105 protein-coding genes and 4 tRNA genes (2 of these 109 running past the window's edge) are annotated in these 115,343 nt (G+C 51.6%); 21 read left to right on the top strand and 88 right to left on the bottom strand.

Going from position 1 to position 115,343, the window contains the following annotated elements:
• Window positions 1–745, bottom strand: the 5' portion of a protein-coding gene (locus Q0L26_RS00565) for a heme o synthase (protein ID WP_296646011.1). The gene continues 131 nt to the left of window position 1, outside the view; 745 of the gene's 876 nt are visible here — the first part of the coding sequence; it begins with the start codon at window positions 743–745; the stop codon falls past the left edge of the window.
• A 195-nt stretch (window positions 746–940) separates the two neighbouring features.
• On the opposite strand from Q0L26_RS00565, the gene tkt reads away from it, so the two are divergent.
• Genes tkt through pgl form a run of 6 tightly spaced genes read left to right on the top strand, consistent with a single transcriptional unit; the run spans window position 941 to window position 9,000 of the window.
• Window positions 941–3,031 carry a transketolase gene (gene tkt / locus Q0L26_RS00570; RefSeq protein ID WP_296646013.1) on the top strand — a complete coding sequence of 697 codons (2,091 nt, stop codon included), beginning with the start codon at window positions 941–943 and terminating at the stop codon, window positions 3,029–3,031.
• Between the two features lie 32 nt (window positions 3,032–3,063).
• A complete protein-coding gene (tal, locus tag Q0L26_RS00575) occupies window positions 3,064–4,164 on the top strand; it encodes a transaldolase (RefSeq protein ID WP_296646014.1) in 1,101 nt (366 codons plus the stop codon).
• Window positions 4,164–5,759, top strand: a complete 1,596-nt coding sequence (locus Q0L26_RS00580) for a glucose-6-phosphate isomerase (protein ID WP_296646016.1) — start codon at window positions 4,164–4,166, stop codon at window positions 5,757–5,759. Before tal ends, Q0L26_RS00580 begins: the two co-directional genes overlap by 1 nt.
• A 15-nt stretch (window positions 5,760–5,774) precedes the next feature.
• Window positions 5,775–7,310, top strand: coding sequence for a glucose-6-phosphate dehydrogenase (gene zwf / locus Q0L26_RS00585; RefSeq protein ID WP_296646017.1), 1,536 nt, complete (start codon window positions 5,775–5,777; stop codon window positions 7,308–7,310).
• Window positions 7,307–8,275, top strand: a complete 969-nt coding sequence (locus Q0L26_RS00590; RefSeq protein WP_296646019.1) for a glucose-6-phosphate dehydrogenase assembly protein OpcA — start codon at window positions 7,307–7,309, stop codon at window positions 8,273–8,275. Before zwf ends, Q0L26_RS00590 begins: the two co-directional genes overlap by 4 nt.
• Window positions 8,275–9,000 carry a 6-phosphogluconolactonase gene (gene pgl, locus Q0L26_RS00595; RefSeq protein ID WP_296646022.1) on the top strand — a complete coding sequence of 242 codons (726 nt, stop codon included), beginning with the start codon at window positions 8,275–8,277 and terminating at the stop codon, window positions 8,998–9,000. The genes Q0L26_RS00590 and pgl overlap by 1 nt, the downstream gene beginning before the upstream one ends.
• Window positions 9,001–9,028: 28 nt before the next feature.
• Here the strand turns inward: pgl and Q0L26_RS00600 are convergent, their stop codons facing one another.
• The 14 genes from Q0L26_RS00600 to polA form a co-directional block, all read right to left on the bottom strand.
• On the bottom strand, window positions 9,029–9,406 hold the full coding sequence (locus tag Q0L26_RS00600; RefSeq protein WP_296646024.1) for an RNA polymerase-binding protein RbpA: 378 nt from the start codon (window positions 9,404–9,406) through the stop codon (window positions 9,029–9,031).
• Between the two features lie 21 nt (window positions 9,407–9,427).
• On the bottom strand, window positions 9,428–9,679 hold the full coding sequence (gene secG, locus Q0L26_RS00605) for a preprotein translocase subunit SecG (protein ID WP_296646027.1): 252 nt from the start codon (window positions 9,677–9,679) through the stop codon (window positions 9,428–9,430).
• Window positions 9,680–9,712: 33 nt separating this feature from the next.
• Window positions 9,713–10,498 carry a triose-phosphate isomerase gene (gene tpiA, locus Q0L26_RS00610; RefSeq protein ID WP_296646029.1) on the bottom strand — a complete coding sequence of 262 codons (786 nt, stop codon included), beginning with the start codon at window positions 10,496–10,498 and terminating at the stop codon, window positions 9,713–9,715.
• 24 nt (window positions 10,499–10,522) lie between these two features.
• Window positions 10,523–11,731 (bottom strand): phosphoglycerate kinase, encoded by a 1,209-nt coding sequence (locus tag Q0L26_RS00615; RefSeq protein ID WP_296646709.1) that lies wholly within the window; start codon window positions 11,729–11,731, stop codon window positions 10,523–10,525.
• 38 nt (window positions 11,732–11,769) lie between these two features.
• Complete coding sequence (gene gap, locus Q0L26_RS00620; RefSeq protein ID WP_296646031.1) at window positions 11,770–12,777, bottom strand: type I glyceraldehyde-3-phosphate dehydrogenase; 1,008 nt, start codon at window positions 12,775–12,777, stop codon at window positions 11,770–11,772.
• Between the two features lie 94 nt (window positions 12,778–12,871).
• Window positions 12,872–13,495 carry a superoxide dismutase gene (locus Q0L26_RS00625; RefSeq protein ID WP_296646033.1) on the bottom strand — a complete coding sequence of 208 codons (624 nt, stop codon included), beginning with the start codon at window positions 13,493–13,495 and terminating at the stop codon, window positions 12,872–12,874.
• Window positions 13,496–13,514: 19 nt separating this feature from the next.
• Window positions 13,515–14,492 (bottom strand): DNA-binding protein WhiA, encoded by a 978-nt coding sequence (whiA, locus tag Q0L26_RS00630; protein WP_296646037.1) that lies wholly within the window; start codon window positions 14,490–14,492, stop codon window positions 13,515–13,517.
• 9 nt (window positions 14,493–14,501) lie between these two features.
• Window positions 14,502–15,377: an RNase adapter RapZ gene (gene rapZ, locus Q0L26_RS00635; protein ID WP_296646039.1), complete on the bottom strand. Its 876-nt coding sequence runs from the start codon at window positions 15,375–15,377 to the stop codon at window positions 14,502–14,504.
• A gap of 85 nt (window positions 15,378–15,462) precedes the next feature.
• Window positions 15,463–17,328, bottom strand: a complete 1,866-nt coding sequence (gene uvrC, locus Q0L26_RS00640) for an excinuclease ABC subunit UvrC (protein WP_296646041.1) — start codon at window positions 17,326–17,328, stop codon at window positions 15,463–15,465.
• A complete protein-coding gene (gene uvrA / locus Q0L26_RS00645; RefSeq protein WP_296646043.1) occupies window positions 17,328–20,192 on the bottom strand; it encodes an excinuclease ABC subunit UvrA in 2,865 nt (954 codons plus the stop codon). The genes uvrC and uvrA overlap by 1 nt, the downstream gene beginning before the upstream one ends.
• Before the next feature lie 36 nt (window positions 20,193–20,228).
• The gene (uvrB, locus tag Q0L26_RS00650; RefSeq protein WP_296646045.1) at window positions 20,229–22,307 is read right to left on the bottom strand and encodes an excinuclease ABC subunit UvrB; all 2,079 of its coding nucleotides are present in this window, start codon (window positions 22,305–22,307) and stop codon (window positions 20,229–20,231) included.
• A 10-nt stretch (window positions 22,308–22,317) separates the two neighbouring features.
• The gene (gene coaE / locus Q0L26_RS00655; RefSeq protein ID WP_296646047.1) at window positions 22,318–22,929 is read right to left on the bottom strand and encodes a dephospho-CoA kinase; all 612 of its coding nucleotides are present in this window, start codon (window positions 22,927–22,929) and stop codon (window positions 22,318–22,320) included.
• Window positions 22,930–23,015: 86 nt separating this feature from the next.
• Window positions 23,016–24,470, bottom strand: coding sequence for a 30S ribosomal protein S1 (rpsA, locus tag Q0L26_RS00660; protein ID WP_296646049.1), 1,455 nt, complete (start codon window positions 24,468–24,470; stop codon window positions 23,016–23,018).
• 128 nt (window positions 24,471–24,598) lie between these two features.
• Window positions 24,599–27,301, bottom strand: coding sequence for a DNA polymerase I (polA, locus tag Q0L26_RS00665; protein WP_296646050.1), 2,703 nt, complete (start codon window positions 27,299–27,301; stop codon window positions 24,599–24,601).
• Between the two features lie 125 nt (window positions 27,302–27,426).
• Here polA and Q0L26_RS00670 point away from each other — a divergent pair, with 125 nt between their 5' ends.
• Complete coding sequence (locus Q0L26_RS00670) at window positions 27,427–27,774, top strand: hotdog fold thioesterase (protein WP_296646711.1); 348 nt, start codon at window positions 27,427–27,429, stop codon at window positions 27,772–27,774.
• A 6-nt stretch (window positions 27,775–27,780) separates the two neighbouring features.
• On the opposite strand, the gene Q0L26_RS00675 is transcribed toward Q0L26_RS00670, so the two are convergent.
• Window positions 27,781–28,380, bottom strand: a complete 600-nt coding sequence (locus Q0L26_RS00675; RefSeq protein WP_296646052.1) for a response regulator — start codon at window positions 28,378–28,380, stop codon at window positions 27,781–27,783.
• A 74-nt stretch (window positions 28,381–28,454) separates the two neighbouring features.
• On the opposite strand from Q0L26_RS00675, the gene Q0L26_RS00680 reads away from it, so the two are divergent.
• Window positions 28,455–28,535, top strand: a tRNA-Leu gene (locus Q0L26_RS00680).
• Window positions 28,536–28,581: 46 nt separating this feature from the next.
• On the opposite strand, the gene pyk is transcribed toward Q0L26_RS00680, so the two are convergent.
• The 43 genes from pyk to Q0L26_RS00895 all read right to left on the bottom strand — a co-directional run bounded on the left by pyk (window position 28,582) and on the right by Q0L26_RS00895 (window position 73,514).
• Window positions 28,582–30,027 carry a pyruvate kinase gene (gene pyk, locus Q0L26_RS00685; RefSeq protein ID WP_296646054.1) on the bottom strand — a complete coding sequence of 482 codons (1,446 nt, stop codon included), beginning with the start codon at window positions 30,025–30,027 and terminating at the stop codon, window positions 28,582–28,584.
• 42 nt (window positions 30,028–30,069) lie between these two features.
• The gene (locus tag Q0L26_RS00690; protein WP_296646056.1) at window positions 30,070–31,530 is read right to left on the bottom strand and encodes a glutamate synthase subunit beta; all 1,461 of its coding nucleotides are present in this window, start codon (window positions 31,528–31,530) and stop codon (window positions 30,070–30,072) included.
• Window positions 31,523–36,076, bottom strand: a complete 4,554-nt coding sequence (gene gltB / locus Q0L26_RS00695; protein WP_296646058.1) for a glutamate synthase large subunit — start codon at window positions 36,074–36,076, stop codon at window positions 31,523–31,525. The genes Q0L26_RS00690 and gltB overlap by 8 nt, the downstream gene beginning before the upstream one ends.
• A gap of 122 nt (window positions 36,077–36,198) precedes the next feature.
• Window positions 36,199–37,089, bottom strand: coding sequence for a prolipoprotein diacylglyceryl transferase (lgt, locus tag Q0L26_RS00700; RefSeq protein ID WP_296646061.1), 891 nt, complete (start codon window positions 37,087–37,089; stop codon window positions 36,199–36,201).
• 13 nt (window positions 37,090–37,102) lie between these two features.
• Entirely contained in the window at window positions 37,103–37,888 is a 786-nt protein-coding gene (trpA, locus tag Q0L26_RS00705) for a tryptophan synthase subunit alpha (RefSeq protein ID WP_296646063.1), read from the bottom strand.
• The gene (gene trpB / locus Q0L26_RS00710; RefSeq protein WP_296646065.1) at window positions 37,888–39,093 is read right to left on the bottom strand and encodes a tryptophan synthase subunit beta; all 1,206 of its coding nucleotides are present in this window, start codon (window positions 39,091–39,093) and stop codon (window positions 37,888–37,890) included. Before trpB ends, trpA begins: the two co-directional genes overlap by 1 nt.
• Before the next feature lie 5 nt (window positions 39,094–39,098).
• Window positions 39,099–39,875, bottom strand: a complete 777-nt coding sequence (gene trpC / locus Q0L26_RS00715; protein ID WP_296646067.1) for an indole-3-glycerol phosphate synthase TrpC — start codon at window positions 39,873–39,875, stop codon at window positions 39,099–39,101.
• A complete protein-coding gene (locus Q0L26_RS00720; protein WP_296646069.1) occupies window positions 39,875–40,102 on the bottom strand; it encodes a DUF6704 family protein in 228 nt (75 codons plus the stop codon). The genes trpC and Q0L26_RS00720 overlap by 1 nt, the downstream gene beginning before the upstream one ends.
• Window positions 40,103–40,152: 50 nt before the next feature.
• Window positions 40,153–40,707, bottom strand: coding sequence for a Trp biosynthesis-associated membrane protein (locus Q0L26_RS00725; RefSeq protein ID WP_296646071.1), 555 nt, complete (start codon window positions 40,705–40,707; stop codon window positions 40,153–40,155).
• Between the two features lie 2 nt (window positions 40,708–40,709).
• Window positions 40,710–42,224, bottom strand: coding sequence for a chorismate-binding protein (locus tag Q0L26_RS00730; protein ID WP_296646073.1), 1,515 nt, complete (start codon window positions 42,222–42,224; stop codon window positions 40,710–40,712).
• Window positions 42,221–42,571, bottom strand: a complete 351-nt coding sequence (hisI, locus tag Q0L26_RS00735; protein WP_296646078.1) for a phosphoribosyl-AMP cyclohydrolase — start codon at window positions 42,569–42,571, stop codon at window positions 42,221–42,223. The genes Q0L26_RS00730 and hisI overlap by 4 nt, the downstream gene beginning before the upstream one ends.
• Before the next feature lie 2 nt (window positions 42,572–42,573).
• Window positions 42,574–43,335, bottom strand: a complete 762-nt coding sequence (hisF, locus tag Q0L26_RS00740; protein WP_296646080.1) for an imidazole glycerol phosphate synthase subunit HisF — start codon at window positions 43,333–43,335, stop codon at window positions 42,574–42,576.
• Entirely contained in the window at window positions 43,335–44,174 is an 840-nt protein-coding gene (gene hisG / locus Q0L26_RS00745; protein WP_296646082.1) for an ATP phosphoribosyltransferase, read from the bottom strand. Before hisG ends, hisF begins: the two co-directional genes overlap by 1 nt.
• A 23-nt stretch (window positions 44,175–44,197) precedes the next feature.
• Window positions 44,198–44,461 (bottom strand): phosphoribosyl-ATP diphosphatase, encoded by a 264-nt coding sequence (locus Q0L26_RS00750; RefSeq protein WP_296646084.1) that lies wholly within the window; start codon window positions 44,459–44,461, stop codon window positions 44,198–44,200.
• 39 nt (window positions 44,462–44,500) lie between these two features.
• Window positions 44,501–45,172 (bottom strand): ribulose-phosphate 3-epimerase, encoded by a 672-nt coding sequence (gene rpe, locus Q0L26_RS00755; RefSeq protein WP_296646088.1) that lies wholly within the window; start codon window positions 45,170–45,172, stop codon window positions 44,501–44,503.
• Window positions 45,173–45,176: 4 nt separating this feature from the next.
• The gene (locus Q0L26_RS00760; protein WP_296646091.1) at window positions 45,177–46,550 is read right to left on the bottom strand and encodes a transcription antitermination factor NusB; all 1,374 of its coding nucleotides are present in this window, start codon (window positions 46,548–46,550) and stop codon (window positions 45,177–45,179) included.
• Complete coding sequence (fmt, locus tag Q0L26_RS00765) at window positions 46,550–47,488, bottom strand: methionyl-tRNA formyltransferase (protein WP_296646092.1); 939 nt, start codon at window positions 47,486–47,488, stop codon at window positions 46,550–46,552. Before fmt ends, Q0L26_RS00760 begins: the two co-directional genes overlap by 1 nt.
• Before the next feature lie 24 nt (window positions 47,489–47,512).
• The gene (locus tag Q0L26_RS00770; protein WP_296646094.1) at window positions 47,513–49,408 is read right to left on the bottom strand and encodes a hypothetical protein; all 1,896 of its coding nucleotides are present in this window, start codon (window positions 49,406–49,408) and stop codon (window positions 47,513–47,515) included.
• A gap of 8 nt (window positions 49,409–49,416) precedes the next feature.
• Window positions 49,417–50,610, bottom strand: a complete 1,194-nt coding sequence (metK, locus tag Q0L26_RS00775) for a methionine adenosyltransferase (protein WP_296646097.1) — start codon at window positions 50,608–50,610, stop codon at window positions 49,417–49,419.
• 51 nt (window positions 50,611–50,661) lie between these two features.
• The gene (coaBC, locus tag Q0L26_RS00780) at window positions 50,662–51,849 is read right to left on the bottom strand and encodes a bifunctional phosphopantothenoylcysteine decarboxylase/phosphopantothenate--cysteine ligase CoaBC (protein WP_296646102.1); all 1,188 of its coding nucleotides are present in this window, start codon (window positions 51,847–51,849) and stop codon (window positions 50,662–50,664) included.
• A 17-nt stretch (window positions 51,850–51,866) separates the two neighbouring features.
• Complete coding sequence (gene rpoZ, locus Q0L26_RS00785) at window positions 51,867–52,121, bottom strand: DNA-directed RNA polymerase subunit omega (protein WP_296646104.1); 255 nt, start codon at window positions 52,119–52,121, stop codon at window positions 51,867–51,869.
• A 47-nt stretch (window positions 52,122–52,168) separates the two neighbouring features.
• Window positions 52,169–52,720 carry a guanylate kinase gene (gene gmk, locus Q0L26_RS00790; protein ID WP_296646107.1) on the bottom strand — a complete coding sequence of 184 codons (552 nt, stop codon included), beginning with the start codon at window positions 52,718–52,720 and terminating at the stop codon, window positions 52,169–52,171.
• The gene (gene pyrF, locus Q0L26_RS00795) at window positions 52,713–53,570 is read right to left on the bottom strand and encodes an orotidine-5'-phosphate decarboxylase (protein WP_296646109.1); all 858 of its coding nucleotides are present in this window, start codon (window positions 53,568–53,570) and stop codon (window positions 52,713–52,715) included. The genes gmk and pyrF overlap by 8 nt, the downstream gene beginning before the upstream one ends.
• The gene (carB, locus tag Q0L26_RS00800) at window positions 53,560–56,859 is read right to left on the bottom strand and encodes a carbamoyl-phosphate synthase large subunit (RefSeq protein WP_296646112.1); all 3,300 of its coding nucleotides are present in this window, start codon (window positions 56,857–56,859) and stop codon (window positions 53,560–53,562) included. Before carB ends, pyrF begins: the two co-directional genes overlap by 11 nt.
• Window positions 56,859–57,989, bottom strand: coding sequence for a glutamine-hydrolyzing carbamoyl-phosphate synthase small subunit (gene carA / locus Q0L26_RS00805; protein WP_296646115.1), 1,131 nt, complete (start codon window positions 57,987–57,989; stop codon window positions 56,859–56,861). The genes carB and carA overlap by 1 nt, the downstream gene beginning before the upstream one ends.
• Window positions 57,986–58,489, bottom strand: coding sequence for a hypothetical protein (locus tag Q0L26_RS00810; protein ID WP_296646118.1), 504 nt, complete (start codon window positions 58,487–58,489; stop codon window positions 57,986–57,988). The genes carA and Q0L26_RS00810 overlap by 4 nt, the downstream gene beginning before the upstream one ends.
• Entirely contained in the window at window positions 58,482–59,795 is a 1,314-nt protein-coding gene (locus Q0L26_RS00815; RefSeq protein ID WP_296646121.1) for a dihydroorotase, read from the bottom strand. Before Q0L26_RS00815 ends, Q0L26_RS00810 begins: the two co-directional genes overlap by 8 nt.
• Complete coding sequence (locus Q0L26_RS00820; RefSeq protein ID WP_296646122.1) at window positions 59,788–60,747, bottom strand: aspartate carbamoyltransferase catalytic subunit; 960 nt, start codon at window positions 60,745–60,747, stop codon at window positions 59,788–59,790. The genes Q0L26_RS00815 and Q0L26_RS00820 overlap by 8 nt, the downstream gene beginning before the upstream one ends.
• Window positions 60,747–61,304, bottom strand: a complete 558-nt coding sequence (gene pyrR, locus Q0L26_RS00825) for a bifunctional pyr operon transcriptional regulator/uracil phosphoribosyltransferase PyrR (RefSeq protein WP_296646123.1) — start codon at window positions 61,302–61,304, stop codon at window positions 60,747–60,749. The genes Q0L26_RS00820 and pyrR overlap by 1 nt, the downstream gene beginning before the upstream one ends.
• Window positions 61,305–61,365: 61 nt before the next feature.
• Window positions 61,366–61,785 carry a transcription antitermination factor NusB gene (gene nusB, locus Q0L26_RS00830; RefSeq protein ID WP_296646126.1) on the bottom strand — a complete coding sequence of 140 codons (420 nt, stop codon included), beginning with the start codon at window positions 61,783–61,785 and terminating at the stop codon, window positions 61,366–61,368.
• Window positions 61,786–61,789: 4 nt separating this feature from the next.
• Complete coding sequence (gene efp, locus Q0L26_RS00835; protein ID WP_296646127.1) at window positions 61,790–62,353, bottom strand: elongation factor P; 564 nt, start codon at window positions 62,351–62,353, stop codon at window positions 61,790–61,792.
• A gap of 90 nt (window positions 62,354–62,443) precedes the next feature.
• Window positions 62,444–62,878 (bottom strand): type II 3-dehydroquinate dehydratase, encoded by a 435-nt coding sequence (locus Q0L26_RS00840; RefSeq protein WP_296646130.1) that lies wholly within the window; start codon window positions 62,876–62,878, stop codon window positions 62,444–62,446.
• A gap of 15 nt (window positions 62,879–62,893) precedes the next feature.
• Window positions 62,894–63,976, bottom strand: coding sequence for a 3-dehydroquinate synthase (gene aroB / locus Q0L26_RS00845; protein WP_296646133.1), 1,083 nt, complete (start codon window positions 63,974–63,976; stop codon window positions 62,894–62,896).
• Complete coding sequence (locus Q0L26_RS00850) at window positions 63,976–64,476, bottom strand: shikimate kinase (protein WP_296646135.1); 501 nt, start codon at window positions 64,474–64,476, stop codon at window positions 63,976–63,978. The genes aroB and Q0L26_RS00850 overlap by 1 nt, the downstream gene beginning before the upstream one ends.
• Window positions 64,469–65,680 (bottom strand): chorismate synthase, encoded by a 1,212-nt coding sequence (gene aroC, locus Q0L26_RS00855; protein WP_296646138.1) that lies wholly within the window; start codon window positions 65,678–65,680, stop codon window positions 64,469–64,471. Before aroC ends, Q0L26_RS00850 begins: the two co-directional genes overlap by 8 nt.
• Window positions 65,681–65,723: 43 nt before the next feature.
• A complete protein-coding gene (locus Q0L26_RS00860) occupies window positions 65,724–66,566 on the bottom strand; it encodes a shikimate dehydrogenase (RefSeq protein WP_296646140.1) in 843 nt (280 codons plus the stop codon).
• Entirely contained in the window at window positions 66,559–67,605 is a 1,047-nt protein-coding gene (gene mltG, locus Q0L26_RS00865) for an endolytic transglycosylase MltG (protein WP_296646141.1), read from the bottom strand. Before mltG ends, Q0L26_RS00860 begins: the two co-directional genes overlap by 8 nt.
• Window positions 67,595–68,065, bottom strand: a complete 471-nt coding sequence (gene ruvX / locus Q0L26_RS00870) for a Holliday junction resolvase RuvX (RefSeq protein WP_296646144.1) — start codon at window positions 68,063–68,065, stop codon at window positions 67,595–67,597. The genes mltG and ruvX overlap by 11 nt, the downstream gene beginning before the upstream one ends.
• 5 nt (window positions 68,066–68,070) lie before the next feature.
• Complete coding sequence (gene alaS, locus Q0L26_RS00875) at window positions 68,071–70,722, bottom strand: alanine--tRNA ligase (RefSeq protein ID WP_296646146.1); 2,652 nt, start codon at window positions 70,720–70,722, stop codon at window positions 68,071–68,073.
• Window position 70,723: 1 nt separating this feature from the next.
• Window positions 70,724–70,960, bottom strand: a complete 237-nt coding sequence (locus Q0L26_RS00880) for a hypothetical protein (protein WP_296646150.1) — start codon at window positions 70,958–70,960, stop codon at window positions 70,724–70,726.
• An 8-nt stretch (window positions 70,961–70,968) separates the two neighbouring features.
• On the bottom strand, window positions 70,969–71,319 hold the full coding sequence (locus Q0L26_RS00885) for a DUF948 domain-containing protein (protein ID WP_296646152.1): 351 nt from the start codon (window positions 71,317–71,319) through the stop codon (window positions 70,969–70,971).
• A 22-nt stretch (window positions 71,320–71,341) separates the two neighbouring features.
• Complete coding sequence (rpsD, locus tag Q0L26_RS00890; protein WP_296646154.1) at window positions 71,342–71,971, bottom strand: 30S ribosomal protein S4; 630 nt, start codon at window positions 71,969–71,971, stop codon at window positions 71,342–71,344.
• A gap of 202 nt (window positions 71,972–72,173) precedes the next feature.
• Window positions 72,174–73,514: a replication-associated recombination protein A gene (locus Q0L26_RS00895; protein WP_296646156.1), complete on the bottom strand. Its 1,341-nt coding sequence runs from the start codon at window positions 73,512–73,514 to the stop codon at window positions 72,174–72,176.
• 61 nt (window positions 73,515–73,575) lie between these two features.
• Here Q0L26_RS00895 and Q0L26_RS00900 point away from each other — a divergent pair, with 61 nt between their 5' ends.
• Window positions 73,576–74,331, top strand: coding sequence for a peptidylprolyl isomerase (locus Q0L26_RS00900; protein ID WP_296646159.1), 756 nt, complete (start codon window positions 73,576–73,578; stop codon window positions 74,329–74,331).
• Between the two features lie 32 nt (window positions 74,332–74,363).
• On the top strand, window positions 74,364–75,599 hold the full coding sequence (locus tag Q0L26_RS00905) for a DUF349 domain-containing protein (RefSeq protein ID WP_296646160.1): 1,236 nt from the start codon (window positions 74,364–74,366) through the stop codon (window positions 75,597–75,599).
• A 47-nt stretch (window positions 75,600–75,646) separates the two neighbouring features.
• Here the strand turns inward: Q0L26_RS00905 and Q0L26_RS00910 are convergent, their stop codons facing one another.
• The 12 genes from Q0L26_RS00910 to thrS form a co-directional block, all read right to left on the bottom strand.
• A complete protein-coding gene (locus tag Q0L26_RS00910) occupies window positions 75,647–77,890 on the bottom strand; it encodes a bifunctional (p)ppGpp synthetase/guanosine-3',5'-bis(diphosphate) 3'-pyrophosphohydrolase (protein WP_296646163.1) in 2,244 nt (747 codons plus the stop codon).
• Between the two features lie 41 nt (window positions 77,891–77,931).
• Window positions 77,932–78,885, bottom strand: coding sequence for a protein translocase subunit SecF (gene secF / locus Q0L26_RS00915; protein WP_296646166.1), 954 nt, complete (start codon window positions 78,883–78,885; stop codon window positions 77,932–77,934).
• Complete coding sequence (gene secD, locus Q0L26_RS00920; RefSeq protein ID WP_296646170.1) at window positions 78,885–80,603, bottom strand: protein translocase subunit SecD; 1,719 nt, start codon at window positions 80,601–80,603, stop codon at window positions 78,885–78,887. The genes secF and secD overlap by 1 nt, the downstream gene beginning before the upstream one ends.
• Before the next feature lie 18 nt (window positions 80,604–80,621).
• Window positions 80,622–80,969 carry a preprotein translocase subunit YajC gene (gene yajC / locus Q0L26_RS00925; protein WP_296646173.1) on the bottom strand — a complete coding sequence of 116 codons (348 nt, stop codon included), beginning with the start codon at window positions 80,967–80,969 and terminating at the stop codon, window positions 80,622–80,624.
• Window positions 80,970–81,044: 75 nt separating this feature from the next.
• Entirely contained in the window at window positions 81,045–82,037 is a 993-nt protein-coding gene (gene ruvB / locus Q0L26_RS00930; protein WP_296646175.1) for a Holliday junction branch migration DNA helicase RuvB, read from the bottom strand.
• Window positions 82,038–82,640: a Holliday junction branch migration protein RuvA gene (gene ruvA, locus Q0L26_RS00935; protein ID WP_296646178.1), complete on the bottom strand. Its 603-nt coding sequence runs from the start codon at window positions 82,638–82,640 to the stop codon at window positions 82,038–82,040. It abuts the gene before it with no gap.
• Between the two features lie 17 nt (window positions 82,641–82,657).
• A complete protein-coding gene (gene ruvC / locus Q0L26_RS00940; RefSeq protein ID WP_296646182.1) occupies window positions 82,658–83,224 on the bottom strand; it encodes a crossover junction endodeoxyribonuclease RuvC in 567 nt (188 codons plus the stop codon).
• A 3-nt stretch (window positions 83,225–83,227) separates the two neighbouring features.
• Window positions 83,228–83,986 carry a YebC/PmpR family DNA-binding transcriptional regulator gene (locus tag Q0L26_RS00945; RefSeq protein ID WP_296646184.1) on the bottom strand — a complete coding sequence of 253 codons (759 nt, stop codon included), beginning with the start codon at window positions 83,984–83,986 and terminating at the stop codon, window positions 83,228–83,230.
• A 45-nt stretch (window positions 83,987–84,031) separates the two neighbouring features.
• Window positions 84,032–84,619 (bottom strand): pyridoxal 5'-phosphate synthase glutaminase subunit PdxT, encoded by a 588-nt coding sequence (gene pdxT / locus Q0L26_RS00950; protein ID WP_296646714.1) that lies wholly within the window; start codon window positions 84,617–84,619, stop codon window positions 84,032–84,034.
• A gap of 3 nt (window positions 84,620–84,622) precedes the next feature.
• On the bottom strand, window positions 84,623–85,528 hold the full coding sequence (gene pdxS / locus Q0L26_RS00955) for a pyridoxal 5'-phosphate synthase lyase subunit PdxS (RefSeq protein WP_296646187.1): 906 nt from the start codon (window positions 85,526–85,528) through the stop codon (window positions 84,623–84,625).
• Window positions 85,529–85,568: 40 nt separating this feature from the next.
• Complete coding sequence (locus Q0L26_RS00960) at window positions 85,569–86,099, bottom strand: HIT domain-containing protein (RefSeq protein WP_296646716.1); 531 nt, start codon at window positions 86,097–86,099, stop codon at window positions 85,569–85,571.
• Between the two features lie 17 nt (window positions 86,100–86,116).
• Window positions 86,117–88,018 (bottom strand): threonine--tRNA ligase, encoded by a 1,902-nt coding sequence (gene thrS, locus Q0L26_RS00965; protein WP_296646719.1) that lies wholly within the window; start codon window positions 88,016–88,018, stop codon window positions 86,117–86,119.
• Between the two features lie 187 nt (window positions 88,019–88,205).
• Between thrS and Q0L26_RS00970 the strand changes: the two genes are divergently transcribed.
• Together Q0L26_RS00970 and mqo are read left to right on the top strand one after the other, a co-directional pair.
• Window positions 88,206–88,958 (top strand): VIT family protein, encoded by a 753-nt coding sequence (locus Q0L26_RS00970; protein ID WP_296646190.1) that lies wholly within the window; start codon window positions 88,206–88,208, stop codon window positions 88,956–88,958.
• Window positions 88,959–88,986: 28 nt separating this feature from the next.
• Window positions 88,987–90,459 carry a malate dehydrogenase (quinone) gene (gene mqo / locus Q0L26_RS00975; RefSeq protein ID WP_296646193.1) on the top strand — a complete coding sequence of 491 codons (1,473 nt, stop codon included), beginning with the start codon at window positions 88,987–88,989 and terminating at the stop codon, window positions 90,457–90,459.
• Window positions 90,460–90,509: 50 nt separating this feature from the next.
• On the opposite strand, the gene Q0L26_RS00980 is transcribed toward mqo, so the two are convergent.
• From Q0L26_RS00980 to zapE, 6 genes are all read right to left on the bottom strand, one after another.
• Window positions 90,510–90,584 (bottom strand) — tRNA-Val (locus Q0L26_RS00980).
• 20 nt (window positions 90,585–90,604) lie between these two features.
• A tRNA-Cys gene (locus tag Q0L26_RS00985) sits at window positions 90,605–90,682 on the bottom strand.
• Between the two features lie 28 nt (window positions 90,683–90,710).
• Window positions 90,711–90,783, bottom strand: a tRNA-Gly gene (locus Q0L26_RS00990).
• 74 nt (window positions 90,784–90,857) lie between these two features.
• A complete protein-coding gene (locus Q0L26_RS00995; RefSeq protein ID WP_296646197.1) occupies window positions 90,858–92,135 on the bottom strand; it encodes an ammonium transporter in 1,278 nt (425 codons plus the stop codon).
• 68 nt (window positions 92,136–92,203) lie between these two features.
• Complete coding sequence (locus Q0L26_RS01000) at window positions 92,204–93,472, bottom strand: ammonium transporter (RefSeq protein WP_296646199.1); 1,269 nt, start codon at window positions 93,470–93,472, stop codon at window positions 92,204–92,206.
• A 121-nt stretch (window positions 93,473–93,593) separates the two neighbouring features.
• Window positions 93,594–94,595 (bottom strand): cell division protein ZapE, encoded by a 1,002-nt coding sequence (zapE, locus tag Q0L26_RS01005; RefSeq protein ID WP_296646201.1) that lies wholly within the window; start codon window positions 94,593–94,595, stop codon window positions 93,594–93,596.
• 90 nt (window positions 94,596–94,685) lie between these two features.
• On the opposite strand from zapE, the gene Q0L26_RS01010 reads away from it, so the two are divergent.
• The 5 genes from Q0L26_RS01010 (at window position 94,686) to Q0L26_RS01030 (ending at window position 98,582) form a co-directional block, all read left to right on the top strand.
• Entirely contained in the window at window positions 94,686–95,585 is a 900-nt protein-coding gene (locus Q0L26_RS01010; RefSeq protein WP_296646202.1) for a sulfurtransferase, read from the top strand.
• Between the two features lie 2 nt (window positions 95,586–95,587).
• Window positions 95,588–96,007 (top strand): SufE family protein, encoded by a 420-nt coding sequence (locus Q0L26_RS01015; RefSeq protein WP_296646204.1) that lies wholly within the window; start codon window positions 95,588–95,590, stop codon window positions 96,005–96,007.
• Between the two features lie 187 nt (window positions 96,008–96,194).
• On the top strand, window positions 96,195–96,707 hold the full coding sequence (locus Q0L26_RS01020; protein WP_296646207.1) for a hypothetical protein: 513 nt from the start codon (window positions 96,195–96,197) through the stop codon (window positions 96,705–96,707).
• Between the two features lie 10 nt (window positions 96,708–96,717).
• Complete coding sequence (locus Q0L26_RS01025) at window positions 96,718–97,305, top strand: DUF3000 family protein (RefSeq protein WP_296646210.1); 588 nt, start codon at window positions 96,718–96,720, stop codon at window positions 97,303–97,305.
• On the top strand, window positions 97,302–98,582 hold the full coding sequence (locus Q0L26_RS01030; RefSeq protein WP_296646212.1) for an HRDC domain-containing protein: 1,281 nt from the start codon (window positions 97,302–97,304) through the stop codon (window positions 98,580–98,582). Before Q0L26_RS01025 ends, Q0L26_RS01030 begins: the two co-directional genes overlap by 4 nt.
• Here the strand turns inward: Q0L26_RS01030 and dxs are convergent.
• The 5 genes from dxs to dut are packed head-to-tail and all read right to left on the bottom strand — an operon-like array spanning window position 98,522 to window position 104,944.
• Window positions 98,522–100,462, bottom strand: coding sequence for a 1-deoxy-D-xylulose-5-phosphate synthase (gene dxs / locus Q0L26_RS01035; RefSeq protein ID WP_296646214.1), 1,941 nt, complete (start codon window positions 100,460–100,462; stop codon window positions 98,522–98,524). The genes Q0L26_RS01030 and dxs overlap by 61 nt on opposite strands.
• Window positions 100,463–100,495: 33 nt before the next feature.
• A complete protein-coding gene (gene acnA / locus Q0L26_RS01040) occupies window positions 100,496–103,174 on the bottom strand; it encodes an aconitate hydratase AcnA (protein ID WP_296646216.1) in 2,679 nt (892 codons plus the stop codon).
• Window positions 103,175–103,219: 45 nt separating this feature from the next.
• The gene (locus Q0L26_RS01045) at window positions 103,220–103,891 is read right to left on the bottom strand and encodes a DUF3159 domain-containing protein (RefSeq protein ID WP_296646219.1); all 672 of its coding nucleotides are present in this window, start codon (window positions 103,889–103,891) and stop codon (window positions 103,220–103,222) included.
• Complete coding sequence (locus tag Q0L26_RS01050; RefSeq protein ID WP_296646222.1) at window positions 103,891–104,499, bottom strand: DUF3710 domain-containing protein; 609 nt, start codon at window positions 104,497–104,499, stop codon at window positions 103,891–103,893. Before Q0L26_RS01050 ends, Q0L26_RS01045 begins: the two co-directional genes overlap by 1 nt.
• A 7-nt stretch (window positions 104,500–104,506) precedes the next feature.
• A complete protein-coding gene (gene dut, locus Q0L26_RS01055) occupies window positions 104,507–104,944 on the bottom strand; it encodes a dUTP diphosphatase (RefSeq protein ID WP_296646224.1) in 438 nt (145 codons plus the stop codon).
• A gap of 26 nt (window positions 104,945–104,970) precedes the next feature.
• On the opposite strand from dut, the gene Q0L26_RS01060 reads away from it, so the two are divergent.
• Complete coding sequence (locus tag Q0L26_RS01060) at window positions 104,971–105,429, top strand: DUF3093 domain-containing protein (protein WP_296646227.1); 459 nt, start codon at window positions 104,971–104,973, stop codon at window positions 105,427–105,429.
• 17 nt (window positions 105,430–105,446) lie between these two features.
• Here the strand turns inward: Q0L26_RS01060 and Q0L26_RS01065 are convergent, their stop codons facing one another.
• Window positions 105,447–105,731 carry a DUF4193 family protein gene (locus Q0L26_RS01065; RefSeq protein WP_296646229.1) on the bottom strand — a complete coding sequence of 95 codons (285 nt, stop codon included), beginning with the start codon at window positions 105,729–105,731 and terminating at the stop codon, window positions 105,447–105,449.
• A 172-nt stretch (window positions 105,732–105,903) separates the two neighbouring features.
• Here Q0L26_RS01065 and sepH point away from each other — a divergent pair, with 172 nt between their 5' ends.
• On the top strand, window positions 105,904–106,860 hold the full coding sequence (gene sepH / locus Q0L26_RS01070) for a septation protein SepH (protein WP_296646232.1): 957 nt from the start codon (window positions 105,904–105,906) through the stop codon (window positions 106,858–106,860).
• Here the strand turns inward: sepH and Q0L26_RS01075 are convergent.
• Window positions 106,857–107,978, bottom strand: a complete 1,122-nt coding sequence (locus Q0L26_RS01075; protein WP_296646235.1) for an alkaline phosphatase family protein — start codon at window positions 107,976–107,978, stop codon at window positions 106,857–106,859. The two genes, sepH and Q0L26_RS01075, sit on opposite strands and share 4 nt — an antisense overlap.
• Window positions 107,979–108,018: 40 nt before the next feature.
• Between Q0L26_RS01075 and Q0L26_RS01080 the strand changes: the two genes are divergently transcribed.
• Window positions 108,019–110,439: a DNA topoisomerase IV subunit A gene (locus Q0L26_RS01080; RefSeq protein WP_296646237.1), complete on the top strand. Its 2,421-nt coding sequence runs from the start codon at window positions 108,019–108,021 to the stop codon at window positions 110,437–110,439.
• A 60-nt stretch (window positions 110,440–110,499) separates the two neighbouring features.
• Here Q0L26_RS01080 and Q0L26_RS01085 read toward each other — a convergent pair whose 3' ends face one another.
• Entirely contained in the window at window positions 110,500–112,581 is a 2,082-nt protein-coding gene (locus Q0L26_RS01085; protein ID WP_296646240.1) for a DNA topoisomerase IV subunit B, read from the bottom strand.
• Window positions 112,582–112,732: 151 nt separating this feature from the next.
• Here Q0L26_RS01085 and Q0L26_RS01090 point away from each other — a divergent pair, with 151 nt between their 5' ends.
• Complete coding sequence (locus tag Q0L26_RS01090; protein WP_296646244.1) at window positions 112,733–112,960, top strand: hypothetical protein; 228 nt, start codon at window positions 112,733–112,735, stop codon at window positions 112,958–112,960.
• Between the two features lie 3 nt (window positions 112,961–112,963).
• Here the strand turns inward: Q0L26_RS01090 and Q0L26_RS01095 are convergent, their stop codons facing one another.
• The 3 genes from Q0L26_RS01095 to Q0L26_RS01105 all read right to left on the bottom strand — a co-directional run.
• A complete protein-coding gene (locus Q0L26_RS01095) occupies window positions 112,964–113,593 on the bottom strand; it encodes a hypothetical protein (RefSeq protein WP_296646247.1) in 630 nt (209 codons plus the stop codon).
• Window positions 113,590–114,762 carry a MurT ligase domain-containing protein gene (locus Q0L26_RS01100; protein WP_296646249.1) on the bottom strand — a complete coding sequence of 391 codons (1,173 nt, stop codon included), beginning with the start codon at window positions 114,760–114,762 and terminating at the stop codon, window positions 113,590–113,592. The genes Q0L26_RS01095 and Q0L26_RS01100 overlap by 4 nt, the downstream gene beginning before the upstream one ends.
• 97 nt (window positions 114,763–114,859) lie before the next feature.
• On the bottom strand, window positions 114,860–115,343 hold the end of the coding sequence (locus tag Q0L26_RS01105; protein ID WP_296646252.1) for an RNA polymerase sigma factor. 1,085 nt of this gene lie beyond the right edge of the window; 484 of the gene's 1,569 nt are visible here — the last part of the coding sequence; the start codon falls outside the window, past its right edge; the stop codon is at window positions 114,860–114,862.

The following is a 115,343-nucleotide window of genomic DNA, read 5'->3' on the forward strand; positions in this document are numbered from 1 at the left end:
CTCTAATGAACCAGGCGCCACCGACGATTGCTGCAACCGAATAGATGATCCCCATTCCGGCAACCGGAATCAGCAATAGTGTGCAGGCTGCGACCGCCCAGCTATAAAGAACAATTTGAGTCGAGACCACACGGTCACCGCGAACAACTGGAAGCATCGGAACGCCAGCTTTTGCATAGTCTTCGCGATATTTAACAGCTAGTGGCCAGTAGTGCGGGGGTGTCCACAAGAAAATAACCATGAAAAGCACCCATGCGGCAGGTGCGACCTCGTTGGTTACCGCTGCCCAGCCGATTAGCACCGGAGCTGCCCCAGCTGCCCCACCCCAGACGATGTTTTGCGGAGTGCGCCTTTTGAGCAACATTGTGTAGATCAAAACATAGAACAACAATGCTGCGAGTGAAATTAGTGAAGCCAACCAGTTGACAAACAGACCCAGCCAAAACACTGAAACTAAAGTTAGGAGGTATGAAAAAATCGAGGCTTCTCGGCGTGAAAGTTCGCCTGTAACCAGTGGTCGAGACTTAGTGCGACCCATGATCTTGTCGATGTCGGTGTCATAAATGCAGTTAAACGCATTAGCTGCTCCGGCGCTAAAAGCACCGCCAATCAATGTCGCCAACACCACGCCAAGTTCAGGCATCTCTCCCCTGGCCAAAATCATGGTTGGCAGGGTGGTAATTAGCAGTAGCTCGATAACACGCGGTTTGGTTAGCGCGACAAAAGCCTTGGTTTTTTTCAACATCTCAACTAAGTCTAAATCCAAGACATACTTCGTAATTCCTCCACGCTCAAAAAGCCTCGGAGTGTAGACTTTCAGAAGAACTCTGCGCTTAGTTCATCCGTGAAAAAAGCAATTAGAGAGTCCCTTTGAGGCAACGACGCCGGATCAACAAAGTAATTATTCCGAGCATCAAATGAAAAAGATAAGGAGCTGCTCTTGTCAGCATTCCAGTGGACCGATCTTGATTCCAAGGCAGTAGACACAGCCCGAGTGCTTGCGGCAGATGCCGTTGAAAAGGTTGGCAATGGTCACCCTGGTACCGCAATCAGCTTGGCACCGGTTGCCTACCTACTCTTCAACAAGGTAATGCGACACGATCCACGTGACGACCGCTGGCTTGGCCGCGACCGTTTCATACTTTCAGTTGGCCACAGCTCGCTAACTATATACAACCAGCTATTTCTTCACGGATACGGCCTAGAGCTCGACGACCTAAAAGCACTACGCACCTGGGGTTCAGCCACTCCTGGCCACCCAGAATATGGACACACCAAGGGTGTTGAAATCACCACTGGTCCGCTAGGTCAGGGTCTTGCATCGGCTACCGGCTTTGCTTATGCCTCACGCTTCGAGCGCGGTCTCTACGACCCGAACGCAGCTGCTGGTCAATCACCTTTCGACCACTTTGTCTATGTAATCGCCGGCGACGGCGACATGCAAGAGGGTGTTACCGCTGAGGCTGCCTCACTTGCTGGTCACCAGCAGCTTGGCAACCTAGTGGTTATCTACGACTCAAACCAGATCTCGATCGAAGATGACACCAACATTGCCTTCACCGAGAACGTAAACGCTCGTTACGAGTCATACGGCTGGCACACTCAGACTGTTGACTGGAAGAAGACCGGCAACTACGTCGAAGACATGCAAGAGCTTTATGACGCAATTCAGAAGGCAAAGTCAGTCACCGACAAGCCCTCGCTGATCACTCTTCGCACCATCATTGGCTGGCCTTCACCTAAGAAGCAGAACTCAGGAAAGATTCACGGTTCTGCCCTTGGCGCCGAAGAACTTGCAGCTCTAAAGAATGTTCTTGGCTTTGACCCTGAAAAGTCATTCGATGTAGCGCCTGAGGTTCTAGCGCACACCCGCAGCACGGAGCGCTTTGACCGCGAGCGTTCAGCCTGGGAAGCCTCATTTGATGCCTGGGCTTCGGAAAATGCCGACAAGAAGAACCTGCTTGATCGAATCGTTTCTGGCGAAACACCAGACGGTCTTGAAGCCGCTCTACCGGTTTTCGAAAATGGTGGCTCAGTCTCAACCCGTGTTGCTTCAGGAAAAGTCATCAACGCCATTGCAGCTGTAATGCCTGAACTATGGGGTGGTTCGGCAGACCTCGCTGACTCAAACATGACGACCATCGCTGAGGCAAAGTCATTTGTGCCTAGTGAATGGTCAACTCACGAGTGGAGCGGCGACCAGTACGGCCGCGTACTTCACTTTGGTATTCGCGAACACGCAATGGGTTCGATTCTGAACGGCATCGTCCTTCACGGAAGCACCCGTGCTTTTGGTGGAACCTTCTTGATCTTCAGCGACTACATGCGACCTGCGGTTCGCCTGGCAGCGCTTATGGGAATTCCTTCAATCTTTGTCTGGACTCACGACTCAGTTGCACTGGGTGAAGACGGACCTACCCACCAGCCAATCGAGCAAATCGCTACACTTCGCGCGATTCCTAACCTCGACATCGTTCGTCCTGCTGATGGCAACGAGACAGCATACGCCTGGAAGACCGTTCTAGAGCGTCGCCAAGGGCCAGCTGGTCTAGCCCTGAGCCGTCAGAACCTTCCGGTTTATGCTCGTGGTGAAGCCGACGAAACTGGCGCAGTTTATGCCGGGGCTGAGAACACCGCTAAGGGTGCCTACACCTTGCTAGAGGCAGCAAACTCAAAGCCAGAAGTTATCTTGATTGCCACTGGCTCAGAGGTTGAAATCGCTGTTGCTGCTCGTTTGCAGCTCGAGGCTCAGGGTGTTTCAACCCGCGTTGTCTCGGCTCCTTGCCTTGAGTGGTTTGATGAGCAGTCTGAGGCTTACCGCAACTCAGTTCTTCCTGCAGATGTTGTCGCTCGCGTTTCAGTTGAAGCCGGAGTTAGCCTCGGTTGGAACAAGTACGTTGGCCCATTTGGCAAGAGTGTTTCGATTGAGCACTTTGGTGCATCAGCTGACCCTAAGACCCTTTACCGCGAGTTTGGAATGACCGCAGAGGCAGTTGTTTCTGCCGCCAAGTCAGCCATCGCAGCTAAATAATTCAAGATTTCAAAGAAAACGGAGAAAAATCCATGTCTAACAGCCCACTCGCACAACTTGACGCAAACGGCGTAAGCATCTGGCTAGATGACCTATCCCGTTCACGCATCGTCTCAGGTGGCCTTCGCGACCTAATCACCAACCGCTCGGTTTCTGGTGTTACCACCAACCCGACCATCTTCGCTGGTGCTCTAGCCAAGGGTGAGGGTTACCAGGCTCAGGTTGCTGAGCTGGCAGCTGCAGGCACCTCTGCTGTTGACGCGATTTTTGAAATCACCACCAAGGATGTCGCTGACGCTTGTGACATCTTCGCTGGCGTTTATGCAGAGTCAAAGGGCTTCGACGGTCGTGTTTCGATCGAGGTCGAGCCTGGTCTTGCAAACGACACCGAGGGAACCATCAAGCAGGCAAAGGAACTTTTTGCCAAGGTTGACCGCGAGAACGTAATGATCAAGATTCCGGCAACCAAGCCAGGTCTAGCAGCCATCACCGCCGTGATCGCCGAAGGCATCAGCGTAAACGTCACCCTGATCTTCTCGCTTGCTCGCTACCGCGAGGTTATCGCTGCCTACATCGCAGGTGTCAAGCTAGCCAAGGTTAACGGTCACGACATTTCTAAAATTCACTCGGTTGCTTCATTCTTCGTATCTCGCGTAGACACCGAAGTTGACAACCGTTTGGTTGCTGCTGGTCACCCAGAGCTAAAGAGTAAGGCAGCCCTTGCCAATGCGCGCCTTGCCTACGAGGTATTCGAGCAGTCATTCGCTACCGCTGAATGGTCAGAACTTGATGCTCAGGGCGCCAATGTTCAGCGTCCACTGATGGCATCTACCGGCGTAAAAGACCCAGCACTACCAGACACCTTGTACGTAACCGAGTTGGTTGCACCACAGCTGGTCAACACCATGCCTGAAAAGACCATGGAGGCTGTTTACGACCACGGTGTGGTTCCTGCTGCCTCAATTACCAACAACTATGAAGATGCTCGCGAAGTTCTTGCCGCAGTTGCAGCAGCTGGTGTGTCATTAGACGACGCCACTCAGGTTCTCGAAGACGAAGGTGTTGCTAAGTTCATCGTTTCTTGGAACGAGCTCGTTGAGACTGTTGACACTGCACTGAAGGCGGCAAAGTAATGTCGCTAAAGGTAGTTGTAGCCGGCACTGCCGCTGCTGCTGTAGCGAACAACATCGATGCGCTGGTGGCTGACAAAGTAGCCAGTCGAATCGCTGCCAAAGACTTCACTTTGTGGGGCAAAGAGGCTGAATCTGAATCTTCTATCCGACTCGGATGGGTAAATTCAGCTGTCGACTCTGCTCCCCTGGTTGAACCGATCCTTGCTCTTCGCGCTGAATTTGCTGCAAAGGGCATCACTCGTTTCGTTCTTTGCGGAATGGGTGGTTCTTCACTTGCTCCAGAAGTTATTACCCAAACTGCCGGTGTTGAACTAGTAGTTCTTGACTCAACCAACGCAGACCAGGTTGGCACCGCACTTGCCGGTGACCTGACTAAGACCGCTGTTGTTGTTTCTTCAAAATCGGGTTCAACCGTTGAAACTGACTCACAGAAGCGAATCTTTGAAAAGGCCTTTACCGATGCCGGAATTGACAAGGCAGATCGTATTGTCGTGGTTACTGACCCAGGTTCGCCCATGGAGGCAGCGGCAAAGGCAGACGGTTACCGAGTATTCAACGCTGATCCAACCGTCGGTGGTCGTTACTCAGCTCTAACCGCATTCGGTCTCGTACCATCAGGTTTGGCAGGTGCTGACATCAAGGCCCTCCTTGCCGAGGCAGTAGCAGTTTCAGAGCTCCTGGCTTCAGATTCAGCAGAGAACCCAGCACTCGTCCTTGGCGCAGCCCTTGCCTGCACCCCTGGTGAGATGGGCAACCGCGACAAGATCGGAATTGTTGCCGACGGCACCTCAATTGTTGGCTTTGGTGACTGGGCTGAACAGCTAATTGCTGAGTCAACCGGCAAGATTGGCAAGGGTATTCTGCCAGTTGTCCTTGATCCTCAGAGTCAAGAACTTCACTCTGGGCTAGCTGACCTTGTAGCAGTGCATGTTCAGGCTGATGCAAAACCAGTATCAGGTGACACCGTCTCAGTTTCTGGGCCACTCGGTGCTCAGTTCTTGCTTTGGGAATTTGCAACCGTCATTGCAAGCCGCTTGATCGGCATCAACCCATTTGACCAACCAGACGTTGAGTCGGCCAAGATTGCAGCTCGTGGCATGCTTGAGCAGCGCGACGCGGTTATCCCGGCTTTGTTCACTGACTCAGGTGTCGAGGTTCGTGCAACTGAGTTGAGCCTCTCTTCAAACACCGTTGCCCAGGCCATCTCGCAGTTGCTTGCTCAGCTTGACGATGACGAGGGCTACGTGTCTATTCACGCCTATCTCGACCGTACTTCAGTTGCCGAGGCAGCAGAACTTCGCGACCTGTTCGCGAAGAAGACTCGCCGCCCAGTAACTTTTGGTTGGGCACCGCGCTTCTTGCATTCAACCGGCCAGTACCACAAGGGCGGCCCTCGCCAAGGCATCTACCTTCAGCTAGTTTCTGAGGCAGAAAAAGACATCCAGGTTCCTGGTCGCGACTTCACCTTTGGTGAACTCATTGCATCGCAGGCCGCTGGTGATGCCAAGGTTCTTGGTTCGCTCGGTCGCCCAGTTTTGACCCTGACCCTGGCTGATGCCAAGGCTGGTATCGAACTGATCAAGTCAGCCCTCTAAGGAGTTAAATCTTTCATGAGCAAACTTTCAGCGGGCTCTAATCCGCTTCGCGATCCAAGCGATCGTCGACTCAACCGAATTGCCGGGCCTAGCAGCCTGGTGATCTTTGGTGTGACCGGCGACCTTTCACGCAAAAAGCTAATGCCTGCGGTGTATGACTTGGCAAACCGTGGTTTGTTACCACCAGGCTTCGCGCTGGTAGGTTTTGCTCGTCGCGACTGGGCACACCAAGACTTCAGCAAAGTTGTAAAAGAAGCTGTTAAGCAATATGCGCGCACTCCTTGGTCTGAAGAAGTTTGGGACCAGCTGGTTAGCGGTATTCGCTTTGTTTCTGGTGAATTCGACGACGATGCAGCTTTTGATCGTCTTAAGGCAACCATCGCTGAACTTGACGCTGAGCGTGGCACCAACGGAAACCACGCGTTCTACCTGTCGATTCCACCTAAGGCCTTTGCCCAGGTGTGTCAGCAGCTAAAGCGCAGTGGTTTGGCTGACCCAGCCCCGGATGAGTTCCGTCGTGTGGTAATTGAGAAGCCTTTTGGTCACGACTTGGCATCATCTCGCGTATTGAACGATGTCGTCGAATCTGTTTTCCCACCAGATTCTGTATTCCGCATCGACCACTACCTCGGTAAAGAAACTGTTCAGAACATCCTTGCTCTTCGTTTCGCGAACCAAATGTTTGAACCGCTTTGGAACGCTAACTACATCGACCACGTTCAGATCACTATGGCTGAAGACATCGGTGTAGGCGGTCGTGCCGGTTATTACGACGGCATTGGTGCGGCTCGAGATGTAATTCAAAACCACTTGTTGCAGTTGCTCGCATTGACTGCCATGGAGGAACCGGTTTCTTTCGATGCCGACGATTTGCGCAACGAGAAAGAGAAAGTTCTTTCTGCAGTCCGTCTTCCAAAAGATCTAGGTTTGCACACTGCACGCGGTCAGTATTCTGGCGGTTGGCAAGGTGGCGAGAAGGTCACCGGCTTCTTGGATGAAGACGGCATGAACCCGAAATCAGTCTCTGAAACCTACGCTGCCATGCGCCTCGACATCAACACTCGACGCTGGGCCGGTGTGCCGTTCTACCTTCGTGCGGGTAAGCGACTTGGTCGCCGAGTTACTGAGATTGCGGTCGTTTTCAAGCGTGCACCTCAGCAACTATTTGCTGCAAGCCAGACCAGCGCACTTGGTCAGAATGCACTGGTTATTCGTGTGCAACCCGACGAAGGCGTGACCATGCGCTTTGGTTCAAAGGTGCCTGGCGTTGGCATGCAGGTTCGCGACGTAACCATGGACTTTGGTTATGGTCACGCGTTCACCGAGGCTAGCCCTGAAGCATACGAGCGTTTGATTCTCGATGTGTTGCTTGGTGATCCACCACTATTCCCTCGCCACGAAGAGGTTGAACTGTCTTGGAAGATTCTTGACCCGATTGAAGAGTATTGGGCCAAGCAGGGTCAACCAGAGCAGTACCGACCTGGAACCTGGGGCCCTAGCTCCGCCGACGAAATGCTTGCCCGCGACGGGCGTGAGTGGAGAATTCCGTGATCATCGATCTACCAAACACCACAATCAGCAAGGTTTCAAAGCAGATTGTTCAGATTCGCGAGCAGGGCGGCGTAGTCGCACTGGGCCGCGTGTTGACCCTAGTTATCGAAACCGATTTCAAGGGCATCGAAGAGGCAATCAAGGCCGCAAACGACGCATCTCGCGAGCACCCTTGTCGCATCATTGTGCTTGCTGATGACAATTCAAAGAGCAAGAAGAATGCCAAGCTCGACGCGCAAATTCGAGTTGGTGGCGATGCTGGTGCCTCTGAGGTGATCGTGCTTCGCGCCTACGGCGAAGCTGCCAGTGACCCGGAAAGCCTTGTCACCGGCCTACTTCTTCCTGACGCTCCCGTTGTCGCCTGGTGGCCTGAAGAGGCTCCAGAAGTTGCAGCAGATTCGCCAATCGGCCGAATTGCCACCCGCCGTATCACTGATGCAGCGAGCCAAAAAGACCCACACGCGTTTCTTTGCAAACTAGCCAAGGGATATGTTCCTGGAGACAGTGATTTTGCCTGGACCCGACTCACAGCTTGGCGTGAGCAGCTTGCAGCGATTCTTGATCAGCCACCTTATGACAAGGTTCTTGGCGCTGAGGTTACCGGCCCGGTCGACTCCCCTAGCGTTGATCTGCTAGCGGCTTGGTTAGGTTTGCAACTTGGCGTGAAGGTTTCATTGATTCGCACTCCGGCAGATAAGCAGAAGCACGGCCTTGTTGGCGTCAAGTTGATGCGCAAGTCAGGTGACATCGAAATCGTTCGAAACGCACCTGGTGTTGCTACCTTGATTCAGCCTTCGCAGCCGACTCGAACCATTTCGTTGCCGCGCCCGAGTCTTCGCGACTGTCTAATGGAAGATCTTCGCCGACTTGATCCAGACGACTTGTTTGGCAAGGTGGTTACTAAGAGTTTCAAGGGTAAGACCGTGAAACCAACTGTCACACGCGGTGCCAAGGGTCTCAAGTAATGCTTCGACCTTTCGTCACTCGTTCGCCGAATGCACAGGCTGTTGTTGAGGCTATCTCTTCTGACTTCATCAATCGCGCAAACGAGCTTCTGGCCGAAAAGACCGAGATTCACGTAATGCTCACCGGTGGCACCATCGGCATCGCCACTCTTGCTGCACTCGGTTCAGATGAGTTGAAAAACAAAGTCGACTACAGTCGCGTGCACTTTTGGTGGGGCGACGAACGTTTTGTTCCAAAATCTCACGAAGATCGAAATGCCATTCAAGCTCGCAAGGCTTTTTTAAGCAAAATTGCCTTGGATGAAACCAAGGTGCACGAGTTTCCGGCATCTGACGAAGGACTTTCGCTAGACGAAGCTGCTGCACAATTCGCCAAGAAACTTGCAGAGCAGTCTCCACATTTCGATCTTGCATTTGTCGGAATGGGCCCAGACGGACACATTTGCAGTCTGTTTCCAGGTAAGGCGGCTCCCATTTCAGGTGAGGCTATTATCGCTGAGCACGACTCACCTAAACCTCCCCCAGCACGACTCAGCTTCAGTTATGAAGCTATGAATTCGGTTGATGAGCTGTGGTTTGTTGTTGCCGGTGCTGATAAACAAGATGCTGTTTCAGTTGCCTTTGGCGACAGCCCTGAAGATTTGCCGGTTGGCCGGGTTAAGGGTGCAAAAGCGACCCGTTGGTATTTGGACAGCACAGCGGCCACAAAAGTTTTCGGCTGCTAATAAAAATGGACCCTAGCGGGTCCATTTTTTATTGCTCTGACGCTTGCTCTGCCAATCTTGCTCTTCGCTCGCGCACCTGCGCGATGGCATCATCCAAGAGCTCTTGGGCTTCTTCTTCGGTTCGACGTTCTTTCACATAAGCCAAGTGGGTTTTATATGGCTCATGTTTTGCAATAACCGGTGGGTTCGCTTTGTCTTGCCCCGCAGGTAGGCCGCACTTTGGGCAATCAATTTCGCTAGGCATCTCAGCCGGGTCAACCAGAGCCGAGTAATGCTGAACATGCTCGTGAAGATTTGAGCAATAAAAACTAAGTGTGATTCTGTCGGCCTTGAAGCCGCGATCTTGTTCACCCATCGGCCCAGCGCCGACTCGTGAACCTCTAATTGCCGAACCCCCGTTTGACATTAGATTTCTCCTTTTAGTTGATTAGGCAACCAAGTTGAAGCGCGTGAATAGGCCCAGAGTGATGATCACTACAACCCAGACAATCCCCAGGATGATTGTGATGCGGTTTAGGTTTCGCTCGGCAACACCAGAAGAGCTCATCGCACTGGTAACGCCGCCACCAAACATGTCGGAAAGACCGCCACCGCGACCCTTGTGCAACAAAATTAGCAGGGTGAGCAAGAGGCTGGTGATAGCCAAAAGCACCTGAAGTGCAACCTGTAGCGCTGCCATGTGGGAATCCTTTGATTTAGTGGTCTTTAGAAATTATAGAGCGATGTGCTTCTGGAAGCGCGAGATACCGCTGAATTCTTCAGCGTCTAGGCTTGCTCCACCAACTAGTACGCCATCAACCTCGGTGCTGCGCAAGAAACCAGCAACGTTGGCAGCCTTAACTGAACCACCATAAAGAATTCTGGTTGCCTGAGCTAGTTCTTCGCCAAACTCAGCCACCAAAGCTTCGCGGATCTTTCCGCAAACTGATGCAGCTTCTTCAGCGGTGGCAACCTTTCCAGTTCCGATTGCCCAAACTGGCTCATAAGCGATTACGAACTCACCCAGTTTGTCGTGACCGGCAAGAGCAGCCAGGGCCTGACGCACTGGAACGGCACTCTGGCCTTCAGTTTCGAGCTCCTCTAGGGTTTCACCAACGCAAATAACTGGAACTAGACCGTGGCGGAATGCCGCTGCGGTCTTAGCCTGAACGGTGTCATCGCCTTCGTTGTGGTACTGACGACGTTCGCTGTGGCCGATTAGGACGTACTTGACGTCGAGTTTGCTAAGGAACGCACCTGAGATTTCGCCGGTGTAAGCACCTGAGTCAAACTTCGAAAGGTCTTGTGCGCCAAGGCCAAGCTCAAACTTCTCTGCATCGATCAGCGTCTGAACGGTGCGCAGGTCTGTGAATGGAGGAAAAACCACTACCTCGGTTGACTTGAAGTCGTGAGCTGCATCCTTGAGGGTATATGCCAGCTTCTGCACCAAAGCAATAGCTTGCTGGTGGTCTAGGTTCATTTTCCAGTTGCCAGCAATTAGCGGAACGCGGTTAGCCATGGTGATCTCCGATTTAGTTAGAAATTAGTTAAGAACGTCTAGGCCGGGAAGGTTTTTGCCTTCAAGGAACTCTAGGCTGGCGCCACCACCAGTTGAAATGTGGCCAAATTGGCTGTCTTCAAAGCCAAGGATGCGCACTGCAGCGGCAGAGTCTCCGCCACCAACGACGCTCAGTCCATCAACTTCGGTCAGGGCCTTAGCCACTGCGCGAGTACCACCGGCGAATGCATCAATCTCGAATACACCCATTGGGCCATTCCAGAAAACAGTCTTTGCTGATGCTACTTCTGAGGCGAAGCGTGCAGCTGAAACCGGCCCGATGTCTAGGCCTAGACCTTTCTCACCAAATGGAGAAGACTCAATTGCATCTGCTGGAGTAATTGCTACATCTGCATCAGCACCGAATTTTGATGCAACCACGATGTCGGTAGGAAGAATGACTTCTACGCCAAGCTCGGCAGCACGCTTTAGATACTCTTTGCAAGTTTCGATTTGGTCAGCTTCAAGAAGGCTTGAACCCACCTTGAAGCCTTGAGCAGCTAAGAATGTGAAGACCATACCGCCACCGACAAGCAACTTGTTGACGGTAGGTAGAAGGTGGTCGATAACGCCAAGCTTGTCTGAAACCTTTGAACCACCCAATACAACTGCGTATGGTCGCTCAGGGGTGCTGGTCAAGCGGGTAAGTACATCGAGTTCTTTCTCGATAAGTAGACCGCAAGAACTAGGCAATGCCTTGGCAAGTTCGTAAACCGAAGCTTGCTTGCGGTGTACCACACCAAAACCGTCGCTGACGAAGAAGTCACCGAACTCGGCCAATTTAGCTGCAAACGCCTCGCGCTCAGCTGCATCCTTGCTGGTTTCTGCCGCATTGAAGCGCAGGTTCTCAAGAACCACCACACCACCGCGAGCTAATGCTTTAACAGCACCTTTGGCTTCGCTACCGACGGTGTCAGTCGCGAAGAAAACTGGTTGGCCAAGTAGCTCACCCAAGCGCTTTGCAGCTGGCTCGAGTGAGTACTTGGCATCAGGCGCACCCTCTGGGCGGCCAAGGTGTGAAATAACAACAACCTTGGCGCCCTGGTCGACCAAATACTTGATGGTAGGTAGTGATGCAACGATTCGGCCGTCATCGGTGATGCGGGTTCCATCTAGAGGAACGTTGAAGTCGCAGCGGATTACTACCCGCTTTCCGTCAAGGTTAGGCAGGTCGGAGAGTTTACGCATTTTGATCTTTCTCGACAGCCGAAGCCGTCAAATTTTGGTAAGGCTTAGAGCTTGCTTGCTACAAGCTCGGTTAGCTCAACAAGACGGTTTGAGTAACCCCACTCGTTGTCGTACCAAGATGAGATCTTCACGGTGCGACCGATGACCTTGATTAGGCCTGCGTCAACGATTGATGAGTGTGCATCGGTAACGATGTCGCTTGAAACGATCTCGTCTTCGGTGTACTTCAAAATGCCAACCATTGGGCCAGACTCAGAAGCCTCTTTGTAGGCTGCCTTGATCTGCTCGATGGTGACGTCGGTCTTTGACACCAAGGTTAGGTCGGTGATCGAACCGGTTGGAACTGGTACGCGCAGTGCGTAACCGTCTAGCTTGCCCTTAAGTTCAGGCAGAACAAGACCGATAGCCTTTGCAGCACCGGTTGAAGATGGAACGATGTTGATCGCGGCTGCACGTGCGCGGCGAAGGTCACCGTGAGGGCCATCCTGTAGGTTCTGGTCAGCGGTGTAAGCGTGAACAGTGGTCATCAGACCGTTCTCAATACCGAACTTGTCGTTGAAGACTTTGGCAAATGGAGCCAAGCAGTTGGTGGTACATGAAGCGTTCGAGATGATGTGGTGGTTCTCTGGGTCGTACAGGTGGTCGTTTACGCCTAGAACGAAGGTTGCGTCTTCACCGGTTGCAGGTGCAGAGATAAGTACCTTCTTGGCACCAGCTGCGATGTGAGCCTTAGCAGCCTCAGCATCGGTGAAACGACCGGTTGACTCGATAACGATGTCAACACCGAGGTCTCCCCAGCCAAGGTCGGCAGGGTTGCGCTCAGCAAGAACCTTAATAACCTGGTCGCCAACGTAGATGTTCTGACCCTCAACGCGTACTTCCTGAGGAAGACGGCCGGTTACTGAGTCGTACTTTAGAAGGTGAGCAAGTGACTTAGGGTCACTAAGGTCGTTTACTGCAACGATTTCAAGCTCGGTGCCCTTTGCCAACGCTGCGCGTAGGTAGTTGCGACCGATGCGGCCGAAGCCGTTAATTCCAACACGAATAGCCACTTAGATCTCCAAGAGGTTAGGCGCCAAAGAGTGACGCGATTGATTGATTGTTAGGGTGCAATTTGCCACGCGTCATCGGGTGGAAAAACTGTTTTTAGAATACCAGTAGACCGCCGGTTTTGCTGCTTGCGGCAGCGAAACGAGCCTGAACGTCAGCCCAGTTGATGATGTTCCAGAAGGCCTTGACGTAGTCGCCCTTTACGTTCTGGTAGTCAAGGTAGAACGCGTGCTCCCACATGTCCAACATAAGAAGTGGCACAGTGGTCGGAACGACGTTACCCTGCTGGTCGTAAAGCTGCTCGATGATCAGGCGCTGACCTAGGTGGTCCCAAGCCAAGAATGACCAACCAGAACCCTGGATTCCCATCGCGCTTGCGTTGAAGTGTGCTTGGAAAGCCTCGAATGATCCGAAGAACTCGTCAATAGCGGCAGCAAGCTCACCCTCTGGGCGGTCGCTGTTAGCTGCAGTTAGGTTGTTCCAGAAGATTGAGTGGTTGATGTGGCCGCCCAAGTGGAAAGCAAGATCCTTTTGGAGCTTGTTCACCCAGGTGAAGTCGTTCTTCGAGCGGGCTTCTTCTAGTAGGTCGAGGGTTGCGTTTGCGCCGGCAACATAGGCCGCGTGGTGCTTCGAGTGGTGAAGCTCCATGATGCGAGCAGAGATGCTTGGCTCAAGAGCCGCGTAGTCATAGTTCAACTCAGGTAGAACATACTTAGTCATTTTTCTCTCCTATTTTGTTTTATTCGTCGATGTCTTCAGGTAAGAAGGCATCGGTAGCTGGAATTCCTAGTTCTTCGGCACGTTTGTCGGCCATGGCGAGCAAGCGGCGAATTCGCCCGGCAATCGCATCCTTGGTCATTACTGGGTCAGCAAGGTGCCCGAGCTCATCCAAGCTCGCCTGTTTGTGTTCGAGTCTCAATTTGCCCGCATAGCTCAGGTGTTCCGGGATGTCGTCACCGAGAATTTCAAGGGCACGCTCTACTCGGGCGCCAGCGGCAACCGCTGCCTGTGCTGAGCGACGAAGATTGGCATCGTCAAAGTTGGCCAGGCGATTTGCGGTGGCACGCACTTCACGGCGCAAACGCATTTCTTCCCAGCGCAAAACCTGGGTGTGTGCTCCCATTTGGGTGAGCATGGTTGCAATCGCCTCACCCTCGCGAACGGTAACTCGATAAACGCCACGAACTTCGCGCGCTTTGGCGCTTACTCCGAGGCGGCGAGCCACACCAACGAGAGCCATGGCTGCTTCATTTCCTGGGGCGGTGATTTCGAGAGCCGCAGAACGACCCGGGTCAGTCAACGAACCGTGTGCCAAAAATGCGCCTCGCCAGACGGCCTGCGCCTCAGGAATTGACCCCGAGACTAGATTGGCAGGCAATCCACGAACAGGACGACCCCTTTGGTCTAGAAGACCGGTTTGACGGGCAAGTACGTCGCCCTGATTGAGAACACGAATCTGGTAGCGGCTGCTGCGTCGAATTCCACTTGCAGAAATGACGGCCATCTCGCTTTCGATTCCGAAAAGTTCGGCTAGGTCTTTGCGCACGCGGCGAGCAATTTGCGCCGTGTCTAGCTCAACCTCAACGGCCACTCGGCCCGAAATTAGGTGCAGACCACCCGAAAAACGCAAAATTGTAGAAAGTTCAGCAACTCGCACGGCATTTTTGTTGATTTCGAGTCTTGCCAACTCATCTTTCAGATCAGATGTTAAAGCCATGGTTCTCCCCTATTCCTTGCCCAAATCGCGATGTTTCACATGCACAGACACGTTCTCAAGTTTGGCCAGTTCGCCGGCAATTCGACGTGTCATGGCAACTGAACGGTGCTTTCCTCCGGTGCATCCGATGGCGATGGTTGCATATCTCTTGTTCTCGTTCACATAACCACGCAAAACCGGCTTCAGTGCCGCCAGGTAGTTAGTAATGAACTCCTCAGCTCCGTCTTGTGTAAGCACGAATTCTGAAACCTGATTGTCTTCACCGGTGAATGGGCGAAGTGACTCTTGCCAAAAGGGATTCGGCAAGAATCTCATATCGGCAACTAGGTCTGCATCAGTCGGCAGGCCGTATTTGAATCCGAACGACATGACAGTTACCTGAAGTTGGTTGGTCTGCGCTACTGAGAAAGACTCAGCGATTCGATTCGAAAGTTGATGAATGTTGAGATCTGAAGTGTCGATTACTGCATCGGCTGATTCGCGGATGCTGAGTAGGCGAACCCGCTCTTCGGTGATTCCATCCAGGATGGTTCCGTTGCCCTGAAGCGGGTGTGGGCGACGAACCGATTCGAAGCGTTTCACCAGGGCAGCATCTGAGGCCTCTAGATAAATAACTTGGATGTTGATGTCGCGACTGCGGAGTTGACTCAGGTGAGTCTGAACATCTGTGAAAAATTCGCCGCCACGAACGTCGAGCATTACGGCTAGACGTGGCAGGGGTGTCTCCGCCATCGTGAATAGGTTTGCAATCGGGTCAAGCATTTGCGGCGGAAGGTTGTCGACCACATACCAGCCGAGGTCTTCAAGCGCGTTTCCGACTGTGGAACGCCCGGCACCTGACATGCCAGTAACAACCAGGAGTTCGCGCTGGTTTTGACCTGTCATCAGCACTCCTTTCCCTAGTTTTGCTTGCACTTGCAAAACGATACATTTGTCAGTCTAGCCGAGCGCGACACGCCGATGAAACCGGTTACGAAGAAAGGCTTTGAACTATTTGTTCGGCCAGGATTGGGCCGATTCCTGCCACCGATGAAATCTCGTCGGCACTTGCCGCTCTCAGCCGTTTGGCCGAGCCAAAATGCCTTAATAGGGCCGCAACGCGCTTGTCGCCCAAGCCAGAAATGTCACCCAAGGTGCTGGCAATAGATGATGAGCGCTTCTGTCGCTGATATGTGATGGCAAATCGGTGGGCTTCGTCGCGAATGCGTTGCAGTAGGAACAATTCGTCAGTGGCGCGAGGCAGAATTACGGGGTAATCCTCCCCCGGTCGCCACACTTCTTCGAGCCGCTTAGCTAGCCCAACCACGGTTAGGCCCTTTACGTCCGAATCATTGATTGCGCGTTGAGCAGCGTTGACCTGTGGCAGGCCACCATCAACCACCAAAAGTGATGGCCGATATGAGAACTTTTGGTTCGAATCAACAGCTTGCTGATCCTCGGGGTCCTTGAGATATTTCAGTCTTCGAGTGAGTACCTGATAAATCGACTCGGTGTCATCCGTGGTGTCTTCAATAGAAAAACGACGATATTGATCTTTTTTGGCAAGCCCGTCTTCGAAAACCACCATCGATGCAACCACCCCGGTGCCACCAAGGTGAGATACGTCAAAGCACTCAATTCGCAATGGAGCCTCTGACAGGTTGAGTGCCTTCTGAATGCCAGCCAATGCATCTGCTCTTGCAGTGAAATCAGCGCTTCGGCGGGTCTTGTAGAGCATGAGTGCATGCTTGGCGTTGGTGAGCGCTGTGCTTGCCAGAGCAGCTTTGTCACCACGCTGGGCAACGCGCAACTCAGTTTTGGTTCCCCGCAAGTCCGACAGCCACCGATTCAGCTCTTCGTTGTCTTCAGGCAAGACCGGAACCAAGATTTCTCTAGGAACATCAACTGGTTCAGACCCAGGCTTTGTGGTGTAGACGTTTTGCAGCACATACTCGACCAACTCGGGTAAATCGCGTTCAAGCTCTTTGTCGACCACCCAGCCGCGAACACCGCGGATGCGACCGCCTCTGACTATGAATTGCGAAACCGCAGCCGCTAGATCATCGTCGGCTATGCCGAATAGGTCGGCGTCAGTTTGGTCGCTAAAAACAACGGTGCTCTTCTCGAGTACCGTCTCTAATGCTTCGATGTCGTCTCTGGTTCTAGCGGCAAGTTCGTATTGCTGTGCTTCAGATGCCTCATACATCTTGGCGCGAAGTACTTCTAAGTGCTGTGTGTCACCACCGGCCATGAAATCAATGAATTCCTTGGCGATTTTTTTGTGCTCACCCTCAGAGACTCTGCCGACGCAAGGCGCAGCGCACTTGCCGATATCGCCCAGCAGACAAGCGCGATTAGATGCCTTGGCGCGCTGGTAAACCCCACTTGAGCAAGATCTAACTGGGTAGACCTTGAGGAGGGTGTCCATGGTTTCTCGCACAGCCCAGGCTTGGGTGTAAGGTCCGAAATACTTGACGCCTTTGAGCTCGCGATTTCTGGTGATAAACACTCTCGGAACTGTTTCACCAATTGACAAGGCAAGGTATGGATACGACTTGTCGTCCTTGAAACGCACATTGAACGGAGGGTCAAACTCCTTGATCCAGGTGAATTCAAGTTGGAGCGCCTCGTACTCAGTCTTTACGATCGTCCATTGAACGTCGGCAGCACTCGTGACCATGCGGCGGGTTCGTTCATGAAGGCTATCGAGCGGTCCAAAATAATTGCTCAGTCGGGCTCGTAGATTCTTAGCCTTGCCCACATAAAGCACCCGGCCAGAGGCATCAAGCCAGCGATAAACACCGGGATTTGTGGGTATCTCGCCGGTTTTTGGTCGGAACGAGAGTTCGTCAGCCATTAGCCGAGCATTTCCTTTAGGAAGGATCCAGTAAAGCTCTTGGCATTTGCAGCAACTTGCTCAGGGGTGCCAATGGCAATTACCTCGCCGCCGCGTGATCCGCCTTCGGGGCCCATGTCGACAATCCAGTCAGCGCACTTGATTACATCCAAGTTGTGTTCAATCACCAAGACAGTATTGCCTTTGTCGACCAAGCTATTTAGAACTAGCAAAAGTTTTCTCACATCTTCGAAGTGCAAACCAGTTGTTGGCTCATCAAGCACATAAATGCTTCGACCGTTTGAACGTCTCTGCAATTCGGTGGCCAGCTTGACACGTTGAGCCTCGCCGCCAGAAAGAGTGGTTGCGCTCTGACCAAGACGAACGTATCCGAGACCTACCTCAACGAGAGTGTCGAGGTAACGCGCGATTGATGTGATGGCTGCGAAAAATTCGGCGGCCTCAGCGATTGGCATTTCGAGAACCTCGGCAATGTTTTTGCCTTTATAAAGCACTTGCAACGTCTCTCGGTTGTAGCGGGCACCGTGGCAAACTTCACAGGCAACGTAAACGTCTGGCAAGAAGTTCATCTCGATCTTCAGTGTTCCATCGCCAGAGCAAGACTCGCATCGCCCACCCTTGACGTTGAATGAGAAACGGCCCTGCTGATAACCGCGGGCTTTAGATTCCTGAGTGTCAGCGAAAAGCTTGCGGATGTGGTCAAACACACCAGTGTATGTAGCCGGGTTTGATCTTGGTGTGCGCCCAATTGGGTTTTGGTCAACGTGAACAACTTTGTCGAGAAGCTCGAGGCCCTCGACTCTCGTGTGTCTACCGGCCACGCCTTTGGCCCCGTTTAGTGAATTTGCCAGCACCTCATACAAAACGTCGTTTACCAGGGATGATTTGCCTGAACCGCTCACGCCAGTGACCGCTGTAAGCGTGCCAAGTGGAAACTCAACATCAACGTTCTTTAGATTGTTCTCGCGTGCGCCGACAACTTTTAGCTGACGTTTGGCATCGACCGCTCTGCGCTTTTTAGGAATCTGAATACTCTCTCGACCCGACATAAATGCGCCGGTGAGCGATCGTTCATTCTTGATTAGTTGCTCGTATGTTCCGCTGTGAACAACCTCACCACCATTGACACCTGCTCCTGGGCCGATGTCTACTACCCAGTCTGATGACTTGATTGTGTCTTCATCGTGCTCGACCACAATCAGTGTGTTGCCAAGGTCGCGGAGTTTGATCAATGTGTCAATCAGCCTTCGATTGTCGCGCTGGTGCAAACCGATTGATGGTTCATCCAAAACGTAGAGAACGCCGGTTAGCCCTGAACCAATTTGGGTCGCTAGACGAATGCGCTGTGCTTCGCCACCAGACAGTGAACCGGCCGCGCGCTCGAGGCTGAGGTAATCAAGACCCACGGCCATCAAGAAGTCCAGGCGTGCTCTGATTTCACGGAGCACCTGCGCAGCAATTTTCACATCGCGTTCGGCGAGCTCGATGGTGTCGAAGAATTCAACGGCCTCACCAAGGCTCATTGCGGCAACATCTGCGATTGATTTATCGAAGACTTTGACTGCCAGTACCTCTGGGCGTAGGCGTTGGCCCGAACAAGCAGGGCACGGAATCTCTCTTAGAAAGCCCGACCATTTTGCGCGAGCGTAGTCATTCTCTGATTCGAGATACTTGCGCTCGATGTAGCTCAGAACGCCTTCGAATCCGGTGGTGTAACGAAGTTCACGCCCGTATCTGTTCTTCCACTTCACCTGAACATCGAAGTTGTTGCCGTGAAGCACGGCCTCTTGAATTTCTTCGCCGAGCTGGTTCCAAGGCGTGTCTAGCGAGAATTCAAGATCTGCCGCCAGGCCCTCAAGCATGCGAGAAAAATAGTGGAACAAACCCTTACCCTGAGTCGACCAAGGCAGAATAACTCCCCCATTGATGCTTGCGGCCGGGTCACCGATAACTAGGTCGCCATCGACAGCCTGCTTTGTTCCCAAGCCTGTGCAGGTAGGGCAAGCACCAAAAGGCGCGTTGAAAGAAAATGTTCGCGGCTCAATTTCAGTGAGGCTTAGCGGATGCTCGTTCGGGCAAGACATCTTCTCGCTGAACACTCGGGTTTTTCCTGATCCTGCAGCCTCATCGACCAGGTCAATCAAGATTCTTCCGTTGGCAAGTTTTAGGCCGGTTTCAACTGAATCAGCTAGACGACCGATGATGTCTGGCTTATTCACCAAGCGGTCGATTACGACCGAGATGTCGTGCTTGAAAGTTTTCTTGAGTGGCTTTGCGTCGCTAAGTTGAACTAACTCACCATCCACCATCGCGCGTGCATAACCCTGTGCATTGAGTTCTTTGAAAAGATCAACAAACTCACCCTTTTTCTGGTCAACGACCTGGGCCAAAATTTGAAATCTGGTGCCTTCGGGCAACTCAAGAATCTGATCAACAATCTGTTGCGGAGTTTGCTTGACAATCTTTTCGCCACACTCGGAGCAAAAAGGCGTTCCCACTCTCGCCCAGAGCAGGCGCAGGTAGTCATGAATTTCGGTGATTGTTCCAACCGTTGAACGCGGGTTACGGTTGGTCGACTTCTGGTCAATGCTCACCGCTGGGCTCAGGCCCTCAATGAAATCCACGTCTGGTCGATCTACCTGACCCAAAAATTGGCGAGCATATGCAGACAGCGACTCAACATAGCGGCGTTGGCCTTCGGCAAAAATGGTGTCAAAAGCCAAGGATGACTTGCCTGAGCCGCTCAAGCCAGTGAACACAACCAACGAGTCACGTGGTACCTCTAGGTAGACATCCTTGAGGTTATGAACGCGTGCGCCCTTAATAATCAGCTTGTTATCGTGTGGCACTGGAGTTACAGACATCTTTGAATTTTAACCTTGCTGTTTGAGTCGGAACGCCTAGGCGTGACCGGCTTTTTCCATTTGTCGAAGCTCGTGCTTTAGTTCTGATATTTCGTCTCGAAGTCGGCCGGCCAATTCAAACTTGAGCTCTGCCGCGGCCGCCTTCATCTGCTCATCAAGGTCGACGACGACTGCCAGGATCTCGGCGTAGGCCATGCTGGCAATACCCTTTCGTGAACGAATAGGAAGGACTGACTTGCCGTCGCGAGTCTTTTTAGATTTTCCGGCCTGTTCGAGAAGTTCGGCTGTGTCTTGCTCTTCGCGCATTATCTGGTCGGTAATGTCAGCAATCTTCTTTCGAAGTGGCTGAGGGTCGACTCCCTTTTCTAGGTTGTAGGCAACCTGTTTGGCTCGGCGACGATTGGTCTCGTCAATGGCCCGAGCCATTGAGTCGGTGATGTTATCGGCATACATATGCACCTGCCCGTTAATGTTTCTGGCGGCGCGACCGATTGTTTGAATAAGCGAGGTTGTTGAACGCAAGAAACCCTCTTTGTCGGCGTCAAGAATGCTGACCAAAGAAACTTCCGGAAGGTCGAGTCCTTCTCTCAGCAAGTTGATTCCAACAAGTACGTCGTAAACACCGCTTCTCAGTTCGCGCAGTAACTCGACTCGTCTCAAGGTGTCGACATCTGAGTGCAGGTATCGCACTCGCACTCCGGCTTCGGTCAAGAAGTCGGTCAGCTCTTCAGACATTTTCTTGGTGAGTGTTGTCACCAGTACTCGTTCATCCTTGGCTGCGCGAATACGAATTTCTTCGAGCAAGTCGTCGATTTGACCGGCACTTGGCTTTATTACGATTTCGGGATCAACCAGACCGGTTGGTCGAATGATCTGTTCGACAACGCCGGCCCCGAGGTTCATCTCGTATTTGCCTGGTGTCGCCGAGAGGTAAACCGTTTGGCCAATTCGTTCTTGAAATTCGCTGAATTTCAACGGGCGATTATCGAGTGCCGACGGCAATCTAAAACCGTAGTCAACGAGATTTCGTTTGCGGCTGGAGTCACCTTCGTACATGGCTCCAATTTGAGGAACTGTGACGTGGGACTCATCGATAACGGTTAAGAAATCTTCAGGGAAATAATCCAGGAGGCAAGACGGCGCTGACCCTGGTTCACGTCCGTCGATGTGGCGAGAGTAGTTTTCGATTCCCGAGCAGAAACCAAGCTCATTAATCATTTCGAGGTCGAAGGTTGTGCGCATTTTGAGTCGCTGAGCCTCGAGCAATTTTCCTTGTTGCTCTAGTTCTTTGACTCGCCAAACAAGCTCTTCTTCAATAGCCTCGATTGCTCGCCCCATTCGTTCTGGCCCAGCCATGTACAGCGAAGCCGGAAAAATCGAGACCGCGCTTTCGGTGCGCGCAATCTCACCGGTGAGCGGAAAGAGCGAATACAGGCCTTCGATTTCATCGCCGAAGAACTCAATTCGAATAGCCAACTCTTCGTTGACCGGGATGATCTCGATGGTGTCGCCCTTGACCCTGAAGTTGCCTCGTGAAAAATCAATGTCATTGCGGTTGTACTGCATGCCAACAAAGGCACGGATGAGTTCATCTCGATCGATTCGTTGGCCGACCTGCAAAGCTACGCGTGAATTCAGGTACTCTTCTGGGGCACCGAGACCGTAGATGCATGAAACAGTACTGACCACCACAACATCTCGTCGGCTCAGCAAACTGGTTGTCGCTGAATAGCGCAGGCGCTCGACCTCTTCATTAATTGAAGAGTCTTTTTCAATAAAGGTGTCTGTTTGTGCTACATACGCCTCTGGTTGGTAGTAGTCGTAGTAACTTACAAAGTATTCGACCGCGTTGTTTGGCAGTAATTCACGAAATTCGTTGACCAGCTGAGCGGCGAGGGTCTTGTTGTGGGCCAAAACTAGTGTGGGGCGCTGAACGGCTTCAATCAACCAAGCCGTTGTGGCTGATTTACCTGTTCCGGTGGCACCCAGGAGCACAACATCTTTTTCGCCGGCGTTGATTCGAGCGGCTAGATCGGCAATTGCGGTTGGTTGATCGCCTGAGGGCTTGTACTCACTGACAACCTCAAAGGGTGCAAAAGATCTGGTGGCTTCCATGTATTGATTACTAAGCCGAAAACTTAGCGTTCGCTTCCCGTTTTATTTGATTCCAAAGTAACTCGGCGTCTTTGATTAGCAGTGAAAGCTCTTGGTTCGAGTTCAAAATCACATCAGCGGCGTTTGCTCGCAATGCGGGGCTCGCCTGGCTATCAATTCTTGCGATGGCCTGTTCCGGGGTTAGCGAGCGGTGTTTCACCAGTCGCTCGACCTGCTTTTCGCGAGGTGCTTCAACGGTAACCACCTTGTCAAAAGGGTAGTCGACTTTCGCTTCAACTAGTAGCGGCACGTTATAGACAACTACGGCATCGCTAGGCATCGCATCTAAAAGAGCCAAAGTTTTTGCTTTGACTCTCGGATGAACCACAGCCTCAAGTTTGGCTCGATCAGTGGCGTTCGAAAAGATAATGGCACCGAGTTTTTCTCGATTTAAATTGCCTTCACCATCAAGTATTTGAGAACCAAATACCTTGGTTAGCTCCTCAAGTCCATCGGTTCCCTTGGCAACCACTTCACGCGCGATTTGATCTGCGTCGATGTGTAATGCACCGAGCTTTTGCCAATATTCGGCAACCGTCGACTTGCCAGCTGCGATTCCGCCAGTGAGACCAATCAAGTACATGCCATAAGCCTAAATCGCCGGCGCCTATCGAGAGTACAAAAAAGCGGCCCCCTCAGTGAGGAGGCCGCTTCTTTAGAGTTTTGAAGTTACTCTGCGCTCTTTAGCTTGTCGCGAAGTGCTGCAAGTGACTCGTCTGAAGCCAAAGTGCCGCCTTCAGATGATTCGCTTGAGTAGCTGCTTGACGCTGCTGCTGGAGCTTCAGAAGCCTCAGGAAGCTTTGCTGCTGCCTCGTTGGCTGCCGCAACCTGCTTCTTGTGCTCTTCCCAACGTGCGTGAGCCTCTGCGTACTCTTTCTCCCACTTGGTGCGAGCTTCTTCGAAGCCAGGCTTCCACTCGTTGGTGGTTGAATCAAAGCCTTCTGGGTACTTGTACTGACCGTTTTCGTCGTAGTCAGCAGCCATACCGTAAAGCGCTGGGTTGAATTCGGTGCCCTCTGGGTCAACCTCTTCGTTAGCCTGCTTCAATGAAAGCGAGATGCGGCGGCGGTCTAGGTCAATGTCGATTACCTTGACGAAGACGTCCTGGTTAACCGAAACAACCTGCTCAGCAAGCTCAATGTGCTTTGAAGAAAGCTCTGAGATGTGAACTAGACCCTCGATACCGTCGGCAACGCGAACGAACGCACCGAAAGGAACCAACTTGGTTACCTTACCTGGAGCGTACTGACCGATTGCGTGGGTGCGAGCGAATACCTGCCATGGGTCCTCCTGGGTGGCCTTTAGAGATAGTGAAACGCGCTCGCGCTCCTGGTCTACCTCAAGAACCTCAACAGTGACTTCCTGGCCGATTTCAACAACCTCAGAAGCGTGCTCAATGTGCTTCCATGAAAGCTCTGAAACGTGAACTAGACCGTCTACGCCGCCAAGGTCAATGAATGCACCGAAGTTTACGATAGATGAAACAACACCGGTGCGGATCTGGCCCTTGGCAAGGTCTGCAAGGAACGTGCTGCGGCTAGCTGACTGTGACTCTTCAAGAAGTGCACGACGTGAAAGAACAACGTTGTTGCGGTTCTTGTCAAGCTCAAGAATCTTAGCTTCAACCTTCTGGCCTAGGTATGGGCCAAGGTCGCGAACGCGACGAAGCTCGATTAGCGATGCTGGAAGGAAGCCACGAAGACCGATGTCAACGATAAGACCACCCTTAACAACTTCGATAACAACACCATTAACGGTGCCATCAGCTTCTTTGATCTTCTCAACGTCGCCCCAAGCACGCTCGTACTGTGCGCGCTTCTTAGAAAGAATTAGACGGCCTTCTTTGTCTTCCTTCTGGAGGACAAGTGCCTCTACAGAATCTCCGACTGCAACGATCTCTGATGGGTCAGCGTCGTGGCGGATAGAAAGTTCGCGTGAAGGGATTACACCTTCAGTTTTGTAACCGACGTCTAGTAGAACTTCGTCGCGGTCGATTTTTACGACAATACCTTCAATGAGGTCTCCGTCGTTGAAGAACTTTAGGGTAGCTTCTACAGCTGCAAGAAAGTCTTCTGCAGAACCGATGTCATTTACAGCGATCTGCTTTGCTGGCTTGGTGGTCATATTTATTTTTACTCTTAACGGGCACTACTCGGGCCGCAACAGGAGACCGAGGATTTTCCGCGGGGCTGATGAGGCAATGGATTGATTTATGCGCAAAACGCACTTTTCAAGCCTACCCGTTAATGGCCCTAGTGACCAGCTAATTCCCAGCTTTTTCCTATGCCAATTTGCACTTCGAGCGGCACCGAGAGTTCAACCACGCCCTCCATTTCTTCGACGACAAGTTTCTTTAGTGTTTCGAGTTCGCCAGGGGCTACTTCAAACACCAATTCATCGTGAACCTGAAGCAACATTCGACTTTTGAGTGACTCAGATTGAATGCGCTCTGAAATGTGATTCATTGCCAATTTCATGATGTCTGCGGCTGTGCCCTGAATTGGTGCGTTTAGCGCCGCACGTCTTGCATTTTCACGAACCTGAAACAGTTTGCTATTCAAATCGTCAAAAGGCCTGCGTCGACCATAGGTGGTTACGGTGTAGCCGAGGGTCTTCGCTTCATCAACCACGGTTGATAGATATCGACGCACTCCCCCAAAGCGCGCGAAGTAATCGCTCATTAGTTGTTTTGCTTCAGCATTAGGAATGCGCAACTGCTTAGCGAGCCCATATTCACTTAGGCCATAAACCAGACCGTAGGACATAGCCTTGACTTTCGAACGCATGGCTGGTGTGACTTCTTCAGGCTTTACGCCAAAGATTCTCGCACCAACAAATCGGTGAAGGTCTTCACCAGTTTTGAACGCCTCGATTATGCCCTCGTCACCCGATAGGTGGGCCATGATGCGCATCTCAATCTGTGAATAGTCAGCGGTGAGCAAGGTTTCATAGCCGTCGCCGACAATAAATGCTTCACGGATTAGTCGCCCGCGCTCGCTCTTGATCGGAATGTTCTGAAGGTTTGGATTCTCTGAAGAAAGTCGACCGGTGGAGGTTCCAGTTTGAACATAGTTCGTGTGAATACGGCCGTCAGAGGCAACTGCCTTAAGCATGGTCTCGACAATTTGACGAATTTTGGTGGCCTCGCGGTGTTCGAGAAGGTGCGCGAGGAACGGGTGTTCGGTTTGTTCAAATAGCTCGGTCAATGCTGCTGCGTTGGTAGAGAACCCAGTCTTTACCTGCTTGGTTCCGGTCATGCCAAGTTCGTCGAAGAGAACCGTTTGCAGCTGTTTTGGTGACGCCAGGTTGATTTCATGCCCGATTACGGCGAAAGCCTGCTTGGCAATTTCGCTGACCTCTGAGGTTAACTTTTCAAAAAGATCCTGAAGTTGATCGACGGCGATAGCAACACCGTAGTGCTCCATGCGTGCCAAAGATTCGTTGGTAGGTAACTCAACTTCAGCGAACACTTTGAGTTGGCCCTGCGCTTCAACTTTGCTGAACAAAGTCGGTGTCAAATTCGCGATTACCCAGGCATCCAAGGATATATCTGTGGCGTCTTCTGCAATGAGTTGATTTGGATCAGATCGCTCAACCTGGATTCCAAGGTGAATAGCTGCGACTTCATCGAGACTGAAATCTTTGCTGACTGGATCGAGTAGGTAGGCAAGCAGCAGCGTGTCGTAGTTCGCGCCTTGCAGAGCTAAGCCAAAATCTAGTAGCTTGCGAGCTTGGTCTTTGGCCCCGTGCAAGGTCTTCACGCAAGTTGGGTCGGCAAGCCAGGCTCCAACCGTCTCAGAAACATCCTGAATGGTCGCTGGAGTCCAAAGCACTCTGTGGTTCTCGGTCGCAAAACCAATTGAGCCAATCGATTCTCCGACAAACTCAAAGGCCACACCGATGGTTGAATGCTGATCTGAGAGCCATGATTTAATTTCGCTACCGGTCAGTTTGACACTTTCAGGTAATTCACCAAGTTCGGGCAGGCTTTCAGCAGGGGCATCGAATGCTTCGTTGAAATCTGCAACCGCCGAGGTTGTGTCTGTAACTGTTCCGGTTCCAGGCTGAACCCCGCGGGCCTTCAGCACTCTCTCGGTGAGCGACTTGAAGTGCAACTTGCTGAACACTTCGCGAACCTTTGACTCATCTAGTGGTCCTAGAACTAAGTCATCATGGTTGAAATCAAAATCTAAATCTCGAACCAGGTGATTGAGGCGTCGGTTGCGAATCGCCAGTTCACGATGTTCGCGCAGGCTCTCTCCGACCTTGCCAGTAATTTCATCGGCGGCGGCGAGCACTCCATCCAGGTTTTCATATGAAGTTAGCCACTTAGCTGCAGTTTTCGGGCCAACTCCTGGGATTCCCGGGAGGTTGTCTGAAGTCTCGCCCACAAGAGCTGCGAGGTCGGGATACTGCTTTGCGTGAATGCCGTACTTATCGAAAACAGCCTGGTCATCCATGCGGGCAAGGTTTAGAACGCCTTTGACCGGGTAAAGAATTGTGGTGTTTTCGCGAATTAGTTGAAAAGTATCGCGATCGCCAGAAACCACGTAGACCTGAAAACCTAAGTCAGCGCTTTGATCTGCAAGACTGGCCAAGATGTCGTCTGCTTCGTAATTCACACGTGTGATGGTCTTGATGTTCATTGCTTCAAGCGCTTCTTGAAGCAGTTCCGTTTGACCGACGAACTCCGGTGGGGTTTCACCGCGGGTGCCCTTGTACTCGGGATACTCCTCAGTTCTGAACGAACTTCTTGAAAGGTCGAAGGCCACAGCCAGGTGAGTCGGTTTTTCAGCCTGAAGAATGTTCAACATCATCGAGATGAATCCATGCACAGCATTGGTGTGCTGGCCATCTGGGGTCTTGAACGAGTCTGGGCTCAGCGCATAAAAAGCTCTAAAGGCCAGTGAATGACCATCAATGAGCAGAAGAGTAGGCTGAGAGTTAGCGTTCATGAGGCAAGCCTACTTTGCCTCGAAGACACCAAAGGGAGCCAGACGTGAGTTCGTCACCAGAAAAATTTAGTGCAGATGCCAAAGAGCTTCTTGAACTGCGTGGGCTTGGTCCTCTAGCCGAGAAAATGGGCATTGAATTGGTTGAGCTAAGTGCTGAACGTGCGGTTGCAACCATGCCGGTTGAAGGCAATACCCAGCCCCTCGGAGTTTTGCACGGCGGGGCGCATGTCGTGCTGGGCGAAAGCCTCGGAAGTTTCGCCGCCAATGTGTGGGCACACCCCGACAAAGTTGCCATGGGTATCGAAGTGTCAGCAAGTCACTCTCGCCCGGCAAGTTCTGGTTTGGTCACAGCTGTTTGCACAGCTATCAGTCTTGGAAAGTCACTGACTACCCACGAAATTGTGGTTTCAGACGAAAAAGGCCGAAGACTTTCAACCGTTCGAATCACTAATTATCTAAAAGATAAGAACTAGCTACCCTTAGGCCGAAGGCTTCTGCGCGCCAAGCTGCTCAATAACAGTGGTGGCTACTTCTTGCATGGTTAGGCGTCTGTCCATGGATGCTTTTTGAATCCAACGGAAAGCATCTGGCTCTGAAAGCCCCATTTTTTCGTTTAGGAGACCCTTGGCGCGGTCAACCAACTTGCGGGTTTCGAATCGCTCGTTTAGATCAGCAATTTCACTCTCAAGCGCGATTAGTTGTGAGTGGCGACTCAGCGCAATTTCGATTGCCGGCAATAGATCGTTTGGGGTGAACGGCTTCACCACGTATGCCATGGCACCAGCCTCGCTGGCCCGGTCAACCAATTCCTTCTGACTGAATGCGGTCAACAATACGATTGGCACTTTAGAGCCGACGAGCTGTTCGGCAGCCGTAATTCCGTCCATCTTGGGCATCTTGATATCCATGACCAGAAGGTCTGGCTTGTGCTGATTGACTAAGGCAACCGCCTCTTCACCGTTTGCTGCCTCGGCAAGAACTTCGAAACCATTTTCAATGAGAGTCTCGACGATGTCCATGCGAATAAGTGATTCGTCTTCAGCAACGATTACGGTGCGCTTCTTTGCAACTTCAGCCATGACGACAACCCTATTCCAAAGTGGGTCAATTTAAGAAGTCGAAAAATTTGGGGTATCATTGAAAACTGTTGCCGGCCGAAGTGGCGAAATGGCAGACGCGGAGCACTCAAAATGCTTTTCCGAAAGGAGTGCGGGTTCAAGTCCCGCCTTCGGCACAAATAGAAAAAGACCCCAGTTCAACTGGGGTCTTTTTCTTTGCTTTTATAGGTTCTGGTAACCCGGTGCGGCGCCGTTTACGGCATCGCCAACGCGGTGAACGCGAAGTGAGTTTGTTGATCCTGGGATGCCAGGAGGGGTTCCGGCAACAACAACTACTTCTTCGCCAACCTTGGTGAGGCCCTCGGCAAGTACGATTTCATCAACTTGGTGCATCATTTCATCTGTGTGCTTCACCGGTGAGACTAGGTAGGTGTGTGCACCCCAAACCAATGACATACGGTTTCGTACAGTCTCGCTCGGAGTGAACGCGATGGTAGGAACTGATGAACGTAGGCGCGAAACGCGGCGCAACGAGTCGCCTGATTCAGTGAATACACAGACGAACTTTGAACCCAGCAGCTCCGCGATCTCGACAGCAGCAAGTGAAACAGCGCCAGCGTGGGTGTGTGGACGGGTTCCTAGAGCAGGAATTCGGTCAAGACCGTTTGCCTCGGTTGACTCGATGATTCGAGCCATAGCCTGAACGGTCTCAACAGGCCACTTTCCGACTGAGGTCTCGCCTGACAGCATTACTGCGTCGGCACCGTCGAGGATGGCGTTTGCAACGTCTGATGCCTCTGCGCGGGTTGGGCGGGAGTTGTCAATCATGGTCTCAAGCATCTGAGTCGCGACGATGACCGGCTTTGCCCAGCGACGCGCCAATTCAACGGCACGCTTCTGAACTAGTGGAACATCTTCGAAAGGAAGCTCTACACCCAGGTCACCGCGGGCAACCATGATGCCATCGAATGCATCGATAATTTCTTCTAGTGCTTCTACAGCTTGAGGCTTTTCAATCTTTGCAATTACCGGAAGGAACTTACCCTCTTCGGTCATGATCTCGTGTACTCGAACGATGTCTGAAGCGTTGCGAACGAAAGACAAAGCAATCATGTCTACGCCGAGACGAATACCCCAGCGAAGGTCGTCTTCATCTTTCTCAGAAAGTGCCGGAACGTTCACAGCTACACCTGGAAGGTTGATTCCCTTATTGTTCGAAACGAAACCTGGGATTTCAACGACAGTGGTTACGGTGTCGGTGGTTACTTCGGTGGCCTTTAGGGTTACCTTACCGTCGTCGATCAAGAGTAGGTCGCCTGGCTTTACGTCGCCACAGAGACCCTTGTGAGTAGTGCCACAAATCTCTTTGGTGCCCTCAACCTCGTTGATGGTAATCTTGAAGGTGTCGCCCTTTTCAAGCATGTGTGGGCCATCTGAGAACTTTGCAAGACGAATCTTTGGGCCCTGAAGGTCAACAAAGATACCGACCGGCTTGTTGGCGTCTGCCGCAGCCTTACGCACGGTGCGGTAAATGCCTTCGTGCACGTCGTAGCTGCCGTGGCTGAGGTTCATGCGAGCAACGTCGACACCGGCGTCAATGATGGCGCGGATCTGCTCGTAGTTTGAAGTTGCCGGACCGAGGGTTGCAACAATTTTTGCGCGTCTCATGGGTACCTTTTCTTGTTTTGTTGGCTGGGGCCAACGTTGGGATTAGCTGTGGATAGAAAGTGGTCGATCGGTGGTTTTGACCGGACGAGGCAAAACGGTCTTGCCCTCGAGGTATTCGTCGATTGATGCTGCAGCCGCACGACCCTCGGCGATTGCCCAAACGATCAAGCTCTGGCCTCGACCAGCGTCACCGGCAACAAAAACGCCATCAGCGTTAGTTGACCAGTTCTTGTCGCGGGCGATGTTGCCACGGTTGTCTAGGGCTACCTCTGATTGCTCGGCAGCAAGGTCACCCTCGACACCGGTAAAGCCGAGTGACAGAAGAACCAAATCAGCTGGGATAACGTACTCGGTCCCAGCTTTTGGTAGGCGCTTTCCGTCTACGAATTCAGTCTCGGCAACCTTCACACCAGTAACCTTGCCGTTTTCGCCAACGAACTCGACTGTCGAAGCAAGGTAGGTGCGCTCACCAAATTCTTCGTGGGCGCTTGCAACTTCAAAGAGGGTTGGGAAGGTAGGCCATGGCTGGTGTTCAGGCCTCTCGGCCGGCGGCTGCTTGCCGATAGCCAAAGTGGTAACTGAGATCGCGCCCTGGCGAGTCGCAGTGCCAAGACAGTCAGCGCCAGTGTCGCCGCCTCCGAGAATTACTACGTTTAGGCCATCCGCGTGAATTTGTTCGGCGAGGTTCTCCCCCGCTACAACGCGGTTTCCTTGGACTAGGTAATCCATGGCAAAGTGAACGCCACTCAGTTCGCGGCCTGGAACGTTTAGATCGCGTGGCTTAGTAGCACCGGTCGCAATTAGAACAGCGTCGTAGCGAGAACGTAGTTCTTCCCAGGTGATGTCTACACCAATGTTTACGCCAGCGCGGAATCGAGTACCCTCGGCCTCCATCTGAGCCAAACGACGGTCGATGTGTGATTTCTCCATTTTGAAATCTGGAATTCCGTAGCGTAGAAGGCCACCGATTTTGTCGTCGCGTTCATAGACGGCGACAGTGTGACCAGCTCGGGTCAACTGCTGCGCGGCAGCAAGACCAGCTGGGCCAGAACCTACAACTGCAACAGTTTTGCCGGTTAGACGCTCAGGTGCGTGAGGCACCACCCAGTCATTGTCGAAAGCCTGATCGATAATCGAAACTTCGATTTCTTTGATGGTCACGGCTGGCTGGTTGATGCCCAGAACACAAGCGCTTTCGCACGGTGCTGGGCAAAGACGGCCGGTGAACTCAGGGAAATTGTTAGTTACGTGAAGACGTTCAATGGCAGATTTGCCATCTTCGCGCCAAGTCAGATCGTTCCACTCAGGAATCAAGTTGCCAAGTGGGCAGCCCTGGTGACAAAACGGAACTCCACAGTCCATGCAGCGACCAGCCTGGCGAGTGATTACACCAGAATCACGCTTTTCATAGACTTCTTTCCAGTCCATGATTCGCACTGGAACCGGACGACGAGCCGCAGTCTCACGCTCAGTGGTTTTTAGGAATCCACGTGGATCAGCCATTGGTGACCTCCAGAATCTCTTTCCAAACTTCGTTACTGTCTGGATCTTGTCCGTTTGAAATTGCCCTTGCGCGAATTGCAAGCACGCTTGCGTAGTCACGCGGAAGAACGCGGGTGAAGTTGGCAAGTTCATCCGTGAAGTTTTCAAGGATGTTCTTGGCTACTGCTGAACCGGTTTCTGCGAGGTGCAGCTCGAGGAGCGCCTTCAGCTTGTCAGCATCGGCGGCTTCAAGTTCACCAATGTGAAGTTCACTTGCAGCTAGAGCCTCTTGGTTGATGTGGTCACCACGTAGCTTGTAGATGTAAGCAACGCCACCAGACATACCGGCACCCAAGTTGCGGCCGGTCTTGCCAAGGATGACTGCGGTGCCGCCGGTCATGTACTCGAGGGCGTGGTCACCACAACCCTCGGCAACAGCGGTTACGCCAGAGTTTCGAACCAAGAAACGCTCACCAACAATGCCACGCAGAAGCATGGTTCCGCTGGTGGCACCATAGCCGATTACGTTACCGGCGATGATGTTTTGTTCGGCAGAAAAGACACTCGATCGGTCTGGTCGCACCACAATGAATCCGCCAGAGAGACCCTTACCGACATAGTCGTTTGAGTCGCCCTCGAGAGACAACTTGATGCCCTTCGGAACAAAAGCACCAAATGACTGGCCAGCTGAACCCTTCAAGCGAACATCGATGGTTGCCTCTGGCAATCCATCGGCAGCGTATCGCTTGGTTAGTTCGTTGCCGAGCATGGTTCCAACCGCTTGATCAACGTTTGTGATGTCTAGCTCGATAGTTACCGACTTAGCCTCGTTCAAAGCAGCGTCAGCTGCCTCGATCAACTTGTGGTCAAAGTGCTTCTCTAGCTCGTGGTCTTGCACAGTCATACGACGCAATGATGCGCCTGCAGGAATCTGCGGCTGAGTCAGGATCGGAGTTAGGTCAAGGCCGTCGGCCTTCCAGTGTTCGATGGCACGGTTGACATCGATTAGCTCACTGTGACCGATTGCTTCATCCAGGCTCTTAAAACCAAGAGCGGCCAGATATTCACGTACCTCTTCGGCCAAGAATTCGAAGAAGTTCACAACGAATTCAGGCTTGCCGGTGAAACGAGAACGCAAGGTTGGGTTCTGTGTTGCAACACCAACCGGGCAGGTGTCGAGGTGGCAAACACGCATCAAAATACATCCCTCAACCACCAACGGCGCGGTGGCGAAACCGAATTCTTCGGCTCCGAGAAGTGCAGCAATAATGACGTCGCGGCCGGTCTTCATCTGACCATCGACCTGAACTGAAACTCGGTCACGAAGTCCGTTTAGAAGCAGAGTCTGCTGAGCCTCGGCCAAACCAAGTTCCCAAGGGGTTCCAGCGTGCTTCAGCGAGTTAAGTGGGCTAGCACCGGTTCCGCCGTCATGGCCAGAGACCAAAATTACGTCGGCCTTTGCTTTTGCAACACCAGCTGCAACAGTTCCAATTCCAACCTGAGAAACCAACTTCACGTGCACTCGAGCTGCACGGTTTGCGCGCTTGACGTCAAAAATTAGTTGCTTTAGGTCTTCAATCGAATAGATGTCGTGGTGAGGCGGTGGCGAAATTAGACCAACACCTGGAGTCGAGTGACGAGTCTTCGCGATCCAAGGGTAAACCTTGTTCGGCGGCAACTGACCGCCCTCGCCTGGCTTTGCACCCTGCGCCATCTTGATCTGAATGTCGTCAGCGTGTGACAGATACATGCTGGTCACACCAAAACGACCTGAAGCTACCTGCTTGATTGCAGAGCGGCGGGTTGGGTCAAGCAAGCGCTCAACATCCTCGCCACCCTCACCGGTGTTTGACTTGCCACCGATTTGGTTCATTGCGATTGCCAGAGTCTCGTGTGCCTCTGGTGAAATCGAGCCGTATGACATCGCGCCGGTTGAGAAACGCTTGACGATGGCTGAGACTGGCTCAACTTCGTCGACCGCAATAGCTGGGCGTACACCTTCGCGGATGTTAAACAAGCCGCGCAATGTCATCAGGCCCTCGGCCTGGTCGTCGACAAGCTTGGTGTACTCGCGGAAAATGTCGTAGCGCTTTGAACGAGTTGCGTGCTGCAACTTGAAAACGGTCTCTGGGTTGAATAGGTGCAGTGGGCCTTCGCGGCGCCACTGATATTCGCCACCAGTTTCAAGAGATTCGTGAACGTTGGTTGCCTGCTCAAGCGGATACGCGCTCGCGTGGCGTGCCGCATTCTCGGCGTGAATTACCTCTAGGCCGATTCCGCCAAGCTGGCTGGTTGTACCGGTGAAATAAGTGTCTACGAACTCTTGGCTCAAACCAATTGCCTCGAAGCACTGAGCGCCTGAGTATGAAGAAACGGTAGAAATACCCATCTTCGACATGATCTTCAAGACACCCTTACCAAGACCCTTAATTAGGTTCTTGTGGGCGTGCTCGATGTCAAGGCCAGCAATTTGGCCAGACTTAACCATCTGCTCAACTGACTCAAGTGCCAGGTAAGGGTTAATTGCAGCAGCGCCGTATCCGATGAGTGCAGCGATGTGGTGAACTTCGCGCACGTCTCCGGCCTCAACAACTAGGCCAACCTTGGTGCGAAGACCCTCACGAATTAGGTGGTGGTGTACTGCCGAGGTCAAAAGCAGAGTCGGAATTGGCGCAAGTTCGCGGTTGCTGTCACGGTCAGAAATGATCAGGTAGGTAGCGCCACTGTTGATAGCCTCGGTAACCTCGCTGAAAATCTCACGGATGCGAGCAGCAAGAGCTGTCGAGCCACCGTCAACACGGTAGGTTCCCTTTACGGTGAATGCCTGACCAACACCAGGTCGCTCATCGATGTGCTGAATCTTTGCCAGATCGTCGTTGCTGATTACCGGGAAGTTCAGAATCACTTGCTGGGCGTGCTCTGGGCTTGCGTCAAGAACGTTTCGCTCTGGACCAATGCCAGTGCTAAGTGAGGTAACCACTTCTTCGCGAATCGAGTCAAGAGGCGGGTTAGTTACCTGCGCAAATTGTTGGATGAAGTAATCAAACAAAAGGCGCGGGCGGTCTGAAATAGCCGCAATCGGGGTGTCTGAACCCATGGCGCCGAGTGGTTCGATTCCATTGCGGGCCATAGGTGCAAGCAGAATGCGAAGCTCTTCTTCGGTGTAACCGAAAGTGCGCTGGCGACGGTTTACCGAGGTTGCGGTGTGAGCAATGTGCTCGCGCTCTGGTAGGTCTTTGAGGTTAATTCGGTTGCCCTCAAGCCACGCACCCCAAGGCTCGAGTGCTGCGACCTCTGCCTTAATTTCGTCATCGTCAATCAAACGACCGTTGACGGTGTCAGCTAGGAACATTCGGCCAGGCTGAAGTCGACCTTTACGAACGATCTTGCTTGGGTCGATGTTGGCAACACCAATTTCTGAGGCTAGAACTACGAGTCCATCCTCAGTAATTACGTATCGTCCTGGGCGAAGTCCGTTGCGGTCGAGGGTCGCTCCAACCAACGAGCCATCAGTAAAGACAACTGCTGCCGGACCGTCCCACGGTTCCATGAGCATCGAGTGATACTCGTAGAAATTCTTACGATTCGCGTCGATGTCTGACTGTTTCTCCCAGGCTTCAGGAATCATCATCATCATCGCGTGTGGAAGGCTACGGCCACCCATGTAAAGAAGCTCAAGCACCTCGTCAAATGAAGCAGAGTCGCTGGCGCCCGGGGTGATGATTGGGGTTAGCTGCTTGATGTCTCCAAGTACCTCAGATGCGAGCTGGGATTCGCGTGCGCGCATCCAGTTGCGGTTTCCCTTTACGGTGTTGATCTCACCGTTGTGCGCAATCATGCGGAATGGGTGTGCCAACGGCCAAGAAGGGAAGGTATTGGTCGAGAAACGAGAGTGCACCAGCGCGAGAGTTGATTCGAAGCGCTCGTCGCTTAGGTCTGGGTAGAACGGCTCGAGCTGCAGGGTGGTGACCATGCCCTTGTAGACAATGGTTCTCGAAGAAAGTGACGGGTGATAAACACCTAGGGTGCGCTCTGAGCGCTTGCGTAGGCGGAATGCTCGACGTTCAAGCTCCATGCCCTCTGCGTTGTCTTCTGCAGATACAAAAACCTGACGAATAACCGGCATAGCTGCGCGTGCAAGGTCACCTAGTACTGCTGGGTTGGTTGGAACGTCGCGCCAACCAAGCACTGAGAGGCTTTCTTCTGCGGCAAGTGCGCTGAACTTCGCTTCTACTTCAGTCTCGGTGCCCTGTTCAATGAAAACCAAACCTGCGGCATAAAGGCCCTTGGATGGAAGTTCAAAACCAGCTACGGCACGCATGAAGCTGTCTGGAATCTGAGTGAGAATACCTGCGCCGTCGCCGGTGCCGGCGTCAGAGCCAACCGCACCGCGGTGCTCAAGGTTAGTTAGTGCGGTCAAGGCCGTTACAACAATGTCGTGTCCGGCAGTTCCACGAAGGGTCGCCACCATGGCTAGGCCACAGGCGTCCTTGTCGAAAGCTGGGTCGTATAGACCAGTAGCTGCAGGTGCAGTGCTGAATCTTTCGAACGGCGACATTTCAGGCATGCCACACTCCAATCATTGATTAGTAGAGGGACAACATTGGCCCGGCGATCAAATCGCAATTTGCAAAAAGGGAATTTAGAAACTCAATGCTTTTGGCTGTTTCTGTCGCCCTGAATTCAGGACTATTTAGAGTCTGAGTCTACCTCATAGACGCGCTCATCCAAGGTTTTTTGGTTTGTTGAATCTAGCGCGGCACTGGTTTCAACACCAGGGTGTCTGCGGCTTTGAATGAACCAAATTGCCAGCCCGACTGCAATTCCGAGAATCGCTGACCAAACATTAATGCGCAGACCTAGAACGACTTCAGAAGGATCAATTCGGATTGATTCAGTCCAAATTCGACCGAATGAGTAATAAATCACGTAGATGGCGAACAATTTACCCCAGCGCAACTGGTACTTGCGGTCGAGAGCAAATAGCAGGGCTACTCCGATCAATGACCAAATTGACTCGTAAAGGAAAGTCGGGTGATAGGTGGTGCCTAGTGGAATGCCCTGAGGAATTGCGCTGTTGGCGCCCGAGATTTCAAGCGCCCAAGGCAAATCGGTTGGTGTACCAAAAAGTTCTTGATTGAAGTAGTTTCCCCAGCGGCCAATGGCCTGGGCTAGCAGAATGCCAGGTGCAACGGCATCGGCGAATGACCAGAACTTAACGCCAGCACGCTTGGTACCAATCCAAGCACCAGCAGCTCCACCGATGAGTCCGCCATAAATAGCGATTCCACCCTCCCAAACTTTGAACACGTCCACAAGGTCAGCGCCTTCATAGAAATAGTCACCAGGGTGGGTTAGAACGTGGAACAACCTCGCGCCGATAATCGCGATCGGCACAGTCCACATGGCGATGTCTAGGGCTTTACCCGACTCAACGCCACGACGCTTAAGTCTGAAATCTGCGATAAGTACCGCAGCAATGATTCCGGCAAGGATGCACAGAGCGTAAAAATGAACTACAAATGGCCCGACCGTTATCGAGCTGACCTCTGGAGCTGGAATGTTTTGAAGCAAGTTCATTGTTTTCTCCTAATTACTTCAACCCAGCAGCGAGTTCAGTTACCTTCTGCGTGAGTGCTGAAACTCCACCTTCTTGGTAGGCACGCACAAAGGCAGAACCAACAATTGCGCCCTCTGAATACTCATTGACTTCTGCAACTTGGGCAGCCGTTGAAATACCGATTCCCACCGCGGTATTTTGACTTCCTGATGCTCGGCGCACATTTGAAACAACCTTGCGTGCGTTTGCATCGACCTCGGTGCGCGCTCCAGTGATTCCCATAGTTGAAACCGCGTAGATGAATCCTCGGCTCAATTCACAGGCGTTAACTAGACGCTCGTCAGACGAGGTAGGAGTGGCCAAGAAAACCCTATCGAGATCGTATTTATCTGAAACTTCAAGCCACTCGGCTGCTTCGTCTGGAATCAGATCTGGAGTGATTAGTCCTGCTCCCCCAGCGGCGGCTAGGTCATGTGCGAACTTCTCGACGCCGTAACTCAAAACCGGATTCCAATAAGTCATGACGAGCACCGGGGTGTCAACCTGCTCTGTGATTGCTTTCACAGCACCAAAAAGTTGCTTGAGTTTGAAGCCATTCTCAATAGCCATTTGCGTAGCTTCTTGAATCACAATGCCGTCCATTACTGGGTCACTGTAAGGAACTCCAAGCTCAAGAACGTCAACGCCGTTTTTGCACATGGCAACGGCAGCCTCGATAGAAGACTCTAGATTTGGGTAACCAACAGGAAAGTATCCGATCAGCGAACCTTTGCCAGATGCCTTATTGCTTTTTAGAACGCTTGAGGTTTTGCTTGTCATTACTTGGCTCCATCCAAAAGACCAAAGTACTTGGCAGCGGTCTCCATGTCTTTGTCTCCACGCCCACTTAGGTTCACCAAAATGCTTGAACCCGGCTTGAGAGTTTTACCCAGCTTCAATGCACCAGCGAGCGCGTGTGAGGTTTCAATTGCAGGGATGATTCCCTCGGTGCGGCTGAGCAGACGAAGCGCATCCATGGCTTCTGCATCTGAAATGCCCCAATATTTTGCTCGACCTAGATCTTTGAGCCATGCGTGTTCAGGCCCAACACCCGGATAGTCGAGTCCAGCAGAAATTGAGTGACTCTCAAGAGTCTGGCCATCTTCATCTTGCAACATGTAGCTTCTGGCACCGTGCAGAACACCTGGTCGCCCATAGTTCAAAGTGGCAGCATGGCGAGGAGTGTTCATGCCGTCACCAGCTGCCTCAAAGCCATACATTTCTACGTTCGGGTCATCAAGGAATGCGTGAAAGAGACCGATTGCGTTTGAGCCGCCGCCGACGCAAGCCGCAAGTGCATCTGGCAAGAAGCCAAACTCGTCGAGCATCTGCGCGCGGGCCTCGTTGCCAATTACGCTGTGGAAGTCTCTGACCATAGTCGGAAACGGGTGTGGGCCGGCAACAGTACCAAGTAGGTAGTGGGTGTTATCTACATTTGCAACCCAATCGCGCAGCGCTTCGTTGATTGCATCTTTAAGGGTTCGACTTCCGGTTTTGACTGGCACAACTGTTGCACCGAGAAGCTCCATGCGCGCGACGTTTAGAGCCTGGCGCTCGGTGTCAACTTCACCCATGTAAACAACACATTCGAGTCCGAACAAAGCAGCTGCGGTTGCGCTGGCAACACCGTGCTGACCGGCGCCGGTCTCTGCAATGATTCGGGTCTTACCCATGCGCTTAGTGAGTAGCGCCTGGCCGAGAACATTGTTGATCTTGTGGCTTCCGGTGTGGTTCAAATCTTCGCGCTTCAAGAAGATTCGAACATCACCTGCATGTGTGGCAAAGCGCTTTGCTTCAGTGATGATTGATGGTCGACCGGTGTAGGTTCGGTGCAACTCGGCTAGTTCAGATGCAAACGACGGGTCGTTCTTGGCTGTGTTGTAGGTTGCCTCGAGTTCATCCAAGGCTGCAATTAGCGATTCAGGAACAAAACGGCCGCCGAACTCTCCAAAATACGGGCCAACCTGGTCTTTCAAATTCGACATTTGCTCTACTTTCCGGCTCGCAAGAACGACTGCAACATTTGGGCTGGGTCATTGGTGACCAAAGCTTCGCCAACCAAAACTACGTCGGCACCTGACTTTCGGTAATGAGCCACGTCGTCAGCATTTCGAACTGCTGATTCGGCCACCTTGATGATTCCGTTGGGGATTTCATCGACTACTTTGGCAAACAGGTCTCGATCGGTTTCAAAAGTTGAAAGATCGCGGGCGTTGACGCCAATCATCTCTGAGCCCACTGCAACGGCGAGTTTGAGCTCTTCGCGATCGTGAGTCTCGACAAATGCCAACATACCTAGCTGCTCGGTGAATTCTTTGAGTCGAACGATGTCGCTTTCGGCTAGGCCCGCAACAATCAAAAGAATGATGTCTGCACCAGCTGCTCGAGCTTCAAGAATTTGATACTCGTTCGCGATGAAGTCTTTGCGCAAAAGAGGCACATTCACATTCGCTCTTACGGCAATTAGGTCTTCTAGCGACCCCTTGAACTTGCGTTCCTCGGTAAGAACGCTGATGGCACTCGCGCCGTTTTCGGCATAGATTCGGGCAAGCGCGGCAGGATCAGGAATGTCTGCCATCAAGCCACGAGATGGTGAGGCGCGCTTTACCTCGGCCAAGACCTTAATTTGATCGGCGGGTGCAAGAAATGATTTTGCATCCAAGGCCTCGGATGTCTGGGCAACGGCCCGTTCAATTTGGGCTAGAGAGACTGTTTCTCGGCGACGCTCTGCGTCTGCAACTGAGCCCGCAAAAAGCTCGGCAAGCACTAGTGCTTGTTCTTGGAGTTCTTGCCGCCGACGCCGTAGCCGAGTTTCTTCAGCACGATTCCTGCGACTAGTCCGGCAGCAAAGAGGGCTGCAGAAGCCCAAACTAGAGCTGCTTGGTCAAACCAGAAAGCCAAAGTACCAGTAGCTGAAGCAACCATCATGATGATGACTGCGGTCCATGATGCAACTGAGTCGCCGTGGCCTGCTTCGTTTGCGTTCTCTGACATGATTGCCTTTCTAGAAATCTAGGTCAATTGTAATCGGTGATTGAGGCTGGCTAGCGCTGCGAATCCCAAATTGAGATTGTGTCATTTTCGTCGCTGGTCACGGTTCTTGGGAGCTCGGTGCGAGCTACCCGGGCAGGCCAGCTCTTGGAAGCGAATGTGACGCCGACTTGAATAATCAGCAACAGAGCAATGGCGACGATAGCCAAGGATGCACTTGAGCTGACAGTAGTTTCGATTTGCTTCAGCCCGTGAGCCGTTGCGATTCCGGTGGCTGCCTCAATCTCACTACTTAGTGCAGAAATGTCTGATTTTGCGACGCCAAGTGTCACAAGCGCTAGGAGTGCAGCTGTGAAGAGAGAGGCAATTGAACCGATAACCAGTCTCGCAACCCCAGGCAGAAACAGGAAGGTAAATGCTGCTGCACCAGAAAGCACCAGGAATGGAGAAATGAATGCATAGGTTGTGAATCCGTCAAAACTTTTCAGCTCAACAGTTTCTCCATTGGGCGCCATAGCTAGCGTGAACCAGGTTTGAGAGCATGCAATAGACACGAGAATAATTGCGCCAACCCAAAACACCAGTGCCGTTTGTTTTTTGATTTTCACTACTAGACCTGCGCGTTTGCGATTATTACTGCTCTGAGGGGTGCCCCAGCCTTAGAGATTGTCTCCTGGTATTCAGATTCGGGAACAGAATCTAGAACCAAGCCCGCCCCTGCTTGAACGTGGGCGACCCCGTCGCGAATGAACGCTGTGCGAATTGCGATGGCTAGGTCAGCGTTTCCGGCGAAGTCGAAATAACCAACTACACCACCATAGATTCCACGGTTAGACGGTTCGAGTTCGTCAATGATTTCTAGGGCACGTGGCTTAGGTGCTCCCGAAAGTGTGCCGGCTGGAAAAGTTGCTTTGAACACGTCGATGGGGCTTTGATCGGGTTTTACGTCACCCTCGACTGTTGAAACAAGGTGCATGATGTGGCTGAATCGGTGAACCTGCATGAATTCAGTCACTCGAACTGAACTTGGTTCGCAAACCTTGAGAAGATCATTGCGTGCAAGGTCGACCAGCATCAGGTGTTCGGCTTTTTCTTTATTGTCGTTCAAAAGGCTAGCTTCATGCGACTCATCTGCCTCAGGAGTCAATCCGCGCGGGCGCGAACCAGCAATTGGGTGAGTTACCGCGTGTCCGTTAGTTACCTTGACTAGCGCCTCAGGTGATGAACCAACCACTGCATATGGTCCTGATTCATCCGAGAAATTGAGAAGGTACATATAGGGGCTCGGATTAAGCTCACGCAATACGCGGTAGACATCTAGCGGGCTTGCTGCGCATGGGTGGTCAAGTCGTTGTGAAAGAACAACCTGAAAAACGTCACCGATTCGAACGTAGTGATTCGAGTTAGTGATGCTTTCGATAAAGTCTTCTTTTGCTACACGGTGACTTGCCTCGCTGTTTGCAGCAAAATCGAACGCTCCAACAGTCACTGTAGAACTTGAGTTCAGGTCGCTGAGCATGGTTTCGATTCGCGCCAAAGCTTCGCTATAAATTTGTGCAATGTCGATTCCATCACTCACAAATAGGTTCGAAACCAGCAGAATTTCATCCTGTTCGTGATCGACTATCACCAAGTCGCGGAACATCGCCAAGGCCAAGGTTGGGCTTGGATAATCTTTTGCCGGGGCTGGCCCAAGATTCTCAATCTCGCGAATAAGGTCCCAGGCCATTAGGCCAACTAAACCTGAAGTCAGTGGTGGAAGATTCTCAATTGAGTTACTTGACCAAGCCTTCTGAATTTGAGCCACGGCGTCCAATGCGCCACTAGCCAACGGCTCATTTGCGTTAGGTAGAGCTGATTCTTGCGAATCAGAAACCCATGAAACGGTTCCGTTGTCTCCCTTGATTAGGTTTCCTCGGTTGTTGACTCCGATGAAGCTGTACCGTGACCAAATTCCCTGTTCCGCTGATTCAAGCAAGAAACTGCCAGACCGGTTCGAAGTTACTTTTTCAAAAATCGAAAGCGGTGTTTCTGAACCTTTGCCCAAAGTGCGAATGACTGGGATAACCCGGTGATTTTGCGCCAGTGAGATTACCTCTGCAAGAGAATACTGATTGATGGTCATCCGAGGTCTTCCTCCCCCGCGCTGAAGATTGTCGAAGCGTCGAAGCAAGAATCGGCGTTTGTGTGGCAGGCTGGACCGCTCTCAGTCACCGTGAGTAACAGGGTGTCGGCATCACAGTCAGCTTCAATTTTGTGAACCTTCTGGGTGTTACCCGAAGTTGCACCTTTGTGCCAAATCTCTTGACGTGATCGCGAAAAGAATACGCTCTCGCCAGTTTCAATGGTGAGAGCAAGTGACTCGGCATTCATCCAAGCCATCATCAAAACTCGACCAGTTTCGGAACTTTGAACGATTGCTGGGATAAGGCCGTCTTCATTGAATTTCAAGTTGAATAATGAATCGTTCATTCTTAGCGCACCTCGTAGCCTGCATTTTTGAGTGCCAATTTAGCCTCTGAGATTTTTACTGACCCCTCGTGAAAAATCGAAGCGGCAAGGATTGCATCTGCACCGGCTGCTGCTGCATCTGGAAAGTCCTCGGCTTTGCCAGCTCCACCGGACGCAATCACCGGAACAGGAGAAATGGCTCGAATTGCCTCTAGCATTTCAGAGTCGAATCCGGCACGGGTTCCGTCAGCATCGATGCTGTTAACCAGAAGTTCGCCGGCACCGAGTTCAATTGCTTGCGCAACCCAAGCGAGAGCGTCGAGCTCGGTCTCCTGTCGGCCACCGTGGGTGGTTACAACGAAGCCAGATTCAGTTTTTGACGAGCGCTTTAGGTCGAGTGAAATGACCAAAACCTGGTTTCCAAATCTCGTCGAGATATCTGAAAGTAACTGTGGATTCGCAATGCCTGCCGAACCAACGCTAACTTTGTCAGCTCCTGCACCGAGGAGTTTCGCGACGTCATCAACCGCGCGGATTCCGCCTCCAACTGTCAGCGGAATAAACACCTGTTCAGCGCAGGCGGTCACAAGGTCATACATAGTCGATCGGTTATCTACCGTTGCGTGAACGTCCAAGAAGGTAAGTTCGTCTGCGCCATCCTGGTAGTAGCGAGCCGCAAGCTCAATCGGGTCGCCAGCGTCACGAAGGTTTAGAAAATTCACGCCTTTGACCACGCGGCCATCCGCGACATCGAGGCAAGGGATGACTCGAATTGAAAGCGACATTAGATTCTCGCGGCGTGGATTGCGCTAACTAAAATTGCGCGTGCGCCAAGTTCGTAGAGTTCATCCATCTTGGAATTGATCTCTGATGATTTGACTAAGGCGCGAACCGCCACCCAATCGGTGTCTCTTAGTGGTGACACTGTTGGAGATTCGATGCCTGGTGTGACTGCTGATGCTTTTTCAACCAGTTCGGTCGGGCAGTCGTAATCGAAGATAACGTATTCACGGGCAACCAGCACGCCCTGCATGCGACGCAGCAATTGCTGGTGCTCGCTGGCACCATTAGGCGCGACAATCAGGTGCGCAGAGCTCTCGAGAATAACTGGTCCGAAAATTTCAAGACCAGCCTGTCGAAGGGTGTTACCAGTTGAAACAACATCTGCGACTGCATCTGCCACGCCAAGTCGAACAGCAACCTCAACGGCACCGTCAAGTTGAACCAACTCGACATTTACGCCCTGTGCCTTCAAAAAATCTTCAACAAGGTGCGGGTAGGCTGTTGCCACTCGCTTGCCTTCGAGGTCGGCGATGGACTTGAAAGTTCCTACTGGGCCGGCAAATCTAAATGTTGAACCGCCGAAACCGAGGTCAGCTACCGATTGTGCCTTTGATCTGCTGTCAAGCAGCAAGTCGAGCCCGGTGAAGCCCACGTCAAGGGAACCTGCACCGACGTAAGTTGCAATGTCTCTAGGGCGCAGGTAAAAGAATTCGATGCCGTGTGCTTCGTCTACTACGTGCAGATCTTTGGGATCGCGACGAACGGTATAGCCAGCTTCTTTAAGCATCAGAATGGCTGACTCTGACAAAATGCCTTTGTTTGGAACTGCGACTCTAAGCAATTGGAATCTCTCGTTTGAAATGTTTAAAAGTTTTTTTCAAGGTCTTGCAAGCTAATGCCCTTAGCTGTCATCAAAACCTGCAAATGGTAAATCAATTGAGAGATCTCTTCAGCTGTGCGCTCATTGCCCTCGTACTCGGCAGCCATCCATACTTCGGCAGCTTCTTCAACGATTTTTTTACCGATGGTGTGCACACCCGCGTCTAGCCACTTGACGGTCTCAGAACCGTTCGGGCGAGCAGATGCCTTTTCACCGATTTCGTTGAGTAATTGTTCGAAGGACTTCATACCTCCTAGTTTAGTGCTATCCCCCGTGTTTGCAGGGCTCTAGTGGCGGTGGGAAAGCCCCTGATTGGCAAGAGCGCGAAGGTGATCAATTTGCACCTGACGATCGCTCGCCTTGAAGACGGCAGAGCCGGCTACGAATGTGTCGGCACCATGTTCAGCGACTCGCTCAATGTTTGACTCATCAATGCCGCCGTCCACCTGAAGCCAAATATCTAACTTCTCAGCGTCAATTTTTCGTCTTGCGGCTCGAACTTTATCCAAGGTGGTTTCAATTAGCGCCTGACCGCCAAAACCAGGCTCAACCGTCATAACCAATAGCTGATCAAACTCGTGCAAATCGTCGAGAAAACCATCTACTGGAGTGCCTGGTTTGATTGCTACGCCGGCACGGGCACCTATGGATCTAATTTTTCGAGCCAGTGCAACCGGGTTTTCAGACGCCTCTGCGTGAAAAGTAACTGAATAGGCCCCAGTTTCGGCATAACCCGAAGCCCACTGGTCGACATTTGAAATCATCAAGTGAATGTCTAGAGGTTTAGGTGTGATCTGCTGCATTCGCAGCACCATGGGCAAGCCGAAGGTGAGGTTCGGAACAAAGTGGTTGTCCATCACGTCAACATGGATTAGGTCTGCGTTAGAGATGCTCTCGAATTCGGTCTGAAAGTTAGCGAAATCGGCAGACAAAATGCTCGGATTAATTCGGGCGTTCATGTTTTTAGCCTAATGACTTCTTCATGAGCGCGATGAACATGGCATCGGTGGAATGAATGTGTGGCCACAACTGAGTTGTTTTACGTGAGTTGTTTAGATGCAAGTTTGGATTAATCTTTGAAATCACCCGGTTTGTATCCATTAGCTCAGCGCCTAGTTTTTTCGACGCCCAGTCGGCAATAGCGTTCGTTTCAGCCAGGTGAGGTGAGCAGGTAACGTACGCCATCACTCCCCCTGGCTTCAGTGCGTCCCAGGCGCTGCTCAGCAGCTCTTCTTGCAATTTGGTGAGGTCGGCCACATCGGCCTGTTGCTTTCTCCAGCGAGATTCAGGTCTTCTTCTCAAGGCGCCTAGGCCAGTGCAAGGTGCATCAAGCAGGATTCGGTCATAAAGGGCCGGCTGAGATTCTCCAATGCTTCTGCCATCAAGTTCGGTCACTTTCACATCTGCTGCAATCGGCTCAAGTGCCTGGCGAACAAGCTTTGCTCGGTGCGGGGCAACTTCATTACAGACCAGCGTTGCACCAGCTAACTTGGCTTCAGCAGCAAGAAGGGCGGCCTTTCCGCCGGGGCCAGCACACATGTCTAGCCATTTTTCATTTGGTTGAACTTTTTCAACATCAACTAACGCCAACGCTGCTAACTGCGAGCCTTGATCTTGCACGCGCACTCGCCCTTCACGGAAGGCGAGCAGGTTGTTCGGGTCGCCCGAATCAAGCTGAGCTCCAATTGGGCTTGCTGGGCCAACCTCTAGACCCTCGAAATCTCGCTCGTCTGCGAAACCTGGCAGCGCAACCAAACTCACCAATGGGGCGATGTTATCTGCGAAAAGGAGATCTTTGAGTTCTGACTCACGCCCATCTAGCTTCAGCGCTTGCTCTAGGGCACGAACTACCCAAATTGGGTGACTAAACTCAACAGCCAGTCGCTCGTGTGGGTTTTCGAGACCCGAAAGAACTGCCTCGAGCCACTGATCGCGAGACTTCTCAGAAACTCTTCGCAACACACCGTTTATAAAACCCACAGCGCCGCGGCTCAAATAACGCTTGGCGAGCTCCACAGTTTCGCTGAGAGCCGCGTGTGAAGGTACTCGCATGCCGAGAATCTGATGGGCGCCGAGTCGAAGAAATACCAGTGCGTTGATGTCGATTTCATCGCTGTATCGTTGGGCGCACTCTTCAACGACCCGGTCATAGAAAAGTTGCCATCTCAAAGAGCCGAAAGCGAGTTCTTGTGTAAATGCCGAGTCACGGGTGTCAAGGCCAGAGTCGTCAAGCAACTTAGGCAATAGCAAGTTAGCGTAAGCGTCATCTTTTTCTACCGCCAAAAGCAGATTTATGGCTACTTCGCGAGCTGATACATTGCGTTTTTGTTGAGCCATTATGCGAAAACTACTTTCGTGTTCTTAGGTAAACCGCGGTACCAGTCCCTGGCTGACATCGCTTTTTTTCCGGCGGGTTGCACTTCGATGATTGCTAGTGCCGAGCCATCTCCGCATGTCACCACAATTGCGTCATCTGAGTTGAATACCGATCCAGGTGTCGAATCGGTGGTGCCGACTGAGTATGGCCGCGCTGCCAAGATGCGGATGGAGTCTGAACCGAATTCTGTCCATGCCATCGGTTCAGGATTCATGGCGCGAATCACAGCATCAACTTTGCTACTGTCTGCCGACCAGTCAATTCGAGCCAACTGACGACTTAGTTTGGTAGCAAGTGGATAAGTATCTAGCTTGGAAAGGTCTTGGGTAATCGGTTTGGCAAGTCCGCTGAAAATGGCCGGGAGAGCCTCACCGAGGGCCGAAACGCCCAACTTAGTAAGCCTTTCAAGAAGGTCGCTGGCATTTTCATTCGGGTTGACCTCAGTTGGTACCTGGCTAAAAATTGGGCCAGTGTCCATTCCCTCATCGAGTTGAAAAATTGTCACGCCAGTTATCGAGTCACGATTTAGAAGTGCGTGTTGAACGGGCGCAGCCCCGCGCCAGCATGGCAACAGGCTGTAATGCAAGTTCACCCAGCCCAGCGGCAAAGCGTCAAGAGCTTTGCGGTTCAAAAGAGCGCCGTAGGCGACGATTACTCCAAGGTCTGCAGCGAATTTGTTGATTTCACCAAGCGCCGAGTCGTCAACGCGGTTTGTTTTAACCACGGGAATATTCAGACCCTCAGCAACCTGCGCTACCGGGCTAGGCGTCATTAGGCGTTTTCGTCCGATTGGGGCATCAAGGCGGGTGATAACCACACTGATTTCATATCCCATTTCATGAAGTGCCAACAGGGTTTCCGCAGCGTTGCGCGGTGTTCCTGCAAAGGCGATTTTCAATAGGACCCTTTCATCTGTCAGCCTCTAGATTACTTCTGAGTCGTCCATTTTTACGCGGATTGGTCTTGTTGCGCGACCAGATTTGGAGCTAAAGGCAGTTTGCCCAGCTGAATGCACCGCAATCAATGACCGCATGATTTTTGACAGGTTCTCGCCCTGTGAATACTCATACCTAACGAAGGCGCGCCAACCCGTCAGCACTTCTCGTTCATAAACAGGGATAGGCCCCAGAATCTCGATTTCTTTGTTTTGCTGCAAATCAGACAAAACTGCCTGCAAAACTGTTTGTTCCGCAAAAATTGACGCCAATCGCACAGCTGGCGGGAATCGCAACTCACGGCGGCTCGATAATTCTTTTGCTGCAATTACCTGCATGTTCCATGCGCTCATGTTGAGAGCAAGATCTCCGTGCAGACCAACTATCACAGACTTGCTACCGGTTGCCCCAAGTGCGATTGCATTCGCCCAATTTCGCACAGCGTCTTCCGTAGCGCGAAGTGAATCCTTTGCCAGTGCCTGTTGAGCGTCGAGTATGACGACAGCGCTGTATCCGTGTTCGGCTCTTGGTTCAGCCCCAGGCGTAGCAACAACCATCTGTGGCTGATTCGATACCGATGCTTTTTTGTGGTCGCCGGTCGATTCAACCAGCAAGACACCGGGAAACCCTCTTCCGAACTCCTCTAGTGTTCGAATCGTCCCCGCGCGGCCTCCCCTAAGCTTGGTCGAGCCGCAGGCGTGGCAGTGAAAATTGGCATTGATCAGATTGCACCAACGGCATCGAACTTGGTTGTTTCGATCTAGCCAAATTGGCCCATTGCACTTATTGCAGGTTGCACGCGACGAACAATTCGAGCAAAATCCAGAAACCGAACTGCCTTTGCCAGCTACCTGAATAAGTACCGGTCCAGTCTTCAAACCGTCACGGATAGCTTGCCAGGCATGGCCATCAACCCGGACGTTTTGGTCGGTGGTAGTGCAGGTTGGGCGCTCAAAAACTTGAACGCTATCTCTCAGATACCCGATCTCGACAAGTCGCTGGATTTCTGATGAACGCACATGCGAGGCGAAGAAGATTGAACAATTGGATTGAACCTGGCGAATTAGAGCGACTTCACGGGAGTGTGAATATGGTGATGATTGCTCAAGATGGCTCGAGTCACCGTCATCCCAGATCGCAATTAGACCGAGATTCATAACTGGTGCATAAACCGCAGCCCTACTACCCACGATGATAGAAACTTCGCGTGAGAGTGCTTTCAGGAAGGCTGCGTATCTTTTGGATTTAGTTTGATCGCCGGCGTAGTCAACTAACAAAGGCTCTACCGGAGTACCGGCGGCCGCTTTGATGAATGCGGCTTGATCTCTGAAATCAGGAAGAAGAACAATCGAAGATTTTCGTTGGAGAACCATCTGGGTGCATCGCTGAACGAGTTCGATTGCCCATGCAGGGCCGCGCTCATCTGTTGAGGGGTTGATGATTGATGTTTCGCGGTAACTTGACTCATCGACCAGCGATGTGGCCGGCGGATCGAAAAACAGCGAGGCATCGCCTGCTAGAGAATCTAGCCATCGCTTCTCAACAGCTACCGACCTGGTCGGAACAGCTAACTTCAAGACGTCGCTGATGGCAACCACCTGACGGTCTGCAACTGCCCGCGCAAGTTTGTAGATGTCGGCCGTAAGTGCCGGTACCTCAGAAACTAGTTTCTCGATTTCGGAAAGCTTGCCAGAGTAGTCAGATTCGTCAACCAAATCGACAACAAAACCTTCAGTAAGGCTGCGACCCCGCCCGAATTGAACTAATACGCGGCTGCCGCGGTTCACCAACGCAACCATCTCGTTTGGCACTAGGTAGTCAAAAACCCTATCTAGTTGGGGTAAGGGTGAGTCAATGACAACCCTTGCCACCAATTGAGTCATTTGATTGTTTATGCGCCTACGAATGAACGCAGTTCGCTCGCACGGTTGGTTGCTTCCCAGGTGAATTCAGGCAGTTCGCGCCCAAAGTGGCCGTAGGTAGATGTCTTTGAATAAATCGGTCGCAAAAGGTCGAGGGCTTCGATGATTGCCTTCGGGCGAAGATCGAAGGTGTTCTCAATAGCGGCAACGATCTGGTCGTCCGAAACGTGGCCGGTTCCGAAAGTTTCTACATACAAGCCAACCGGACGAGCTACTCCAATTGCATAAGCAACCTGAACCTCTACTCGGTCAGCGAGCCCGGCGGCGACGACGTTCTTGGCCACCCAACGCATTGCGTACGCAGCTGAACGATCTACCTTGCTCGGATCTTTTCCAGAGAATGCACCGCCTCCGTGGCGGCTCGCGCCACCATAGGTGTCAACGATGATTTTTCTTCCGGTAAGACCGGCGTCGCCCATTGGTCCGCCGACTTCAAACTTGCCGGTCGGATTGATGAACAGTTCAACTCCGCTGAAATCCAAACCGGTTGTTTCGAGAATTGGGTTGATGACAACATCACGCATGGCTGCAACAATCTGGGCGTGTGTGACGCCCGGATTGTGCTGAGTGGATAGCACAACTGACTCAATGGTCTTGGGTACGGTTCCTTCATAGCCAATGGTTACCTGGGTTTTGCCATCTGGGCGCAGGAAATCGACTTCACCCGATTTACGAACACTAGCCAGACGAGAACTCAGCTGGTGAGCGATGTTGATGGCCGAAGGCATGAGGGTTGAAGTTTCGTTTGTGGCATAACCGAACATGATGCCCTGGTCGCCAGCGCCCTGGGAGTCATAGGTGTCGGCAGAAGACTGGACTCGAGACTCGAAGCCAACATCAACACCCTGAGCAATGTCAGGGGACTGCTGACCGATTGAAATAGACACACCGCAGCTGTCTCCGTCGAAACCGATGTCAGATGATGTGTAGCCAATTTCGCGAATCTTCTCGCGAACCAATTTTGGAATCTCAACATAGCCCGAAGTCGTTACCTCACCAGCAACGTGAACCAAACCGGTTGTGACCATGGTCTCTACAGCAACACGAGCGTTTTGATCTTGCTCAAGCATGGCGTCGAGGATGGTGTCACTTATCTGGTCACAGATTTTGTCTGGGTGACCCTCGGTAACTGACTCAGAGGTGAAGAGGCGAAGTTTGCTCATAATGGGTCAAGTATATCGGCTCACTGAGACAACTAGAGCTGCAGCAAGCTACTAGCGAACGATGAAGTCTAAAAGTTCGTGTGCAACAAGTTTTTTCGAGCCCTGCGCACCAACGCCCTCGCCCCTATTGTTCAAGATGAGAACTGAGGTTTGATCCGAGTTAAAAATCGCGCCACCAGCCACATTGTTTGCCACGAGAAAGTCACAACCCTTGTTCTCAAGTTTTATCTCGGCCAATTTGGTTAGCTCGGCGTCATTTGAAGCTGTCTCGGCAGCGAAACCAACAATCAATTGCTGCTTGTTTTCAGAGTTACGACGTTCGACGACACTTTTCAAGATGTCGACATTCGGAACCAAGTCAATCGAATAATTCGAAACCGGGTTTGACTTCTTTATTTTTGACTCTTCATATGAAGCTGCTTTGAAGTCGGCAACGGCAGCGGCCATGATTATGATATCGCTGGAATCAAAAGCGCTATTCACTGCATCGAGCATTTGATCGGCTGTGCTCACTCGAATTACATCGCGCAGACCTAAACTAGATTCACTTAAATTGGCGGCAATGAGGGTTACCTCAGCGCCACGGGCTTGGGCCGCTAACGCAATTGAAACACCTTGCTTGCCGCTCGAACGATTGCCGAGGAATCTAACTGGGTCTACTGGCTCTTGAGTTCCGCCGGCTGTAACGAGTACTCGTTTTCCAGCTAAATCCTGAGGATAACGAAGAGCAATTGCAGCCGCGAAAATCTCTTCTGGTTCAGGTAGGCGCCCTGGACCAGAATCTTCTCCGGTTAGACGACCAACTGCTGGTTCAAGAACGTCCACTCCGCGCTCACGCAAGGTTTTTACATTTGCTTGGGTCGCTTGGTGATTCCACATCTCGCTGTGCATCGCGGGGGCAACTAATACCGGAGCCGTAGTAGCCAAAAGGGTGCTACCCAATAGGTCGTCGGCGATACCCGCGGCATACCTCGCAAGAAACGAAGCTGTCGCTGGCGCGACCACAATTAGGTCTGCCTCTTGGCCAAGTTGCACATGCTTTACGTCAGCGACATCCGTGTATAAATCAGGGTCAACTGTGTTGTGAGAAAGAGCCTCTAGAGTCGTGGCGCCAATAAACCGAAGTGCGTTTGCCGTAGGTATAACTTTTACTGTGTGACCAGCTTCGGTGAAAGCACGGATGAGCGAAGTGGCCTTATATGCAGCAATGCCGCCGGTGACTCCAACGACGACATGCATGCTAAGCCTTGGCTTCTTTACTCTGAAGCGGTTTTGACCAACTTGTTCTGGTCGATCTCGTGCATCGCGATGGTGAGTGGCTTCTCGTCAACGGTTGCGTCTACCAATGGGCCAACGTTGTTGAAAAGGCTACCCTCGTGAAGTGCAGAGTAGTAGTCGTTGATCTGGCGTGCACGCTTTGATGCAAAAATTACGAGCTCGTACTTTGAGTCAACCTTGTTTAGTAGGTTGTCAATTGCTGGAGATACGATGCCTTCTAGCTTTTCAGACATGGTTCAACTTTCTGTTGTCTTTAGCGTGGGATGAATGCGAATAATCGCTAAGCCTGAATCAAGTCTACGACTTTGCGGGCACAAGATGCCACATCATCGTTGATAACCACGTAATCGAAGTCGTCTTGAGTGGCTAGTTCGGCTTTTGCGGTCTCGAGTCGTCGAGCTTGTTCCTGCGGGGTTTCTGTGCCTCTCCCCTGCAATCTGCGAACAAGTTCTTCCCAACTAGGTGGCGCGATAAAAACCGTTTTGCAGTCTGGCATTGCTGCTTTGACCTGGGCAACACCCTGAACGTCAATTTCAAGGATGATTTTCTCGCCGCGCTTTAGTGCCTCAACAACCGGTGCCTTAGGAGTTCCGTATTTATTGACTCCGTGGACCACCGCATATTCAAGCATTTCACCGGCAGCGATGGCTTGGTCAAATTGCTCGTGGGTCAAAAAGAAATAGTCAAATCCGTTAACTTCGCCCGGGCGTGGCGCACGTGTGGTGGCAGACACCGACAGGTGCACATCCGGATAGTTTTCAAGAATGTGCGCGATTACTGTGCCTTTACCAACTGCGGTAGGACCTGCAATAACAAGCAATTGATTAGACATTTAGTGCCTCGGCAAGCTCAAGAGTTGAACGCTCAATCAGGCTTGGCATTTCAGTCGAGCCAGCAGCTAGAACACTCCGAGAAACTGAGTGAATAACCTGTTCGGCGGCCGAACCAAAGAGTTTGCGGGTGTCGGCCAGTTGGGCGCCCTGGGCACCGAATCCGGGAGCCAAAATAGGTGTTGCCGAAACTTTTTGACCTTCTAGCAGCTTTTCAAGACCGATGCTGTTTAGGTCTAAGGTTGCTCCAACAACCGCGCCGAATGAACCTATTCGTTGGCCACTCGAGCTGGCATCGTTAACTTCTTGAAGTTTGCGCCAAATTTGCGCAGAGATAGATTCTCCTGCAATCTGAGCTCTTTGCAATTCAGCACCCTCTGGGTTTGAAGTTGCTGCGAGCACGAATAGACCAGTACCCACTTGATTGCACTGCTCAATTACACCAAGCAAAGAGTCGAAGCCCAAGTATGGTGAAACGGTAAGCGCGTCGCACGTGAACGGAGCATTGTCGCCGATCCAGGCATCGCCATATGCAGCCATCGTTGTTCCGATGTCACCTCGTTTGGCATCCATGATTACTACCAGATCTGTCTGAGCAGCAGCTTTAGCAAGCTCTTCAAGTACCGCAAAACCCTTAGCGCCATGACGTTCGAAGAATGAAACCTGAGGTTTGATTATGCCTACCCGACCAGTTGCAGATTCAAGCGATTTGAACGCAAACGAACGTAGACCATCTACGTTGTCAGTGAGTCCCCAAGATGCCAACAGTGACTCGTGCGGGTCGATGCCGACACATAGTTGTCCGTATTTGGCGAAGGCTAACTCAAGTTTCGCTCCGAAGCTACTTAGCAAGTGCCGCCGCCCGATCTGCTGCGTGGTCTTGCAGTGACTTGACACTGAAAGGCCCATCGATGACAGCCTCGAATGAACCGATGGCCGCGCTCAACTGAGCAATAGTTGTGAAGATCGCCTTATCTGCGGCTGTGGTTGCTGCGCGAATCTCGTAGCCATCCTTGCGGGCACTTGAACCCGAAGGAGTGTTTACCACTACATCAACTTTGCCAGCTGTAATTAGGTCAACAATTGTTGGTCCTTCAGCAACGGTGGTGTCGTCGGTGTGCTTTCTAACCACCTGTGCCTCGATACCGTGGCGAGCCAAAATTGCAGCTGTGCCGCTGGTAGCGAGAATCTTGTAGCCAAGCTGTGATAGTCGACGCACAGGCAAAAGCACCTGAGGTTTATCCCGGTCAGCTACCGAAACAAAGATGTTGCCAGATGTAGGCAGAGCACTTCCCGCTCCTGACTGGCTCTTGGCAAATGCCCGAGGGAAGTCAACGTCGATACCCATTACTTCACCGGTTGAACGCATTTCTGGGCCGAGTAGTGAATCGACGAAGCGACCATCCTTGGTTGCAAATCTCTTGAATGGCAGAACTGCCTCTTTCACCGAAATAGGCGAACCCGCTGGGATGTAGGTGCCGTCTTTTTCAGGTAGGTGGCCGTCAGCAATAAGTTCTTTAATGCTCTTGCCAACCATAACGAGTGAGGCTGCCTTAGCCAGGGTGATTCCCAGTGCTTTTGACACAAATGGAACAGTTCGAGACGCTCTAGGGTTTGCCTCTAGCACGTAAAGTACATCGGCGGCCAAAGCGAACTGAACATTCAAGAGTCCTCGCACGCCAACACCCTGGGCAATCTTTAGTGTTGCCTCGCGAACTCTAGCGATTTGCGAATCGCTGAGAGTCACTGGAGGAAGCGTGCAGCTTGAGTCACCCGAGTGAATACCGGCTTCTTCAATGTGCTCCATAACGCCACCGACATAAAGGTCGGTTCCGTCGAACAGCGCATCGATGTCGATTTCAATTGCGAAATCAAGGAATCGGTCAACTAGCAGTGGGTGCTCTGGGCCAACAATTGCTTGGTCCTTGATGCGATCGAAGTAATCGCGAACGCCGTTCTGGTCGTAGATGATCTCCATGCCGCGACCGCCAAGAACGAATGAAGGGCGCACCAATACCGGGTAGCCAATTCGAGCGGCGATAACCTCAGCCTCAGCCAAAGTTAGTGCGGTGCCGTTTGGTGGAGCCAGCAGGTCGCCGTCTTCAAGAATCTTTGAGAATAGGCCACGCTCTTCAGCTAGGTCGATAGCTTCGGGTGATGTTCCGAGGATAGGGATGCCAGCTGCCTTCAAGCCCTTGGCTAGACCAAGTGCGGTTTGGCCACCTAGCTGTACGACAACACCGACCAACTCGCCGCTCTGCTGTTCAGCGTGAATTACCTCCAGCACATCTTCAAGGGTGAGTGGCTCAAAATAGAGGCGGTCTGAGGTGTCGTAGTCGGTTGAAACAGTCTCAGGGTTGCAGTTGATCATGATGGTTTCATAACCTGCATCTGAGAGCGCAAATGACGCATGCACACAGCTGTAGTCAAATTCGACACCCTGACCAATTCGGTTTGGGCCAGAACCAAGAATTACGACCTTTTTGCGGTCAGATGGAATGACCTCGGTCTCTTCTTCGTAGGTGCTGTAGTGATAAGGGGTAAGTGCCGGAAACTCGCCGGCACAGGTGTCTACCGTCTTGAATACTGGGCGAAGACCAAGATCATGACGCATGGTGCGAACCTCGGCCTCAGTTACTCCACGAAGGTTCGCGATCTGAACATCACTAAAGCCGTGATCTTTCGCGCGTCGAATCACAGCTGCGTCTAGTGAAGGTGCTGCAGCAACGTCTGCAGCGACCTCATTGATCAAGACAATCTGGTCAATGAACCAAGGGTCCATCTTTGTTGATTCAAAAACCTGCTCTGGAGTTGCGCCGGCGCGCAGTGCCTGCTGAAGCAGAACGATTCTGCCGTCAGTCGGAGTTTTGATTGCCTCAAGTAGCTCGTCAACGTTGCCCAGTGGGCCATCCCAGTGGAATGAAGAACCGCGACGCTCAAGACTGCGGAGAGCCTTTTGAAGCGCTTGTGAGTAGTTTCGACCAATCGCCATTGCCTCGCCAACAGACTTCATGGTTGTGGTCAGCGTTGCATTTGCAGCAGGGAACTTCTCGAATGCGAAACGCGGAACCTTGACCACGATGTAGTCGAGAGTCGGCTCAAAGCTAGCCGGAGTTACCCGGGTGATGTCATTTGGAATTTCATCCAAGGTGTAGCCAATAGCCAACTTGGCCGCAATTTTGGCAATCGGAAAACCAGTTGCCTTTGAAGCTAAGGCAGACGAACGGCTAACGCGCGGGTTCATCTCAATCACAACTACTCGGCCATTACTCGGGTCAACGGCAAATTGAATGTTGCAGCCACCGGTGTCTACACCAACAGCACGGATGATGTCGATCGAGATGTCGCGAAGGTTCTGGTATTCACGGTCGGTAAGAGTCAGTGCTGGGGCCACCGTGATTGAGTCACCGGTGTGAACACCAACCGGGTCGACGTTTTCAATCGAGCAAACCACGACGCAGTTGTCGTTGGTGTCACGCATGAGTTCGAGTTCGTACTCTTTCCAGCCAAGAATTGACTCAGAGAGCAATACCTGACCAACCGGGCTGGCCTGAATTCCTGAAGAACAAATGCGACGAAGTTCTTCTTCATCGTGGGCGAAGCCAGAGCCGAGTCCACCCATGGTGAATGAAGGCTGCACCATTAGCGGGTAACCAAGTTCTGAAACTGCATCCAGGCATTCATCCAAGGTTGAACAAATCACTGACTTAGCAACATCGGCACCAGCATCAAGAACGAGCTGTTTGAAGATTTGACGGTCTTCACCCTTTTTGATTGCGTCGACCTTGGCTCCGATTAGCTCAACGTTGTACTTGTCGAGAATGCCCATTTCGTGCAGCGACATCGCTGCATTTAAAGCGGTTTGACCACCAAGGGTTGGCAAGATCGCGTCTGGCTTCTCTTTGATGATGATTGACTCAATTACCTCGGGGGTAATCGGCTCAATGTAGGTGGCATCGGCGAAGTCTGGGTCGGTCATGATGGTTGCCGGGTTCGAGTTCACCAAAATCACACGGATGCCCTCTTCGCGGAGGACTCGACAAGCCTGAGTTCCGGAATAGTCAAACTCGCAGGCCTGACCGATGACAATCGGTCCTGAACCGATTACTAGAACGCTTTTGATGTCTGAACGTTTTGGCATTATTTGGCCACCTTGTTGGTCTTGATCATGTCGACCAAACGGTCGAATAGATAGTTTGAATCGTGTGGGCCGGCTGCGGCCTCAGGGTGATATTGAACCGAGAAAGCAGGGATGTCGAGACATTCCAAGCCCTCAACGCAGTCATCGTTGAGTGATACGTGACTAACCGCGACGCGACCGAAGCCAGCTGGGCTGTCGACCTCTGGCCCGCCATCAACTTTCACAGCAAAGCCGTGGTTGTGTGCAGTAACTTCGACACGGCCAGTCTTGCGGTCAAGTACGGGTTGATTAATTCCACGGTGACCGAACGGCAGTTTGTAGGTTTCGAAACCAAGCGCGCGTCCCAATAGCTGGTTACCGAAGCAGATTCCGAAGAATGGAATGTTTCGGCTTAGAACTTCGCGAAGCACTTCAACCTGACCGCCTGCGGCTTCTGGGTCTCCTGGGCCATTCGAGAAGAAAACAGCGTCTGGCTCGCTTGCGAGAAGGGTTGCCGCATCAACTTTTGCAGGAAAAACAACTGTTTCAAGTCCGCGTGCATTCATGTGTTCAATCGTTGATTTTTTGATGCCCAAATCGAGAATCGCAATGCGCCCAATCTTTTCACCTTCAGCTGGCGAGGTGTACTGCGCCGGTGTGGTCACCGTGTCGCTTAGCGAAAGTCCCTTCATCTTTACCGATGAATTAACCTCAGCAACCAAATCCTCAATCGGACGAAGTGCGTCAGGACCTGAGAAAATGCCGGCACGCATTGATCCACGAGAACGAAGGTGGCGAGTCAATGCACGAGTGTCGATACCGGCGATGCCAACTACTCCATACTTTTCGAGCTCGGTAGGCAAAGATGATTCTGCGCGAAAGTTAGAGACAATTCGTGATGCGTCGCGAACTACGTAGCCCGCAACCCAGATTTTGCTCGACTCTTCGTCTCTCGCGTTCACACCCGTGTTTCCAATGTGTGGCGCAGTTTGAACAACAATCTGCCCCGCGTATGAAGGGTCAGTCAGAGTCTCCTGGTAGCCGGTCATTCCAGTGGCAAAAACAGCCTCCCCTAGAGTTATGCCGATGCTGCCATAAGCTTCGCCGCGAAAAACACGGCCGTCTTCAAGCACTAGAACTGCTTGGGTCATTTTGTTGCCTCTCTAAGGGTTACTTTTGAAACAGTGTTTAGAAACTTTTCGCGCTCAAGTGTGTCAACTATGCGAAGGTGTGTAGAAAGTTGCGATTCGTCGTGATTCCAGTCAACGCTGATGATGCCGCCCGATTCGACAGCCTTGTCAATCACTGCTTGAGTGCTACCCACGTTGAAGATATCGGCTCGGTCAATTGCGAGCGGAACTTCGCCGTCTCGAAGAATTAGAACGCCCTCAGAAAAGATCAGGACCTGACACTTGCCTCTAAATCCAAGGCCGTATGCGTTGATGCGTTCGAGTGAGTTGTTTGCAAACGTGGTTGCGACATAGAAGGCATTGGTTTGAAGCAATAGTTCTCCAAAGAACTCCAAAGCCTCTAGAGGCTGTTCGAACAGCAACTCTTGTTTCTTGCGGCGTCGCAGCCAACTAGTGATCATTAGCAGCCCGATAAAGGCGAGCAGAATGCCTGCGTAGATTGCCATCAAATCTTTAGTCATTACGGCCACGACCTCGAGAAGCTAGTTCACCATTCTTGACTGTCTGGTAACCACGGTAGATTGTGTGGATTACACGACCAGGCAATTGCATGCCAACGTATGGGTTATTGATTGACCTAGATGCCGATTCTGCAACTACAGTTCGGTTTGCCTTCGGGTCGATGACCGTAATGTTGGCGATGCTTCCAACCGCAATTGGTTGACCATTTTCGGCATCCCCAGCAATTTGAGCCGGCTTAGTTGCCAAAACCTCAACAAGGCGGTTCCAGTCAGACTTGCCGCTTTCGATTAGAACCAATTGGGCAATTGAGGCTGCGGTTTCTAGGCCAAGCATTCCAAATGCAGCTGCGTTCCATTCACAATCCTTTGCCTCGATTGGGTGCGGGGCGTGGTCGGTGCCAATGATGTCAATGGTTCCGTCAATCAGAGCCTCTCGCAAAGCCAGAACGTCATCCTGGGTGCGCAGCGGTGGGTTCACTTTGTAAACAGCGTCATATGAACGCACCAATTCGTCGTCAAGAATTAGGTGATGAGGAGTTACCTCGGCCGTAACTCTGATTCCTCTGGCCTTTGCCCACTTAACGATTTCAACCGAACCGCGAGTAGACAGATGGCAAATGTGAACTCGAGAATCAACATGCTCGGCAAGCAAAACATCTCTGGCAATGATTGATTCTTCGGCCACTGAAGGCCAGCCAGTTAGACCAAGCTCGGCCGAAACTTTACCCTCGTTCATTTGAGCGCCCTCGGTTAGACGAGGGTCTTGAGCATGTTGCGCGATTACCCCACCAAATGCCTTTACATACTCTAGAGCGCGACGCATTAGAACTGGGTCGTGAACGCATTTTCCATCGTCAGAGAAAACTCTGACTTTAGCTTTAGAGTTTGCCATCGCACCGAGTTCTGCCATTTGTTTGCCCTCGAGCCCAACGGTGACCGCGCCGATTGGGTACACGTCTGCATAACCGGCTTCAATTCCTAGGCCTGCAATTTGCTCGACCACACCTGCGGTATCGGCAACCGGCATGGTGTTTGCCATGGCGTGCACTGCGGTGTAGCCACCCATTGCTGCCGCCTGAGTGCCGGTGAGTACGGTCTCGCTCTGTTCAAAACCAGGCTCACGCAAGTGGGTGTGAAGGTCTACAAATCCCGGAAGCGCAACCAAGCCGGTGCAGTCCAGAACTTCGGTTTCTGATGGAGCGGTTATTGCAGTTGCAACCTCGACAATTCGATCGCCGGCAACAAGGATGTCGGTGACTTCGCCTGAAGCAAGCTGTGCATTTTTCAAAAGTATTTGCTTAGACATCAGCAGACCTTTCGCCTGATAGTAGTGAATAGAGAACAGCCATACGAATAGAAACTCCGTTGGTGACCTGTTCCAAAACTGTCGAACGTGGTGAGTCAGCAGTGACAGCATCGATTTCGAGACCACGGTTCATTGGTCCGGGATGCATAACAATTGCGCTGTCTTTGAGAGCGCCCAAACGTCCAGCATTGAATCCCCAGATTCTGGCGTATTCGCGTTCTGTCGGAAAATAGCTTGCGTTCATTCGTTCAGCCTGCAGGCGAAGCATCATCACAACATCAGGCTTTTCAGTCGCAAGCATTTCATCCAGGTTGTAGTGCAAAGCAGCCTTGAAGCCCGACGCGTTCTGTGGCAAAAGTGTCGGCGGTGCAACGAAATGCACTTCGGCACCCAAGGTGCTCAGTAGAAGCTGATTTGAGCGGGCAACACGTGAGTGAAGAATGTCACCGACAATTGCAACCTTCACGCCATCAAGGGCTTTACCAGGGCTTTGAGCGCCATGGATTCTCTTTCGCATGGTGAAAGCGTCGAGCAGCGCCTGAGTAGGGTGCTCATGGGTGCCGTCGCCAGCATTGATGATTGAGCCTTGAATCCAGTTGCTGTGTGCCAATACATTGGCAGCGCCCGACGCAGAGTGTCTAATCACAACCGCATCTGCGCCGATCGCCTCGAGGGTTTGAGCGGTATCTTTCAGGCTTTCACCTTTTGAGACGCTAGAACCCTTTGCTGAAAAATTGATGACGTCAGCCGACAGGCGTTTCTCTGCTACCTCGAATGAAATTCTGGTGCGAGTTGAATCTTCAAAGAAAAGATTGACAACTGTTTTGCCTCGAAGGGTAGGCAGCTTTTTGATCTCGCGGTCATTGACGTTCGACATTCCCTCGGCAATGTCGAGAATTTCAATAGCTTGCTCTCGACTCAAATCGCCCGCAGAAAGTAAGTGTTTCGTCATTATTCGATCACCACAGCATTCTGATCATCGGTTTCGTTAAGTTGCACGTTAATACGTTCTTCGCGCGAAGTAGGAAGATTTTTTCCAACAAAATCAGCGCGGATAGGCAACTCACGATGACCGCGGTCAACCAACACAGCAAGTTTTACGGCGCGTGGTCTACCAAAGTCATTGAGTGCATCAAGCGCGGCTCTAATGGTTCGCCCACTGAATAGAACATCGTCAACCAGAACTACTACTTTGTCATCGATGCCTTGGCTCGGAATCAGTGTCTGGGTAACCGGGCGAGTCGGATTCGATGCCAAATCGTCGCGATACATGGTTATGTCTAGACGGCCAAGCAGATCTTCAGGTTTTACGTCAGGTTCGGCTCTCGCGATAACTTTGGCAATGCGTTCCGCCAATAGAACACCGCGGGTAGGAATACCGAGAAGAACTAGGTTTTTCGCGCCACTCTTCTGCAGTGCAGTATTGGCTTCAAGAATTTCATGCGCGATGCGCGTAACGGCGCGATCAATGTCGTCGCTACTCAAGACGGTGCGTGCAGACACGCCCACCTCCTTCTCCGCCTCTCTGGACGGTCTTAAAGGATGTTGACAAAATTCTAGCAGTTATTGGTTAGTTGGCTGCCTGAGTTGAAGCAATACGCGAAAGGAGCCCATTGATGAAGCTTCCCGAATCATCGGTTGATAATTCCTTGGCTAGATCAACGGCCTCGTTGATAGCTACTCCGTTTGGAACCTCGGCGTTGTGAAGAATCTCCCATACGGCAACACGCAAAATGGCGCGATCAAGATTAGGCATGCGATCAAGAGCCCAGCCTTGCGAATAAGTCTCTAGCAAGTCATCGATCTCGTCGTGCGAGTCGATAACACCCTGCACGATTTCACGTGCGTAGCCGAAAATGGCCTCTTGATTTTGACGATCAGCTGCAAGCTCAGCAACTTCATTCAGCAGAATGATTGGCGAAATCTTCCGTAGATCGGCTGCAAACACAGCGTCAACGGCACGTTTACGTGCTTTAGTTCTTGCGCTCAATTGATTATTCGGTCACGCGGCCGAGGTAATCGCCGGTTCGTGTGTCGACGCGTACCTTGGTGTTGTTCTCAAGGAACAAAGGAACCTGAATCTGTAGTCCGGTTTCAACGGTTGCAGGCTTGGTGCCTCCGCTTGAACGGTCACCCTGCAAGCCAGGCTCGGTGTAGGTCACAAGCAGCACGACTGAGGCAGGAAGCTCAACATAGATCGGGTTGCCCTCGTGCATCGCAACAACGGCCTCTTGGTTTTCAAGCAGGTAGTTGACTGCATCGCCAACGGTTGCCTCACTCAGGGTTACCTGGTCGAAAGTCTCGGCATCCATGAAAATGAAGCCTTCACCGTCGTTGTAAAGGTAAGTCATGTTGCGCTTGTCAACGTTAGCGGTCTCAACCTTCACACCAGCGTTGAAAGTCTTGTCTACCACCTTGCCGGTCATGACGTTCTTGAGCTTCGAACGCACAAAGGCAGCACCCTTGCCCGGCTTTACGTGCTGGAAGTCGATAACAGCCCAAAGCTGCCCCTCGATGTTAAGAACCATGCCGTTCTTCAGGTCGTTTGAAGTTGCCATGAAGATCACTCGTTTCAGTATTTTGTAGACAAAAAAATAGCGGGATAAATCCCTGCGCCTTCAATTCTAATCGAAGGCTTGAGGTAAAAGTTAGTTGGTCAGCGCGGTGAGGGCCAAAGTGTAAGAATTTACGCCGAAACCAGCGATTACACCGGTAGCAACTCCAGAAATCACGCTGGTGTGACGAAACTCTTCACGAGTGTGCGGGTTACTTAAGTGAACTTCGATCAGGCGCTTGCCCACTTTGGTGACCTGTACTGCCGCATCGCGAACCGCGTAAGAATAATGAGTAAAAGCCGCTGGATTCAAAATCACGTCATAGCCATTGTCAACCGATTCATATAGCCAAGCGATCAGTTCTGATTCGCTATCGGTTTGACGAACCTCTACCTCAAGGCCAAGCTCGGCAGCCTTGGATGAGGTGATTTTGACCAAACCGTCATAGTCAACGGCTCCATAAATATCTGGCTCGCGTGAACCAAGTCGACCAAGATTCGGCCCGTTGAGTACTAGTACTTTGCTCATGTTCTAAGGCTACCTTTAGGCTTCGGTAATCTCTTGGAAGGCCGCGTGCAACATTTCTGGAGTTGGAGCTGTCATGATGGTTGGCTTGGCTAGGTCATCAAGAACAACGAACCTTAGAGTTCCGGCACGGGTCTTTTTGTCGCGCTGCATGGTTTCTTGCAGCTGCGCCCATTTTTGCGCCGGGTAGCTTGTCGGCAACCCAAGGAGGTGAAGCACGCTACGGTGCCTATCTACTACCTCATCACTAAGGCGCCCGGCGATTCTCGCAAGTTCAGCAACGAAAACCATGCCGATCGAAATTGCTGCTCCATGACGCCACTTGTAGCGCTCGGCGTGTTCTATAGCGTGGCCAAGAGTGTGACCGTAATTCAAGATTTCGCGAATACCAGCCTCCTTGAAGTCCTCCCCTACCACTCGTGCCTTGATGGCCACAGAGCGCTCGATTATCTCTTGGAATTCAGGGGTGTTCGGGTCAGTAGCAACGTTTACGTCAGCCTCAATAATTTCGAGAATTCGTGGGTCGGCGATGAAACCGTATTTCACAACCTCACCGAATCCGGCCAATATTTCATTCTTTGGCAGTGAGATAAGTGTGTCTAGGTCAATGATCACGGCCGACGGTGCATGGAACACACCAACCAGGTTTTTGCCCTCGCTGGTATTGATTCCAGTCTTGCCACCGATTGCTGCATCGACCATGGCCAAAAGCGTTGTAGGTACTTGAATTAGTTTCACACCGCGCAGCCACGTTGCGGCGACAAAACCAGCCAAGTCAGTCGTGGAACCACCACCAAAGCCAATAACAGCATCCGTGCGGGTGAAATCGGCCTGGCCCATGATCTGCCAACAGAAAGCCGCTACCTCAACACGTTTAGCATCTTCACTGTCTGGCACCCCAGCCAAGATGGCTTCATAGCCAGCCTCTAGAAGAGTTTCGCGAAGCAGCTCGGCGCTAGGAGTGAGACCAACTGGGTGAACGACGAGTACTTTTGATACCCCACTGCCAAGAGCCAACGGCACTTCGCCGAGAAGGGCTCTACCAATAACAACTTCGTACGGGTCGGTGCCCTTCACCTGAATTCTCGATACTTGACTCATTAGATTTCGAGCTTCTCTCTGATTTCGGCAATCGTCGTGTTTAGCGGATGTCCACTGGTATTGATTTCAAGGTCAGCAACTTGTTCGTACAAGTGCTTACGCGAATCGTAAATTCGTCGCCAATCCTCAACCCCGTTCTTCAAAAGAGGTCTAGCGCCACTTTTAAGTCGGGAAGCAATGTGCTTTCCATCGGTTGATAGGTATACAACAGTCACTGACTCAAGCGCCGCGCGATTTTTTGGGCTCAGGATAACTCCGCCACCGGTTGCTACTACGGCAGGAGAAACTAGCGACTTGGCTAAGGCCTCCTCTTCGAGCTCACGGAACTTTGGTTCACCATGCCGCTCAAAGAAGTCAGAGATGCGGCCATGCTCTTCGACAAAGACAGAATCTGTGTCAATGAACTTCAGCCCAAGCATCTTTGCCAGTTTGCGACCAACGGTGCTCTTGCCAACCCCCATGGGGCCGACCAAAACAATGATGTCTTTTGACTTAGGCATCCAAGTTTGCGCTATCGAATGACTTCAAAACCGCTGGGATGTTTGCTAGGTATGACTCAAGGTTTCGCTTGGTCTCAGCAACAGAGTCTCCACCGAATTTTTCGAGTACAGAATTCGCGATCACCAACGCGACCATGGCTTCTGCAACAACTCCTGCTGCTGGAACAGCGCAAACGTCTGAGCGCTGGTGATGAGCCTTAGCCACATCTCCGGTTGCCACATCAATGGTTGCGAGGGCCTTAGGGATTGTTGAAATCGGTTTCATTGCGGCGCGCACGCGAAGAATTTCTCCGTTGCTCATTCCACCCTCAATGCCACCCGCACGGTCGGTTAGACGTCGAACAACACCGGTTGTGTCTCGTTCTATTTCGTCGTGGGCAACCGAGCCGCGACGTTTTGCGGTCTCGAACCCATCGCCAACTTCAACGCCCTTAATAGCTTGGATGCCCATGAGCGCTGCAGCTAACTGAGCATCTAGTCGACGATCCCAGTGCACAAAAGTGCCAAGTCCAGGTGGCATGCCATAGACCAAAGTCTCAACAACTCCTCCAAGGGTGTCGCCTTCTTTGTGGCATTCATCTACTTCAGCAACCATGGCTGCAGAAACTTCAGGATTGAAGCAACGCATCGGGTCTGCATCCACGGCTTCGAGGTCGCTTGGAGTTGGAATCGGCGCGCCTGCGGGCGTTGAAACTGGCCCAATCCCCACGGTGTGGGTGATTAGTTGAATTCCGAGTTCGTTCAAAAAGTTTGAGGCGACAACACCCAGAGCAACGCGCGCTGCGGTCTCACGAGCACTTGCACGCTCGAGGATCGGGCGACTATCTAGGAATCCATACTTCTGCATGCCGGTGAAATCGGCGTGGCCTGGGCGTGGACGGGTCAATGATTCCGCTCGCGCCCCAGTGAGCTTTGAAGGATCAACCGGGTCAGCAGACATCACGTCTTGCCACTTAGGCCACTCGGTGTTAGCTACGGTAATTGCCACCGGTCCACCCATGGATAGCCCATGGCGTACGCCACCTGATAGTGAAACCTCGTCTTGCTCGAACTTCATGCGAGCGCCGCGACCATACCCAAGGCGACGTCGGGCTAGTGCAGCCTCAACATCAGGGGTAGTAATAGGTACTCCAGCTGGGAGTCCTTCGAGTACAGCAACTAGCTCAGGGCCGTGCGATTCGCCTGCAGTGATCCAACGTAACATTCGTCAATTCTCTCACAACAAAGTTGGTGAGACTCAAAGAGAGCTAAAGGCCAACTGCGTGGCGCATGGCAGCGACCACTGCAACTTCATTTGGTAGTTCATTTGCCGGGCTACCGGATCTGAAAATTCTGATCTGGGCTACTGCTTGCCAAATCAGCATCTCGATGCCGCTTACGACAGGTTTCTCTCTTTTAACCCATAACTCAGCAGCCTTGCTAGGCCAAGGATCATACGCAACGTCCAAGAGAACGCCGCCGGGTGTCCAGGTTGAAACTTCCATCAAGCGAAGAGCCTGCTCATCTAGAGCGTGCGCGGGGACTGTTGATATTGTGAGTTCTGCGTGGCCGACTGCGTTCACAAAACTGTAAACCCTTGACGCCTTGAGCCCCTGCTGACGTGCAAAGTGCATTAATTCTTTGCGGGTTTTGCGGTTACGAGCCGAGATTTTCAAACGGGAATTTGGGGCCATACGTGCCACTGCAACGACGGCTGAATAGGCAGTAGCACCGGAACCAATAATCACGGTCTTCTTGGGTGCACTAGTAAGAGAGTCCTCCACCGCTTTCACAATTCCAAAAACATCGGTGTTGAAGCCCAACCAGGTACCGTCTTCTTGCTTTGCAAGCGTGTTGGTTGCCCCAGTCAACCTAGCCGATTCGTCTAGAACGCTAGCAAACTTGGTGGCTTCCTCTTTGAGAGGCATTGTCACGCTTAGACCGTCAACTGGCCGATCCAAGTCATGGATGAACTTGCGAAGCGAACCTTTTGGTACATCCGCTCTTCCATACTCCCAGTCAAGACCTAATACGCGATATGCGGCAAGGTGAATCGATGGTGACTTGGAGTGGCCGATCGGAGAACCAAGTACTGCATAACGATTACTCATATTCAGGGTGATCTTTCATCCATGCCTGCCACTGTGCGACAGCGCGCTCATGCTGAGACCATGTTTCACTGAAAACTGTTTCGCCCGTTTCGAGATTTATGGTGCAGAAGTAGAGCCACTTGCCTGCGCCAGGGTTCAAGGCCGCGTCGATCGCCACAGAGCCTGGGGCGCTTATTGGCCCAACCGGAAGGCCTGGGTAGAGGTAGGTGTTGTAAGGGTTGTCGTTTGCCCGCTCAGCGTCAGTTGTAGAAACGGTGGTGCCATTGACGCCGTAACTGACTGTCGCGTCTGACTGTAGGTGCATTCCTTCTCTTATTCGATTGACGAACACTCGGCTAACTTTGTAGAAATCCGGCTCTAGACGAGCCTCTTTCTGAATGACCGACGCAAGCGTTAAGACCTCAAGTGCTTCGCTATCTTTGACGCCAAATTCGACTAATTCGGTACGCATACGATCAACCATCGTTTGCAGGATTGTTTTGGCAGAGGCATCCGGCGCGAACCGATATGTCGCCGGAAACATGAACCCCTCGAGTGTCGGAAAGCCTGCAGGCAAACTAAAAGCAGCTGGGTCGCGATAAAGCGCAACGAATTCGGAACGATCGATTCCTGTCGTTTCAGCGAGCAGATCGAAAATTGAAGTCGAGCGTAGGCCCTCGCGAATCACAATCGTGGTAAGTACCGCAGAATCAGGGTTAGAAAGCGCATCGATTGCTTGTTGAGAAGACATTTCGAGCTTTAGTTTGAAGGTGCCTGGATAAAACGTCGGGTTTTGCGTCAGAATCATTTTGTAAGTGGTCTGAAAGCTCTTAACCACTCCCGCATCAACCAATTGCTGAGCTATAACATCGCCACCAGAACCCTCAGCAATAACTATCGTCGTCTCACCATGACCGGGACCTGGAAAATCGTTTCCCATAAGCTGCTCAATAGCTGTTCGAATGTAGGAACGGTTTAGGTAAGCAACTGGACCGCCGATTATGATGGCGCCAATCACTGATATAGCGAGTACCCGACGCCTCAAGAACTTATTCGGCATCGTATTCCTCCAAAAGCTGACCTGGGGCGCGTGACTGAGTCTTCTCGATCGCAAGCGCTTGTTCCAAGATAACGGTAGCTGCCACCTGATCGACAATCGACCTTGAATTCTTTGTGTTTCGGCCAGAACTAATTAGGGCGCGGCTTGCAGCGACCGTGCTCAAACGCTCGTCAATGAGCCTCACATCACAGGTCAGAGTTTTTGCCAATTCTCTTGCAATCAGCAGAGCGTCACTAGTTGAGGCAGTTTCAGTTCCCTGCATGCTAACCGGCAGGCCAACATAAGCCTCGATCACTTCGAAATCCTCGATTTCACGCATGATGGCTTGGATAGTTGTGTCGGTGTCCTTCGAGCGAGTAACAGTGGATAACCCGGATGCGAGAATTCCGTGAAGATCCGAAACGGCTAGGCCGATTCTGACCTTGCCAACATCGATCGCTAGGCGACGCCCAGTTCTCATTGGTACTAAATTGCCTCGGTTAGGGCTTCGATAGCATCCGTGATTTTGGTTGAGTCACTGCCGCCACCCTGTGCGATGTCGTCTTTACCGCCACCGCCACCGCCAAGAATTGCACTGGCAACACGAACCAATTGCCCGGCCTTCGCGCCTGATTTGCGTGCTGCTTCGTTCGTTGCAACAACAAGCATTGGCTTGTCAGCAATCACAGCAAACAGTGCAACTACGACAGACTCTGCTCCTGCTTTTTCACGGGTGTTTGAAACAAGACCACGTAGGTCATCGACAGACTCTAGCGCACCAAGGTTCTGCGAAATTAGGCGTACACCCTTGACTACCTTTGCCGATGAGATCAACTCTGGAACTCTGGTAGCCAATGATGCGCTTTGAAGTGCAGATAGCTTGCGCTGTGCGTTTTTCAGTTCCTCGATGGTGCTAGCAAGGCGTTCTTCAACAAGTTCTCTCGGTGCCTTTAGAGCCTCAGTCATTCGGGCAACCAGCGCACGCTCAGCTGCAAGGCTGCGGAAGGCTTCGATGCCTACCAGTGCCTCAAGGCGTCGAGAACCTGAGCCAACAGATGATTCACCGGTCAGTGCGATGAGCCCAATTTGAGAGCTTCGAGAAACGTGCGTTCCACCACAAAGCTCTCGTGACCAAGGGCCGCCGATTTGAATGACGCGAACACTTTCATCGTAGGTTTCACCAAACAGTGCCACAGCGCCGAATTCACGGGCTTCTGGAAGGCTCATGTGCTGTGCGCTTACCGCCAAATCGCCGCGGATCGCAAGGTTGGTAACCTCTTCAATCTCGCTTCTGGTCTCAAGGCTAAGCGCCTGATTCCATGAGAAGTCAAGGCGAAGGTAGCCAGGCTTGTTATAAGAACCGCTTTGGAGTGCATCTGGGCCTAGAACTTGGCGAAGCGCGGCATGCACCACGTGGGTTCCAGAGTGCGCCTGGCAAGCACCGACGCGCCAGTCGGCGTCGACCGAGGTGCTAACGCGCTGCCCCACGGTTACTTCTCCCTCACGCACAAGAACCTTGTGGCTAATTAGGCCCTTAACCGGCTTCTGGACGTCAAGAACTTCGAGCTTTAGCCCATCTCCAAGGATGAATCCAGCGTCGGAATCCTGGCCGCCAGATTCAGCGTAGAAAGATGTCTCACTCAAGATAACTTCGGCGATTTGCCCGACCGACGCAACCTGGGAGTCAGCCCCGTCAACGATTAGGCCAAGTACCTTGGAGTCTGTCGAGAGCTCCTCGTAGCCAGTGAATTTGGTGACGCCCAGGGCGCGGAACGCTGAGTAAACAGAGAGATCGGTTCCGCCCAGTTTCTTTTCGCGTGCATCTGCCTTAGCGCGATCGCGCTGCTCAGCCATAAGCGCTTTGAAGCCGTCTCGATCAACTGTCAAACCAGCTTCCTCGGCAACTTCTAGAGTTAGGTCGATTGGAAAACCGTAGGTGTCGTGCAACAAGAAGGCTGCGTCGCCGGCGAGTTGCTTAGAACCGGTTGCTTTGACCTCGGCTAGTGCCTCGTCCAAGAAAACTGTTCCCGCAGATAGCGTGCGCAAGAAGGTTTCTTCTTCAGCAAGCGCAGTGCGAAGAATTCGATCAAAGTCCCGATCCAGCTCCGGATAGGCGGCCATCATTGCGTTCTTAGATACAGGGAACAATTCAGCAAAGGTTGGAGCCTCAACGCCGAGCAACCTCATTGCGCGCACAGTTCTTCGCAATAGTCGTCGAAGCACATAGCCTCTGCCGTCATTTGCCGGTGTAACGCCATCTCCGATTAGCATCAACGCTGAGCGGACGTGATCTGCTACTACTCGCAGTCGAACATCGTCTTCTACCGAGGCGCCGTATGATTTTTTCGAAAGAGTAGCAGCTGCGTCTAGAACCGGGCGAACTTGGTCAATTTCGTAAAGATTCTCAACGCCCTGCATCAAGAACGCAACGCGTTCCAGACCCATTCCAGTGTCAATGTTTTTCTTAGGAAGTTCACGAAGAATCTCGAACGAATCCTTGCCAGTTCCTTCCCCGCGTTCAAACTGCATGAACACAAGGTTCCAGATCTCGATGTATCGATCTTCGTCAGCCTCAGGTCCGCCTTCACGCCCATATGCCGGGCCGCGGTCGTAATAGATTTCGGAGCATGGTCCAGCTGGACCAGGCTGCCCGGTAGACCAGTAGTTGTCTTTCATTCCGCGGCGCTGAATTCGCTCCATTGGAATGTCAGCGACTTCACGCCAGATAGAGATCGACTCATCGTCGTTCTCGAAGACGGTGACCCAAAGAAGTTGCGGATCTAGACCTAGGCATCCAGAGTCTAGTGAGCCGGTCAGGAACTCCCAGGCGTAGGTGATTGCTTCGCGTTTGAAATAGTCTCCAAACGAGAAATTGCCGTTCATTTGAAAGAACGTGCCGTGACGGGTTGTTTTTCCAACTTCTTCAATGTCAAGTGTGCGAACGCACTTTTGAACGCTAGTTGCACGATCGAATGGGGCAGGAACTAATCCGCTCATGTACGGAATAAAGGGCACCATGCCGGCAACGGTGAAGAGAAGTGATGGGTCTTCGCTAATCAGAGAAGCTGAAGGAACAACGGTGTGACCGTTGCGCTCGAAAAAATCGAGCCAGCGCTGACGGATCTCAGCCGTCTGCACGTTATTTTGCGGTCGGCTTCGAGGCCGACCTGGTTGAAGCTTCTTTCGCTGGAGCCTTACGCTCGGCGGCTAGCTCAGACGAGCGCTCGGTAAAGCCCTCAGACATTGCTGCACCAAATTCGCGTGCTTTTTTGGCATAGTCATCAACGACAGCAGCGACCTTTGGGTTTTCTTGAATCTGCTTTGCAGCAGCAAGACCTGCGGCTGCACCTACAGCGAACCAGAACAACTTCTTCATGACGAAACCTACTTCTTTTTGCCTAGCAGAGTAGATCGCAGAGCCTTAGTTAGGCCAGCGATCTTTACAAGTGGTGAGCCGAGTGTTGCAGAAAATACTGCGACGAGCGAGCTTACATTTGAGCTAACTTCGGCAACGTTTTCAGTGATGATGTCAATTTTCGCTAGTTGCTTATTGGCAGAACTAACGGTCTCAGTGAGTTCAGAGAGCAGCGGAGACACGGTCTCGTTGAGGTCACGGATTGAAGTCCGTGTTTCATCGAGCACGCGACCAAGCTTTAGAAGAGGCACTGCAGTGAAAATTACTAGTAGAACGAATCCACCTGCAAAGATCAATCCTGCGATTTCTCCACCGCTCATCTGAACTCCTAAGTTTGCTTATTTAGCGGGCTGCGTAGTACTCAACAACGAGCTGAACTTCACAGGTAACTGGAACTTCAGCGCGCTTTGGACGACGAACTAGGGTTGCGTGTAACTTGTCTAGCTGAACATCAAGGTAGCCAGGAACTGGAGGCAACACGTCAACGTGTCCGCCAGCAGCAGCAACCTGGAATGGCTCTGCGCCCTCAGACTTAGCGTGTACGTGTACAAGCTGGCCTGGCTTTACGCGGAATGATGGGCGGTCAACGCGCTCACCGTTTACAAGGATGTGGCGGTGCACAACCATCTGACGAGCCTGGGCAATGGTACGAGCGAAGCCGGCGCGTAGCACGACTGCGTCGAGACGCATTTCAAGAAGCTCTACTAGGTTTTCACCGGTTAGACCCTCAGCGCGCTTTGCTTCCTGGAAGGTCTTGCGAAGCTGTGCCTCACGGATGCCGTACTGAGCGCGTAGACGCTGCTTCTCGCGAAGACGAACGGCGTAGTCGCTGTCGGCCTTCTTCTTGGTGCGTCCGTGCTCACCTGGAGCGTATGGACGCTTCTCTAGATACTTAGCAGCCTTTGGGGTTAGGGCAATGCCCAGTGCGCGAGACAAACGAGTCTTGCTGCGGGTACGTGTAGTTTTTGACACGTGTTCCTTTCAATGGATCTGAGGATCCTTTTAATAGCGGTAAATGTTCACAAAACGGATTCTGGGAATGAATCCTTTGCCACGGACCACTTGGCTATTCAGTGGTCGCACCGTGACGAAAGCTCGTACAGCCGCGTTCGAGCATTCCAGTCGGCAACCTCTCTAGCCTATCAGCGACTTGCTGAGAGGTAAAGAACCCTCGTTAGGCTTTTGGTCCTCGAATTATGGCCCGCAAACGGCTCCAGCGTTCAACCAGTTCACGTTCAGCGCCTATTTCTTTGGGAAGAAAATACCGACGCTTAGCAACCTTTGTTGGCAAATATTCCTGTTCAACGACTGCAGCTGAGCTGTCATGAGGGTAAACATAGCCAATACCTGCGCCCGCTTTTCTGGCGCCTGCGTAGTTTGAACTACGCAGCGGGTTTGGCACTTCACCGATAAAACCATTCTCTACGTCGGTAATAGCGCTATTTATTGCGTTGTAAGCGGTGTTTGATTTCGGTGCCATCGCAAGATAGATGGTTGCTTCGGCCAACGGTATTCTGCCTTCGGGCATACCAATCATCGAGACAGCTTCACCAGCGGCAACCGCGAGTGATAGAGCCTGAGGGTCGGCCAGCCCAATATCTTCAGCGGCGAGAATAATCAATCGGCGAGCGATGAACCGGGGATCCTCCCCTGCTGAAATCATTCTCGCTAGGTAATGAATAGCAGCGTCGGCGTCAGAACCACGCACAGATTTTATGAACGCGCTAATCACGTCGTAGTGCTGGTCGCCGTTTTTGTCATATCTCGCGATAGCTTTATCCACTGCTTGTGCAACCAAATCAAGTGATAGCTCAGGTCTAGTCTTTTCTGGGGCGCCAGCCAAGGCGATTGTGGCGGCCGCTTCAAGCAAGGTAAGAGCACGCCGAGCATCTCCGGCAGCAAGCACGGCAATCTGCCTATTAACTTCTTCTGTACTTGAAACCACCGAATTCAGACCACGGATGTCGTTGAGTGCGCGTTCGATCAAGGCAATGATGTGCTCATCTGAAAGGGGTTTCAGGGTTAGAAGTATCGAGCGTGACAGCAACGGAGCAATGACAGAGAAAGAGGGGTTCTCAGTAGTCGCAGCAATCAGGATTATCCAACCGCTTTCAACGCCCGGAAGAAGTGCGTCCTGCTGGGCTTTCGAGAAGCGGTGTATCTCATCGAGAAAGAGGATCGTGCTTACTCCGTATAAATCACGGTCGTTACGAGCTTTCTCCATAACTTCGCGCACATCCTTGACGCCAGCGGTGATTGCGCTGAGTTCAACAAATCTGCGTCCGCTCAGCCTTGCAACCAATTGAGCCAGCGTGGTTTTGCCAATACCGGGAGGACCCCAGAGAATTACCGAAGACGCGCTCAGAGATTCTCCAGCCATTGCTTTCACAGCAAGGGCGCTAAGTGGTTGCCCCGCACCTAGCAGATGCTCCTGACCGAGCACTTCATCCAAGGTATTTGGGCGCATTCTCGCCGCGAGCGGCATAGTGCCGGAATAGAGCGAGTTTTGCGACATGTGTTAAGGCTATCGAAAATGTGAAGTGGCGCTCGCCTAGACTCGATGACGGAGGAAACCAATGCCAAATAACAAGGATTTATCGAAATTTCGCGCTGCAGAAAGGCGTCGGCTAACTGAATACCAACTTCGCGTAGACCAGCAAAACGCACTGGTTGCGAAGCGAAGAATAGATAACCGAAAAGCAGTTTTGTTTAGCGCTGGGGCAATCCTAGTTGCTCTCGCATTGCAGCTTTCGTATTTTGCATTTGGCCCAGGCAGCCCAAATGCCAATTTGGCTGAAACTCCGGGCAGTGTGCCTTCGATTTCGGTAGCTGAAAACCGCTCTTGGAGCGGTGAAATCTACATCAACGACTCAACCCTAGGTATCACCTTGGATGGCGTAAATGCCCCACAGGCAACGGCAAATTTCGTTGCGCTGTCTCAGTCAGGCTTTTACATGAACAACAATTGCCACCGCTTGGTTACTGAGGGAATCTACGTTTTGCAGTGTGGAGACCCAAACGGAGATGGAACTGGTGGCCCAGGCTACAGTTGGGGGCCGATTGAGAACGCTCCTGCCGACGACATTTACCCTGCTGGCACAATTGCTATGGCTCGCCAAGGTGGCAATGGTTCGAGCATGGGTAGCCAGTTCTTTATCGTCTACAAGGACAGCCCAATTCCGTCTGACTCTGCCGGTGGCTACACGGTGCTCGGAAGAATCACCTCTGGTCTCGAAACGATCAGCAACATCGCTGCAGACGGCGTTTCAGGTGATGGAACCGATGGTGCGCCAAACACAGCGGCAGTAATCAAATCAATCACCGTAAAATAGCACTTACAACAAGGCAAATCTCAGGAGTCCACATGTCTACAAACAATACCTTCGGTCGTGTCGATGCCGACAACAACGTCTTCGTAATCGAGGCCGGGCAGGAGCGCAAGGTCGGGCAGTATCCTGGTGTCTCACCTGAAGAGGCTCTTGCATATTTTGAGCGCAAGTTCAGCGATCTAAACGCTCAGGTGCGCCTTCTAGAACAGCGTGTTGCCGGAAAGCTCGATGCAGCTGGTCTTCAAAAAGCTGCAGCAAAGCTAACTCAGGAATTGACTGAGCCAGCTGCCGTCGGTGACATCGCAGACCTGCGTCGCCGTGTTTCTAACCTTGATGAGAAGATTCGCGCGCTCACCTCAGAGAAATCTGAACAAAACAAAGAGGCCGCCCACAAATCCCTGGCGGAACGCGAAGCCATCGTCGCCCAAGCCGAAACCATCAGCAACCAAGATGCCTCTAAAACTCAGTGGAAGAATTCTGCTGCAGAGATGGCCGCACTGTTTGACAAGTGGCAAGCCGTTCAAAAATCAGGCCCGAAGGTGTCTAAGAGCGACGCCGATGCGCTTTGGAAGCGTTTTTCAGCCGCACGTACTAAGTTCGACGCCGCTAAGCGCCAGTATTTCGCTTCACTGGATGCGACCAACAAACAGGCTCGAAATGCGAAGAATGAAATAGTTGCACAGGCAGAGGCTTTGGTGTCGCGTGGTGCCGAAGCAACGGCTGATTACCGCAAGCTTTTGGATGCTTGGAAGAGCAGCGGACGCACTCCAGGAAAATCGGACGACGCGCTTTGGTCCCGCTTCAAGGCTGCCGGCGATGCCATCTTCGCAGCCCGCGCTTCAGAAGTTGTTGTTGAGTCAGCTGAACAAAACGAGAACCTAGAAGCCAAGCTGGCGATCTTGAAAGACGCTGCTTCAATTGACCCGCAGAAAGACCTGGCCACTGCCAAAAAACAGTTGTTGGCAATTCAGCAGCGCTGGGAAAAGGCTGGCCGCGTTCCAAAGGACAAGCTCCGTGAGACTGAGGATAAACTCCGTGCTATCGAGCAGTCGGTTCGCAAAGCTGAAGAAGAACACTGGCGCAAGACCGACCCAGCTGCAATCGATCGATCAAACGGCGTTATCTCCCAGCTTGAGGATTCAATTGCGAAACTAGAGGCAGATCTTGCTGCAGCAATGGCTAAGAAGGATGCAAAGGCAACCGAAAAGGCAACCGAGGCTCTGAATGCGCGCAAGGCCTGGCTAGAGGTTGTCGTAGCTTCAATGAAGTAAAACTCAAACCAATAGACGTAAAAAGGGAGCCGTAAGGCTCCCTTTTTTTAGCTAGAAACGCGATAAACGTCGTAGACAGCTTCAATGCGGCGAACAGCATTCAAGAGGTGTTCAAGAACGGCCGCATCGCCCATCTCAAAGACGAAGCGGCTCAGCGCGACACGGTCGCTTCTGGTTGAAACCGAGGCCGACAAGATGTTTACGTGGTGCTCAGAGAGCACACGCGTTACATCCGAAAGTAGACCTGAACGGTCCAACGCCTCAATCTGAATTTGAACTAAGAACAGTGTCTTTGAGGTTGGCGCCCACGAAACCTCCATGATTCGCTCAGGCTCGAGCAGCAAGTGCTCCACGTTCTTGCAGTCGTTTCGGTGAACCGATACTCCGCTACCTCTTGTGACGAAGCCTAGGATGCTGTCACCGGGCACAGGAGTGCAACAGCGGGCTAGCTTCACCAATACATCCGAGTCGCCTTTTACGAGAACACCAGCGTCGTTCGAACGTTGTCTATTGATGCTTCTCGGAGCAGCAGGAAGGGTGAACTCCTGTTCGTCTTGATCAGAATCTGAAATGGCAGCCGTGAGCTTCTCAACTACTGACTGGGCTGAGATTTGATTGTCTCCGACTGCCGCATATAGCGCCTCAACACCGGAATATCTAAGCTCGCCAGCGAGCTTTACTAGCTCATCAGCGGCCATAAGTCTTTGGAGCGGAAGGTTTTGCTTGCGCATTGCCTTAGCAAGCTGCTCGCGACCAGACTCAATAGCCTCGTCTCGGCGGCCAACGGCAAACCACTGCTTAATTTTTGCCCTGGCCCGAGGGGACTTGACGAAGTTCAACCAGTCCTGGCTAGGGCCAGCATCCGGAGATTTAGAAGTAAAGATTTCGATAACATCACCAGAAACCAATGGTGTTTCGAGTGGAACCAGACGACCGTTCACCTTGGCGCCCATTGTTCTGTGACCAACTTCGGTGTGAACGGCGTAGGCAAAGTCAACAGGCGTCGCTCCCCCAGCAAGGCCAATTACTCGACCCTTAGGCGTGAAGACGTAAACCTCTTTGGCGCCGATTTCAAATCGCAGTGAATCGAGAAACTCAGAAGGGTCTTGAGTCTCTGCTTGCCAGTCGGTCAGGTGCTTCAGCCAAGCCAGATCTTCATCTGAAGTAACTTCTGATTTACCGATTTGCTCTTTGTACTTCCAGTGTGCCGCCACACCGTATTCAGCACGCTGGTGCATCTCGTGAGTGCGAATCTGAATCTCAACCGGTCGCCCCTGCGGGCCCATAACCGTGGTGTGCAATGACTGGTACAAATTGAACTTCGGCATGGCGATGTAATCTTTGAAACGACCTGGGATAGGGTTCCAACGCGCGTGAATCGAACCAAGAACTGCGTAGCAGTCTCGAATCTCATTGACGAGGACGCGAATTCCCACGAGGTCATAGATGTCATCAAATTCGCGACCGCGAACCACCATCTTTTGATAGATCGAGTAGTACTGCTTCGGCCTTCCGGCAACTTTTCCCTTGATTTTCGCATCGCGAAGATCTTCTTCGATTGAACCGATTACCGATTCAATGAACTCAGCTCGTTTTGGAGTGCGCTGCTTCACCAGGTTTACGATCTCTTCGTAAACCTTCGGATAAAGGACGCTGAAAGAAATGTCCTCGAGTTCCCACTTGATGGTGTTGATACCGAGACGATGAGCGAGCGGCGCGTAAATTTCTAGGGTTTCTTGAGCCTTGCGACGAGCTGATTCAGCTGGAACGAAACCCCAGGTGCGGGCGTTGTGAAGTCGGTCAGCAAGCTTAATTACCAACACTCGAATGTCTTTCGACATGGCGACGACCATTTTGCGAACAGTTTCAGCCTGCGCGTGATCACCGAACTTAACTTTGTCGAGCTTGGTTACACCGTCGACGAGCATTGCGACCTCTGGGCCGAAATCCTTGGTTAATTGATCAAGTGTGTAGTCGGTGTCTTCAACAGTGTCATGCAGTAACGACGCAGCGAGGGTGACCGGACCAATGCCCAACTCGGCCAAGATATGAGTCACAGCAAGAGGATGAGTGATGTACGGCTCGCCAGACTTGCGAACCTGAGGTCTGTGAGCAAGCTCGGCTACCTCGAATGCCCTGTCAATTATTGAAAGGTCAGACCGCGGATGATTGGCGCGTGCCAAACGCAAAATCTCAGCCATTTCGCTGGCATAAGGGCCGCTCTTGGCAAAAAACTTTGGCATACGACTACGAAGAGTCGCAATCGAACCGGTAGGTGTAGCGTCGCTCATTATTGCCTCTCTCTAATGAAAGACTAACAATTCGAAAAGACCTAGGCGGCCTTTACTTTGCTGAAACGAGGCTCGTTTTCACGAAGCTGGCTGTAAAGCGGCGCTGCGATGAAAATGGTTGAATATGTGCCGATAAGCATGCCGATGAACAAAGCCAACGCAATGTCGCGAAGTGTTCCGGCGCCTAGCAAAGCCGCTCCGATGAACAAGATCGAAGCCACCGGCAACACAGCAACTACAGTGGTGTTGATTGAACGAACCAAGGTTTGGTTCACAGCGTAGTTAACCTGCTGTGCGAAGGTTGTGGTCTCGCTGTGCTCAACATCCAAGGTATTTTCACGGATCTTGTCAAAGACCACCACCGTGTCATATAGCGAGTAACCCAAAATGGTCAGGAACCCAATTACCGCTGCAGGGGTAACCTCGAAACCTGTGAGTGCGTAAACACCAGCTGTGATCACGAGGTCGTGGAGCAGGGCTACAACTGCTGCAACCGACATCTTTAGCGTTCTAAAGTACAGCGCCATCAAAACTGCAGCCAGGGCGATGAAAACGATAAGACCGGTGAGAGCCTTTGAGGTCACATCTGCACCCCAGTTAGCGCCGATAAATGAACTCGCCACGTCTGAGCTGTTGACACCATAAGCAGTAGCCAAAGCCACGCGAACGTCTTCAGACTCAAGGTCACTCAGTTGTTCGGTTTGCACGCGGATGCTATCGGTGCCGACGTTAGACACCAACGGATTTTGCTCTGGAACAACTGACTTCACAGCGTCGACTGCTAACTGCTGAGATGTCTCGGTTACGCCAGCCACTCTAAACTCTGAACCGCCGCGAAACTCGATGCCAAAATTGAAGCCCTTGACAAGTGAAAAAGCTAGGAAAATAGCCAGTAGCACAGCGCTGATTGAATACCAGATCTTGCGCTTGCCAACTACGTTGATAGAACGGGAACCTGTGTAAAGGTCGTTTCCGAAATCACTAAAACGAGACATTAGTTCTTCTCCCCGCTCTTCTTTGAAGGCGATAGTAGTTCGGCAGCTTTACGCTCGGCGATGGTCTGGCGCTTGCTGGCCTCTTTTGAAGCCTTAGCCAGCTTGGCAGGAGCAACCTTTTCAGCTGCTCTAAATTGTCCGCGACCTACGTAGCCGGCCGAACCCAGATTCTTAACATCAAAGCCTGACCAAGTGCCGCCTGAACTAAAGAATCGAGTACGCGCCAGCAACTGAAGCAACGGGTGAGTAAACAAGACCGCGATCATAAGGTCGACCAAGGTGGTAAGACCGAGTGTGTACGCGAAACCGCGAACATTGCCCACTGTTAGCACAAACAAGACCACAGCAGCCAAAAGGCTAACCAAACCAGAAACGATGATGGTTCTAAAGGCGCGCTTCCAGCCAACGTCGACAGCAACTGACAGCGGTCTGCCGTCACGAATTTCGTCACGAACACGCTCGAAGTAAACGATGAATGAGTCAGCCGTGATACCAATCGAAACGATTAAGCCGGCGACACCCGCTAGCGAGAGTCGATAACCCTGGCGCCACGACAACAAAGTGATAGCAAGATAAACCACGACAGCAGCAACAATCAGCGAGCCGATGGTAACCACTGCAAGGCCACGGTATTGGAAAATTGAATAGATAACGACCAATAGCAGACCGATGGCTCCCGCGAGCAAGCCACTGGTTAGCTGCTCTGAACCTAGGGTCGCAGAGATGTTCTCTTGGCTCTGAACCTCAAAAGCAATCGGCAATGAGCCGTACTTCAGCTGATCTGCAAGAGTCTTGGCCGTGTCTTTGGTGTAGTTTCCGGTGATCTCTGCTGAGCCATTCGCAATAACGGCCTGGATGGTCGGAGCAATCGTCACGAAACCATCTAGGGTGATGGCAAATTGGTTGCGCGGAGCCTCTAGCGGAAAAAGTCGACCAGTGGTGTCTGCGAACTGCTGCGTACCAGTGCCATCAAACTTAAGGTTGACAGCCCAGGTGTTGGTTGTTGCTCCGGTTGACGTCGTTTGCAAACCAGCGGATGCATCAGAGATGGTCGAGCCATCAATCTCTACTGGTCCAAGGATGTACTTGTAGAAACCATCTGTGTCACAGGTAACCAAAGGCAGGGTTGGGTCGTCAACCTGTCCAGCTTCACGGAAGGGAGTTGAGCAGTCGAGTGCGTCGTATGCGGCTTGAAGTTCAGGAGTAATCCAGTTGACATCAGACTTGTCGGTCGGGCTCACACTTGGAGTTGAGGCCGGAGCCGGAGACTCTGAGGCAGCAGGGCTTGCTGATCCCGATGCAGTCACAGTTGACGAGATTCCTTGGGCTGTCACCAATACAGGTCTGAATTCGAGTTTGGCGCTACTGCGGATCAACTTCAGAGTGTTGTCGTCTGGCGAACCTGGGATTTCAACGATGATGTTGTTTGAACCCTGAGTTTTAACTGTTGACTCTGAAACACCACTGGCGTCTACACGCTGACGAATAATGGCGACTGCCTGTGCAAGCTGTTCAGCAGAAACTGTCTCGCCCTCGGCTAGGACCGGAGCAAGGATGATTGAGGTTCCACCCGAAAGGTCAAGTGCCAGCTTAGGAGTGGTCGAAGCACCACTTCCAGAAAGAACGCCATATCCGATGATGCTAATCAGTAGACCGACTATTACAGCAAGTGAAGAAAGACGCTTGCGAGCACCCTTGGTGAGTTCAGATTTAGACACTTGGATCCCCTAGCGAAATTATTTTGAGGCAGGCTTTTTTGCAGCTGGCTTAGCCGGAGCTTTCGCGACCGGCTTCTTGGCAGCCGGCTTTTTGGCCGCAACCTTCTTGGCTGGCGCTTCAACGATGCCGCGAACTGCACCACGAGCAACGACCAGCTTGTTACCAGGAGTTGACTCGATCACTAGCTTGTCGTCGTTGATTTCAACAACCTCGCCGTAGATGCCGCTGTGCAGCATCACGTAGGCACCAGTCTTGAGCTGCTCAGAAAGTTCGGCGGCCTGCTTCTTGCGCTTTTTGTTGCTGGTGAACATGAAGAAAATTACCAATGCCAATGCAGCAAGTACAAAAAGGTCCTGAGGTTGCATGAGTTGCCTGTCTGAATAGATCTAAGAGTTTGAGGCACCTTTGGCGCCCTAACAATCATAGATGAAGGGATTCTGTTATTGAGGCGCGATGCCCATGTGTCTCATGGCTGCTGCAGTTGCCTGTCGCCCTCGTGGTGTGCGGACGATTAGCCCCGCGCGTACCAAATAGGGTTCAACGACAGACTCGATGGTGTCAGGCTCCTCCCCCACGGCAACGGCAAGAGTTGAAAGCCCAACTGGTCGATTCTCGAACTTCGAAATGATGACATCCAAGATTTGCCGGTCCAGGCGATCAAGACCTAAGTCATCCACCTCATAAAGCGACAACGCCTGCATTGCAACAGATTCCGAAACTTCACTAATGCCGGCAACCAGAGCAAAATCTCGAACGCGTCGAAGTAGGCGGTTGGCGATACGTGGTGTACCGCGACTGCGTTTGGCAATCGCAGCCAGAGCGTGACTGTCGATGGATACATTCAATTTTTCAGCAGCCCGTCGAATTACCTCAGATAGTTCGCCGGACTCGTAAAACTCTAAGTTTGCAGTGAAGCCGAACCTGTCTCTGAGCGGGTTTGGCAGCATGCCTGAACGCGTCGTTGCACCTACGAGAGTGAACGGCGATATCTCGAGAGGAATGGAAGTGGCACCGGGCCCCTTGCCAACCATCACGTCGACACGGTAATCCTCCATGGCCAAGTAGAGCATCTCTTCAGCCGATCTTGCCATTCGGTGAATTTCGTCAATGAACAAAATTTCACCTGGCGCTAATGATGACAGAACGGCCGCGAGATCGCCCGCATGCTGAATGGTTGGGCCGCTTGTGAGGCGCAACGGCCTTGCACTTTCATGCGCAACAATCATTGCCAAAGTGGTCTTGCCGAGGCCCGGTGGGCCAGCTAGAAGGATGTGGTCAGGCGTGCGATTCTGAAGACGCGCAGCTTCTAGAAGCAGAGAGATTTGCTTGCGAACCTTGGTCTGACCGATGAATTCGTCCAAAGATTTAGGTCTAAGAGCAGCTTCGAAAGCCAAGTCTCCTGAGTCGGCGCTAACGCCGGTCGAGTCGTTCACCTATGCACCAACTGACTTTGAACCTGAAAGATGAGCCAAAGCCGACCTAAGCAAGGCATTGCGATCAGTATCCGAAGATTGCTTGGTGACTGTCTCAACAGCCTCGCTAGCAACTCTTTCGCCCCATCCAAGGCCGGTAAGTGCATCAACCAGCAATTGCTTGTTGACGCTTGGAACAGTTGGTTCCTGCGCGACAATCGCAATGTCATGGAGTTTGCCGGCCAATGTGACGCAAATGAGTTTCGCAGTTTTTGGACCGATTCCACTGACTTTGCGGAACACCTCATCGCTATCAAGTGAAACCGCTGTTGCAATTTCTTGAACGCTCAATTCGTTAAGCGTTGCAAGCGCAGACTTTGGCCCGACACCGGTTACAGATCGCAGAGCTTCAAACATCGAAAGTTCAGAGTCGGTTAAAAACCCGAACAGTGACATTGCGTCTTCACGAACAATAAAACTTGTGTGAAGAAAAACGCTCGCGCCAATTTTCAATTGCAAGGATGTTTTTGCTGTTACCGAGACTGCGTAGCCAACTCCATTGACATCCATCACCAAATAACCGGCGCGAAGAACCTGGACGAATCCCGTTAGCGAAGCAATCATCTATACAGACTAACTTCTTACTTATTTTTGGAGGCGCTTTTGATGGCAGCGTGCCATGCTGCTTGGGCAGCGGTTGTGCCGACGGCTCCAGATTGCACCTTGGCATCGAATGATCGCCAGGCGTGGCAAATAGCTATAGCCAGCGAGTCGGCTGCATCTGCCGGTTTAGGCACCTCAGCGAGGCCCAGAATCTTCGCAACCATGAATCCGACCTGGGCTTTGTCTGCACGACCTGAGCCCGTGACGGCAGCCTTCACTTCCGTAGGTGTGTGCAAAGCCACTGGGATTGAATGTTTGTGGGCCAGGAATAGGACTGCTCCGCTGATCTGTGCAGTGCCCATGACCGACCGAACATTGCTCTGCGAGAAAACACGTTCGATGGCGATTACCGATGGCTTATGGCTGACTATGAGTTGCTCGATTGACGACGCAATTGAACCCACGCGCGCAGCCAAGTCGATTTCAGGAGAACTTCGAAAAGTATGAACGTCAACGAATGAGACTTTACGAGCGTTTGATAGCTCAATGATGCCCGCGCCGCACCGGGTGAGTCCGGGGTCGATTCCCAGAATCCGGTTGCTCAACGGTTATTCCTGCTCTAGCTCGGCCAGAACCTCAGGCGACAAGTCAAAGTTCGAATAGACGTTCTGCACTTCATCCGAGTCTTCAAGTGCATCGATTAGTGCAATAACCTTGCGCGCAGTGTCAGCATCAACCTGAATAGGCATTGACGACACAAATTCGACGTCGGCGCTTTCGTAGTCAATACCTGAACTTTGCAAAGCCGAGCGAACAGCAACCATGAGGCTTGGATCAGTCGTAATCACGAACTGCTCACCGCGGTCCTCTAGGTCGTCAATTCCAACTTCTAGAACAGCTTCAAGGATTGAATCCTCAGTGGCTGATTCGTTCTTGGCTACGAGGATGATTCCCTTGCGGCTGAACTGATAGGAAACTGAACCAGGGTCTGCCATGGTTCCGTTATTGCGTGAAACAGCAAGACGAACTTCGGCGGCAGCACGGTTTTTATTGTCGGTCAGACATTCAATAAGAATTGCTACACCGTTAGGGCCATAGCCCTCGTACATGATGTTCTGGTACTCGACGGCGTCGGCACCAACACCTGAGCCACGCTTGATTGCACGTTCAATGTTGTCGTTCGGAAGCGAGCTCTTTCTACCCTTTTGAACTGCATCGTAAAGAGTTGGGTTTCCGTCGAGATCTGGACCGCCCAAACGCGCAGCCACTTCAATGTTCTTAATAAGCTTGGCGAACAACTTTGCACGGCGACCGTCAATTACAGCCTTCTTGTGTTTGGTTGTAGCCCATTTGGAGTGGCCGGACATAGTGCTCCTAAAGCGGTGAAGTTTTCTTTGAGTTTATCAGCGCGGTTAGTTAGACCGTTTTACCATGCTGACAAAATGCTGATGGATTCTGGTTTCACCGGTAACTTCGGGGTGAAAAGAAAGACCAAGAACATGATCGTTTTGCACAGCAACAATGCGCCCATCAGGCAACGCGCTCAATACTTCAACATCGCTGCCTACCCATTCAACAATTGGTGCACGGATGAATGCCGCCTTGACTGGCTCGCCAGGGATGCCAACAAAGTCCAACTCAGCTTCAAAGGAGTCAAGCTGGTTACCAAATGCGTTTCGTCTCACTGAAACATCTAGGCCACCAAATGACTCTTGGCCTTCAATTCCGTCAAGAATTTCATCAGCTAAGAGAATCAGCCCCGCGCAGGTGCCAAATGCTGGAAAACCATTGGCAATTTTCTCTCGGATAGGTTCGAGTAAGTCATACGCTCTGGCGAGTTTGGCAATAACGGTTGATTCTCCGCCGGGAATAATCAAGCCCGCGACAGACTCCAAGTCACTAAGTGTTCGAACTTGCCGTGACTCAACGCCGATGGCGTCGAGGGTGTAACCGTGCTCTCGAAAATCTCCTTGCAGAGCAAGAATTCCGAGTGGAAGCACCAATTACCAGCCGCGCTCGGCAAGACGGTGTGGTGCAGGAAGGTCAGTCACATTGATGCCAACCATTGCTTCGCCAAGACCACGGCTGACCTGTGCCAATACATCTGGGTCGTTGTAGAAGGTTGTGGCCTTAACGATTGCCTTGGCCCGCTCTGCAGGGTTACCTGACTTGAAGATCCCTGAGCCAACAAATACGCCATCAGCACCCATTTGCATCATGAGAGCCGCGTCTGCCGGAGTCGCTACACCACCAGCTACAAACATAACCACTGGTAGTTTGCCGGTTGAAGCAACCTCGCGAACCAACTCGTAAGGCGCCTGAAGTTCTTTGGCAGCAACATAAAGCTCGTCTTCAGTCTTTGCTGCAAGCGCGCGCAACTCACCGTTGATGGTGCGAATGTGCTTCATGGCTTCAGAAACGTCACCGGTGCCAGCCTCGCCCTTCGATCGAATCATTGCCGCACCTTCGGTGATGCGTCGAAGCGCTTCGCCAAGGTTGGTAGCACCACAAACAAATGGAACTTTGAACTTCCACTTATCGATGTGGTTTACGTAGTCGGCAGGGCTGAGTACTTCAGACTCGTCGATGTAGTCGACGCCGAGTGACTGCAAAATTTGGGCCTCGACAAAGTGACCGATTCGGGCCTTTGCCATAACTGGAATAGAAACTGCGCTGATGATTCCGTCAATCATGTCAGGGTCACTCATACGTGAAACGCCGCCCTGCGCACGGATGTCTGCAGGAACACGCTCGAGTGCCATGACTGCAACTGCGCCAGCATCTTCAGCGATCTTGGCTTGCTCTGGAGTAACAACATCCATGATCACGCCACCCTTCATCATCTCGGCTAGGCCGCGCTTAACTAGAGGGGTTGCAGAATTTGGACGTGAGATGTTTGATTCGGTCATGCTCACAATTCTAAGCCGAATTGAGAAGACCTATGAAACCTTAGGAAACAGTCGACCAGGCTTCGGCAATATCTTTTCGAACCTCGCCAAGCAGTCTCGGAAGAGCCTTAGTTTCGGCGATGATCGGAAAGAAATTCGCATCGTTAGCCCAACGCGGAACAATGTGTTGATGCAAATGCGAGGCAATGCCTGCACCAGCAACCTCACCCTGATTCAGGCCGATGTTGAATCCATGTGCTTTTGAAACAGTACGAACAACTTTCATTGCATGTTGGGTTATTGCGCCAATTTCAGCTACTTCTTCAGGTGTTGCCAAATCATAAGTTGAAATGTGTCGATAAGGGCAAACTAGTAGATGACCTGAGTTATACGGAAAGAGATTCAGGAGTGCATAGGCATGCACTCCCCTAAAAACAATCAAGCTTTCTTCGTCAGGTTTGTCTGGAGCCAGGCAAAAAGGACAGTCCTCATCAGCGGGTTGTTGCCCATTTTGGATGTAAACCAGTCGATGTGGGGTCCAGAGGTGTTGAAACGCGTTCGGAACTCCTGGAAGATCAGAAGACATTTCCATCCCGCGCTCAACCACGACTAGACCTGAGCCTTGGTTTTGATTGCCTCGAGAATGCGCTCGATAGCAACATCAACAGGTACACCGTTTTCTTGAGAACCATCGCGGAATCTAAAGGAAACCGCTCCGGAATCAGCATCCTCGCCACCGGCAATCAACATGAATGGAACGCGATCTTTAGTGTGATTGCGAATCTTTTTCTGCATGCGATCGTCAGAGTCGTCTACCATCACTCGCACACCGTGCTTGCGAAGTTCAGCAGCAACACTGTGCAAGTAATCCGAGAACGCATCGGCCACCGGGATTCCTACGACCTGGACAGGCGCCAGCCACGGAGGAAAGTGCCCTGCATAGTGCTCGGTTAGAACACCGAAGAACCGTTCGATTGATCCAAAGAGAGCACGGTGAATCATCACTGGGCGTTGTTTTGAACCGTCCGCCGCAGTGAACTCCAGGTCGAAGCGCTCAGGAAGATTAAAGTCGAGCTGAATTGTAGACATTTGCCAGGTGCGACCAATTGCGTCTCTCGCCTGAACCGAAATTTTAGGGCCGTAGAACGCGGCACCACCCGGATCTGGAACAAGTTCTAGGCCAGTGGCAGTTGCAACTTTCTGAAGAGTTGCTGTTGCCTTTTCCCAGATATCATCGGCGCCAACGAACTTTGGGTTGCCCTCTTCGCGCGTTGAAAGCTCAAGGTAGAAATCGTCGAGGCCGTAGTCACGCAAGAGACCAAGAACGAAGCCAATGACATCAGTTAACTCTTGCTCCATGTTGTCTGGCGTGACGAACAGGTGGGCGTCGTCCTGGGTCATACCGCGCACACGGGTTAGTCCGTGCAATACGCCTGACTTCTCATAGCGATAAACCGATCCGAATTCGAACATTCGAAGTGGTAAATCACGGTACGAGCGAGCCTGAGATTTGAAGATAAGAATGTGGAACGGGCAGTTCATCGGCTTAAGGTAGTAGTCCTGACCCTGCTTGCGAACAACACCGTTTTCGTCTATCTCTTCGTCCATTTTCATCGGTGGGAACATGCCATCGGCATACCAACCAAGGTGACCAGAGATTTCAAACAGATTCGACTTGGTGATGTGCGGCGAATAAACGAAGTCGTACCCCGATTCCTCATGACGCTTGCGGCTGTAATCCTCCATCACACGACGGATGATTCCACCCTTCGGGTGAAAAACAGCAAGACCCGAGCCAATTTCTTCAGGGAAGCTGAACAGGTCGAGTTCAGTGCCAAGGCGACGGTGATCACGGCGGGCAGCCTCTTCGAGGCGCTCCTGATGAGCACGAAGTTCATCCTTCGTAGGCCACGCAGTGCCGTAGATGCGCTGAAGTTGCTTGTTGTTTTCGTTACCTCGCCAATAGGCAGCAGCAACGCGGGTAAGGGCGAAACCGTTACCGATCATTCGAGTATTTGGCAGGTGCGGACCGCGACAAAGGTCACGCCAGACGGTTTCACCTGACTGCGGGTCTACGTTGTCATAAATTGTGAGTTCCCCAGCACCGACTTCGGCACTACCCTCGCCCAGATCGGAGCCTTTTAGGCCGATCAGTTCAAGTTTGTATAGCTCGCCAGAGAGTTCAATTCGCGCATCGCCATCATTTGTGACTCTCCGAACGAATCGCTGACCAGAGCGGATGATTCGTTCCATTTGCTTTTCGAGGGCCTTGAGGTCTTCTGGAGTGAATGAATCAACAACGTCGAAGTCGTAATAAAAGCCATCGCGAATCGGAGGCCCGATGCCCAACTTGGCCTCAGGGTTTATGGTCTGAACAGCTTGAGCAAGAACGTGAGCGGCAGAGTGCCGAAGAATGTTGAGACCGTCTTCAGAGCTAATTTCAACGCCCTCTACGACATCACCGTCAGCGAGCTTGTGGGCCAAATCGCGAAGCTCACCATTCACACGCATGGCAACAACTGACTTGGATGTAAACAACCCAAAGCCATCTGAAGCCGAAGCACCTTCTTGAAGAATGCCATCCACGGTCAGGTTAATCATTACTACCTCGCTGAAACTAAGAATTCAACAAGTCTAACCATCCAAGTTAGGCATGCCTTGCTGGTGTCGCGCCAAGAAGTGCGCTTTGATTTTGACTATGAGCAAGCAAAACATAGCCAAACTTGACGAAGAGATCATGGCCAGCCAGGAGTTCCAGCGTCAGAACATGGCTGCGAAATTGAACTGGTTGAGAGCCGGTGTGCTTGGCGCCAACGATGGAATCGTGTCAACTGCTGGACTTGTAATGGGAGTGGCGGGTGCGACCACCGACTCGGGTGCAATTCTGATCGCCGGTGTTGCAGGCTTGGTAGCTGGCTCAATTTCGATGGCAGGTGGTGAATACACCTCAGTTAGCGCCCAAAAGGATTCTGAAAAGGCTGCCCTCGACAAAGAACGTCAGGAACTTGCTGATAATCCTGAACTCGAATTGCGTGAACTGGCTTGGTTTTACGAGCAAAAAGGTCTGAGTCTAGAGTTGGCGACCAAAGTTGCGGCAGAACTGACCGAAAAAGATGCCCTCAAGGCTCATGCAGAGGCAGAACTTGGTATCGACTCTGAGCAGCACGTTAGCCCTAGCCAAGCAGCACTATCTTCTTTCGTGGCTTTTGCAGGCGGATCACTTCTTCCTTTGCTTGCCGTAACCGGCCCTTGGGTTGCCTACCGGATTCCCGTAACTGTCGCTGCGGTAATTGCTTCTCTTGCTGTGACCGGATACGTTGGCGCAAAAATCGGTGGTGCCAAGTCGGGAAAAGCCATCATTCGCAATGTGATCGTTTCAGTAGCCACAATGGGAATCACCTACGCGATTGGTACTTTTGTCGGTTCTATCGTGCCTGGAGCCGCAGTCTAGCCACTGGCCGAGAAGTTATGCTTATCAAGTGAGTAAGCTAAAAAACCCTGACGTAATCCTCATCGGTGCGGGCGTCATGAGTGCAACTTTGGGCACCTTCTTGAAGTTGCTGAACCCGAGCATTTCAATCGAAGTTTATGAGCGTCTCGATGCGGTTGCTCAAGAAAGTTCAAATCCCTGGAATAACGCCGGAACCGGGCACGCCGCACTTTGCGAGCTTAATTACATGCCTGATTCCAAGGATGGCACGCTGCCAGATCCGACCAAGGCAATTGCGATCAACGAGCAGTTTCAGCTGTCACGTCAGTTCTGGAGCTACCTGGTTGAAAAGGGCATTCTCGCTGCACCAAAGAGCTTCATTCACTCAACACCGCACATGACTTTTGTTCGCGGTGCCAAGGATGTTGATTATCTAGCTCGCAGATTTGAGTCGCTAAAGACCCAACCGCTCTTCGAGGGAATGCAGTTCTCAACTGACCCTGCGCAGATTGCCAAGTGGGCACCTCTTCTTATTGAAGGAAGAACTAACTCTGAGCCCATTGCGGCTACCTTCATCGACTCTGGAACCGATGTTGACTTTGGAGCTATTACTACCCAATTATTTTCTTGGCTTGGAGCCACAGGTGTTTCAGTTAAGACGAGCACCGAGGTCACATCAGTAAAACGCGTTGGTGAAAACTGGAGGGTTACTAGCAAGGATTCACAGGGCGTTCAGCAAAGCAGTGAAGCCAAAACTGTGTTCGTTGGTGCTGGTGGCTGGGCCCTCAAGTTGCTTCAATCTAGCGGGATTCCTGAGGCCAAGGGATTTGGCACCTTCCCGGTTGGCGGTCAATGGTTGCGGACTGATAACCCAGACCTGATAACTAAGCACAGAGCAAAGGTCTACAGCCAAGCCAGTGTCGGCGCTCCCCCAATGTCGGTTCCGCACTTGGATACCCGAGTGGTGAACGGCAAAACCAGCCTTCTCTTCGGTCCATACGCGACAGCGAATCCAAAATTCTTAAAGAATGGCTCGATTCTTGATTTGCCTTCGTCCCTGCGACCTTCAAATCTGATTCCTTACATATCGGTTGGTTTAAGCAACTTTGGCCTGATCAAGTACTTGGTTGGCGAATTAGCTAAAAATAAGGCCAAAAAATTTGAGTCACTCAAAGAGTTCATGCCAACCGCTAAAAGTCAGGATTGGCAACTACTAAACGCCGGCCAACGTGCTCAGGTAATCAAAAAAGACGCAAAAAAGGGCGGCGTGCTCCAATTTGGCACCGAAGTGATTGCTTCTGCCGATGGATCGATTTCAGGCTTGCTAGGAGCTTCGCCAGGCGCCTCGACGGCTGTACACGTGATGCTGCAGGTTCTAGAGCGAAGTTTCCCGGCGGAATTCAAGCAGGGGCAGTCAAAGCTGCAAGAAATCATTCCTAGCCTTGGTTCCTCTTTGAATGGCGACCGCGAAGCTGCGCGTAGGAGCCTCGCCCGAACTGCAGAAATTCTCAAACTGAAATAGCTTTAAACAACTAATCCCCTAGCCAAAAACGGCTGGGGGATTTTTTTATTTGGTGGTCGATACTGGGATCGAACCAGTGACCCCTTCCATGTCAAGGAAGTGCGCTACCGCTGCGCCAATCGACCATTTTTGTTGCTGGATTTCTTGGAGGTGGAGACGGGATTTGAACCCGTGGGTTTACAGCTTTGCAGGCTGTTGCTTTGGGCCGCTCAGCCACTCCACCATGCTTTGCGAGGCTTACGCCCACTGCGAGCGGATGACGAGATTCGAACTCGCGACCCCAACCTTGGCAAGGTTGTGCTCTACCAACTGAGCCACATCCGCATGCCTTCTTTCGAAGACTTAGATACTATAACCCATGTTTTGGGCCTCGCGCAAATCCAAGCAAGATGTGTGAATTAGCCCTTCCAAGACCAGCGTGGATCTGACTCGGAATAGGCATTCTCACCGTGCAGAACTAAGTCAACTCCGGCGATTTCATCCGTGCTCTTTACTCGGAAACCAATAGTTTTTTGGATTAGCCACCCAAGCGCATAGCTGATAACAAAGGCATAAACCAGAACAACTGCCACACCGATAGCCTGCTTGCCGAGTTGCTCGAACCCAGCGCCAAGGAACGCACCAACACCGGTGCCAAAAAGGCCAATCCATAGGGTTCCAACAATTCCACCAACCAGGTGAATACCAACGACATCCAGCGAATCGTCGAAACCCAGTGTGTATTTCAACTCAATGGCTAGTGCGCAAACGACTCCCACAACGAGACCTAGGCAAAGAGCCCAAACAGGGTGAAGGTAGGCACAGCTAGGAGTGATTGCAACCAAGCCAGCTACGGCGCCAGAGGCTGCTCCAATTGAGGTCGGTTTCTTGTGTGCTACCTGTTCGTAAACAATCCAGCTAATCATTGCACCTACCGGAGCGGCCAAGGTGTTTATGAAAGCCAAGGATGCAACACCATCTGCCGCCAGTTGAGAGCCGGCGTTGAAGCCAAACCAGCCGAACCAAAGGATTGCAGCACCAATGAGGGTTAGTGGCACGTTGTGCGGCGCGTGCATGCCTTTGGTGAAGCCGAAGCGTTTTCCGAGAACCAGAGCCAGAGCAAGTGCCGATGCGCCAGATGCAACCTCAACAACTGTTCCACCAGCGAAGTCCATCACTCCTACGTTGTAGACCAACCAACCGCCGTCGGTGATCTTTCCACCTTCGACAGTGAAGTTGAAGATCCAGCTGGCGACCGGAAAATAAACCAGCACCGCCCAAAAAGCACCAAACAGCATCCATGAACCGAATTTTGCACGGTCAGCAATTGCACCAGAAATCAGGGCGACGGTAATGATAGCGAAGGTTCCCTGAAAACCAGCGAAACTCAGTTCGAAGCCATCTCCGCCTTTGGCCGCATCTAGGGCTGAATTCAGGAAAAGTTTGTCCAAATCTATCCCGAAAACACCGTCGAATCCGATGAACGTGCCGCTACCCGCAGAACTGAAACTTATGGCATAGCCGAAAACCACCCACATAAGACCGATTAGGCCGAGGGAACCGAAACTCATCATCATCATCGAGACAACACTCGATGCGCGAACCAACCCTCCATAGAAGAACGCCAGCCCAGGTGTCATGAATAACACAAGCGCGGAGCAAATAATGAGGAACATTGTGGTGTTCTGATGAATCATTTGGAGCCCTTCTTTGAAACGCGCTAAAAGGAGAGACCTTACGGCCTCTCCTTTTAGCGACTAACTATTTAGCCGCGGTCTGCACCGAATGCATAGGCTTCTTCACCGTGAACAACGGTGTCGATGCCTGCAATTTCGTCTTCTGCCTTCACACGGAAGCCCATGGTCTTTTCGACGATGAATCCGATGATAAGAGCCATCACGAAGCTGTAGACCAAGACGGCTGCGGCTCCAAGAGCCTGAGCTCCAAATTGGTGCCAGCCGAAGCCGAATGCTGCGCCAACTCCGTTGCCGAAGATACCGATGAACAATGTACCGATGATGCCACCGACTAGGTGGATACCTACTACGTCAAGCGAGTCGTCGAAACCAAGGCTGAACTTTAGGTCGACAGCTAGCGCACAAGCGGCACCGGCGATGAGACCAAGCAGAATCGCATACATTGGGTCAAGCACTGCACAAGCCGGAGTGATGGCCACAAGACCAGCCACAGCGCCTGAACCAGCACCGATTGAGGTTGCTTTTCCGTGCTTGAACTTCTCAACAAGGATCCAGCCCAACATTGCAGCTGCTGGAGCAGCAAGAGTGTTGATGAATGCGATTGAAGCGATGCCATCGGCAGCTAGCTCTGAACCTGCGTTGAAGCCGAACCAACCGAACCATAGCAAAGAGACACCAAGCAGAGTTAGTGGCACGTTGTGAGGCTGGGTGATTCCTTTGCTGAAGCCGAAGCGCTTGCCTAGCACGATAGCAAGTGCAAGACCTGCTGCACCCGCATTGATGTGAACCGCGGTACCACCGGCGAAGTCAATTACACCTAGGCCATAAACAATCCAGCCACCGTCAACAACTTTTCCATCTTCTAGAGTGAAGTTGAAAACCCAGTTAGCCACCGGGAAGTAGACGATAGTTGCCCAAAGGCCCGCGAAGACCATCCATGCACCAAACTTTGCACGGTCAGCGATAGCACCTGAAATAAGTGCCACGGTGATGATTGCAAAGGTTGCCTGGAAAGCTACGAACGCCATTGACGGGAATGCTCCGGTTGGGGCCGCTGCATCAGCAACCTGAGCCTCGAGTCCCAAGAATGAAGTGTCAATACCGAACCAACCGTCGATACCAACGAAGCCTTCAGTACCTCCGTTAGCAAATGCGATTGCATAACCGTAAAGCACCCAAAGCACCGCGATAAGCCCGAGGGAGCCGAAGCTGAGCATCATCATGCTGACAACGCTCTTGGCCTTGACCATACCGCCATAGAAGAACGCCAAGCCTGGCGTCATAAGCAGCACTAGAGCTGCTGAAATTAGGACGAATGCTGTGTTTCCTTGATCCACTTGTTTGCCTCTCTCTAAGTAAACAAATTGGCACCAAGATTGGCTTGGTGACAATAGAGAGTTTGACGCACTCAAGTTTCGGGAGTTAGCCCAGAATGTTTCGTGTTTGTAAAACGTGAAGCTAACTCGTCATTGCGCCAATACGCGAGACGGCACGAAGGTACTTCTTTCGGTAGCCGCCTGAAAGATAGGAATCGGCAAAGGCTTCAGTAAGAGCGATACCGGTGGCACGAATGCGAATCTGCGCCTCATAAGCTCGGTCTACGAACGAAACGAAGCGCAAAGCATCAACCTGGTCAGTCAACACGTAGGCATTTTCGATTCCCAGAAATTCAACAGACTCAAGCAAGAGCCCGTATCGACTTGGATGAATAGTTCCAAGGTGCTTCAGCAATACCGAGAAATCGTTCACAGCTGTCTTGTCGTGCGCGCCAGTCTGCAACCACTCGGATAATTCGTGCGCACTGAAAATCTTCGGTTCGATAGTGGTTGGTCGGTGACGGTGATCTTCACCATCGATTCGCACCATCTCGAAACGATCGGCGATACCGAGAATCTCTCTTGCAAAATCGGCTGCAGCAAATCTGCCTTCACCCAGGGCATTTGGTGGCGTATTACTAGTTGCGGCAAAGCGAACGCCGCCTTTTGCTAATTCATTCAGCAATCTCGACATCATCATCGTGTCACCCGGGTCATCGAGCTCAAATTCATCTATGCAGACCAACTCAAACTTTGCAAGGGCCTTTACCGCTTCGGCAAAGCCCAAGGCACCAATCAGTGAAGTGTAGGCAATAAAGCTTCCGAAAACTTTGCGCCCTTTGAAACCATGCCAAATTCCCGCCAAAAGGTGAGTTTTACCAACACCGAATCCGCCATCCAAATAAATCCCTGGAGCCAAAGGCTCAGGCTTCGCGAATAACCTGCGAGTGGATTTCTCGCCAATGAAGGCTTTTGCACGATTAAGCGCAAAAGCTTGACTGTCATATTCAGCGTGAGGGAGGTAATTATTGAGGCTTGCAAGGGCAAATTCGCGTGGAGGCACTAATTCCGCAAGTAAATCAGCAACCGATGGGTTCGGAAATACTTTCGTCAGGTCTATAAATGTGCCAGATACGGTTGCCAATTATTACCTATCGGTTTGTGCTTCAGCTTTTGCAAGTTAATCTAGAAGGAGTCTTCGCTTAGAAGTCTAATTAAGCAGCGGGAGTCATCGATGCCAATCGAAATCGAATCAAATGCAAAGTTTGCCGAGTATGCAGACCCTTCGACCCTAGTTTCAACCGAATGGTTGCAAAATCACCTAGGCAAGGACGGCTTGGTAGTTCTCGAGAGCGATGAGGACGTTCTCCTTTATGAAATTGGTCACATTCCTTCTGCTCGCAAGATTGACTGGTTCACAGAGCTAAATGACGCGGTTTTGCGCGATTACCTTACAGCCGAGGATTTCTCAAAGCTCCTTAGCGAAAAAGGCATCAAGCGAGACGACACTGTGGTTATTTATGGCGACAAGAGCAATTGGTGGGCAGCATACGCGCTTTGGGTATTCAAATTGTTCGGTCACCCAGATGTTCGCTTGCTTGACGGGGGGCGAGATGCCTGGATCGCTGAAGGTCGCGAACTGACCCGCGAAGTGGAAGCTGTAGTTCCAACTGATTACCCGGTTGTTCTCCGCGATGACTCAAAGATTCGTGCGTTTCGTGACGACGTGCTTGCGCACATTGGCCAAGCGATGATCGATGTGCGATCTCCTGAGGAATACACCGGTGAGCGCACGCACATGCCGGCTTACCCAGATGAGGGCGCGCTTCGCGGCGGTCATATTCCTGGGGCAAGGTCTGTACCTTGGTCGCGAGCGGCTGGCGAAAACGGCGTTTTCAAGTCACGCGCAGAGCTAGAAGCAATTTACTTGGGCGAGGCCGAACTAAAGAATGGCGAAGATGTTATCGCTTATTGCCGAATTGGTGAGCGCTCTAGTCACACCTGGTTCGTATTGAAATACTTGCTCGGCTTCGCGACAGTAAGAAACTATGACGGTTCTTGGACTGAGTGGGGCAGCCTAGTTGGTGTTCCTATCGTGAAGGGCGCTGCCCCCGGCGCGCTGAGTGAGAGATAGTTTTGCAGGCTCTCGAAGAGATCGTTGAAGATTTCAACGCACTCGGCCTCAAAGACCGACTAAACCTCCTCTTGGAGTTCTCGGATGCTTTGCCCGAACTGCCAGAGCGATATGCGTCTCACCCAGACCTTTTTGAGCGCGTAGAGGAATGCCAATCTCCTGTCTTTCTTTTTGTCGAAGTCGATCAAGACGACATCGTTAGCCTCTTCTTTACAGCACCCGCTGAAGCACCGACCACTCGCGGCTTTGCCAGTATTTTGAAATCTGCTCTAGACGGTCACTCAGTGCGCGAAGTACTCGAAGTTGATGACGACTTTCCTTCCAAAATTGGTTTGTCAGACGCTGTCTCTCCGCTTCGTATGCGAGGCATGCGAGCTATGCTCGCGCGCATCAAACGTCAGGTCAAAGAAAAGTCACACTAACGTGGCCTTATCAAATGGCAGAGATCTATACGAGTCAATTGCGAGCCAATTGACTCATGGTTGGAATGTAATTCACGCTTTCGCTCCCGGATACACATCTATTGGCGAGGACCAGACCTCGAAGTCGATTGGAAACGAATTCGACAGGAACTTTCTCATAGAGATGCGCAGGCACTCGGATGCAATAGTGACAACCGGCAAAACCGCTATAGCCGAGAATTACCGTTCATCAAAGTTCGCAACAGTTTCGGTACTTAGCGAAAACTTCGACTTCAAAAACTCCAACCTTGCTAGTCGCTCCCCCGAGCTGAATCTCTTGTTCACTCACCGGGGTTCAGTGGCTGACTTAGTCAACCAAGACGAAACAGTCGTTCGGAAAGTACTGCTAAACACTGCACAGGAGCCATTTGAACAAATCAAAATATGTCTATCTGAAACCGTACCGACAAAACTACTTTTCGAGGGTGGACTAACTTCACTTAGACAGCTTCTGACGAGCCAGACTCAAGTAAGAGTTTTCTTCACACTCCTAAATGAAACAGGCGTTCACGCAGAACGCGTTACGAGAGATTTGTCAGATTTATTGAGCACACAATTAGAACTGCTTTCGATTCACACAGACGATAGAAATACTTACCTTGTGCTTGATACAGGAACCTCTAGCGGCGTGGCAACGGACGGTGGCCAACACGTTGCATAACCTTAGATAGATGTTTGAATTTGAAGCCCCAACGGCCGCCTCGACCGAATTTCTGCTAGCACTCGAGTCGCTCAAACATGCTTCAATTCGGGATGAATTGATCGTCGATCAGATCGATGCGCCGGCAAATATCGGCACCAACGCTATTGCTTTCGCCGCCGACATCAGATCTTCAGTGGTTTCCGGACACAACGATCTTGGAACCGGGCGCTTTGTTCTAGTTTGGGAACCAGTTCAACTAGAAGCCTGGCGCTCTAATTTTCGCGTAATTTCATTTGCCAAATCACCGCTTGAAACAAACATCGGAGACGACGAGCGTATTGCCGACGTTGCCTGGGCGTGGCTAAACGAATCATTGAATTTTCGAGGGGCCACTTTTGAAGCCCCGGCGGGCACGGTGACAAGAATAAATTCCTCTGGCTTCGGTAGTCTCAGTGGTCAAAGCGATCATGCCGAGCTCGAAATGAGAGTTTCTTGGTCACCGCTATCAAGTCAGGCTGAGCGTCATTTCGAGGCGTGGCAAGACCTTGTTTGTATTCTTTCTGGATTGCCATTGCTACCAACCGGTGTTTCATCGGGCAAATTTGGTGCTAGATGAGTAAAGAGTCCACCGCTAACAACCACTCCGAAGAAGTCGAGGCAGTTTTGCCGCTTTTGGCTAAACCCCGCGCCAGCGAAATATCTCTAGTAGAGACGACAGACCAATTGAGGTCTGCAATTGCTATCCTCAAGAATTTCCCAGGACCATTCGCGCTCGATGCCGAAAGAGCATCCGGCTTCAAGTACTCTCAACGTGCTTACCTAATTCAGGTGCATCGCAGAGGTTCACCTATCTTCCTGATTGATCCAATTTCAATCAGCCCTACTAGCGATCTCGCGGATTTCACTGAACTGGCAGATTTGCTTTCTTCTGACATTTGGATTCTTCACGCCGCAACGCAGGACATTCCTTGTCTGAGCGAACTTGGACTTGTGCCAACGAGCGTTTTCGACACTGAACTTGGCTCCCGCATCGCCGGCCTTGAACGTGTTGGACTCTCAGCAGTAACTGAAAAGCTCCTCGGTTTGCGGTTAGCAAAGGAACACTCGGCGGTTGACTGGAGCACTAGGCCACTTAGATCTGACTGGCTTAATTACGCAGCTCTGGATGTCGATGTCTTGCCAGACCTGCACGAAGCAGTTGCTGAAGTGCTCGTGGCCGAGAACAAAATTGACTGGGCATCGCAAGAGTTTGATCATGTGGCTAAATTCAAGGCCAAGAGCCCGAATCCAGAAAAGTGGCGTGCAATGTCAGGTCTTCACGAAGTGAAAGATTCAACAAAGCTAGCAATTGCTAAGGCCGTTTGGACTGCCCGTGAACAACTGGCACAAAAGCTTGATGTTTCGCCTGGTCGCCTAATTCCAGATGCATCTATCGTTGCTGTAGCGAGAGACACTCCAAGGTCGCGTCCTGAACTGTCGTCGATGAAATCATTCGCCGGACGTGCATCTCGGTCGTACATTGACACCTGGTGGGGTGCAGTTCAAGCGGGCTATTCAGACAGAAACCCGCCGCCGGTTCGTGTTAAATCAGAGGGTATACCCAATCATCGAACTTGGCCGAGTAGGTTTCCTGAAGCTCACGCTCGTCTTGTGCAATGCCGGGAGTTGATTTCAGCTCGTGCGACTGAGTTGAACTTGCCTCAAGAGAATCTAATTACTCCAGACTTCATAAGGACTCTCTGCTGGCAACCACCAGTGGAAATTTCAGAATCAGCCGTTGCCGGTGAGCTTGCGAAACTTGGTGCCCGAGAGTGGCAAATCAACGAGGTTACTCAGTTGTTGATTGAAGGTCTAGCCGCAGTTCCAGTGCCAACTTCAACAGACTTGGCGTGAGGCACTTTCGAACCAACTACCTGGGCAACGATGTCCATTGCAATAGCCTGCGCACTGAGGCCAACTCGATCTAGAATTTCGTCACGTGTTGCGTGCTCAAGGAACTCATCAGGCAGACCAACTTCATTTAAGGCTGTGTCAACCTGTGCTGCTCTAAGGTCTTGGCGAACTCGCGTACCGATTCCACCTACCTTTAGACCATCTTCAATTGTCACCACTAGGCGGTGTGCTGCCGCGAGCGAGACAACTGACTTAGGAACAGGCACAACCCATCGAGGATCAATTACGGTGCTGCCAATACCCTGAGCCGCAAGTAATTCAGCAACTCTAAGAGCGGTTCGAGCCATTGCGCCAACAGCAAGAATCAATACATCCTTGGAAGCACTCTCTAGCAAGACGTCTACGCCGTCAGCGGTCCTTCTGATTGCAGGTATCTCTGCACCAACACTGCCCTTCGAATAGCGAATCATCGTTGGAGCATCTGAAATCACTACCGCTTCATTTAGCTCTTCACGTAAACGAATGGCATCTCTTGGCGAAGCGATTCTGATGCCGGGAATAACCTGCATTACAGAGAGGTCCCACATTCCGTGGTGGCTGGCACCGTCGGGTCCTGTTACACCAGCGCGATCGAGAACGAAGGTTACTCCGGCCTTGTGGAGGGCAACATCCATGAGCACCTGATCAAAGGCTCGGTTTACGAAAGTCGCATAAAGCGCAACCACCGGATGCAATCCACCGAATGCCATACCAGCCGCAGAAGTAACTGCGTGCTGTTCGGCAATGCCGACGTCAAATACGCGCTCGGGATAAGCCTGAGCAAACGCGTCAAGACCAACCGGCTTCAACATTGCACCTGTAATTGCAACTACTTCGGAGCGCTTAGCAGCAATTTTGACGAGCTCCTCACCAAAAACCGAAGTCCAGGTCTCGCCAGAAGAAGCTTCGAGGGACTCGCCGCTTGTCGGGTCGATTTTGCCAACCGCGTGAAACTGGTCATCTTCGTTTAGCATCGCTGGGTCAAAGCCGCGACCCTTTTGTGTGATTGCGTGCACAATTACTGGAGCCGCGTATTTCTTGGCTTGAGTTAGGGCCTGCTCCATAGCCTGAAGGTCATGCCCGTCAACTGGGCCGATGTACTTAATGTCGAGGTTAGGAAACATGCCTTTCGGAGCAAAAGTGCTTAGTAAGCCCTTACCTGCACCGCGGAACGCTGAGTACGTCAATCTACCGATAAGGCCGAACTTGTAAAAGAGTTTCTTGCTTAGTCGATATAGACGACGATAGTTTGCGTCAGTTCTCACATCGTTCAGATAACGTGCCAAGCCACCAATGGTAGGCGCATAAGATCGGCCGTTATCATTTACGACAATTACGAGCTTTCGGTCGTTATCGTCAGAAATGTTGTTTAGGGCCTCCCATGCCATTCCACCGGTCAAGGCACCGTCACCAATTACGGCGACAACATAACGATCATTCTGGCCAGAAAGTTTGAATGCGCGAGAAATGCCGTCTGCCCAAGAAAGCGATGACGAAGCGTGTGAACTCTCAACTACATCGTGTTCAGACTCAGAACGCTGTGGATAGCCGGCGATGCCATCCTTTTGTCGCAGAGTGCTCAAATCGCTTCTGCCAGTAAGCATTTTGTGCACGTACGACTGATGCCCCGTGTCGAAGATGATTGGATCCTTGGGTGAATCAAACACCCGGTGAATGGCCACCGTTGTCTCAACTACCCCCAAGTTAGGACCAAGATGCCCACCAGTTTTGGCTACGGCCGAAACCAAACCCTCACGTAGTTCACCACAGAGCGCTACTAATTCAAGTTGATTTAGTTTCTTTAGGTCCTCAGGACCTTGAACCCTCTGCAGGATAGACATACATTCACCAACCGATTAATCGGCTAAGTATTCCTAAGCTACTAGGCTTCGAAGAACATACTGAAGAATGCCGCCGTTGCGGTAGTAGTCAGCTTCACCAGGTGTATCGATACGAACAACTGCATCGAATTCGATCACCGATTTACCGGTCGGTGAGTGCTCTGATGGCTTCGCTACAACGTGAACAGTCTTTGGAGTCGATCCGTTGTTTAGCTCATCGATACCAGTGAAATCAAAGACCTCAGTGCCATCCAAACCAAGCGATTCAGCATTTTGCCCCGCTGGGAACTGCAATGGTAGAACACCCATTCCAATCAAGTTGCTGCGGTGAATGCGTTCGAAGCTTTCGGTAATCACGGCACGGACGCCTAGAAGACTTGTGCCCTTCGCTGCCCAGTCTCGCGATGAACCTGAACCGTACTCTTTTCCGCCAAGGATAACGAGCGGGGTACCTTCAGCCTGGTAGTTACTAGAGGCGTCGTAGATAAACGCCTGCGGACCATCTGCTTTGGTGAAGTCACGAGTGAATCCGCCTTCAACATCATTCAACAATTGGTTGCGAAGACGAATGTTGGCGAATGTTCCACGAATCATTACCTCGTGGTTTCCGCGACGTGAGCCGTAGCTGTTGAAGTCAACACGCGAAACACCATTCTCAGCCAGGTATTGACCGGCAGGTGAATCTGCCTTGATAGAACCAGCCGGAGAAATGTGGTCGGTAGTTACCGAGTCACCAAGCTTAGCTAGCACTCGAGCGCCTGAGATGTTGGTGACGGCGTCTGGGGTCTTCTTCATACCGTCAAAGTAAGGCGGCTTGCGAACATAAGTTGACTTAGCATCCCACTCAAAAACAGCTCCAACTGGGGTTGGCAGTGACTTCCAACGGTCATCACCTTCGAAAACTCCCGCGTACTGAGTTTTGAACATGTCTGAGTTGATAGATGCATCGATTACAGACTGCACTTCTTGAGCTGTTGGCCAAATGTCTTTTAGGTAGACCGGAGCGCCTGAAAGGTCTTCGCCGAGTGAATCCTTCTCAAAGTCGAAGTCCATTGTTCCGGCAAGGGCATACGCGATTACCAGCGGCGGCGAAGCCAAGTAATTCATCTTTACGTCTGGGCTGATGCGACCCTCAAAGTTGCGGTTGCCAGAAAGAACGGCCGTTACAGCAAGGTCGTTGTGGTTGATTGCTTCTGAAATTTCGTCAGAAAGTGGTCCTGAGTTTCCGATGCAGGTTGCACAACCATAACCAACAAGGTTGAAGCCCAGGGAATCGAGGTCGCCAGTTAGACCAGCCTTGTTGTAGTACTCGGTGACAACTTTTGACCCCGGTGCAAGAGAGGTTTTTACCCAAGGCTTAGCCTTGAGCCCCTTAGCAACGGCCTTGCGGGCTACCAATCCAGCCGCCAACATCACGGATGGGTTTGAGGTGTTGGTGCATGAAGTGATTGACGCGATGGCAACATGCCCGTTATCCATGGCGAATTCTTGACCCTTTACAGCTGTCGGCTTAGAAGGCTCGGCTGTGTAGGTAGGGAGAATTTGTTCGAAAGACTCTTTAGCTTTGCTTAGAACGATGCGGTCTTGAGGACGCTTCGGACCAGCAATTGAAGGCACAACGGTGCTCAAATCAAGTTCTAGGTACTCGCTGAATCTCGGCTCGATGTTGGCGTCGTGCCAAAGGCCCTGGGCCTTGGTATAAGCCTCTACGAGATCAATTTGCTCTTGTGATCTACCAGTGATGCGCAGGTAGTCGAGCGTAACTTCGTCGATAGGGAACATTGCCGCGGTAGAACCGAACTCTGGGCTCATGTTTCCGATGGTGGCTCGGTTAGCCAGTGGCACAGATGAAACGCCCGCACCGTAGAACTCGACGAACTTACCAACAACACCGTGCTTACGAAGCATTTCGGTGATGGTCAAAACTACGTCGGTTGCAGTGACTCCGGTTGAAATCTGGCCCGTCAACTTGAAACCGACAACCTTTGGAATAAGCATCGAAACCGGCTGACCCAGCATGGCAGCCTCGGCTTCAATTCCGCCAACACCCCAGCCAAGCACACCTAGTCCGTTGACCATGGTGGTGTGTGAGTCAGTACCAACACAGCTGTCAGGATATGCCTGAAGTTCACCAGCGACTTCGCGCGCCATAACTGTACGGGCTAGGTATTCGATGTTTACCTGGTGAACGATTCCGGTGCCAGGTGGAACAACTTTGAAGTCGTCAAAGGCGGTCTGGCCCCAACGAAGGAACTGGTAGCGCTCACCGTTACGGTTGTATTCAAATTCAACGTTTTTTTCGAAAGCATCTGGCGAGCCTGCTACGTCAATTTGAACCGAGTGGTCAATTACCAATTCAGCAGGAGCAAGCGGGTTAATGCGCTTAGGGTCACCGCCAAGTTCGGCTACCGCTTCACGCATTGTTGCTAGATCAACAACGCAAGGAACACCGGTGAAGTCCTGCATGATCACGCGGGCTGGTGTGAACTGAATCTCTACGTCTGGCTCAGCGGTTGGATCCCAGTTGACCAAAGCGTTGATGTGCTCACCGGTAATGTTGGCGCCGTCTTCGGTGCGTAGGAGGTTCTCGAGCAGGATTTTGAGGCTGTACGGAAGGGTTTTGGCATCAACCGAGTTCAGATTGAAGATTCGGTATTCCTTCGATCCAACCTTTAGTAGGTCAGCTGCACCGAAACTGTTGACTTTAGACATGGATGCCCCTTCTTTGGTAGCTCATTACTACTTGAAATTTACCACTTATTGACGGGTCGAAATGCTTCCACGAAGCAAAAGCCAGCTAAACCAGATCGCGATTGCGTAGAGCGGCACTCCCATGGCCACGCGCATTACCCCAAGAAGAGCGATTTGGTCGTTCAAGTACAGAGGAACTTGAACCAACAGCCTGAGTGAGAAGACCGAAATAAATATTGCAGTGGCCAACTGAGCCTTGCGATACAAAGACTTTTGCTTTCGCCAGCCCGCACCCATCCCGTTTAATGCGCCCACGAGCACACCGATTAGAGGCCACCTGACGATCACCGAAAGTGTGAGTGCAAAAATGTACACAGCATTCCATAGGAATCCGGTCAGAAAGTAATCTGCCGGCTTCCCCCCCTCTCGCAGTGGAAGGAAAGCTGCAATTGCTACACCTATAGCGCCCGCGATGGCTTGCACGACTGGTTTTTTACGAACTAATTGAATCGAGATAGACACGAGTGAAAGTGCGCCCGCACTAGCAACAGCCAAGACCAAATTCAAAGTTGCCGAATAGACGACAACGAAGACAAGTGTTGGAACGATGGATTCCAAAATTCCAAGTACCCCACCAACACTTGCTAGAAGACTGCGTTTATTCAGCGACAAGCCGCTTTCAGATTCATGAAGACCCAGGCGTCTAGCGGCGGCCGCTTTGTCGACTCCAGATGGCACTAGATGACTCTTGGTGGGGCGACGGTACCTCCGGGCACCGTTAGTTTGAGCTGCTCTTTTGGAGGAAGAGGGTCATCTCCGCGAACAACAACGACCGACCTGAATAGTGCATCCACATCACCGGCAGCTTTGGGATCTTGCAGCGCTGCTCCCCCGACCACACCGCGCAGGAACCACTTTGGACCGTCCACACCAATGAATCTGGCCAGCTTAAATCCAGCCGCAATACCCTTTTCATCCAAGAGAGGAATTTTGGCAAGTAGTTCAGGACCAAGTGAGCCAACTCTTTCCTGAGTCTCTCCACCTTGGGCCAAAATGGCGTTTTGCATGTTGGCTCGAACCTCGTGCCAAACACCCTCAGATCTCGGTGCGGCAAATGCCTGCAATTGCAGAGTAGAACCCGAGATCTCAAGACTCACTGCCACAACTGAATTTGTTGCTTCGTCAATCTCAAGACGAATTTGAAGGCCATCTCGAGCCGCGATTCGAATAGAACCGAAATCCAGGTACTGAGAAACAGCACTTACCTCAGTCAAGTCAAGCGGACCACCCGTAGAACGATCCTGTGGTGCCGATTTATCTGATGCATACAAATTGTCATTGGTCATAACTGCGTTACTTTCTGCCGGTGGAGCCAAAGCCATTATCGCCCCGATGACTCTCAGGCAACTTGGCTACTCGAATAAAGCGCGCTTTCTCAACTCGCTGGAAGACAATCTGCGCTATTCGATCACCTAGTGAAATCTCGAAGGCCTCCTGCCCAGTGTTCAAGAGAGTCACGCTGATTTCACCTCGGTAACCAGCATCGACTGTGCCTGGAGCGTTGAGTACGGTAATTCCATGTTTTGAAGCCAAACCAGACCTTGGATGAACCAGCGCGACGAAGTTATCCGGGATAGCAATCGATACCCCGGTGGGAATGGTTTTGCGTTCGCCAGCCGGAATCAAAACACTCTCTCGCGAACGAAGGTCAGCACCAGCATCGCCAGGCTGGGAGTAGAGCGGTAGATACTCGTCACTACAAACAATCAATACGGGAAGGTCTTTATTCACGCTTATGAGCGTAATCTAGAAACACGATGCAATTAGATAAGCAAAACATCCAAGCACTCAAGTATCACGAGCGAGTCTTGCCTTCTATCGGATCGTTTTTGCCCGTCTTGTTGGTTGCACCGACACTGTGGCTGATGTTGCTTCCAATTGCACCAATGGTTGGTGTTTTCGCAGGCCTGATAATTTCAGCCTTAATTTGCATCTTCATGATTGCGAATTCCCCGCTGATTCAAGTTCGCGAGGGCTTTTTGCTTGTCAATAAAGCAAACATTTCTTTGGATGCCATCGGAGAAGCCATCACTATTGGCAAGGAGTCTGCGTTCGCTGAGCGAGGGCCTAATTTGGACTCAAGAGCATTTCTAGCGATTCAGGCTTCAGCTCCGACAATGGTGAAGATAAAAGTGATCGACCCTGCAGATCCAACGCCGTACCTGCTTGTCTCGTCTAGGCACCCGGATGAGTTGATTTCCGCCTTAGCGAAGTGATCAAAAAAACTAAAAAATTACTCGCACTCGATGCAAACTTGCCCGTACTTGCCTTTACGCGTTGACATCAGCGAGTGGTGCTTCACGATAAAGCACTCGGAACAAGTAAATTCGTCGTCCTGCGCTGGCACAACCACTACGTCGTGATCCTCAGAGATTACATCTGGGAGAGCAAAGCCTTCGCCATGCTCTTCGTCTACGTCTACAACGCCAGAAAGCTTGTCTGGAATTCGCTCCTTGATTGCTTCGATCGACTCGGTATCGTCGTCGTTTTTGCGCGGTGCGTCGTAATCGGTTGCCATTTGGCTTCCCTCTCGTTTAAGTCTCTAAGCGTGCATAGTGTGCAACAAAAAACTGGTAAAGGCAAACACGTCACCGCGTGTTGATAAAAAATGTCGACACAGTTGAACGGCACACGATGAATGTTCCATTAACACCAGCGGTTGACTGGCAGACTTTCAAGTGGAGGAAGTTATGAAAGACATCAGACTTGTTGGCAATGACGAGGATTACTTATTACTCGAGTCATTGGACGGCCAAAAGTATCGCCTGCTAGTTGATGACGTACTTCGCTCAAGCGTAAAAAAGGAAACCTCGAAGAAGCTTGCATCGGTTTCAATGTCACCACGCCAGATCCAAAATGCTATTCGCGCTGGTTCAAGCATCGAAGAGGTTGCTGCCGCTTCGGGGGCGTCAATAGGTTTCGTAGAAAACTTCGCTGTGCCTGTGTTTGCCGAACTGAATCACGTTTTGGCAAGTGCACTAAGTGTGCGCCTGGGAATCGATGGCGATCGATCATCCGAGCATTTGGAATTTGAGACTCTAATTGCAGATCGTCTCGCCAGCTTGGTAGGCACTCAAATAAAGTGGGCCGCAAAAAGAATTGAAAATGGGCTTTGGACTATCTCTCTGAATTACACCGTTGATGACATCAGCCATGACGCTGATTGGTCTTTTGACGCAAGAAAACTCACACTGACGCCAGAGAACAAAACTGCAATCAGTCTTTCAAGCGGCAAACCCGTTATCGCGCCGGCCGTGGATGTGACTCCAGTAACTACGACTCCGGCAGCATTTAAGCAGTCAACCTCAGATAAAACCGTCACACTAAGCGTTGTTGCTGATGAGCCAAAGAAGGTTGAATCTGCCATCGACGAACTTTTCACCGCAGTTAGCCAAACCGACGCGACAACCTCGACACCGGCTCCTCTGAGCGCAACAGCAGACCTTCTTGAGGCGCTTCGCCGCAAGCGAAGTGAACAAGCTGAGCAAGAGGTAGCTCCAGCTAGCGCATCCTCGGCTGCTGCAATCGAGACCGTTGAAAAGGAAACTCCGCAGCCACAGGAAACGGAGAGCCCGGCACCTAAAAAAGGCCGTGCAAGCATGCCTAGCTGGGATGAAATTGTCTTTGGTACTAAAACCGAAGACTAAATAAAAGCTCCGAACCTAAGCAGCGGCACACTGAGTTCTTCTGGACTAATCGAGCCGTGCTGCCCGATCATTTGCATGCTTTTTTTGCGAGCAAAATCGCGATGATAAAGCGCAACCCTGCTGATCGCAATAATGAATAGATCGGGTAAACGACCACTCGCTTCGTGAGTCAAGGTGCCATACCAACCGGCATTGGAAATCTCTTCCTTGGTCGCAACAAGGCACCGGTCGGTTAGCCAAGATTTCAATTCAGAAATTTGCTTCTCAGAAATCGCTTCTTGGAAATACAAAAACTGGCACCTTGGGTCTCCCCCGACTGCGACTAGGTTTTCTAACCCTGGGGCTTCATCCAAGAAAATGTGCTGATTCGGGTCGACATCAACGATTCCGTGATCTGCAGTAAGAAGCATGCCTGCCTTCTTAGGCAAACGATGCTGTAACTCTTGAATCGCACCATCAAGTTCTTCCAATTTTTCGAGCCACTTGAATGACTGTGAGCCAAATGCGTGTGCAGTTTGATCAAGCTCGGGAACATACAGGTACACCAACGCTTTGGGATTTTTGTCTAGTACAGCGAGAGTGCTGCGAACCCGGTCATCGAGTGTTTTTGCGGCGAGGTATGTCGTCAAGCGCATCGTTGCGTTTGAGTAGCCGGAATTCTCATATTCAGCAGGCCCCACAACAAAACACGGAACGCCTGCTTCAGTTGCTCTCTCTGAGATGGTTTGGTTTGGCTGAAATTGCTCTGGGCTAAAGTCTGCACCAAGACCGGTAAGAAGATTTACAGACTGATTTTTGTCTCGATCGAAGATCTGATACCCGACAAGTCCATGTCTGCCTGGTAAGAGTCCAGTCGAAAAACTGGCAATTGCGGCAGCAGTGGTAGACGGAAACACGGTTGATATTTTTGTACCGACAGAACGGGTGAGAAAGGGAGCGTGACCAGAGCGGTAATTCAAATTAGAAACACCGAGTCCGTCAACTAGCACGACAACCGACTGTTCAACTCGTCTCAAACCAAGACGGTTGTCTACACCAGTAATCGCCCCTAGTGCGGAGGCAAAAACATCGCTTAGCCTCCCGAAGGATTTAGGAAGCGCGGGTAGCATCGAAGACATCACCTAAGTCTGCCATAGGAAGTTCAGAGCCTCTAGAAACATGACTCAAGACAATCTGCCGCAAGAGCGAATCGTCGACATAGACCTATCCAAAGAGATGCAAGACTCCTTCTTGGAGTATTCCTACTCGGTCATTTACGCTCGCGCACTTCCTGATGCTCGAGACGGCCTAAAGCCAGTTCATCGACGCATCATCTTTCAGATGGGCGAAATGGGCCTCCGCCCAGATCGTGGTCACGTAAAGTCTGCTCGCGTGGTCGGCGAAGTGATGGGTAAATTGCACCCTCACGGTGACTCAGCAATTTATGACGCACTGGTTCGAATGGCCCAGCCGTTCTCGCTTCGCGTTCCAATGATTGACGGCCACGGAAACTTTGGTTCCCTTGACGACGGCCCCGCAGCAGCACGTTACACCGAAGCACGCCTCTCAACCGCCGCACTTCTAATGAATGACGGTCTCAATGAAGACGTTGTTGATTTCAAGCCAAACTATGACGCACAACTCACTGAACCTGAGGTGCTTCCCGCGGCCTTTCCGAACCTTCTAGTAAATGGAGCTTCGGGCATCGCTGTAGGTATGGCAACGAACATGCCGCCCCACAACCTGCGCGAGGCTATTGCTGCCGCTCGTTTTCTCCTTGGCAATAAAGAGGCCACGACCGAAGAGCTTATGAAATTTGTACCTGGTCCTGATTTGCCTAACGGCGGAATCATTATGGGCTTGGATGGCGTTCGGGACGCTTACGAAACTGGTCGAGGAACCTTCAAAACCCGAGCACGCGTTTCGATTGAAAGCGTTTCTCCGCGAAAAATGGGACTTGTCGTAACGGAACTTCCTTACCTAGTTGGTCCAGAAAAAGTCATTGAGAAGATCAAAGACGGAGTGAATTCAAAAAAACTGCAAGGAATTTCTGACGTCACTGATCTGACTGACCGCACCAACGGACTAAAACTCGTTATCGAGCTAAAAACTGGCTTTGACCCTCAGGTAGTACTTGATCTGCTTTACCGATTTACCCCGATGGAAGATTCATTCGGCATCAACAATGTTGCCTTGGTCGATGGAAGACCACAAACACTGGGCCTAAAAGACATGCTCGGGGTCTATCTGTCACACCGAATAATTGTCACAAAGCGTCGCACCAAAAATCGACTTGGAAAACGCAAAGCCCGACTCCACCTAGTAGAAGGATTGCTGATCGCAATCGTTTCTATCGACGAAGTTATCCAGGTAATTCGAAGCAGCGATGAAGTTGATGACGCCCGTATCCGTCTGCGTCAAATTTTCGATCTCTCTGAACTTCAGGCCGAATATATTCTTGAGCTAAGGCTGCGCCGCCTTACTAAGTTCTCGAAGATCGAGCTTGAAACAGAGCGAGCAGCTTTGCTAGAAGACATTGCATCTCTCGAGGCGATTCTCTCAAGTGACCAAAACCTACGCGATGTGGTCTCTGCTGAACTTGACGAAGTCGCGACAAAATACGGCGAAGATCGCAGAACCACTCTCATCAGTGATGTTGAAGAGGTTAAGCCGATCAGTATGGCAAAAGCGGCCTCGGTTAGCGCCCAATTGGCCGATACCCCTTGCGTGATCATTATGACGGCTTCAGGGCTCGTTGGCCGTGTCAATGAGCTTGGTGAACCAACTGTGACCTCAAAACGAACAAAACATGACGCGGTCGCGGTTCGATTCGAAACTTCAACTAGGTCAGACATCGGTTTCTTGACTAGTGACGGAAAAATGCACCGAATTCACGTTGGCGATGTTCCGTCGATGGAGTACGCAACCGACGTGAATTCTATGGTTTCGGCCAACTCGTTCTTGGGTATCGCAAAGTCGCTTTCAGTGGTTTCAGTTACTCCGCTAGACGAAAAGACTAGTTTGGCAATTGGCACCCTAAAGGGCGTCGTGAAACGCGTAAGCGCAGAATACCCGCCTAAAGATGAGTTCGAAATGATTAGTCTCAAGAATGGCGATCAAGTTGTGGGAGCCGCTGTTTGTTCCGACGATGACGAACTCGTCTTTGTCACCAACGATGCTCAACTTCTGAGGTTCTCGGCAGCCAACGTTCGCCCTCAAGGACGCGCAGCCGGCGGTGTAGCAGGAATCAACCTATCGCCAGAAGGGACCGTACTAAGTTTCAGCGTTGTCAGCGACATCAATGAATCGAAAGTTGTTACTTGCGCCAACTCCTCTGCGGCCATACCAGGCACAGATCCAGGCAGCGCAAAGTGGACACCACTTGCCGAGTTCCCAGCAAAGGGCCGGGCAACAAGCGGTGTGCGCGCGCAGCGTTTCATTCGAGCTGAAGATTGCCTGTACTTTGCAGCTGTTACATCAGGTGAGCTACTAGCACTTAGCACAGACGGAAAACCGATCACTCTGCCATCAGAGGCTGCCAAGCGAGACGCCTCGGGATCACCGATTGACACACTCGTCGGAAGCCTAGGTTCTAGGTAGCCTGTTAAATAAAAAAAATGGACCCCAAACATTCGGGGTCCATTTTTTAGCTAATTCGCACTACGCGTCGATTCTGTCTCTTTCAAAGCCATCGGCCGAGTCGATGATGAAGTCTCGACGAGGAGCAACGTCGTTGCCCATGAGCAATTCGAAAACCGATTCGGCTGCCGCTGCGTCTTCGACGCGAACTCTGCGCAGTGCTCGGTGGTTGCGATCCATGGTGGTCTCTGCAAGCTGATCTGCGTCCATTTCGCCAAGGCCCTTGTATCGCTGAATAGGCTCTTTGTATCTCTTGCCGGCCTTGGATAGTTTCTGAAGCAAATCCTCAAGCTCTGCCTGCGAGTAGGTGTAAACCACTTCGTTGGCCTTTGAGCCTGCATTTACGATCTCAACCCTGTGCAAAGGTGGCACAGCAGCAAAGACACGACCAGCCTCGACAAGAGGCCTCATGTACCTAAAGAAAAGAGTTAGCAAAAGAGTGCGAATGTGAGCACCGTCGACATCGGCGTCACTCATCAGAATCACTTTTCCGTAGCGAGCAGAATCTAGATCAAAGCTTCTGCCTGAACCGGCACCTAGTACCTGAATAATCGAGGCACACTCGGTGTTTGAAAGCATGTCTGAAATCGATGCCTTTTGCACATTCAAGATTTTTCCACGGATAGGCAACAGCGCCTGGAACTCACTGTCGCGAGCTAACTTGGCTGTGCCAAGCGCAGAGTCACCCTCAACGATGAACAGCTCAGAGGTCTCAGTTTCTTGGGTGCGGCAATCTACCAATTTGGTAGGGAGTGAGGAAGTCTCGAGAGCGTTTTTTCTACGCTGAGTCTCTTTGTGAGTGCGGGCAGAAATTCGCGACTTCATTTCGGCCACGACTTTTTCAAGCAACTGCGAAGCTTGGGTTTTGTCATCCCGCTTGGATGAACTGAACTTCTCCCCCATAGCCTTGGTAACCACATTGGCAACGATGTTTCGGACTGCCGGAGTTCCTAGAATTTCTTTGGTTTGACCCTCAAACTGAGGTTCAGCAAGTCGAACTGTGACAACTGCTGTGACTCCGGCAAGAACATCTTCTTTTTCAATTTTGTCGTTGCCAACTTTTAACTTGCGAGCATTCGATTCAATCTGAGAACGAAGAGTCTTAAGCAGTGCCTGCTCAAAGCCGGCAATGTGAGTGCCGCCCTTGGGAGTCGAAATGATGTTTACGAACGACTTGACCTCAGTGTCATAGCCGGTTCCCCAACGTATAGCTATGTCAACATCGCAGGTTCGATCAACTTCGCGCGAAACCATGTTTCCTGATTCGTCAAGCACAGGAATGGTCTCGGTGAACGAACCCTGCCCGGCTAGAGTCCAGGTAGCAGTTAGAGGGGTATCCTTGGCCAAGTAATCAGCGAACTCAACTAGACCACCATCGAATTTGAAATCGTGGCGAAGAATCTCGGATGACCGCTGATCTTCGATGTTGATACCAAGACCGGGTACCAGGAACGCAGTCTGGCGAGCACGACCCAAAAGGTCGTCAATAGCGAATACAGCGTCTTTTATAAATATTTGTGGATCAACCCAGTAGCGCACACGGGTACCAGAAATGCCCTTGGCTACCTTGCCTACCTCACGGAGCACTGAACCATCGATGAATGGTTGAAACGGGTTTCCGGGTTTAATGCCAGAAGCGTCATCGAATGTGCCCGGCTCGCCCCTGCGGAAAGACATAGCGTAGGTCTTACCATCGCGATCAACCTCAACGTCAAGTCGTTGAGATAGCGCGTTAACTACCGACGCACCAACACCGTGAAGACCGCCCGATGCTGCGTATGAACCAGAGCCGAACTTTCCACCAGCATGCAATTTTGTGAAAACAACTTCGACACCGCTCAAACCAGTCTTAGGTTCAATATCAACCGGGATACCTCTGGCACGGTCATTCACCTCAACGCTGCCGTCTGGGTGCAAAATAACTTTGATTTGATCACCAAAGCCAGCAAGTGCCTCATCTACCGAGTTGTCGATAATCTCCCAAAGACAGTGCATCAAGCCACGACTATCGGTCGAGCCGATGTACATACCCGGGCGTTTGCGAACCGCCTCGAGCCCCTCTAGAACCGAGAGATGTCTTGCTGAGTAATCTGAATTAGGCACCCGAAAATGCTAACCCGAACGGTGCGGAATCCTTGATCTGACACGGATACCGCATCTTCGAAACGCTATATCGCAGTTAGCGAACTGCTAGTGAATTGCGCACTTTTTCCGTCACCACCATGTTCAAATAGAAGTAATCAGAGGAGTAGCAATGTCAGCAAATGATGCAATCACCGAGTCAGTAGAAACCAACGAGTCAAGAGAGTCGCTAACCGCGCTAGATCGTTGTGACATTTGTGGAGCTCAGGCTTACATCCGAGTTGAATTAGCTACCGGTGAACTTCTTTTCTGTTCACACCACGGTAATGAGAAAAAAGCCAAACTAGAACCAATTGCAAAGTCATGGCTAGACGAAAGCGACAAGCTTCTCTCGCGCTAAAACTTAATGAACGCCAGCTGCGACCCAGGCACCTTCAAGATACTTCTTGAGTTCCTGGGTTTTTGCATGTGACAATTCTGGGCACTCGACACCTGCGTAAGCACAAAGGTCCGAAACAAGCTCTTGAAGATACTCAGATTTAGCCAGGAATGGGCCGTGTAGCAGTGTGCAGATTAGGCCACCATCTTCACTAAAAAGTGGAAGTTCAAGTTCAGAGTTCACATACCCAAGGCTCTGTTTTGAGTCCGACACAAAGCTCTTAAACTCAGAAGTCCGTTCACGCAACACGGGTTTGCCAGGCAGTAGTCCAATGCCAGCGCTATCTGCGCTAGTCACATCAAATAGGTGTTCAACGCCTGAAGAAACTGCGAGAATTTTGGCGCCACGCTCGAGCGCAGAGCTGAGCACTTGCTTAAGCTCAGAGAAGCAAGAAGACAAGTCAGCCCAAGCTGCTGCTGAACCGTGCCCAAGAAGAATGAAAGACGCGTCTACCGGTATTTCATGCAGAGATTCAGCCAAGTGAACCTCAAACTCGACTCCACGCCACTCAAGCTGCTTAGACAAAACAGTCAGGTTGCCGAAGTCACCATTTAGATTCAGGTGTCTCGGAAAAAGTCCAACCAACTTAATCATCGCTCGACCGCCTCGGGGTCGGTGAGACCCAGGATTCTGCGTGTGCGCCTCATTGCATCAGCACTGAAAATAACGGTTTTTCGACCATGTTCTGGTCGGGGTAGGGCAAAGAATTTATCCAAGGCAATTTGCAGATCATCGGTGGCAAATCCAACTGGAATATCTGCGTAGGTCAATCGGAGACCCATTTCAGCGAAATTGAATCCCGATAGAACATCAACATGACTCAAGTTTTTCAGGTCTACGGTCCAGAGCCAGGATGGATCGTGAACATCGCGGCCGATGGCTAAGAAAATCTGCTCGGGATTGGTGGTCAAATTATCTAGATTCAACTGAAAGCTCATTGGATTCTGAACGAGAATAAACTCGACCTCTTCACCATTGATTTTTACGATCTCGCCTCTGGCAAAAACTGGCGGAAGCTCGTTTAGAGTCTTAGTGGCAAGGGCTAGATCAAAGCTCTCCCCCAGATAACGCCTGGCGCTCTCTAAGGCTGCAATTGCATCCAGAGCAAAGTGCAGGCCACGATTTGGCAAGATCAGCGAGCAGTCCCTACCTTGAACGACAGCCGAGGCGTCTAGCCCGTCAACACTGGTTATCTCTGATGAAACTTCTTGACGAGGTAGCACCGAGAGGTATGTCTCTGCGGCGCCGAGCCCGTGAGCTGTATTTGAAACTATTTCAGACGCGATGCCAAACCATGTGACTGAACTTGGTTGGTACTTCTGGTTCATAACCAGGATGTTTTGATCATCCGTGTTCAAAATCACGGCGTCGGTCGCTCGGGCTGCAACTTCGCCAAGCTTATTTCTCACCAATGCAGGGTCAATGAAACGATCAAGTTGGTCTTCTAAAACATTCAGGACGGTCACTTGGCGCGGAAGAATGCGCTTGGTGATTTCAGCAGCATGCCCTTCGTCCATCTCAAGAATCGCAACATCGCCAGCGATGGCTCCCCAAACATTCGAACGTTCAATTATTGACGAGTAGAAACCCTGAGCGATGTTCGCTGTTGATGGGTTCGTGAATACAACTTTGCCGTGAGCTCGCGCCATCGCAACGAGCATCTTGGTTGTTGTTGATTTACCGGCTGACCCAGTGACAACGACAAGACCATCCTTGAATTTAGAAAGCGTAGCGGCCAACAAGCCAGGCGCGATTTTACTCAAAACCAAGCCCGGCAGCGCAGAGCCACCACCGGGACGAATCAACCGAACTGCCAGACGCACTAAGCGCCCGATCAGAATGGCTGGCAGGTAGAACAAATTAGTTCTCTAGGTAGTCTCGAAGCATTTGCGAACGTGAAGGGTGACGCAACTTTGACATTGTCTTCGATTCAATTTGTCGAATACGCTCGCGAGTCACACCGAACTCCTCACCAATCTGGTCAAGAGTCTTTTGAACGCCATCGCCAAGTCCGAAACGGCTGCGAATAACGCCAGCTTCGCGAGGGTGAAGCGAATCAAGGATGCGCTCAAGCTCACGCTGAAGCATGGTGAAGCCAACTGCATCAGCAGGCACAACTGCTTCGGTGTCTTCAATTAGGTCGCCGAACTCAGAATCGCCATCTTCACCGAGTGGGGTTGAAAGCGAAATAGGTTCACGGCCGTACTTCTGAACTTCGACAACCTTTTCAGGGGTCATATCTAGCTCACGAGCCAATTCTTCTGGGGTCGGTTCGCGACCAAGATCTTGCAACAGCTGACGCTGAACGCGAGCCAACTTGTTGATGACCTCAACCATGTGAACC

The sequence above is a fragment of the Rhodoluna sp. genome, assembly GCF_024641065.1.
Classification (GTDB): Bacteria; Actinomycetota; Actinomycetes; order Actinomycetales; family Microbacteriaceae; genus Rhodoluna.

Coding starts and splice junctions, on each gene's coding strand:
- tal (WP_296646014.1), top strand. CDS start 3,064: ATGTCTAACAGCCCACTCGCACAACTTGACGCAAACGGCGTAAGCATC.
- Q0L26_RS00580 (WP_296646016.1), top strand. CDS start 4,164: ATGTCGCTAAAGGTAGTTGTAGCCGGCACTGCCGCTGCTGCTGTAGCG.
- zwf (WP_296646017.1), top strand. CDS start 5,775: ATGAGCAAACTTTCAGCGGGCTCTAATCCGCTTCGCGATCCAAGCGAT.
- pgl (WP_296646022.1), top strand. CDS start 8,275: ATGCTTCGACCTTTCGTCACTCGTTCGCCGAATGCACAGGCTGTTGTT.
- Q0L26_RS00600 (WP_296646024.1), bottom strand. CDS start 9,406: ATGTCAAACGGGGGTTCGGCAATTAGAGGTTCACGAGTCGGCGCTGGG.
- secG (WP_296646027.1), bottom strand. CDS start 9,679: ATGGCAGCGCTACAGGTTGCACTTCAGGTGCTTTTGGCTATCACCAGC.
- tpiA (WP_296646029.1), bottom strand. CDS start 10,498: ATGGCTAACCGCGTTCCGCTAATTGCTGGCAACTGGAAAATGAACCTA.
- Q0L26_RS00625 (WP_296646033.1), bottom strand. CDS start 13,495: ATGACTAAGTATGTTCTACCTGAGTTGAACTATGACTACGCGGCTCTT.
- whiA (WP_296646037.1), bottom strand. CDS start 14,492: ATGGCTTTAACATCTGATCTGAAAGATGAGTTGGCAAGACTCGAAATC.
- rapZ (WP_296646039.1), bottom strand. CDS start 15,377: ATGACAGGTCAAAACCAGCGCGAACTCCTGGTTGTTACTGGCATGTCA.
- uvrC (WP_296646041.1), bottom strand. CDS start 17,328: ATGGCTGACGAACTCTCGTTCCGACCAAAAACCGGCGAGATACCCACA.
- uvrA (WP_296646043.1), bottom strand. CDS start 20,192: ATGTCTGTAACTCCAGTGCCACACGATAACAAGCTGATTATTAAGGGC.
- uvrB (WP_296646045.1), bottom strand. CDS start 22,307: ATGGAAGCCACCAGATCTTTTGCACCCTTTGAGGTTGTCAGTGAGTAC.
- coaE (WP_296646047.1), bottom strand. CDS start 22,929: ATGTACTTGATTGGTCTCACTGGCGGAATCGCAGCTGGCAAGTCGACG.
- rpsA (WP_296646049.1), bottom strand. CDS start 24,470: ATGACCACCAAGCCAGCAAAGCAGATCGCTGTAAATGACATCGGTTCT.
- polA (WP_296646050.1), bottom strand. CDS start 27,301: ATGAACGCTAACTCTCAGCCTACTCTTCTGCTCATTGATGGTCATTCA.
- Q0L26_RS00670 (WP_296646711.1), top strand. CDS start 27,427: ATGGGCATTGAATTGGTTGAGCTAAGTGCTGAACGTGCGGTTGCAACC.
- Q0L26_RS00675 (WP_296646052.1), bottom strand. CDS start 28,380: ATGGCTGAAGTTGCAAAGAAGCGCACCGTAATCGTTGCTGAAGACGAA.
- pyk (WP_296646054.1), bottom strand. CDS start 30,027: ATGAGACGCGCAAAAATTGTTGCAACCCTCGGTCCGGCAACTTCAAAC.
- Q0L26_RS00690 (WP_296646056.1), bottom strand. CDS start 31,530: ATGGCTGATCCACGTGGATTCCTAAAAACCACTGAGCGTGAGACTGCG.
- gltB (WP_296646058.1), bottom strand. CDS start 36,076: ATGCCTGAAATGTCGCCGTTCGAAAGATTCAGCACTGCACCTGCAGCT.
- lgt (WP_296646061.1), bottom strand. CDS start 37,089: ATGAACTTGCTTCAAAACATTCCAGCTCCAGAGGTCAGCTCGATAACG.
- trpA (WP_296646063.1), bottom strand. CDS start 37,888: ATGACAAGCAAAACCTCAAGCGTTCTAAAAAGCAATAAGGCATCTGGC.
- trpB (WP_296646065.1), bottom strand. CDS start 39,093: ATGTCGAATTTGAAAGACCAGGTTGGCCCGTATTTTGGAGAGTTCGGC.
- Q0L26_RS00720 (WP_296646069.1), bottom strand. CDS start 40,102: ATGTCAGAGAACGCAAACGAAGCAGGCCACGGCGACTCAGTTGCATCA.
- Q0L26_RS00730 (WP_296646073.1), bottom strand. CDS start 42,224: ATGACCATCAATCAGTATTCTCTTGCAGAGGTAATCTCACTGGCGCAA.
- hisI (WP_296646078.1), bottom strand. CDS start 42,571: ATGAACGATTCATTATTCAACTTGAAATTCAATGAAGACGGCCTTATC.
- hisF (WP_296646080.1), bottom strand. CDS start 43,335: ATGTCGCTTTCAATTCGAGTCATCCCTTGCCTCGATGTCGCGGATGGC.
- Q0L26_RS00750 (WP_296646084.1), bottom strand. CDS start 44,461: ATGAAGTCCTTCGAACAATTACTCAACGAAATCGGTGAAAAGGCATCT.
- rpe (WP_296646088.1), bottom strand. CDS start 45,172: ATGAACGCCCGAATTAATCCGAGCATTTTGTCTGCCGATTTCGCTAAC.
- Q0L26_RS00760 (WP_296646091.1), bottom strand. CDS start 46,550: ATGGCTCAACAAAAACGCAATGTATCAGCTCGCGAAGTAGCCATAAAT.
- Q0L26_RS00770 (WP_296646094.1), bottom strand. CDS start 49,408: ATGACTCAATTGGTGGCAAGGGTTGTCATTGACTCACCCTTACCCCAA.
- metK (WP_296646097.1), bottom strand. CDS start 50,610: ATGAGCAAACTTCGCCTCTTCACCTCTGAGTCAGTTACCGAGGGTCAC.
- coaBC (WP_296646102.1), bottom strand. CDS start 51,849: ATGCATGTCGTCGTTGGAGTCACCGGCGGCATTGCTGCATATAAGGCC.
- rpoZ (WP_296646104.1), bottom strand. CDS start 52,121: ATGTCTGAAAAGCTAGAAGGCATCGTATCTCCAGCAATTGACAACCTA.
- gmk (WP_296646107.1), bottom strand. CDS start 52,720: ATGTCTAATCAATTGCTTGTTATTGCAGGTCCTACCGCAGTTGGTAAA.
- carB (WP_296646112.1), bottom strand. CDS start 56,859: ATGCCAAAACGTTCAGACATCAAAAGCGTTCTAGTAATCGGTTCAGGA.
- carA (WP_296646115.1), bottom strand. CDS start 57,989: ATGACCCAAGCAGTTCTAGTGCTTGAAGACGGCCGTGTTTTTCGCGGC.
- Q0L26_RS00810 (WP_296646118.1), bottom strand. CDS start 58,489: ATGACTAAAGATTTGATGGCAATCTACGCAGGCATTCTGCTCGCCTTT.
- Q0L26_RS00815 (WP_296646121.1), bottom strand. CDS start 59,795: ATGTCTAAGCAAATACTTTTGAAAAATGCACAGCTTGCTTCAGGCGAA.
- Q0L26_RS00820 (WP_296646122.1), bottom strand. CDS start 60,747: ATGACGAAACACTTACTTTCTGCGGGCGATTTGAGTCGAGAGCAAGCT.
- efp (WP_296646127.1), bottom strand. CDS start 62,353: ATGGCAACTTCAAACGACCTGAAGAACGGCATGGTTCTTAACATCGAG.
- Q0L26_RS00840 (WP_296646130.1), bottom strand. CDS start 62,878: ATGAGCAAAGTACTAGTACTCAACGGGCCGAATCTTGGTCGACTTGGT.
- aroB (WP_296646133.1), bottom strand. CDS start 63,976: ATGAGTCAAGTATCGAGAATTCAGGTGAAGGGCACCGACCCGTACGAA.
- Q0L26_RS00850 (WP_296646135.1), bottom strand. CDS start 64,476: ATGCCTAAGTCAAAAGACATCATTGTTTTGGTCGGCCCCATGGGGGTT.
- aroC (WP_296646138.1), bottom strand. CDS start 65,680: ATGTTACGTTGGATCACTGCAGGCGAATCGCACGGCCCTGAGCTAGTT.
- Q0L26_RS00860 (WP_296646140.1), bottom strand. CDS start 66,566: ATGAGTAATCGTTATGCAGTACTTGGTTCTCCGATCGGCCACTCCAAG.
- mltG (WP_296646141.1), bottom strand. CDS start 67,605: ATGCCGAATAAGTTCTTGAGGCGTCGGGTACTCGCTATATCAGTGATT.
- ruvX (WP_296646144.1), bottom strand. CDS start 68,065: ATGAGAACTGGGCGTCGCCTAGCGATCGATGTTGGCAAGGTCAGAATC.
- Q0L26_RS00880 (WP_296646150.1), bottom strand. CDS start 70,960: ATGAAGAAGTTGTTCTGGTTCGCTGTAGGTGCAGCCGCAGGTCTTGCT.
- Q0L26_RS00885 (WP_296646152.1), bottom strand. CDS start 71,319: ATGAGCGGTGGAGAAATCGCAGGATTGATCTTTGCAGGTGGATTCGTT.
- Q0L26_RS00895 (WP_296646156.1), bottom strand. CDS start 73,514: ATGTCGCAAAACTCGCTCTATTCCGGCACTATGCCGCTCGCGGCGAGA.
- Q0L26_RS00900 (WP_296646159.1), top strand. CDS start 73,576: ATGCCAAATAACAAGGATTTATCGAAATTTCGCGCTGCAGAAAGGCGT.
- Q0L26_RS00905 (WP_296646160.1), top strand. CDS start 74,364: ATGTCTACAAACAATACCTTCGGTCGTGTCGATGCCGACAACAACGTC.
- Q0L26_RS00910 (WP_296646163.1), bottom strand. CDS start 77,890: ATGAGCGACGCTACACCTACCGGTTCGATTGCGACTCTTCGTAGTCGT.
- secF (WP_296646166.1), bottom strand. CDS start 78,885: ATGTCTCGTTTTAGTGATTTCGGAAACGACCTTTACACAGGTTCCCGT.
- yajC (WP_296646173.1), bottom strand. CDS start 80,969: ATGCAACCTCAGGACCTTTTTGTACTTGCTGCATTGGCATTGGTAATT.
- ruvA (WP_296646178.1), bottom strand. CDS start 82,640: ATGATTGCTTCGCTAACGGGATTCGTCCAGGTTCTTCGCGCCGGTTAT.
- Q0L26_RS00945 (WP_296646184.1), bottom strand. CDS start 83,986: ATGTCCGGCCACTCCAAATGGGCTACAACCAAACACAAGAAGGCTGTA.
- pdxS (WP_296646187.1), bottom strand. CDS start 85,528: ATGACCGAATCAAACATCTCACGTCCAAATTCTGCAACCCCTCTAGTT.
- Q0L26_RS00960 (WP_296646716.1), bottom strand. CDS start 86,099: ATGGAAATGTCTTCTGATCTTCCAGGAGTTCCGAACGCGTTTCAACAC.
- thrS (WP_296646719.1), bottom strand. CDS start 88,018: ATGCGTGTGAATGGTGAGCTTCGCGATTTGGCCCACAAGCTCGCTGAC.
- Q0L26_RS00970 (WP_296646190.1), top strand. CDS start 88,206: ATGAGCAAGCAAAACATAGCCAAACTTGACGAAGAGATCATGGCCAGC.
- Q0L26_RS00995 (WP_296646197.1), bottom strand. CDS start 92,135: ATGATTCATCAGAACACCACAATGTTCCTCATTATTTGCTCCGCGCTT.
- Q0L26_RS01010 (WP_296646202.1), top strand. CDS start 94,686: ATGCCAATCGAAATCGAATCAAATGCAAAGTTTGCCGAGTATGCAGAC.
- Q0L26_RS01025 (WP_296646210.1), top strand. CDS start 96,718: ATGTTTGAATTTGAAGCCCCAACGGCCGCCTCGACCGAATTTCTGCTA.
- Q0L26_RS01030 (WP_296646212.1), top strand. CDS start 97,302: ATGAGTAAAGAGTCCACCGCTAACAACCACTCCGAAGAAGTCGAGGCA.
- dxs (WP_296646214.1), bottom strand. CDS start 100,462: ATGTCTATCCTGCAGAGGGTTCAAGGTCCTGAGGACCTAAAGAAACTA.
- acnA (WP_296646216.1), bottom strand. CDS start 103,174: ATGTCTAAAGTCAACAGTTTCGGTGCAGCTGACCTACTAAAGGTTGGA.
- Q0L26_RS01050 (WP_296646222.1), bottom strand. CDS start 104,499: ATGACCAATGACAATTTGTATGCATCAGATAAATCGGCACCACAGGAT.
- Q0L26_RS01060 (WP_296646227.1), top strand. CDS start 104,971: ATGCAATTAGATAAGCAAAACATCCAAGCACTCAAGTATCACGAGCGA.
- Q0L26_RS01065 (WP_296646229.1), bottom strand. CDS start 105,731: ATGGCAACCGATTACGACGCACCGCGCAAAAACGACGACGATACCGAG.
- sepH (WP_296646232.1), top strand. CDS start 105,904: ATGAAAGACATCAGACTTGTTGGCAATGACGAGGATTACTTATTACTC.
- Q0L26_RS01075 (WP_296646235.1), bottom strand. CDS start 107,978: ATGTCTTCGATGCTACCCGCGCTTCCTAAATCCTTCGGGAGGCTAAGC.
- Q0L26_RS01080 (WP_296646237.1), top strand. CDS start 108,019: ATGACTCAAGACAATCTGCCGCAAGAGCGAATCGTCGACATAGACCTA.
- Q0L26_RS01090 (WP_296646244.1), top strand. CDS start 112,733: ATGTCAGCAAATGATGCAATCACCGAGTCAGTAGAAACCAACGAGTCA.
- Q0L26_RS01095 (WP_296646247.1), bottom strand. CDS start 113,593: ATGATTAAGTTGGTTGGACTTTTTCCGAGACACCTGAATCTAAATGGT.